This is a genomic window from Pseudoalteromonas sp. APC 3250, from assembly GCF_030407915.1.
GTDB lineage: Bacteria > Pseudomonadota > Gammaproteobacteria > Enterobacterales > Alteromonadaceae > Pseudoalteromonas > Pseudoalteromonas tetraodonis.
On sequence record NZ_JASDCM010000002.1, the window covers coordinates 230,686 to 346,028 of the forward strand.

The 115,343-nt window shown below is 40.1% G+C and carries 85 protein-coding genes and 4 pseudogenes (1 of these 89 running past the window's edge); 48 read left to right on the forward strand and 41 right to left on the reverse strand.

The window, feature by feature from the left end; genetic code table 11:
• The first annotated feature begins 249 nt into the window (after positions 1-249).
• Together QL986_RS03445 and QL986_RS03450 are read left to right on the forward strand one after the other, a co-directional pair.
• Positions 250-771, forward strand: coding sequence for a rhodanese-like domain-containing protein (locus tag QL986_RS03445; protein WP_058155756.1), 522 nt, complete (start codon positions 250-252; stop codon positions 769-771).
• A 46-nt stretch (positions 772-817) separates the two neighbouring features.
• Positions 818-1,264 carry a DsrE family protein gene (locus tag QL986_RS03450; RefSeq protein WP_016899140.1) on the forward strand — a complete coding sequence of 149 codons (447 nt, stop codon included), beginning with the start codon at positions 818-820 and terminating at the stop codon, positions 1,262-1,264.
• Between the two features lie 357 nt (positions 1,265-1,621).
• Here QL986_RS03450 and yegQ read toward each other — a convergent pair whose 3' ends face one another.
• Both yegQ and QL986_RS03460 read right to left on the reverse strand, forming a co-directional pair.
• Complete coding sequence (gene yegQ, locus QL986_RS03455) at positions 1,622-3,010, reverse strand: tRNA 5-hydroxyuridine modification protein YegQ (RefSeq protein ID WP_013462935.1); 1,389 nt, start codon at positions 3,008-3,010, stop codon at positions 1,622-1,624.
• Between the two features lie 155 nt (positions 3,011-3,165).
• Positions 3,166-4,491, reverse strand: coding sequence for a methyl-accepting chemotaxis protein (locus tag QL986_RS03460; RefSeq protein ID WP_290191184.1), 1,326 nt, complete (start codon positions 4,489-4,491; stop codon positions 3,166-3,168).
• Positions 4,492-4,761: 270 nt separating this feature from the next.
• Between QL986_RS03460 and ndk the strand changes: the two genes are divergently transcribed.
• From ndk to der, 9 genes and pseudogenes are all read left to right on the forward strand, one after another.
• Complete coding sequence (gene ndk / locus QL986_RS03465) at positions 4,762-5,193, forward strand: nucleoside-diphosphate kinase (RefSeq protein ID WP_008111339.1); 432 nt, start codon at positions 4,762-4,764, stop codon at positions 5,191-5,193.
• A 183-nt stretch (positions 5,194-5,376) separates the two neighbouring features.
• Complete coding sequence (locus tag QL986_RS03470; RefSeq protein ID WP_010389431.1) at positions 5,377-6,507, forward strand: bifunctional tRNA (adenosine(37)-C2)-methyltransferase TrmG/ribosomal RNA large subunit methyltransferase RlmN; 1,131 nt, start codon at positions 5,377-5,379, stop codon at positions 6,505-6,507.
• Between the two features lie 110 nt (positions 6,508-6,617).
• Positions 6,618-7,517, forward strand: a pseudogene (pilW, locus tag QL986_RS03475) (type IV pilus biogenesis/stability protein PilW); the annotation flags it as partial.
• A 392-nt stretch (positions 7,518-7,909) separates the two neighbouring features.
• Positions 7,910-8,779 carry a RodZ domain-containing protein gene (locus QL986_RS03480; protein WP_013462931.1) on the forward strand — a complete coding sequence of 290 codons (870 nt, stop codon included), beginning with the start codon at positions 7,910-7,912 and terminating at the stop codon, positions 8,777-8,779.
• Between the two features lie 5 nt (positions 8,780-8,784).
• Complete coding sequence (ispG, locus tag QL986_RS03485; RefSeq protein ID WP_013462930.1) at positions 8,785-9,903, forward strand: flavodoxin-dependent (E)-4-hydroxy-3-methylbut-2-enyl-diphosphate synthase; 1,119 nt, start codon at positions 8,785-8,787, stop codon at positions 9,901-9,903.
• 186 nt (positions 9,904-10,089) lie between these two features.
• The gene (gene hisS, locus QL986_RS03490) at positions 10,090-11,370 is read left to right on the forward strand and encodes a histidine--tRNA ligase (protein WP_033103002.1); all 1,281 of its coding nucleotides are present in this window, start codon (positions 10,090-10,092) and stop codon (positions 11,368-11,370) included.
• Between the two features lie 45 nt (positions 11,371-11,415).
• Positions 11,416-12,036, forward strand: a complete 621-nt coding sequence (locus QL986_RS03495) for a tetratricopeptide repeat protein (protein WP_028834270.1) — start codon at positions 11,416-11,418, stop codon at positions 12,034-12,036.
• Positions 12,037-12,046: 10 nt separating this feature from the next.
• Positions 12,047-13,225, forward strand: a complete 1,179-nt coding sequence (gene bamB / locus QL986_RS03500; protein ID WP_028834271.1) for an outer membrane protein assembly factor BamB — start codon at positions 12,047-12,049, stop codon at positions 13,223-13,225.
• Between the two features lie 93 nt (positions 13,226-13,318).
• On the forward strand, positions 13,319-14,788 hold the full coding sequence (der, locus tag QL986_RS03505; protein ID WP_010389444.1) for a ribosome biogenesis GTPase Der: 1,470 nt from the start codon (positions 13,319-13,321) through the stop codon (positions 14,786-14,788).
• A 54-nt stretch (positions 14,789-14,842) separates the two neighbouring features.
• On the opposite strand, the gene QL986_RS03510 is transcribed toward der, so the two are convergent.
• A complete protein-coding gene (locus tag QL986_RS03510; protein ID WP_058155741.1) occupies positions 14,843-15,349 on the reverse strand; it encodes a zf-TFIIB domain-containing protein in 507 nt (168 codons plus the stop codon).
• Between the two features lie 41 nt (positions 15,350-15,390).
• Positions 15,391-15,564 (reverse strand): annotated as a pseudogene (locus tag QL986_RS03515) (DUF4202 domain-containing protein); the annotation flags it as partial.
• Positions 15,565-15,764: 200 nt separating this feature from the next.
• Here QL986_RS03515 and QL986_RS03520 point away from each other — a divergent pair.
• Positions 15,765-17,492 (forward strand): DUF885 domain-containing protein, encoded by a 1,728-nt coding sequence (locus QL986_RS03520; RefSeq protein ID WP_290191186.1) that lies wholly within the window; start codon positions 15,765-15,767, stop codon positions 17,490-17,492.
• 131 nt (positions 17,493-17,623) lie between these two features.
• The gene (locus tag QL986_RS03525) at positions 17,624-18,934 is read left to right on the forward strand and encodes a DASH family cryptochrome (RefSeq protein WP_290191187.1); all 1,311 of its coding nucleotides are present in this window, start codon (positions 17,624-17,626) and stop codon (positions 18,932-18,934) included.
• 26 nt (positions 18,935-18,960) lie between these two features.
• Here the strand turns inward: QL986_RS03525 and QL986_RS03530 are convergent, their stop codons facing one another.
• From QL986_RS03530 to QL986_RS03540, 3 genes are all read right to left on the reverse strand, one after another.
• Positions 18,961-19,419, reverse strand: a complete 459-nt coding sequence (locus tag QL986_RS03530) for a thioredoxin family protein (protein WP_290191188.1) — start codon at positions 19,417-19,419, stop codon at positions 18,961-18,963.
• 62 nt (positions 19,420-19,481) lie between these two features.
• Positions 19,482-21,437: a hypothetical protein gene (locus tag QL986_RS03535; RefSeq protein ID WP_290191189.1), complete on the reverse strand. Its 1,956-nt coding sequence runs from the start codon at positions 21,435-21,437 to the stop codon at positions 19,482-19,484.
• A 119-nt stretch (positions 21,438-21,556) separates the two neighbouring features.
• Positions 21,557-22,435 (reverse strand): LysR family transcriptional regulator, encoded by an 879-nt coding sequence (locus QL986_RS03540; RefSeq protein ID WP_028834276.1) that lies wholly within the window; start codon positions 22,433-22,435, stop codon positions 21,557-21,559.
• Between the two features lie 96 nt (positions 22,436-22,531).
• Between QL986_RS03540 and QL986_RS03545 the strand changes: the two genes are divergently transcribed.
• The 4 genes from QL986_RS03545 to QL986_RS03560 are packed head-to-tail and all read left to right on the forward strand — an operon-like array spanning position 22,532 to position 28,340.
• On the forward strand, positions 22,532-24,100 hold the full coding sequence (locus tag QL986_RS03545) for an NADH-quinone oxidoreductase subunit L (RefSeq protein ID WP_290191190.1): 1,569 nt from the start codon (positions 22,532-22,534) through the stop codon (positions 24,098-24,100).
• Positions 24,097-26,523, forward strand: coding sequence for a DUF2309 domain-containing protein (locus tag QL986_RS03550; RefSeq protein WP_290191191.1), 2,427 nt, complete (start codon positions 24,097-24,099; stop codon positions 26,521-26,523). The genes QL986_RS03545 and QL986_RS03550 overlap by 4 nt, the downstream gene beginning before the upstream one ends.
• 3 nt (positions 26,524-26,526) lie before the next feature.
• Entirely contained in the window at positions 26,527-27,324 is a 798-nt protein-coding gene (locus tag QL986_RS03555; RefSeq protein WP_290191192.1) for a DUF6671 family protein, read from the forward strand.
• Positions 27,325-27,332: 8 nt separating this feature from the next.
• Positions 27,333-28,340, forward strand: coding sequence for an L-threonylcarbamoyladenylate synthase (locus tag QL986_RS03560; protein ID WP_290191193.1), 1,008 nt, complete (start codon positions 27,333-27,335; stop codon positions 28,338-28,340).
• 1 nt (position 28,341) lies between these two features.
• On the opposite strand, the gene QL986_RS03565 is transcribed toward QL986_RS03560, so the two are convergent.
• Positions 28,342-30,597 (reverse strand): EAL domain-containing protein, encoded by a 2,256-nt coding sequence (locus tag QL986_RS03565; RefSeq protein ID WP_290191194.1) that lies wholly within the window; start codon positions 30,595-30,597, stop codon positions 28,342-28,344.
• A 429-nt stretch (positions 30,598-31,026) separates the two neighbouring features.
• On the opposite strand from QL986_RS03565, the gene QL986_RS03570 reads away from it, so the two are divergent.
• Entirely contained in the window at positions 31,027-31,512 is a 486-nt protein-coding gene (locus QL986_RS03570) for a hypothetical protein (protein ID WP_013462913.1), read from the forward strand.
• A gap of 36 nt (positions 31,513-31,548) precedes the next feature.
• On the opposite strand, the gene QL986_RS03575 is transcribed toward QL986_RS03570, so the two are convergent.
• Positions 31,549-32,754 (reverse strand): anhydro-N-acetylmuramic acid kinase, encoded by a 1,206-nt coding sequence (locus QL986_RS03575; RefSeq protein WP_290191195.1) that lies wholly within the window; start codon positions 32,752-32,754, stop codon positions 31,549-31,551.
• Between the two features lie 153 nt (positions 32,755-32,907).
• Between QL986_RS03575 and QL986_RS03580 the strand changes: the two are divergent.
• The 4 genes and pseudogenes from QL986_RS03580 to QL986_RS03595 all read left to right on the forward strand — a co-directional run.
• Positions 32,908-33,216 (forward strand): annotated as a pseudogene (locus QL986_RS03580) (GNAT family N-acetyltransferase); the annotation flags it as partial.
• 275 nt (positions 33,217-33,491) lie between these two features.
• Complete coding sequence (locus QL986_RS03585; RefSeq protein WP_013462910.1) at positions 33,492-33,668, forward strand: GNAT family protein; 177 nt, start codon at positions 33,492-33,494, stop codon at positions 33,666-33,668.
• Between the two features lie 172 nt (positions 33,669-33,840).
• Entirely contained in the window at positions 33,841-34,869 is a 1,029-nt protein-coding gene (locus QL986_RS03590) for an NADP-dependent oxidoreductase (RefSeq protein WP_013462909.1), read from the forward strand.
• A gap of 48 nt (positions 34,870-34,917) precedes the next feature.
• Positions 34,918-35,535, forward strand: coding sequence for a glutathione S-transferase (locus QL986_RS03595; protein WP_016899137.1), 618 nt, complete (start codon positions 34,918-34,920; stop codon positions 35,533-35,535).
• A gap of 51 nt (positions 35,536-35,586) precedes the next feature.
• Here the strand turns inward: QL986_RS03595 and QL986_RS03600 are convergent, their stop codons facing one another.
• From QL986_RS03600 to QL986_RS03615, 4 genes are all read right to left on the reverse strand, one after another.
• Positions 35,587-37,122 (reverse strand): HD domain-containing phosphohydrolase, encoded by a 1,536-nt coding sequence (locus QL986_RS03600; RefSeq protein ID WP_290191196.1) that lies wholly within the window; start codon positions 37,120-37,122, stop codon positions 35,587-35,589.
• Between the two features lie 19 nt (positions 37,123-37,141).
• On the reverse strand, positions 37,142-39,256 hold the full coding sequence (locus QL986_RS03605) for an ATP-binding protein (protein WP_290191197.1): 2,115 nt from the start codon (positions 39,254-39,256) through the stop codon (positions 37,142-37,144).
• Between the two features lie 443 nt (positions 39,257-39,699).
• Positions 39,700-40,368 carry a response regulator transcription factor gene (locus QL986_RS03610; RefSeq protein ID WP_024602614.1) on the reverse strand — a complete coding sequence of 223 codons (669 nt, stop codon included), beginning with the start codon at positions 40,366-40,368 and terminating at the stop codon, positions 39,700-39,702.
• The gene (locus QL986_RS03615; RefSeq protein ID WP_290191198.1) at positions 40,361-41,686 is read right to left on the reverse strand and encodes a DUF4118 domain-containing protein; all 1,326 of its coding nucleotides are present in this window, start codon (positions 41,684-41,686) and stop codon (positions 40,361-40,363) included. The genes QL986_RS03610 and QL986_RS03615 overlap by 8 nt, the downstream gene beginning before the upstream one ends.
• 205 nt (positions 41,687-41,891) lie before the next feature.
• Between QL986_RS03615 and QL986_RS03620 the strand changes: the two genes are divergently transcribed.
• The 3 genes from QL986_RS03620 to QL986_RS03630 are packed head-to-tail and all read left to right on the forward strand — an operon-like array spanning position 41,892 to position 45,378.
• Positions 41,892-43,346 carry a potassium transporter TrkG gene (locus tag QL986_RS03620; RefSeq protein WP_290191199.1) on the forward strand — a complete coding sequence of 485 codons (1,455 nt, stop codon included), beginning with the start codon at positions 41,892-41,894 and terminating at the stop codon, positions 43,344-43,346.
• Between the two features lie 11 nt (positions 43,347-43,357).
• On the forward strand, positions 43,358-44,011 hold the full coding sequence (locus QL986_RS03625; RefSeq protein WP_016899132.1) for a TrkA family potassium uptake protein: 654 nt from the start codon (positions 43,358-43,360) through the stop codon (positions 44,009-44,011).
• A gap of 2 nt (positions 44,012-44,013) precedes the next feature.
• On the forward strand, positions 44,014-45,378 hold the full coding sequence (locus tag QL986_RS03630; protein ID WP_033103020.1) for a TrkH family potassium uptake protein: 1,365 nt from the start codon (positions 44,014-44,016) through the stop codon (positions 45,376-45,378).
• 32 nt (positions 45,379-45,410) lie between these two features.
• Here QL986_RS03630 and QL986_RS03635 read toward each other — a convergent pair whose 3' ends face one another.
• From QL986_RS03635 to QL986_RS03650, 4 genes are all read right to left on the reverse strand, one after another.
• Positions 45,411-45,713 carry a YkgJ family cysteine cluster protein gene (locus tag QL986_RS03635; RefSeq protein ID WP_013462899.1) on the reverse strand — a complete coding sequence of 101 codons (303 nt, stop codon included), beginning with the start codon at positions 45,711-45,713 and terminating at the stop codon, positions 45,411-45,413.
• Positions 45,714-45,862: 149 nt separating this feature from the next.
• Entirely contained in the window at positions 45,863-46,270 is a 408-nt protein-coding gene (locus tag QL986_RS03640) for a substrate-binding domain-containing protein (RefSeq protein ID WP_013462898.1), read from the reverse strand.
• Positions 46,271-46,281: 11 nt separating this feature from the next.
• Positions 46,282-47,355 carry a porin gene (locus QL986_RS03645; RefSeq protein ID WP_013462897.1) on the reverse strand — a complete coding sequence of 358 codons (1,074 nt, stop codon included), beginning with the start codon at positions 47,353-47,355 and terminating at the stop codon, positions 46,282-46,284.
• Between the two features lie 107 nt (positions 47,356-47,462).
• Positions 47,463-49,403: a RecQ family ATP-dependent DNA helicase gene (locus QL986_RS03650; protein ID WP_290191200.1), complete on the reverse strand. Its 1,941-nt coding sequence runs from the start codon at positions 49,401-49,403 to the stop codon at positions 47,463-47,465.
• Between the two features lie 234 nt (positions 49,404-49,637).
• On the opposite strand from QL986_RS03650, the gene QL986_RS03655 reads away from it, so the two are divergent.
• Together QL986_RS03655 and QL986_RS03660 are read left to right on the forward strand one after the other, a co-directional pair.
• The gene (locus tag QL986_RS03655; protein ID WP_016899130.1) at positions 49,638-50,942 is read left to right on the forward strand and encodes an NAD(P)/FAD-dependent oxidoreductase; all 1,305 of its coding nucleotides are present in this window, start codon (positions 49,638-49,640) and stop codon (positions 50,940-50,942) included.
• Positions 50,943-51,036: 94 nt separating this feature from the next.
• Positions 51,037-52,536 (forward strand): DUF2235 domain-containing protein, encoded by a 1,500-nt coding sequence (locus QL986_RS03660; protein ID WP_290191201.1) that lies wholly within the window; start codon positions 51,037-51,039, stop codon positions 52,534-52,536.
• A 55-nt stretch (positions 52,537-52,591) separates the two neighbouring features.
• Here QL986_RS03660 and nagP read toward each other — a convergent pair whose 3' ends face one another.
• The 5 genes from nagP to QL986_RS03685 all read right to left on the reverse strand — a co-directional run bounded on the left by nagP (position 52,592) and on the right by QL986_RS03685 (position 59,811).
• The gene (gene nagP, locus QL986_RS03665) at positions 52,592-53,887 is read right to left on the reverse strand and encodes an N-acetylglucosamine MFS transporter NagP (protein ID WP_016899128.1); all 1,296 of its coding nucleotides are present in this window, start codon (positions 53,885-53,887) and stop codon (positions 52,592-52,594) included.
• 32 nt (positions 53,888-53,919) lie between these two features.
• Positions 53,920-55,047 carry an N-acetylglucosamine-6-phosphate deacetylase gene (nagA, locus tag QL986_RS03670; protein ID WP_290191202.1) on the reverse strand — a complete coding sequence of 376 codons (1,128 nt, stop codon included), beginning with the start codon at positions 55,045-55,047 and terminating at the stop codon, positions 53,920-53,922.
• Positions 55,048-56,046 carry a glucosamine-6-phosphate deaminase NagB-II gene (nagB-II, locus tag QL986_RS03675; protein WP_290191203.1) on the reverse strand — a complete coding sequence of 333 codons (999 nt, stop codon included), beginning with the start codon at positions 56,044-56,046 and terminating at the stop codon, positions 55,048-55,050.
• Entirely contained in the window at positions 56,046-56,957 is a 912-nt protein-coding gene (nagK, locus tag QL986_RS03680) for an N-acetylglucosamine kinase (RefSeq protein WP_024602607.1), read from the reverse strand. Before nagK ends, nagB-II begins: the two co-directional genes overlap by 1 nt.
• 163 nt (positions 56,958-57,120) lie before the next feature.
• The gene (locus QL986_RS03685) at positions 57,121-59,811 is read right to left on the reverse strand and encodes a family 20 glycosylhydrolase (protein WP_290191204.1); all 2,691 of its coding nucleotides are present in this window, start codon (positions 59,809-59,811) and stop codon (positions 57,121-57,123) included.
• A gap of 508 nt (positions 59,812-60,319) precedes the next feature.
• On the opposite strand from QL986_RS03685, the gene QL986_RS03690 reads away from it, so the two are divergent.
• Both QL986_RS03690 and QL986_RS03695 read left to right on the forward strand, forming a co-directional pair.
• On the forward strand, positions 60,320-61,342 hold the full coding sequence (locus tag QL986_RS03690; RefSeq protein ID WP_036955347.1) for a LacI family DNA-binding transcriptional regulator: 1,023 nt from the start codon (positions 60,320-60,322) through the stop codon (positions 61,340-61,342).
• 362 nt (positions 61,343-61,704) lie between these two features.
• Positions 61,705-62,430: a glutaredoxin gene (locus QL986_RS03695; RefSeq protein ID WP_036955351.1), complete on the forward strand. Its 726-nt coding sequence runs from the start codon at positions 61,705-61,707 to the stop codon at positions 62,428-62,430.
• An 87-nt stretch (positions 62,431-62,517) separates the two neighbouring features.
• Here the strand turns inward: QL986_RS03695 and eat are convergent.
• The 3 genes and pseudogenes from eat to QL986_RS03710 form a co-directional block, all read right to left on the reverse strand.
• Positions 62,518-63,929: pseudogene (eat, locus tag QL986_RS03700) on the reverse strand (ethanolamine permease).
• A gap of 37 nt (positions 63,930-63,966) precedes the next feature.
• On the reverse strand, positions 63,967-64,851 hold the full coding sequence (eutC, locus tag QL986_RS03705) for an ethanolamine ammonia-lyase subunit EutC (protein ID WP_033103028.1): 885 nt from the start codon (positions 64,849-64,851) through the stop codon (positions 63,967-63,969).
• Positions 64,852-64,853: 2 nt separating this feature from the next.
• The gene (locus QL986_RS03710; protein ID WP_028834301.1) at positions 64,854-66,254 is read right to left on the reverse strand and encodes an ethanolamine ammonia-lyase subunit EutB; all 1,401 of its coding nucleotides are present in this window, start codon (positions 66,252-66,254) and stop codon (positions 64,854-64,856) included.
• 221 nt (positions 66,255-66,475) lie between these two features.
• On the opposite strand from QL986_RS03710, the gene QL986_RS03715 reads away from it, so the two are divergent.
• Positions 66,476-67,459, forward strand: coding sequence for a helix-turn-helix domain-containing protein (locus tag QL986_RS03715; RefSeq protein ID WP_290191205.1), 984 nt, complete (start codon positions 66,476-66,478; stop codon positions 67,457-67,459).
• Positions 67,460-67,760: 301 nt separating this feature from the next.
• On the opposite strand, the gene arfA is transcribed toward QL986_RS03715, so the two are convergent.
• The 4 genes from arfA to QL986_RS03735 all read right to left on the reverse strand — a co-directional run bounded on the left by arfA (position 67,761) and on the right by QL986_RS03735 (position 74,275).
• Complete coding sequence (gene arfA / locus QL986_RS03720; RefSeq protein WP_013462885.1) at positions 67,761-67,961, reverse strand: alternative ribosome rescue factor ArfA; 201 nt, start codon at positions 67,959-67,961, stop codon at positions 67,761-67,763.
• Between the two features lie 183 nt (positions 67,962-68,144).
• Positions 68,145-70,673, reverse strand: a complete 2,529-nt coding sequence (locus QL986_RS03725; RefSeq protein WP_215522154.1) for a TonB-dependent receptor — start codon at positions 70,671-70,673, stop codon at positions 68,145-68,147.
• 438 nt (positions 70,674-71,111) lie between these two features.
• A complete protein-coding gene (locus tag QL986_RS03730) occupies positions 71,112-72,269 on the reverse strand; it encodes an HDOD domain-containing protein (protein WP_290191206.1) in 1,158 nt (385 codons plus the stop codon).
• Complete coding sequence (locus QL986_RS03735; protein WP_290191207.1) at positions 72,266-74,275, reverse strand: EAL domain-containing protein; 2,010 nt, start codon at positions 74,273-74,275, stop codon at positions 72,266-72,268. Before QL986_RS03735 ends, QL986_RS03730 begins: the two co-directional genes overlap by 4 nt.
• Positions 74,276-74,748: 473 nt before the next feature.
• On the opposite strand from QL986_RS03735, the gene QL986_RS03740 reads away from it, so the two are divergent.
• The 4 genes from QL986_RS03740 to hemH all read left to right on the forward strand — a co-directional run bounded on the left by QL986_RS03740 (position 74,749) and on the right by hemH (position 80,020).
• Positions 74,749-75,933, forward strand: coding sequence for an FIST N-terminal domain-containing protein (locus QL986_RS03740; RefSeq protein WP_138686955.1), 1,185 nt, complete (start codon positions 74,749-74,751; stop codon positions 75,931-75,933).
• Positions 75,930-77,339 (forward strand): ATP-binding protein, encoded by a 1,410-nt coding sequence (locus tag QL986_RS03745; RefSeq protein ID WP_138686956.1) that lies wholly within the window; start codon positions 75,930-75,932, stop codon positions 77,337-77,339. Before QL986_RS03740 ends, QL986_RS03745 begins: the two co-directional genes overlap by 4 nt.
• Before the next feature lie 245 nt (positions 77,340-77,584).
• On the forward strand, positions 77,585-78,922 hold the full coding sequence (locus QL986_RS03750; RefSeq protein WP_090493536.1) for an HD domain-containing phosphohydrolase: 1,338 nt from the start codon (positions 77,585-77,587) through the stop codon (positions 78,920-78,922).
• Positions 78,923-79,000: 78 nt separating this feature from the next.
• Positions 79,001-80,020, forward strand: a complete 1,020-nt coding sequence (hemH, locus tag QL986_RS03755) for a ferrochelatase (protein WP_064663630.1) — start codon at positions 79,001-79,003, stop codon at positions 80,018-80,020.
• A gap of 156 nt (positions 80,021-80,176) precedes the next feature.
• Here hemH and QL986_RS03760 read toward each other — a convergent pair whose 3' ends face one another.
• On the reverse strand, positions 80,177-81,334 hold the full coding sequence (locus QL986_RS03760; RefSeq protein WP_064663631.1) for a benzoate/H(+) symporter BenE family transporter: 1,158 nt from the start codon (positions 81,332-81,334) through the stop codon (positions 80,177-80,179).
• A gap of 369 nt (positions 81,335-81,703) precedes the next feature.
• Here QL986_RS03760 and QL986_RS03765 point away from each other — a divergent pair, with 369 nt between their 5' ends.
• Together QL986_RS03765 and QL986_RS03770 are read left to right on the forward strand one after the other, a co-directional pair.
• Positions 81,704-82,417 carry a hypothetical protein gene (locus QL986_RS03765; protein ID WP_290191208.1) on the forward strand — a complete coding sequence of 238 codons (714 nt, stop codon included), beginning with the start codon at positions 81,704-81,706 and terminating at the stop codon, positions 82,415-82,417.
• A gap of 72 nt (positions 82,418-82,489) precedes the next feature.
• Positions 82,490-83,233: a zinc-dependent metalloprotease family protein gene (locus QL986_RS03770; RefSeq protein ID WP_024602595.1), complete on the forward strand. Its 744-nt coding sequence runs from the start codon at positions 82,490-82,492 to the stop codon at positions 83,231-83,233.
• A 119-nt stretch (positions 83,234-83,352) separates the two neighbouring features.
• Here the strand turns inward: QL986_RS03770 and QL986_RS03775 are convergent, their stop codons facing one another.
• Entirely contained in the window at positions 83,353-84,573 is a 1,221-nt protein-coding gene (locus tag QL986_RS03775) for an ectonucleotide pyrophosphatase/phosphodiesterase (protein ID WP_290191209.1), read from the reverse strand.
• Positions 84,574-84,723: 150 nt separating this feature from the next.
• On the opposite strand from QL986_RS03775, the gene dgt reads away from it, so the two are divergent.
• From dgt to QL986_RS03790, 3 genes are all read left to right on the forward strand, one after another.
• The gene (gene dgt / locus QL986_RS03780; RefSeq protein WP_016899096.1) at positions 84,724-86,187 is read left to right on the forward strand and encodes a dGTPase; all 1,464 of its coding nucleotides are present in this window, start codon (positions 84,724-84,726) and stop codon (positions 86,185-86,187) included.
• A gap of 345 nt (positions 86,188-86,532) precedes the next feature.
• A complete protein-coding gene (locus tag QL986_RS03785) occupies positions 86,533-88,014 on the forward strand; it encodes a hypothetical protein (RefSeq protein WP_290191210.1) in 1,482 nt (493 codons plus the stop codon).
• Positions 88,015-88,176: 162 nt separating this feature from the next.
• Positions 88,177-89,025 carry a transporter substrate-binding domain-containing protein gene (locus tag QL986_RS03790; RefSeq protein ID WP_290191211.1) on the forward strand — a complete coding sequence of 283 codons (849 nt, stop codon included), beginning with the start codon at positions 88,177-88,179 and terminating at the stop codon, positions 89,023-89,025.
• A gap of 403 nt (positions 89,026-89,428) precedes the next feature.
• Here QL986_RS03790 and QL986_RS03795 read toward each other — a convergent pair whose 3' ends face one another.
• The 4 genes from QL986_RS03795 to QL986_RS03810 form a co-directional block, all read right to left on the reverse strand.
• Positions 89,429-90,634, reverse strand: a complete 1,206-nt coding sequence (locus tag QL986_RS03795) for a HipA domain-containing protein (RefSeq protein WP_290191212.1) — start codon at positions 90,632-90,634, stop codon at positions 89,429-89,431.
• Positions 90,624-90,923, reverse strand: coding sequence for a helix-turn-helix transcriptional regulator (locus QL986_RS03800; protein ID WP_004589614.1), 300 nt, complete (start codon positions 90,921-90,923; stop codon positions 90,624-90,626). The genes QL986_RS03795 and QL986_RS03800 overlap by 11 nt, the downstream gene beginning before the upstream one ends.
• Positions 90,924-91,260: 337 nt before the next feature.
• Positions 91,261-92,136: a nuclease-related domain-containing protein gene (locus tag QL986_RS03805; protein WP_290191213.1), complete on the reverse strand. Its 876-nt coding sequence runs from the start codon at positions 92,134-92,136 to the stop codon at positions 91,261-91,263.
• 306 nt (positions 92,137-92,442) lie between these two features.
• A complete protein-coding gene (locus QL986_RS03810; protein ID WP_290191214.1) occupies positions 92,443-92,796 on the reverse strand; it encodes a hypothetical protein in 354 nt (117 codons plus the stop codon).
• Between the two features lie 89 nt (positions 92,797-92,885).
• On the opposite strand from QL986_RS03810, the gene QL986_RS03815 reads away from it, so the two are divergent.
• The gene (locus tag QL986_RS03815) at positions 92,886-93,101 is read left to right on the forward strand and encodes a hypothetical protein (protein WP_290191215.1); all 216 of its coding nucleotides are present in this window, start codon (positions 92,886-92,888) and stop codon (positions 93,099-93,101) included.
• 29 nt (positions 93,102-93,130) lie between these two features.
• Here QL986_RS03815 and QL986_RS03820 read toward each other — a convergent pair whose 3' ends face one another.
• Complete coding sequence (locus QL986_RS03820) at positions 93,131-93,571, reverse strand: hypothetical protein (protein ID WP_290191216.1); 441 nt, start codon at positions 93,569-93,571, stop codon at positions 93,131-93,133.
• 505 nt (positions 93,572-94,076) lie between these two features.
• Between QL986_RS03820 and QL986_RS03825 the strand changes: the two genes are divergently transcribed.
• The 5 genes from QL986_RS03825 (at position 94,077) to dndE (ending at position 101,298) form a co-directional block, all read left to right on the forward strand.
• The gene (locus QL986_RS03825) at positions 94,077-96,134 is read left to right on the forward strand and encodes a DNA phosphorothioation-associated putative methyltransferase (protein ID WP_290191217.1); all 2,058 of its coding nucleotides are present in this window, start codon (positions 94,077-94,079) and stop codon (positions 96,132-96,134) included.
• 116 nt (positions 96,135-96,250) lie between these two features.
• Positions 96,251-97,336: a DNA sulfur modification protein DndB gene (gene dndB, locus QL986_RS03830; protein WP_290191218.1), complete on the forward strand. Its 1,086-nt coding sequence runs from the start codon at positions 96,251-96,253 to the stop codon at positions 97,334-97,336.
• Positions 97,333-98,958, forward strand: a complete 1,626-nt coding sequence (locus tag QL986_RS03835) for a DNA phosphorothioation system sulfurtransferase DndC (RefSeq protein WP_290191219.1) — start codon at positions 97,333-97,335, stop codon at positions 98,956-98,958. Before dndB ends, QL986_RS03835 begins: the two co-directional genes overlap by 4 nt.
• Positions 98,955-100,946 (forward strand): DNA sulfur modification protein DndD, encoded by a 1,992-nt coding sequence (gene dndD / locus QL986_RS03840; RefSeq protein ID WP_290191220.1) that lies wholly within the window; start codon positions 98,955-98,957, stop codon positions 100,944-100,946. Before QL986_RS03835 ends, dndD begins: the two co-directional genes overlap by 4 nt.
• 1 nt (position 100,947) lies before the next feature.
• Positions 100,948-101,298, forward strand: coding sequence for a DNA sulfur modification protein DndE (dndE, locus tag QL986_RS03845; RefSeq protein WP_290191221.1), 351 nt, complete (start codon positions 100,948-100,950; stop codon positions 101,296-101,298).
• A gap of 74 nt (positions 101,299-101,372) precedes the next feature.
• On the opposite strand, the gene QL986_RS03850 is transcribed toward dndE, so the two are convergent.
• The 5 genes from QL986_RS03850 to dptF are packed head-to-tail and all read right to left on the reverse strand — an operon-like array spanning position 101,373 to position 112,106.
• Positions 101,373-102,962 carry an AAA family ATPase gene (locus QL986_RS03850; RefSeq protein ID WP_290191222.1) on the reverse strand — a complete coding sequence of 530 codons (1,590 nt, stop codon included), beginning with the start codon at positions 102,960-102,962 and terminating at the stop codon, positions 101,373-101,375.
• Positions 102,959-104,155, reverse strand: coding sequence for a DUF262 domain-containing protein (locus QL986_RS03855; protein WP_290191223.1), 1,197 nt, complete (start codon positions 104,153-104,155; stop codon positions 102,959-102,961). Before QL986_RS03855 ends, QL986_RS03850 begins: the two co-directional genes overlap by 4 nt.
• A gap of 36 nt (positions 104,156-104,191) precedes the next feature.
• Positions 104,192-109,231, reverse strand: coding sequence for a DNA phosphorothioation-dependent restriction protein DptH (gene dptH / locus QL986_RS03860; protein WP_290191224.1), 5,040 nt, complete (start codon positions 109,229-109,231; stop codon positions 104,192-104,194).
• Positions 109,212-110,510, reverse strand: coding sequence for a DNA phosphorothioation-dependent restriction protein DptG (gene dptG / locus QL986_RS03865; RefSeq protein WP_290191225.1), 1,299 nt, complete (start codon positions 110,508-110,510; stop codon positions 109,212-109,214). The genes dptH and dptG overlap by 20 nt, the downstream gene beginning before the upstream one ends.
• Before the next feature lie 3 nt (positions 110,511-110,513).
• Positions 110,514-112,106, reverse strand: a complete 1,593-nt coding sequence (gene dptF / locus QL986_RS03870) for a DNA phosphorothioation-dependent restriction protein DptF (protein WP_290191226.1) — start codon at positions 112,104-112,106, stop codon at positions 110,514-110,516.
• Positions 112,107-112,604: 498 nt separating this feature from the next.
• On the opposite strand from dptF, the gene QL986_RS03875 reads away from it, so the two are divergent.
• The 3 genes from QL986_RS03875 to QL986_RS03885 form a co-directional block, all read left to right on the forward strand.
• A complete protein-coding gene (locus QL986_RS03875) occupies positions 112,605-113,387 on the forward strand; it encodes a transporter substrate-binding domain-containing protein (protein WP_290191227.1) in 783 nt (260 codons plus the stop codon).
• A 35-nt stretch (positions 113,388-113,422) separates the two neighbouring features.
• Complete coding sequence (locus tag QL986_RS03880) at positions 113,423-114,934, forward strand: extracellular solute-binding protein (protein ID WP_290191228.1); 1,512 nt, start codon at positions 113,423-113,425, stop codon at positions 114,932-114,934.
• A 90-nt stretch (positions 114,935-115,024) separates the two neighbouring features.
• Positions 115,025-115,343, forward strand: the beginning of a protein-coding gene (locus tag QL986_RS03885; protein WP_290191229.1) for a transporter substrate-binding domain-containing protein. 467 nt of this gene lie beyond the right edge of the window; only the first 319 of its 786 coding nucleotides appear in the window; it begins with the start codon at positions 115,025-115,027; its stop codon lies off the right edge, out of view.

Consider the following 115,343-nt stretch of genomic DNA (forward strand, 5'->3'; position numbering starts at 1 on the left):
TTGATGTTTATCGTTTTGACAAGATCAATATCGCATAAGCATATAACTAAAAGCAATATCAAAAAACAGATTAACTTAATCAATATTATCGATGAAAAAGTAAGCTTTAAGAGTTAAAAAAGATTACCAACCTCGAAAAGTAAAACTCAATTTTATAAATTTAGTAAAGTATTCACCTTTTATATTAGAATAATCTAATATAAAGTACAGCTTGTTCTAAATAATTTTATTTCATGAGGAAAATAAAAAATGCAACCAAAAGAAATATCTGCAAATGAAGCTTTCATGTTAATTGAAAGGGAAGATGTAGGAATAATTGATGTTCGTGAACCAGCAGAACACATGACTTCACACATAGAGGGCTCTGAATTACTCCCTTTGAGTAAACTAAAAGGAGAAGATATTAAACATGAGAAAAGCGCTTATATAATATATTGCCAAAAAGGCGGTCGTGGTAAAAGTGCGTGTGAAAAGTTACTTGCCCATAACCCAGATTTGAATATATACAATATCAGCGGAGGCATAAATGAGTGGGTCAATGAAGGATATAATGTTCGTAAAGGTGAAAAATCAATTTTGCCACTAGATCGTCAAGTTCAATTATCTATAAGTACTCTAATTTTAGTGTTCTGTGCTCTTTCTTTAACAATTTCGACCGCTTTCATTTGGCCAATAATATTTATTGCAGCAGGCTTGTTTGTTGCTGGCGCAACCGGTTTTTGTGGTCTAGCAAGAATTATAGCGTTGATGCCGTGGAACCAGAGAGTATAATTAAAAACAAGTGCCCTCAATTACTGAATTAAAAAAGGTAAATTTTATGCGAATATTAACAGTCATCTTATTATTGGCTTCTACTATTAGTTTCAGTGCTTTTGCAGACGATAATAAGGCAGGCACTAAACCTAAGCTTTTATCATTTATAACATCTGACAACACACAAACTCAGTTAATGGGTATGGTTTTATCATCACAAGCTTTAAAACAAGGTGCTGAGGTCAATATCCTTTTATGTGGGCAAGCCGGCGATATTGCACTGATCGATGCTCCTCAATCAGTTTTAACACAGCTAAAGCCTAAAAATATGAGCCCACAAAGCTTAATGAAAAACATTATAAAAATGGGGGGAACAGTTCAAGTTTGCGCTCTTTATCTACCTAATAGAGGTGTTAAAAAAACTGATTTGATTGAAGGTATTACCCCTGCTTTACCTCCCCACATAGCTAAAAAAATGCTTGATGCTGAAACAAAAGTCATATCATTTTAATCACTGTGAGTAACTGATTCAGGCATTACGATTCGTATTGTCCTGAATCAACATAAATCTAGAGCGTGTAGATCCCCCAAGCTCTATTCTATTAGAAGCTATTCATGCTAAGTGTGTTTAGCTTTTTATACTGTTCTAATATGGTTATGTGTTTTCAAATTTTTTAGTTAGTGCAATTTGCTTTTTTGAGCCGTTTTTAAGATACTAAGTAAGTGCTGACGAGTTACGTAAAATCGTAGCACAAACCATAGCACGACAAAGTAACAACCTGTTTTTAAAGACTTTAATTGAAAACCTTATAACTGTCACAGTTAATGCATTTGCTGTTTATAAGTAAAGCCATGATTAAACTCTCTATTATGAAACAGCTTGTTTGAAAGGATTGCGGGTGTCTTGGTTTTCATCTAGGTTGCGCATCAGTATCGCGTGCTCTAAATCAATGTTGTCAGGCAGTGGAATTTTTACGATATGGCCTGAGCCTTTAGCATCAGTAATGCTTTCGCCTTTTTTATTTTCCATACTTTCTAGGGGAAAACTAATATTGCCTTTCGGCGTCATTAGCTCTAATGAATGACCAACACAAAACTTATTTTTTACATCTATTTCAACCAAACCATTAGCATTACGCCCTAATACCTCACCCACAAATTGCTGCTTGGTAGATACAGAGTGACCGTATTCGTAATTTTGATAATCTTGATGGGCGTGGCGTTTTAAAAAACCTTCGGTATAACCGCGGTGTGCAAGGTTCTCAAGAGTTTTAAATAAATCAGCATCGAATGGTTTACCTGCAACCGCATCGTCAATCGCTTTACGGTATACCTGTGCGGTACGGGCAACATAATAAAATGACTTAGTACGCCCTTCTATTTTTAGGCTATGCACCCCCATTTTTGTTAGCTGCTCTACGTATTGCACGGCGCGTAAGTCTTTTGAGTTCATGATATAAGTACCATGCTCGTCTTCAAATGCAGGCATATATTCACCCGGGCGACCTTGCTCTTCTAGCATAAATACATCATTACTTGGTGCGCCTTCACCTAACGTAGGTATAACCGTTTTAGGGTCAATTTTATGTACCATTTCACCGGTTTCGTTTTCTGTACCAGGTTTAACATCATACTCCCAACGACATGCATTGGTGCAGGTGCCTTGGTTGGGATCGCGTTTATTAATATAGCCTGAGAGTAAACAACGCCCTGAATAAGCCATACACAGTGCGCCATGCACAAATACTTCTAGTTCTGTTTCTGGGCACAGAGCACGAATTTCGCTGATTTCTTCAAGCGATAGCTCGCGAGACAAAATTACCCGCTCAATACCTTGTTTTGCCCAAAACTGTACGCTTGCGTAGTTCACTGCATTGGCTTGTACTGAAAGGTGAATAGGCATATCGGGCCATTTTTCACGTACTAGCATAATTAACCCAGGATCTGACATGATCAATGCATCCGGTTTCATAGCAATCACCGGCTCTATATCACGTAAATACGACTTAACTTTTGCGTTATGCGGGGCAATATTCGACACTACATAAAACTTTTTATTCAGCGCATGTGCTTCGTTAATCCCTATTTGTAATGTATCTAAATCAAATTCGTTATTGCGCACTCTTAAACTGTAACGCGGTTGGCCGGCATACACAGCGTCGGCACCATAGGCAAAGGCATAACGCATGTTTTTTAAGCTGCCTGCAGGGCAAAGTAATTCAGGTACAAATAAGGTTGAAGAAGAAACAGCTGACATGTGCGCTCCATACATCGAACCGGGTTCAAGCCGGTTGCATGAATAATTAAGGGAAATAAAGCGCGCAAGTATAATGAGATGGCAAAAGAGAAACCTTGATCAAGATCATCAAAATTTCTCTTCTGCGCTAATAAATGAAGAGCTGTAAATTTAAGTTATTTTTTACTGCTTAATTGGTTCGAGAATTGACTAACGGCATCAACAACTTGTTGCGCGCCTTTTTTAATATCACTCATTACATCACCAGATTCTTTGGAGAGCGCTAGGCCTTGTTGCGCTTTATTTTTACCTTGCTCAATTACTGCAACGGTTGATTGAGTTAAATTTTGGTTTTGCTGTACAACGTCCACTATTTCTTCGGTAGCTTTACTGGTTCTGGAGGCAAGTAAACGCACTTCATCAGCCACCACCGCAAATCCACGGCCTTGCTCGCCTGCACGCGCGGCCTCAATAGCCGCGTTAAGTGCCAATAAATTAGTTTGATCAGCAATACTGCTAATGCTCTGCACTATGCTCGCAATGAGTTGCGACTGTTTATCTAATGCTGAAATTTCTTGAGCAGCTTGCTCCATTTGTACCGACAGTTCGTTCATAACCTGAACTGTTTTTTGTACCACTTCAGCACCTTTATCAGCGTTATTATCAGTTTCGATAGAAGTGCCATGCGCAATACTCGCCGCTTGCTCTGTAGCCAGTTCTCTTTCTACTTGGTCAGTGATCACTGTGGCAAATTTAACTACTTTATAGAGCTCATTTGCTTCATTAAAAATCGGATTATATGAAGCCTCTAACCAAACTACATGGCCGTGTTTATCAATACGTTTGAACCTACTCGCAATAAACTCACCATTACGCAAACGTTGCCAGAAGGCCTGATACTCTTTACTACTCGCTTCTTGTTCGTCACAAAACATACCATGATGCTTGCCCACCACGTCTTGTCTTGAATAACTCATACTTTTTAAAAAGTTGTCATTAACACGTAACACCATACCTTGAGTATCAAACTCAATAACCGCTGTTGAACGATGCAATGCTTTGATTAAATCTTCGTTCTCTCTTGAACTCTCAATTATTTGTGTAAGCACAGTGCAATGCAGGGTTAAATACTCAAGCTGACCTTGCTCGTTTTTTATAGGATGTAAAATGCAGCGTAACCAATCCCCTTGTCCGTTTGAGTGGGATACTTGGATAGCGCCGGCAAAATGTTCTGCTTTACTTAGCGCTTTTTTAAAGACATGAAAGTCCGCGTTATTTCTAGCATTTTCAGGTATGAAGTCTAAAATGTTTTTATTAATTATTTTGTTATTTGAGTAGTTAAACTCTCGCTCAAAATTTTTATTTTGTCTTAAAATAGCACCTTGCTTATCAAGCTCTAACACCAGCATTTCACTGTCTAAGCTTTGCTTAACCTGCTCCCTTACAGAGAGCTTACTTTGTAAATCAGCGATTTGATTTTTTAAAGATTGGTTAAAAAACATATTGTTACCTTAGTGTTTAAATGTATCGGCATGCATATTGAGTCTATAAAAAGTGTACTATGAATAAAAAGTCTCACCACTTAAACAAAAGTATAGCTCATGTTTATAAACACATAGTAAACGTAAAAACATTGTTTTTAGTTCATAAATCGGGGTTAGCAAATTAAAAAAAGCAAGCAAGGTAGAATAAATTAGGTTTTTTTGACTAAAACGCGTATAATTCGCGCCCGTTAATATTCAACCTTTTATTTAAATTATTGGAGCACAAAGATGGCTTTAGAGCGTACTTTTTCAATCGTAAAACCTGATGCAGTTGCTAAAAACCACATCGGCGCAATCTACAACCGTTTCGAAACTGCAGGTCTTAAAATCGTTGCAGCTAAAATGGTTCACCTTTCACAAGAGAAAGCTGAAGGTTTCTACGCTGAGCACAGCGAGCGTCCTTTCTTTGGTGCTTTAGTATCTTTCATGACTTCTGGCCCAGTAATGGTTACCGTTCTTGAAGGCGAAAACGCTGTTCTTAAAAACCGTGAAATCATGGGTGCTACTAATCCAGCTGAAGCACTAGCGGGTACTTTACGTGCAGACTACGCTGATAGCATCGACGAAAATGCGGTTCACGGTTCTGACGCTGTTGAATCTGCTGCTCGCGAAATCGCGTACTTCTTCGCTGACGAAGAACTTTGCCCACGTACTCGTTAATTCGAGTTCACAGCTAACCCTGTGATGCAAAGTATGAAAAGGGCTTTCGAGCCCTTTTTTAGTCATTACGTAAAGTATTAACCGTTTATTTATGATGTTTTACTTAATGATTATAGTGGATGAATTGTGTACAATTCGCCCTTGTAAATTTTTACCATCACCGCCACCGATTGAGGTTGTTACATGACCGAGCAAAAAAAGATTAACTTATTAGATTTAAACCGAGATGCAATGCGAGAGTTATTTGTATCATTCGGTGAAAAGCCATTTCGTGGCGATCAGGTGATGAAATGGATTTATCATTTTGGCGTAGATAATTTCGACGAAATGAGCAACGTAAACAAAAAGCTAAAAGAAAAGCTTAAAAATGAATGCGAAATTGTTGCACCTGAAATTTCAGTTCGCCAGCAAGCCAGCGACGGTACAATTAAATATGCACTCGTACTTGAGGGCGGCCAAGAAGTTGAAGCTGTTTGGATCCCAGAAAAAGATCGCGCCACATTATGTGTATCGTCTCAAGTGGGCTGTGCACTGGAATGTACTTTTTGCTCAACGGCACAACAAGGCTTTAACCGTAACTTAAAAGTGTCTGAAATTATTGGCCAAGTATGGCGTGTAGCCAAAGACATTGGCCTTGATGGAAACAGCGAAAAGCGCCCTGTCACTAACGTTGTAATGATGGGTATGGGCGAGCCGCTACTTAATGTTAAAAACGTAGTCCCGGCGATGGAGCTGATGATGGACGACTGGGGCTTTGGTTTATCTAAGCGCCGCGTCACATTAAGTACCTCAGGTGTGGTACCTGCCCTTGATTTATTAAAAGAAAAAATAGACGTTGCACTGGCTATTTCGCTTCACGCACCTGATAACGCCCTGCGTGATATTTTAGTACCGATCAATAAAAAATACCCAATTGAAGAATTTTTAGCGGCCTGTCGTCGTTACATTGACGGTTCAAAAGCCAATAAAGATGTCACCATTGAATACGTTATGCTTAATGGCGTAAACGACAGTACCGACCAAGCACATGAACTGGTTAAAACGCTAAAAGGTACGCCATCTAAGGTAAACCTCATTCCGTTTAACCCATTCCCAGGTAATGAGTATACGCGTTCAAGCAACAGCCGAATTGACCGTTTTTCAAAGGTATTACAAGCTGCGGGGATTACCTGTATTGTTCGTCGTACACGAGGGGACGACATTGACGCTGCCTGTGGTCAGTTAGCTGGCGATGTGGTTGATAGAACAAAACGTATGGCTAAAAAGAAAATGCGTGATGACAATGCAATTGCAGTAAATATTCACCAAGCCTAACTAAGTAACTCTGTGCCTTTGTGATAAATTGTTTATTTTTAAATAAATGATGCAACACAAAGGCTTTGAGGTAAGATAGAGGCTATGGAAATAAATAAAGAGACAAGGTAATGCGATCTTTACTTGCTTTAGCACTATCAACACTACTTTTAAGCGGTTGTGTGACTGAAAATAGTTACAACGGCAGTGACAAACCCGTCGTCGAAAATAAAATAAACAACGCAGGCGCAGCACGTACCCGCATTGCTTTGGCATTACAATATTTAAACACCGGTAATAATTCCCAAGCAAAATACAACCTTGAGCGTGCGAGCGAATATGCACCAAATCTTCCCGAAGTTCATTATTCTTTAGCCTATTACTACCAACAAGTTGGCGAAAATGCATTAGCCGACAAAGCCTATCAAAAAGCGTTGGCGATTAAGCCTGACGATCCGAACACCCTAAATAACTACGGTACGTTTTTATGTAGTATTGATGAGTATGATCGCGCGACCGATCAATTTTTAAAAGCGATTGAAATTCCTAGCTATATTCGTGTAGCACAAAGCTATGAAAATTTAGCCTTATGCGCCATTGAATTTAATGACTTTACCAATGCAGAAAGCTACTTTCAACAAGCGCTAAACCACAGCTCGCAACGCGCTTCTACATTAATAAGCTTAGCGGCTTTGTATTACGCCAAAAGTGACTTATATAAAGCCAGTACTTTAATAAAACGTTATGACGATACTGCACAGGTTTCTTCGCGAGCATTGTTACTCGGCTACTTGGTTAAACAACGCATGGGTAGAATAGAAGATGCTGAAAAAATTGCAGCTACCATTTTGCAAACGTACCCAAATAGTGTTCAAGCTAACGCCATTCGTGACAACCAATTAAGGCAAACAGAGTTTGAAGTGCTGCGAGAAAAGTACCGTCAAGCACAACTTGATGAATTGCAAGAAAGCAGTAATAACAATCAAATTATTGTGGAGCCAAAAATAAAAATTATTCGTAAAAAAAGCCCAACATCTGCTGTAAACTCTGATGATTCAGTAAAGTAAGCTGCATAAAATACAACAGAGACACAAATACCTTTTTAAATTAGTATAAATAAGAGTAAAAACGAGTGTATCGCTTGATATCGCTCGTTTTACTGTAAACCAATTTAGCATTTCAGTGTAATTCAATGCTAAACTGCTATATGTTAGGTGCATTAAAGGGCTTTAAAAATAAAAACAGCAAAAATTTTAAAAGGGCGATACTAACGTTTTTATAAAACCGCAGCTGATGATACCCTTTAAAAGCGTGCATTCTAGTAGCAAGAATAAACGAACACTAAAAAATAAAAACAAAGTCTTACTCTGGTTATTAAGCCAAAACATTAACTTTTACTCGTGGATCCAGACTCATACATATTATGAATGAAGATAATACACAACCGCAGAGCGACGAACCCTCTGTAGGACAAATACTAAAATCGCATAGAGAAAATGCAAATATCAGCATTGCTGAAATCGCCTCGCTATTAAAGCTAACAGAATCACAAGTTGAGCATATTGAAAGCGACGAGTATCATTTACTCGGTGCAAAAACGTTCGTTAAAGGCTATATAAAAAACTACTGCCGCACACTAAACATTGATAGCACAGCTATCTTAGCGATGCTGCCGGCTTTTAGCACATCAGATAAACCGGTCGATATGCAAAGCTTTTCAAGGCGCACAGAAAAAGAAGCCCATGACAGCCGACTTATGACCGTAAGTTACTTAATTTTAGCTATCGTTATTGGTTCTTCTGCAGTGTGGTGGTGGCAAAATGCAATGCCTATTGATGAACAAACTAAAACTATTAATGCTAATAACTCGCTCATAACTCAACAACAAGAAAACACCAAGCTGTTAGCTGAAGCCGCCGACGAGGCACTATTAAATGACATTGAATCTACAGAAGAAGTAGATTCTGCATTACAAAATGAACAACAAACAATTCAAGCTGCGCCAGTTAATAATGCACAGAGCACCAGTGAGCCAAAAAACAGTGATTTAAGCACCATTTTTATGATGTTTAACGATGAGAGCTGGGTAGAAATTCACGATGCCAATGATGAAAAAATTGCTTTTGGTGTAAAAAAAGCAGGCTACGAAATGACCCTAACCGGAGTAGCGCCTTTTTCAGTGGTATTAGGCAAGCATGATGTTGTTCGTATTACCCTAAATGGTGAGCCAGTTGATATTTCGGCCTTTCCTAAAAACCGTTTAGCTAAATTTAAATTACCCTTAGCAGAGTAGTCGCTATGTTTTCAGAATCTCCTATAAAACGCAGAAAATCCACACGCATAAATGTGGGTAATGTTCCTATTGGTGATGGTGCACCTATTGCCGTGCAGTCGATGACCAACACAGATACGATGGACGTTGATGCCACTGTAGCCCAAATTCAAGCTATTCAAGATGCCGGTGCAGATATTGTTCGCGTGTCAGTACCGACCATGGATGCCGCTGAGGCATTTAAAAGTATTAAAGAGCAAGTGTCGATACCCCTTGTCGCCGATATCCACTTTGACTATCGCATTGCATTAAAAGTAGCAAAATACGGTGTTGATTGTTTGCGTATCAACCCAGGCAACATTGGCAGTGAAGAGCGTATTAGAGCGGTAGTTGATTCAGCGCGTGAGCATAATATTCCTATTCGAATAGGGGTAAATGGCGGTTCACTTGAGCGCGATTTACAAGAAAAATACGGCGAACCCACTCCAGAAGCCCTATTAGAATCGGCTATGCGCCACGTAGATATATTACGCCGCTTAGACTTTGATCAATTTAAAATTTCAGTAAAAGCATCAGACGTATTTTTAGCGGTAGGCGCGTATCGCTTGCTCGCTAAAGAAATCGACCAACCACTGCATTTAGGAATAACTGAAGCTGGCGGCATGCGCTCTGGCTCTGTTAAATCGGCCGTTGGTTTAGGGATGTTATTAGCAGAAGGCATTGGTGATACGCTGCGCGTATCTCTCGCTGCAGACCCAGTACAAGAAATAAAAGTTGGCTTTGATATATTAAAATCACTGCGTATTCGCTCGCGCGGGATTAACTTTATTGCTTGCCCAAGCTGTTCACGCCAAGAGTTTGATGTGGTGAGCACCATGAACCAACTTGAAGAACGTTTAGAAGACATTATTGAACCGGTTTCAGTGTCTGTAATTGGCTGTGTTGTTAACGGCCCAGGCGAAGCGCTAGTCAGTGATATTGGCCTTGCCGGTGCAAACCGTCGCTCAGGCTTATACATAAATGGCGAACGCCAAAAAGCCCGTATTGATAACAATAATATTGTTGATCAGCTCGAAGGCTATGTGCGCGATTTTATCGAGCAAAAGCAGCAACAAACACCAATCGATATAAAAATCGTAGAGTGATTTAAACGCCAGCAATATGCATTCAATTGACTTTTTTAGTAGCGGCATTCACAGCGCAGTACAAATTACATACACACCGCTATACTCGCAATTACCTTGTAGTTAGGGTTATAATGCGCGGTCGATTTTTTTAGTTTTACGTGGTTGCAGTCTAAGACTGCACATAAACAGATTTAGGATTTATCAGTGGCAAAACAAATTCAGGCAGTTCGCGGTATGAACGATTGCCTGCCAGGCGATACGCAAGTTTGGCAGAAAGTAGAGCACATTTTACGCGAGACCGTATCATCGTTTGGTTATCAAGAAATTCGTTTTCCAATTGTAGAATCAACCGACCTATTTAAACGCTCTATTGGTGAAGTAACCGATATTGTAGAAAAAGAAATGTACACCTTTGCCGATCGTAACGGTGATAATTTAACTCTGCGCCCTGAGGGTACCGCGGTGTGTGTACGTGCAGGTAACGAAAATGGCCTGTTATACAATCAAGAACAACGCCTTTGGTACATGGGCCCTATGTTTCGCCATGAACGCCCACAAAAAGGTCGTTACCGTCAATTTCACCAATTTGGTTTAGAAACCTTTGGTATTGCCAGCGCCGATATAGACGCTGAAGTTATATTACTCACGGCGCAACTTTGGGAAGCATTTGGCATAAGCGATCATGTACGCTTAGAGCTTAACTCATTAGGCTCAAATGAAGCTCGCGCGCAGTACCGTGATGCCTTAATTGCCTTCTTAGAACAACATACCGATGTACTAGATGAAGACTCTAAGCGTCGTATGTACTCTAACCCGCTGCGCGTTTTGGATACTAAAAACCCAGATATACAGGCAATATTAGTGGATGCGCCAAAATTATCTGAACATTTAGATACTGAATCAAAAGAACATTTTGAAAATTTATGTGAACGATTAGATGCCGCAGGCGTCAAATACACGGTTAATGAAAAGCTAGTTCGTGGCTTAGATTATTACAACCGTACTGTATTTGAATGGGTAACCGATAGCTTAGGTGCACAGGGTACAGTATGTGCCGGTGGTCGTTATGATGGCTTAGTTGAGCAATTAGGCGGTAAATCAACCCCAGCAGTTGGTTTTGCGATGGGATTAGAGCGCCTAGTTTTATTGCTTCAAGCACTTGAATGTGTAGGTGACATACGCCGTAGTGCTGATGTATATTTAGCAGCCATGGGCGACAAAGCCAGCATTCAAGCGCCTATTATTGCATCTACGTTACGTCGTGACGTACCTGGATTACGCGTTATGGTGCATGCTGGCGGTGGTAACTTTAAAAAACAATTAAAACGTGCTGATAAAAGCGATGCATTAGTCGCGGTTATTATCGGTGAAGATGAATTAGAGCAAGGCGTTGTGACCATAAAGTATTTACGTGAGCGTAAAGAACAAGTCACATTAGAACTAGAACAAGCTAAAGCGCTACTTGCAGAACTAATTAATAGTTAAAATTACATAAAGCGCAGCGAGTAAAGCGCTTTAATAGAGGTAAGCATGGAAATTTATTCAACTGAAGAACAACAAGCAGAAGCGATTAAACGCTTTTTTCGTGAAAACGGCCTATCACTTGCTTTAGGTGTAATTGTTGGCTTAGGTGGTTTGTACGGTTGGAAGGCCTACAACCAAAACCAAATAACAACAGCAGAGCAAGCATCTGATGCTTACACTAAGCTTGTTGAAAGTGATGACGTATTAGCCTCTGCTGATGCCTTCATCAGTGAAAATAAAGACACTCAGTACGCAACTTTAGCGGCATTTGTTGCTGCAAAAGAAGCGGTAGATGCACAAAAATTAGATGTAGCGAATGAAAAGCTAAGCTGGATTGTATCAAATGTCGATAACGCGCAGCTAAAAGCCATTGCCACTACGCGTTTAGCGCGTGTGCAAATTGCTCAACAACAATACGATGATGCATTAACTACATTAAATTCACCATTGCCAGAGGCATTTAATGCAAATGTTGCTGAGTTAAAAGGCGATATTTACACTCAGCAAGGCAATAAAGAACAAGCACGCGTAGCCTACCAAGCTGCGGTTGATGCCGGTGGATTAACCAGCAATCCTCTATTACAAATTAAGTTAGATGACCTAGCAGTAACTAGCCCAGCGGCATAAGGTTTTAGGCATGAGAAAAATAACAACAGCAACGCTCGCCCTTTGTATGGCAACACTTATGGGCTGTTCATCAAGTGATGATGAAGAAGAACTGGTACTTCCTGAAATAGCCAATCAGTTTGAAACAGAAGTTGTTTGGCAAGAATCAATAGGTAGCGGTGTAGAGCATTACTTCTCACGCCTATCACCAGCTGTTTATAAAGATACTGTCTATGTAGCGAGTCGCGAAGGCCAAGTAGAAGCGTTATCACTTGCCAATGGTGATACGCTTTGGGAAACCGATGTTCGTCATGATTTATCGTTTTGGCCTTGGAGCGATAACGATAGTGCAAAATTATCAGGCGGAATATTACAAGCTTATGGTAAAATCTATTTAGGTTCAGAACATGGCTATGTCATTGCCCTTGATCGTGAGACAGGTAAAGAGGTATGGCGTAAAAAAGTGCCCGGCGAATCACTGTCTAAACCTGCTGCAGGCGATGGTTTAGTGTTTGTTAATTTAGCATCAGGTAAGTTACTGGCCCTGCATCCTGATACGGGTGAAGAGCGCTGGAGTTTTGAGCAAGAAGTGCCAGCACTTACCTTACGCGGTCAAAGTTCACCAACCGTCGCTAATGGTGGTGTGTTGGTTGGCCTTGAAACAGGTAAGCTCAGTGTTTTAATTTCTGAGAGCGGCTACTCAGCGTGGAGCGCAGAAATTGCAGTAGCAAAAGGCGCATCAGAGTTTGAGCGTTTAGTTGATGTTGATACACAACCACTTATTAGTGGCCCGTTTGCTTATGCGATTGCATACAATGGGAACTTATCAGCAGTTGATATTCGTTCTGGTAATGTTGTATGGAAACGTGAATACAGCAGCTACCGTGAAATTGCCATGGATTTGCAAACAATTTACGTTGTTGATAGTAACGGCGTTGTTTATGCACTTGATAAAGATTCAGGCATTGAACGTTGGAGCCAACCCGCTCTTCGTGGCTGGTACTTAACAGGCCCAGCGGTTGCCGGTAATTATTTAGCGTTAGGTGACCAAGAAGGCAATTTGCATTGGTTAAATAAAGACACTGGCGAGCTAGTATCTCGTGAAGACTTTGACAGCTCAGGTTTTTTTGTTGAGCCTGTTGTTGCTGACGATAAGTTGATTTTATACACCCGTGATGGTGAAGTTAGCGCGGTAAAAATACCGAACTAACTGTCTACTATTAGTGTAAGGCACTAATAGTTAATTATTTTTTGTAAGGCTTCGCACTGCGAAGCCTTTTGTTGTTTTTTAAAGAGGTAGTTTATGCTTCCCGTGATCGCTCTTGTAGGGCGACCCAATGTGGGCAAATCCACATTATTTAACCGTTTAACACGTACTCGTGATGCACTCGTTGCCGACTTTCCTGGCTTAACGCGTGATAGAAAATATGGCCAAGCAAATTACGACGGCTTTGAATTTATCGTGGTAGATACGGGTGGTATTGATGGCTCAGAAGAAGGTATCGAAACCGAAATGGCTGATCAGTCATTACTAGCCATTGAAGAAGCGGATATTGTTTTATTTTTAGTTGATGCCCGCGTGGGTATGACAGTGGCTGACCAAGCTATTGCTAACCACTTACGTAAGCAAGAGAAAAAGTGCTTTGTGGTAGCCAATAAAACAGACGGCATTGATGCTGACTCGAACTGTGCTGAGTTTTATCAACTTTCACTTGGTGAAGTTCATCATATCGCTGCCGCTCATGGTCGTGGTATTACTTTACTGCTTGAGCAAACACTTCAGCCAGTTATTGCTGAACTTGCCGCACTTGATGAAGATGTAGCCGATGACGATGAAGAACTTATCGACTTATATCAAGAAGGTGAAGAAGATGACACCGATCACCAAGCGTTTGCCGACAAGCCGGTAAAGCTGGCTATTATTGGTCGTCCTAACGTTGGTAAGTCAACCCTTACTAACCGTATACTGGGTGAAGATCGCGTTATTGTATACGATATGCCAGGTACAACGCGCGACTCTATCTATATTCCGATGACCCGTAATGATAAAGAATATATTCTTATCGATACAGCCGGTGTGCGTAAACGCAAAAAAGTAAGTGACGTGGTTGAGAAGTTCTCAGTCATTAAAACACTACAAGCAATCGAAGATTGTAACGTTGTGCTATTAGTGGTTGATGCCCGCGATGGTATTTCAGATCAAGATTTAAGCTTATTAGGCTTTGCCCTTAACTCAGGGCGCTCATTGGTTATTGCCGTGAACAAGTGGGATGGCCTAGATAACTACGTTAAAGATCGTATTAAAACTGAGCTTGATCGTCGCTTAGGCTTTATTGATTTTGCCCGCTTGCACTTTATCTCTGCGCTACATGGTACGGGTGTTGGTCATTTATTTGAATCAGTTGACGAAGCGTATGAGTCGGCAACTAAACGTATAAGCACCGCTATGTTACGTCGTATCATGGATATGGCACAAGCAGATCACCAGCCACCGCTTGTTCGCGGTCGTCGTGTTAAGCTTAAATATGCGCATGCTGGAGGTTATAACCCACCGCGTATCGTCATTCATGGTAACCAAGTTCATGATTTACCTGATAGCTACAAACGCTACCTAATGAACTACTACCGTAAAGCACTTAAGATTATGGGTACGCCAATCAAAATTGAATTTAGAGAAGGCGATAACCCATTTGCAGGGCGTACTAATAAAGTAACCCTGTCGCAAAAACGTAAAATTCGTGCGTTTAGTAAAGAAAACCGCAATAAGTCATAACGATTTTGATTAAGTCAGTTTAATAAAACGGCGTACTTTATAGTACGCCGTTTTTTATGATTCAAAATTAATTAATGCTAATTGCACCAGCCGTTCAACTGTGGTGCCTTGAACATTTTTAGGCGCTTTGGGGTAATATTTTGATTTTGGCGGCTTAATAGTTATAAACCCATGATTGGTGGCCATTTCATGGGCTAGCAGTTTTCGTTCTTTGGGTGTTAAATGGTTTTCGTGTATTTTGCTTAATTCGCCACTATCAAGCCATATTCCTGCACAGCTTGGGCATTCATCTATTTCAACTGCTTTTAGCGGTGAAAAATACCTACGCATCATCACTATGCTTGGGCATTTAGGGCAATTTACTCGCATTGCGACTTCACCCTCACCTTCGGCATAATTACTCAAATACTTAAGTAAAACCTGACCATGTTTTAACTCTGGCGAGCTAAATTTAAAAATTTGGCTGTTATCGAAAAAAACGCCGCCTAACGACGATGTATAAACAGTGATACCGCCAACTAATATAGGCTCCAATGGTGTATTTGTTCGAGGGCACAACATTTTCAAAAATCCTTTTTATTTTAATACCTAAAGTTAAATAGTTATTCTAACGCTTTGTGTATCAGGCCAATTAATGGTGTGTGACCTGCCAATACAAACTCATGTGCATTATCTGACATTTTTTTCCAAGTACAGCGAGTAATCCCAATCCATTTTTCTTCATCATAATCGGATTTCGAACCTGCAAAGCTAAGCATGAAATGCTCAATAAATATTTGGGTGTTGGCTATTCGCCTTATCGGTTAGCAAAATACGTTATTAAATATCGCCACCCCAATATGTTTTATTTTAAACACCAGTAAAACAATAAGCTAGACTGCTGTTAAAAACCAACGCATTAATTGAGTGAACTTGTTATTATCATAAAATCAGCGCGCATAAATAATAATTAAAATTTTAAAAAGTGAAATTCAACATGCTAAAAAAAACAATTTTAGCTATTGCCTTAGCAGCCACCTCGCTGCCAAGCTTAGCCGACAGTAACAGCGATTTAAAAACCATTATTGATAACCACTGGCAAAACGCCAAAGCTGAGAAAATATTTTTTAGAACTGATCCTGATGGTTGGAAGCCCAACGGCCCCCTACCCGATTGGAGCGAGCAAGCCATTGCGAAGCGCCAAGCTTACAACAACAGCGTACTAAAAAACTTAGCCAGCATTGATCCTAAAACGCTCAATAGCGAGCAGTTAATGAACTACCGCTTGTTTAAATATGAGCGAGAAACCGAGCAGCAAAGCTACCTTTACCAAGATAAATACTTTCCGGTTAATTTTTTAAGTGGCTGGCATACTTACTTTGCAGAAGCGCCGGCTAACATGGCCTTTTTAACCGCCGAGGATTACGATGCCTTTTTAGTGAGCCTTGGTGATTACCCGCGCTTTAATCAGCAAAACATTAATTTACTGAAGCAAGGCATTCAAACTGGTTTTACCCACTACTGCGAAACGTTTAAAAATTATGGCCAAAGTATTAGCGCCCATATAGTTAAACAACCTGAGAATAGCGCCTTATATGAGCCATTTACTCGCATCCCTAATACATTTACTGCAGCGCAAAAAGAAACTTACCAAAATAAAGCTAAAGCGTTAATTGCCTCAAAAGTCGTGCCTGCTTACGAGCACTTTTACGACTTTTTTGAAAACGAGTATATGCCACATTGTAGAGCGCAGCCCGGTATTGCAAGCATCAAAGGGGGCCTTGATTATTACAAATATACAGTAAATTATTACACCACAACAAATGCGACCCCCAAGCAAATCCATGAGCTTGGCCTTAAAGAAGTGGCACGCATCAAAGCGCAAATGCAAAGTATTATTGATGAAGTTAGCTTTGATGGCAGCTATAGCGAGTTTTTAGAATTTTTGGCAACCGATGAGCAATTTTACGCAACCGATCCCCAAGACTTGCTCGAAAAGACCGCTTTTATAACCCAAAAAATGTATGGCAAACTCCCCACTTACTTTGGCCATTTGCCGCGTAACACCTTTACTATAAAAGGCTCAGCGAGTCGCGGTGCGTTTTATATGCCACCTGCTGATAACCGCTCACCGGGGACTTACTTTTTAGCCTCAACTCCAAAGCTACAGCCTTTATATAATTTAGAAGCACTTAGTCTGCACGAAGCCATACCTGGGCATCATTTACAAAACGCCATTGCAATGGAATTAGACGTTCCTAAATTTAGACGCACACTTAGTCACTCTGCTTTTGGCGAAGGCTGGGCACTTTATACAGAGCGTTTAGGTAAAGAAGCGGGCTTTTACCAAAGCCCATACAGTGACTTTGGCCGTTTAGGCTACGAAATGTGGCGCGCTGTGCGCTTAGTGGTTGATACCGGTATTCATGCCTTTGGCTGGAGCCGCCAAAAGGCGATTGATTATTTGGCTGATCATACCGCTTTGCCACAAAGCGCAGTGGAAGATCAAATAGACCGCTATATTTCTTGGCCAGGCCAAGCGCTTTCATACAAAATGGGCGAAATTAAAATACGCGAACTACGTGCCAAAGCAGAAAAACAGCTAGGCGCAAAATTTGATATTCGCAGCTTCCACGATACCGTTATTGGTCAAGGTTCACTCCCTATGGCGGTACTTGAAGATGTAATTAATGACTGGATAGCACAGCAAAAATCAGCTATTTAAAATAAAGTTAGAAAAAAATGAGTGGCGGTATTGTTGCCGCCTCTTTTTAAAGCCCTATTAAACACCTCAAAACTAATCCCTACCCACTTTTGCTTCGTAAAGTTAATGATTTTAAAAACCAGAGCTTAAGTATGAAAAAACGTATTCTGTATTGGCTGCAAAATGATTTGCGCATTGATGACAACCCCATACTCAATGATTTATCACAACAACAATGTGAACTTGATATCGTATTTGTGATCAATCCTGCTTGGTTTAAAAGCAATAACCATCAACAAAAACCCTATGGTGTACATAAACATCGCTTTCTAATGCAAAGCCTATACGAGCTACAGGAGTCTGTTTTAGGGCTTGGCCAAACCTTGCATATTTTAGAAGGCGATCCGGTAAGGGTATTAACACAGCGTATTAATGAGCTTGGCATTGATGAAGTTGTTTATAGCGAGCAAATAGGCGTTTATGAGCAACGCCAAATTACCGCGCTTAAATCGAAATGCGCTACTGTGGTATTTAAATCTGTGATGCAAGATACCTTATATCAACAGCAACAACTGCCCTTTGAACTTGCTGATTTACCAACCGGCTTTACCCCTTTTAGAAAAAAAATCGAAGCCACTGGTATCAGTTTATCCGCAGTGCCGTTCTCAGCAAAAAGACTTCCACCGCCTATTATTTTATGTGCTAAACAGCCTATATCAGAGCCGCCAACAGGAAACCCTTTACTCCAAGGTGGACACAAAGCCGGCCTTGCGCATTGTCTACAGTACTTTTCATCAGCTTTACCAAGCAGCTATAAAATCACCCGTAATGAGCTGGATGGCTTTGATAAATCAACTAAATTTAGTAGCTGGCTGGCTTTTGGTTGTATTAGTGCCAAGCAAATTTTTTGTGCAGTAGATGCTTATGAAGCGCAGCATGGGGGAAATGAATCAACTTACTGGATCAAGTTTGAATTACTCTGGCGTGAGTATTTTAAGTGGCATGCAGTTAATGTGAAGCATCAGTTATTTACTTTTAAAGGTAAAAAACAAAGCCCGCCACTTACAACCTTTAGTCCAAATCGATTTGCAAAATGGTGCCAAGGCAGTACCCCTTATCCGCTGGTTAACGCTATTATGAAAGAGCTTAACGCAACGGGCTTTATCACTAACCGTTCACGACAAATTGCAGCCAGCTGTTTGGTCAACGAACTACAACTAGACTGGCGCTATGGCGCTGCTTACTTTGAACAACAACTTATTGATTACGATGTAGCCGCTAATTGGGGCAACTGGCAATATATTGCTGGGGTTGGGGTCGATCCGCGCGGTGGGCGACACTTTAATTTGGCAAAACAAACCCAGCAATACGACCCACACGGTGAATATATTGCCAAATGGCAAGGGAATGAGCACTGCGATGCACAGTTAGATGACTTAGACGCCGCCGACTGGCCTGTGTAATAATAAAACCTCGAACATAATACTGGCTATAAGCCCAAGGTCAAATCTTGGGCGAGAGTGCCGCTGGGTTTTTCTACTACGCGGTTAATTTCAACCCCGTTATGCTTAATAATAAAAGTGGGGGTATATTGTAAGTCATGCGCTAGCGCAATACCTGCCTCATCACGTTTGTCATAACCTACAGTAACAAAGGTTATTTTCGAAAGTTCAACCTTAGACTCATCAAGTAACTTTATTAATCGAGGTACTTCGCGAGCACTGTCATGACACCAGCTACCTAAAAGCACTAACAGCTCTTTACCTGCTAATTTTTGCATCAATGCAACGTCTTGCAATGTGGGCGAAAATGCTTGGTATTGCTTAGCAAATTTATCGTGTTCGCTTAGTAAACGCTTAGCAGTCATAGCGTCTGAGTGTGGTTTGAGCGTTGCATTCACTGCCAGTGGTAGAGTCAAAATAAAGAGTAAAATTAATTGTTTTAACATAATCTTATACTTAAATAGCATTTTAGCTACTATACCCATAATCGAACTGAAGTGAATAAAATTTATTTACTTTTATCCATAAAATCATTCACTTGCGATAAAACCGCTAAGTACTCACGTTTGGCTTCTTTGTTTTGTTCTAATTTATCTAAATCACCGATTAACGTCACTAATTGCGTATGTGAATAACTCGATGTTGTTCTAAACTCATTCGTCGCCCCCACACCACTGAGTCGTTTTCTTTCATCCATACGATGACTATCTTCATTTTTCTCGAGCCAAATATCGTTAATAAGACGAATATTGCTCTCACTGGTGGTTGTTTCTTTTAATTCCTTTTTTAGCTCGTATTGAGATATTTCGGGATTAAACTGATACACTTTTTTATCTACATCCACCTCATGAGCCTGATCAACGCCAACCAATTCGTTATTTTTTACAGCCGTGCCAATAGTGTAATTTTCTTGTTTATCATAATAATCAGGGGGGATGTCAGAGCGGTTACCTTCTTCATAATTAAAGCGGGTGCTCGCCGCTTTATCTTGAGTAACCCCAGTTAATCCTGCTGACTTTTGGTGTTCTGTATTTTGACTCAGCTTTGTGGTGCTTGTTGCTATGTAATCACCTTGATCCATTGCAAAAGAAAATTTCGCATCAAAATCAGCTAACTTAGAAATCCCGTCACCTAGGGAATTTTTATCACTACTTCCTAGTCCTTGATAACGTGGATCACGGGTGATCATATTGTCAACCAAATCAGCTACTAGCTCGCGTCCGTTAGTAAACTGCTGTGTAGCTACTGACTCTATTTGACTATAGCGCTCAGCGGCTGATGACATACTACTAAACGCACTTTTAAATACAGCCAACCCTTGTTTCATTACTTCATCACTTTTTTGGCCAAACGCCGAACGTGTACTTTTCTCAGAGCTATTGAGCTGGCTATCTTCTAAACTTTTATCAAGCGCTTTTATGTATTGCTGCATTTGGCTTTTGTCTTGAGCGCCAATGGTTGACATATCAAGCGAAAAATCAATATTGTTTTGTCCGTTTACCGATTCGAACTCCAGTATTTGCTGCTCAGAATCTTCATCAAGGGTATAGCTTAAATTAAGCTCATTATCTGTTCCGAGCATCGCTCCATCAGCATCGACAGTATTTCCCTCTGACGTTGAAAAATACAAATCAAAACCCGAAAGCTGTTTATTATCAAAATTGCTTAAAAAGCTTAAATCTAAATCAGTTTGGTTTGCGGGTACGTAACGACTGTAAGCGCTTTGTTTAGCCTTAAAAAATTCATCCGCCATTTCACCAACACCAGAAAGTACTTGCGTTAATGCTTGGTGTTCAGTCTCAGATAAGTCGCCATCTACTTCATAACTTACGCTAAATTCGTCAGTGGTTTCTCCTGTTTCCTCATCATAACCTTGCGCAGAATGAAAGGCGATATTGATAACATCACCTTCTTTGGTTTTTACCGAAAGCTCAAACCCATAGTTAACATCGTCTTCAAATCGCTCGCGATTAAAGCTTTCCATGAAAGGATTAAGTGAGCGTTCAACACGCTGTTGGCTAGATGCTAAAAACGTTTTTTGATTGAACCCAAGCTGCCCCAAGTTTGATAAAATATCGCTAGTGTTAGCATAAGCGCCTTGAATATTTTTTACCGAGCTGTTTAAACGCTCAATTAACTGATCACTACTTTCATTTTTTAATAGGCCCTCTTGCTGAGAGCTGATAACCGTTCGCAGCGCAACCTCTTCACTGGAGAGCTTATAATTTGAGCCACTGGGTGCGCTGGAAATCGTGAGTAACGAGGATAATTGCTGATTAAGTATTTGATCGACTTGTTGGTCACTAAACTGACTGAGCATTTCATCAGTGATTGTTGCCGTGCTTGGCGCTAAGTGAGCTCTCGATTGTAAGCCTGTGGACACATTGCTGTGGTTTGAATTATTGACTGATTGGGCAAGCAACGCATTTAGGTTAGCATAATTGCCTTGTAGTTTATTAACCATGATTATCCTTAATCTTCAGTACAATTAAGTACTTTGTCGGCCATCTAATTAAAACCTTTAATTCTTTTTTTATTATTCAAGCATAAAATATTTTAATAAAAACGTTAGTTTAAAAGTAATTAACACGTTTTGGCGAGCAATGATTTGAGTATATCAGGTACAAATTTGCGCTGTGCGGTAATGGCATAAAAGTGCTCAAATGCATCAGGTAAACGTTGGTATTCAACTAATAGGCCTTGTTCTATTTCATCTTTTACGACGACTGAGGGCAATACCGATAGTGCACCACTATCACGAGCAAGTAATCGCAGCATAGCCATATCATCAGCCTCTGCTTTTATTTTTGGCTGATATTGCCAGCGGGCACACAAAGCATTAAATGAGTCTCTAATCGCGGAGGTTTTACTGGGTAGCACCCATTGTGCATCTGTGTAACCGGTAGGAAATTGACCGCGTGTTTTTTTATCTGCAGGGCCCACTATGGCTAATGGCTGGCGAGATACCAACTGGCTTTGCCATAGTTGATCGTAATGCTCAAGCCCGATTGGTTTATTAGTTAAAACTAGATCCAGTTCGTGCTCTGCCAAACCATTTAACAGCCCATCCATACGCCCTGCAGTAAGCGAAAAGCGTACTTCGTCGTTACTCATTAAAGGGTTTATAAATTCCTCGATAAAGTTACGAGAGAGCGTATTAAGCACCCCGATTGATAAATGCTGAGTTTGGGAAATCATCCCTTTATGAATAAAAGACGACAGTTCTTCGCCCTTAGTGAATATATCGTTAGCGTACATTTGCACCCGCTTTCCCATATCGGTTAACGCCAAGGTACGTCCTTTACGTTCAAATAACTCAATATTAATGGTGTGCTCTAGCTGTTTAATTTGAGTGGAGAGCGCTGACTGCGATAAATGCAGCTCTTTAGCGGCTTGGGTTAAGTTACCAATTCGGGCAACAGACCAAAAATAATACAAGTGATGGTAGTTCAAACGGCTCATTATAGTTCTCTTTTATAGAACGTTTATATGCATTATATCTATTTTTATTTAGTTATCTAGTTTGTCATACTCCAATAACTAAATAAGGAGCACTGAATGAGCGAGTATATTATTTCGTTGTTATTACTAATGATGCCATTGAGTACATTTATAGCAGCGTGGCTAATTGGCCGACAACCTTGTGCCTCAAATGGCAATGTACTGTTTAAAGTGATGCTATTTAATAGTGTTGCATTTATCAGTGCCGTTGCACTTTATCGTATTTTTGCCTTTGATTTACTGAGTTTCTTATCGCTCTCAGTGACCCGCGCTATTATGCTAGGACTAATCCTGTTCATAACGCTAATATTAATTCGGTTTTGCAAACACTATATGCAAGGTGAGCCACGTGTAAACTACTTTTGGCGCTGGCTGCTATTAACCGTAACCGCAGTGCTGATTGTAGTTATGAGCAATCACTTAGCGCTATTTTGGCTAGGCTGGGTGGCAATTAGTTTAGCACTGCACAAGCTATTAATGTTTTATCCTGAGCGCCCTCGTGCGGTACTCGCCGCTCATAAAAAGTTTATTGTGGCACGCGTAGCCGAATCCTTATTACTCGTCGCATTTATTATTTTATCGGTTACTCACAACAGCCTATACATTAGCGATATCACTACTTTTTATCACACCACCACACTACCGCTATCTTTGGCTGAACAACTCGCGGCCTTTTTAATCGCTTTTGCAGCTTTAATCAAATGTGCTCAGTTGCCTATGCATGGCTGGCTAATCAAAGTGGTTGAGGTGCCTACACCCGTCAGTGCCTTATTGCATGCTGGGGTGATAAATTTAGGTGGCTTTTTATTAATTTTATTTGCGCCTTTGTTTATTCAAGCTGCGGCTGCACAGTGGTTAATTTTAATTATTGCTGGTTTAACTACGGTGATCAGCGCTTTGATAATGACTACCCGAATAAGCGTTAAAGTAAGGCTTGCTTGGTCTACCAGTGCGCAAATGGGATTAATGCTCATAGAATGTGCGCTGGGATTATTTGAACTGGCTCTGCTTCACCTTGTTACTCATTCAACCTATAAAGCCTTTGCATTTTTAAACTCAGGCAACGGTGTAAACGAAGATCTGATTCGCCGCCACATTCCAAAACAATCACCCACGTGCTTTGCTTGGTTAACGGGGGCATTGGTGTCGATTACCCTAGTTAGCGCTGCATGGTTCATTAGCGGCTATCAAGGCGCGGTCAGTGTGTGGCTACTTTTAGCATCGGCTTTAACTATTTTACTGGCCAACCAACATGGCGCTTCTAGCGTGCAAACTCACAGTAAAAAACTGCTAGTCGCACTATTAGTTGTTATTAGTTATGTGGTTGCTAAAAATATATTTACTTTAGCACTAGAGCTTGAGCAGTGGCGCGAAGCTGCATTTAGCCTCGCCGATAGCTGGGTAATAGCCCTTATTTTAACGTTAATGATTGCCAGCTACTTTTTACGCTACCAGTCTTGGCGACCACAGGTTAAATCACTTTCCACCCTATTATTTGCAGGTTTGTATTTAGATGAGTGGTTTACGCGGTTAACCCTAAAAATATGGCCGATAAATTTACCTAATAATGGCCACACCGATTTAAAAAATCATGCAGCTGGAATCACCGTTGAGGAATCAAAATGAGCAATCAAACGCATTCAAATCACACGGCATTATCGTTAAGTGACACTGAAAACAACATACTTAATAAAGTATGCGGTTACATAGCACCAAACTGGCCTTTAGATCAGATGATTGCCGTTAACCCATTTTGGGAAATGCGCCACCTGCCTATTGAAGATGTAAGCGCACGCATTGATACCTTATGTAATGCCAATATGCTCATGCCTAAAGACTTTTATCAGCACAAGTACGACAACGGCATAATTACTGATAACCACTTAGCCGATGCAGCCAAGTTACTTAACAGTGACTTTACGCATGAGCAACTCATAAAAACCCTTCACATTGATGTTCCTTTAGTGGATTGGCACAACATTGCAGATTTACTCGACCAGCAGCGCAATAAACATAAAATGGCTTGGCATGATGAAATCACCCATCAACTGAGTCAGTTTTGTGCCGCACATTATCAGCAGCTTGGCCCTATGCTTCATGGTGATGACACATCATCACAATCACCTTTATATCGCCATTGGTTAACCGTTATTCAAGCGGATAAAGGCATTAGTATTGTAATGGATGAAAAACATTTAAATGGCTACTTTAAACGACTGCCCACTTGCGCTGATGAACTGATTGCACTAACACTCTCAACCCTTAATATAGATAACGACTCGTTAGAGTTATATGCTCATTCGCTGCTTTTAGATATTAATGGTTGGGCATCGTGGTTGGCGTATTTGCGATTCCAAGGCCAACTTTACGCTAAACCCAAAGATGATATGAAACAGCTACTGGCCATGCGAATGGCATGGGACTTGGTTATTTGGCAGTATCTGGCAGATCATGATAGTGCTTCATTTAAACAACTACAAAGTCAGTGGCAGCAAGAAAAGTCACTCGTAGTTGAGCGCCTGCATGCACACAAATTAGCACAAAAGCCATTATGGGTGTGGGCAAAAGCACTGGAGCTGAGCTATCAATACCCGCTTAATCATGCACTGCAAAGCGCCACTAAAACCCCAGTGAACAACGCTCAATTACAAGCGGTGTTTTGTATTGATGTACGCTCAGAGGTTATTCGCCGCGCGCTTGAATCGCAAAGTAAAAATATAGAAACCTTCGGCTTTGCCGGTTTTTTTGGCTTGCCACTAGAATATCAAGAAAATGGTAGTGCAATTACTCGTCCTCAACTACCCGGGCTACTCAAACCAGCTATACATGCCACACAAACACGCAAAGACGCGGCGCTTGAAGCATCTCGTCAAAATAGTGCTACATGGCAAAGTTGGTCAAAATCAGCCCCCTCATCGTTTTCTATGGTTGAATCAGCAGGCTGGCTGTATGCATTTAAATTAATAAAAAATACCTTTTTATCTAAAGGTAAAGCTAAAAAGTGCGCAACCACCGACTGGCAATTAACACAAAACCAGCAACAACTGACACTAAAAGACAAAACCGACTTAGCTCAAAAAGTGCTTAACACCTTAGGAATAAAAGAGTTTGCGCCGCATGTTATGTTGGTAGGTCACGCCAGTCATACAACTAATAACTTGCACAGCGCTGGCCTAGAATGTGGAGCCTGTGGAGGGCAAAGTGGCGAAGTTAATGTACGCGTGCTGGCTAACTTACTAAACGATACCCAAGTGCGCCAAGCGCTTAAAGAGCGAGGGCTAACACTGGCACATAGCACGCAATTTATTGCCGCTATTCATAACACAACCACGGATGTCATCACCGCTTACGATACCGAGCTTAATGACAATCTGAAAAAATGGCTAACTGTTGCCACGCAAACCGCTCAGCAAGAACGCTTAGTAAATATCGACCCGCAGTTAGTTAATAAAACCGCGGATGAAATTAACCATGCTTATCATCAGCGTGCCCGCGATTGGTCGCAAGTACGCCCAGAATGGGGGCTTGCTAATAACGCCGCCTTTATTGTTGCACCACGAGCATGGACTCGCAGTGTTAACTTACAAGGACGCTGTTTTTTACATGATTATGAATGGGAAAACGATAACGAATTTGCGGTATTAGAACTGATCATGACCGCACCCATGATAGTAACCCATTGGATCAATAGTCAATATAATGCCTCGGTTACCGACAACCATAAATACGGCAGTGGTAATAAAATACTCCACAATGCAGTCGGCGGTAATATTGGATTATTTGAAGGTAATGGCGGTGACCTTCGTATTGGCTTAGCCATGCAGTCACTGCACAATGGGGAAAAATGGATGCACGAACCAATTCGCCTTAATGTATATATTGCTGCGCCGCAATCGGCAATCGCGGCAATTTATAACAAACATGTCATGGTGAAGGAGCTGATTGATAACCATTGGCTCACTCTCATTCGCTGGGGCGATGATAATACCCTAGAGCAGTTCGAAAATGGACATTTCTCAACTATTTCAGCCTCTAATGAGCCAATATAAGCTATGCCAAAGATAGTCATTGCCACGAAACATAAAAAGGCGCCTTTAGTAGCTCCCGCTTTGGAGCCACTTGGTTTTGAGGTATTCACTACTGATTTATTTGATACCGATACACTTGGGATGTTTAGTCACGAAGTACAACGTCATTGTAGTGCCAACACAGCGGCACTGACAAAAGCTCAGCGCGCATGTGAACTCACAGGCGAGCAATTTGGGCTTGGCAGTGAAGGCAGTTTTGGGGGTGGGCCGTATCCGGGTTTAATGAACTGGGACGAAGAAGTTATTTGTTTTTATGATAAACACAATAACAATGCTATTTATGGATACTCTGGTGGGCCATTTTCGCCGAGCAGCTTAAGCATTAGCAGTGAAACCAGTGCTGAATCAATCACTACTGCATGTCAGCGCTATGAAAACCAGCATTGGATACTTGACGACACCCAAACGCTTCATAAAGGGCTTAGCATAGAAGCGCTTATTGCTTTGTATACAGAAAAAACGCCAAGCACAGGTACAATCACGCCTGATCTGAGGGCCATGTATAGCCCGCAACGCCAAGTAATTATTAGCCGAGCTGCAGAAGATCTTGCAAGGCGATTATCATCAACATGCCCACAGTGCCAAAACCCTAACTTTGTTGCTAAACAGGTCACAAAAGGCTTGCCCTGTGAGCTATGTAATATGCCAACAGAACAAATGAAATCAACTACTTCAGTATGTGATAGTTGCGGCTTTAGCCACATTGAAACGAATAAAAAACGCGTTGCTGATGCAACATATTGCCAGTTTTGTAATCCTTAAGAGTTATTATGACATCATTACAACCCACTCAATTTTTGAATACTGAAGAGCGTATTAACCAAGCCGTGGCACTATTAAAAGCGGGCGAATGCGTTGCCTTACCCACAGAAACTGTGTACGGCCTTGCTGCCGATGCGAGCAATAGTGATGCTGTAGCAAAAATATTTGCCGCTAAAGGGCGCCCAACAAACCACCCATTAATTGTGCATATTCCTGAACTATCACATGTGCACTACTGGGCAAAAAATGTAAATAAGGCAGCGATTACACTTGCTGAAGCCTTTTGGCCAGGCCCGCTCACACTTATTTTAAATACAAAAGATAATTTAAATAGCCCTGTAACAGGTGGCTTGAATAGCATTGGTTTACGCGTACCAGCACATCCGCAATTTTTAGCCGTTTTAAAACAATTAAATACTGGGCTTGCAGCTCCCTCAGCTAATCGCTACAAACAACTAAGCCCAATAAACACAGCCCATGTTATGCGCGATTTAAATGGCCGAATTAGCGCGGTATTAGAGGGCGGTCAATGTGATGTGGGTATTGAATCAACGATTGTTGATGCCACCACTGAGCAGCTTCGCATTTTACGCCCAGGACCTATATCCGCTGCAGATATTTTGCAAAAAACCGGACTGAATGTCACTACACCGCTTTCACATAATGAGGCAGTGCCTGGCAATGTAAAGGCGCATTATCAGCCCCATGCTCCTGCAATACTTATTAATAGCGCAGACTTTCAAAGTGTTTTGAGTAACACTCCCCATTTGCAAACACATTATTTAATCTATTCAACCAAGGCAGAGCAACAGTTATTAGCTAATCACATTTCGCCTCAGTACATTACTAAGCTAAGTGCTTGCCCTGTTGAGTATGCTAAAAACATGTATAAAACGCTGCATCATATCGATGAGACAACACCGATGAATATTTATATCGAAAAGCCGCCAGTAAGCAGTGAGTGGGGGGCTGTGAATGACCGCCTTAGCCGTGCCACCACAGTATTTGCAGGATAAGTTAATTAACCGTTAGGTATTCAATAACCGTTGCTGCTGCCACTGGTTTATAAAAGTAATACCCCTGAAAACGTTTACAGCCAATATCAACTAACATATCAAACTGTGCCTGTTCTTCCACGCCTTCAGCTATAACACTTAAGTTATGGCTGTTGGCAATGGCAATAATACTTTGCACCATACTATTTGATTTAGAGTCCACCAAAATATCATCAACAAAGCTCTTATCTATTTTCAGTTCATCTATCGGTAAGTTTCTTAATAAGCTTAATGACGAATATCCGGTGCCAAAATCATCCATTGAAAAGCGTATTCCACGTGACTTTAAGCTCTTAATCGTATCAATCACATGTTCAAGATTATCCATAAAGAGGGATTCTGTTATTTCTAAAATGATACTTTGCGCAGTAACATTGTGCGTCTCTAAACTGTGTAATAATGTAGGAATAAATACACTACTTTGAAATTGCATTACTGAAATGTTTATTGCCAATTCAAGAGGGGTATTGCTGTGTTGCTGCATTTTTGCAAACTCACCAATAGATCGCGCTAAAACAAAGTCACCAATTTTAAAAATTAAATCACTTTGCTCTGCAATAGCAATAAACTCAGCGGGTGATACCATACCAAGCTCACCATCTTGCCAACGAATGAGTGCCTCCATAGCATGGATTTTACCCTGTTCATTTACTTGGCACTGATACGCCATAGACAATGACTGCTCGTTTAACGCCATATTAAGCCGCTCTTCTACTTTTAAACGACGTAAGTAAGCTTGTTTAATATCAGCATGATAATGACACAGCCATTGGCCGGTATCTTTTGCCCACTGGTTAGCTAAATGCGCACTTCGTACGAGCTTACTCTTTGTTATACCATGCTCTGGATAACAGGCTATGCCCACACTTATATTAAGTAATCGTTCACTATTGTTGGTTTCATATTGCTGGATTGCTGACTCTAAAATATGCTCGAATGCACGTCTGTTTTGCTCATCAAAAGTGTGAGGTGCAATAATACAAAATTCATTCCCACTATTTCTAAATACTAAATAGGGTGATAAAAATGTTGTTTTTAAAAAGCCAGCAAAGGTTTTTATCGCTTTATCGCCAAACTCCATGCCAAAGCGATTATTCATAGAACGCAAGTTGGTAATGTTAATGATTGCTAAGCTAAACGATGTTTCTTTTTTCTCTTCAAAGCTATCTCGTAACGCTTTTCGATTTGGGAGTTTGGTCAAATCATCATGTCTTGAAAGATGGAATAGCTCATCAATACGCTTTTTTTCAGCACGTGCAATAAGCCTAAAACCAAAAAATAGCACCATACAAATAAACACATAAACTAGGACATACAAGCCAACTTTCCAATAATACAGATTTTTTATTGGTTGCATCGCCATTTGTGACAGAGTCCACAACTGATAACGGTTATCAAATTTTGCTGAGGTGATATACGGTTTGCCTTTTACCGTCGTTTCTATGCTAAACACTTCCTCGGAAGATTTAAGTGTTTGCTTTGTTTTACCTGTTTGCTCTATCAAAGCATTACCCGATAACCCCAATGCCTCTTTAGTCTGGGTTTTTATATAACTTGCTATATCTGCATCTCTAACCGAGCTGTATTGAATAAAGCCATCTATTTCTCTTGCTAGCATGATGTAATCATCACGATTACTTTGCAAAATATTTAAGTACTTAGTCCCTCTCGACACCGCCATACCTGCCGTCATAACCGCGATTACTGTGCCGCTCTTATCGCGTAATGCTTTTCTTATTGGGATGACCCACTCTTGTAAAGATTCATTAAAGTAAGTCTGTCCTAATACCATTTTGTCTGATACGAGGGTTTGCGCAAAGCTTTGGCGTGTATTTTTATTTTCTTTCAGGTTGATCATGGTTGAAGCGTTTAAGTTTGAGCTGTAATAAATAATCTCGCCTTGCGGATTAAACAGTCCAAAGCCTAATAACACGGGATTTTCTAGCAAAATATTATCAAGAAGTTTAATTGTCGACGTTTTTTCATGTAAATTATTATTAGAGAGAATATCTCTACCAATTAAATCTAGCATCAGCTCTTTATTTCTAAGGGTGCTTTTAAGTGCTTGCGCAGAAAATTCCACACGATTTTGGGAGCTCGTGCGGTAATCTTTTTTGATGTTTTTCCACTCGTAAACCAAAAGCACGCTTAATAAAATTAAGCCACCCAACAGCAAAAAACAGAAGAGTTTCCATAAATTATTTTTTATTAGTGCCATCTAATTCTCACAACCCCGCCACAACCTGTTTGGTAGTGTGTTATGTATTTGGGCTCTTAAAAGCACTTTATGGCTAGCTTGGTTTTTTTTCAAGCTATTTTATTGCAAAATTAAGAAAACACACACAAATAAACACCTTTAATTAACAATAAAGGCAACATTAATTAACAACCAGCAAGCTCGATAAAAGCATTATTGTTATTGCTAAGCTAAGGCCTCGTTGTGTCCTTGCATTTAATAAACGATATTATTAAGCGACCATTGTAGTTTATTTATTAAATATAATATTGATTTAAAACAATAGCTTTAGTTGTAAAATGTAATTTAAACCAGCTCATGTATGAAGTCGTTTTGTTTAGTCATAATTTTGCAATAATGATCGGTAATAATAGCTGCATTATTAATCAAAAATAGCATTTGAAGCCCCTCATGAGCGAATCTATAGTGCAACTTACCTTTGCACTTCCGTCATTTGAAGATCCTATGTCTGCGGCAATGAGTCACAGCATGGAATTTGAAACGCTATCGCAGGATGCTAACAGTCAGCATCAAATCACACTGCAATGCGTTTTACCTGAGGCTGCTCATGAAAGTGATATTATTTCACTCAGCGCAACTGAGCCAAATGCACGAGCGGCTCAATACTACACAGAAAAAACACTCAACCTATCTGATCTAGAACAAGGGCGAGTCAACCTAACTTTGAGTCAAATAGCACATAGTCATGATTTTGTGATGCAAATGATTTTGCATGGTAAGCACGGCACGTTAAAAAATAGTTTGCAGTTTGATATGCATATTAACCAATTTGGTAGTGGTTATACTGCACCTGCAACTTATATAGCGCCGCCTAGGCCGCATCGAGTACGTCAGTATTTCGCTAATATGGGAACAGCTTTACTTTCGCTTTTTTAGTTATTGGCGCACACTTTTCCACTGGTTTTTTATTACTCAATCAGCAAAGCTCACTTTACCCATAGTGATATCTAAAATCCCTTGGTTGTTATTATTTAAGCCTTGACGTTGCCCTGCCAAACATTCATTTGCCAAAATAGCAAACAGCACGGCCTCTTTGGCATCAGGATTTACGCCTAAATTCTCGGTGTTTTTAAACGCCTTAATGTTTGGGCAGTGCATCAGTAATTGCTCCATTAATAATGGATTATGAATACCTCCACCACTGGCATATACTACACAGTCTTGAGTATGTTGAGCACAGTCATTTAACGCCTTGGCAATCGTAGTGGCAGAAAGGGCATTTAAAGTCGCTAAAACATCTTCGTGGTTTAGTCTTTGTGTCGTTGAATGCATTTGTGCCGCCCGTAAATAAGCTAAATTAAACACCTCAGGTCCGGTTGTTTTAGGCAGTGGTAATTTAAAAAACGCGTTATCGGTAAGCGCAGCAAGAAGCTTTGTATTCACTTTACCAGCTTTGGCAAGTTTAGCTCCCTCATCATAATGGAGCCCTTTAAAATAATGCTGTACATAAGCATCCATAATAGTATTGCCAGGGCCAATGTCAGAGCTAAAGACCGCTCCAGTATCGCCGTTTTTAGGTAAAAATGTTAAATTAGCAATGCCCCCCATGTTGAGTAAAATACGATTTTCATTTGGGCTGGCAAAAAACAAATAATCTCCATACACAGCTAATGGTGCGCCTTCACCACCAGCAGCAATATGCTTTTGCCTAAAGTCACCTATCGTGGTAATGCCTGTAGTAAACGCTATTTGATCGCTGTCGCCAATTTGTAGCGTGCCATTTTTAAAATCGTGGTGGTTATGTTGGGATTGCGGGCAGTGATAAATAGTTTGCCCGTGACTGGCTATTACATCAATATCGGCTGGATTTACTTGCCACAGTGCTAAACACTGATTAACCATAGCACCATGGAGCTTACCTACCCACGGATGTAACAAAGTCAGCACTTCTAAATCGCATTCGCGCTTAGCAAACACCTGTTTTATTTTAGTTTTATACTCGTCGTTGTACTCAACCGTGGTGAATTTTAATACCTCTATTTGGGTATGCAAACCCGCTCCGGTTATTTTACATAGCGCCACATCTAAACCATCTAAAGAGGTGCCACTCATTAGGCCAATAATTAAACGACTGGGCTTTTTAGCGCTATTATAAAGGGCGGCAATGTGTGGGTGCATAGTGACTCTGTGTAGGTACTTTTTATTATATTTTAAAAGAGTTTAAAGCAAAGTTATAGCTGTATACACTTTAATTTTAAAAAGATAGTTTCATTGTTTAAACGCCTAAAGCTTGCTAGGTTATTGGTTGATAATAATAAACTTATTTACCATATGATGATTTTACGTGAGTTCAAGCAACACGATACCTTTCAAATAGTAACCATTTTGAACGATAAGCAAGTAGCACGCTATTTATCCTCTAAAATTCCATTTCCGTATACGCAGGCAGATGCGAATTGGTGGGTAAACGAGGGAGCAAAATGTGGCATCATTAAAGCCATCGAAGTTGATGGCCTGTGCGTTGGGTGTATTGGTATTACTCCTGGTGGATTTGAGTATAGCCGCAGTGGCGAAATTGGCTATTGGCTTAGTCAGCAATATTGGGGGCAAGGAATTATCACCCAAGCCATTGGGTTGATTATTAGGGTCTGTTGACCTTTCAAGGTTAAATTTGCAACAGTCTGTTTGGTATTTAGGCAAGGCAGAGCCTATGAGGTGTGGTTATTCCACATAAATAGGCGATAACGCAGCATTAATGCTAAACAGGCGCTGCCCTTCGGGTTCTGCCTAGGGGCTATTTACTCTTTGTTGCTCGGTTTTGACTTAGCCCACTAGGTTACAAACCTCGCGCCGCGATTAAACCGCCCCTAGTTTGAACAAATTGTAATCCGCAAAGGTCAACAGACCCTAAAGAAGTGTTTAAAAGTACTAATTTAAACCGTATTTATGCGGCTGTATTTGCTGGTAATGCGGGCTCAATAAAGGCGTTGCTTAAAAGTGGCTTTAATACCGAGGCTATTTTAAAACAAGCAATTTATAAAAATGGTCACTATTTTGATAGCCATATATTTAGCATGCTAAAAACAGAGTAATTATTCTAATTAAATGTTTGCAAAGGTTGAATTAACCCCCTCTCGCCCAAAGCTCGTGTATCAAGGTACAAATTTTATCTGCCTATCCGCGCATTATTGTTGAGCCGTGTATTGTTTTAAAGCTTAAACATTCGGTAATAGGTGGTTTTTTCACTTTATTTTGGAGATTTTTATGTCTACAACTAGCCGTCAATTTACTTTAGCCTCGCGCCCACATGGCGCCCCTACCAATGACAACTTTGAATTTAAAAGCAAAGAGCTTCCATCGTTAAAAGAGGGCGAAGTACTGTTGCGTACAATTTACTTATCATTAGACCCCTACATGCGTGGACGTATGAGCGATGCTAAATCGTATGCCGACCCTGTCGAAATTGGTGATGTAATGGTTGGTGCAACGGTGTGCCAAGTAGAAACATCTAAAAACGATAAATTTAGCGAAGGCGAATGGGTATTAGCGTACACAGGTTGGCAAACTTACGCCATCTCAAATGGCGAAGGCTTAATGTCATTAGGTAAAGAACCAACAAACCCTTCATACGCATTGGGTATTATGGGTATGCCTGGCTTTACCGCCTACATGGGTTTACTCGATATTGGCGCCCCTAAAGCAGGTGAAACCGTGGTCGTTGCAGCAGCAACGGGGCCTGTCGGTGCAACGGTTGGCCAAATTGCTAAAATTAAAGGCTGTAAAGTGGTTGGAGTTGCCGGTGGCAGCGAAAAATGTGCTCATGCCGTTGAAAAGCTAGGCTTTGATGCCTGTATTGATCACAAAGCCGATGACTTTGCCGAGCAATTAGAAAAAGCATGTGACCAAGGCATTGATGTTTATTATGAAAATGTGGGCGGAAAAGTGTTTGACGCCGTATTACCTTTGCTTAATACCTCAGCGCGCGTGCCTATCTGTGGTTTGGTATCGCAATATAATGCGACCAGTTTGCCTGAGGGCCCAGACCGAATGGGCATGTTAATGGGACAATTACTAACTAAGCGCATCAAAATGCAAGGCTTTATTATTTTTGATGATTATGGCCACCGCTATGACGAATTTGCACAAGACATGCAAAAATGGCTACAAGACGGAAAAATTCAATACCGCGAACATCTAGTAGAAGGCATTGAAAACACCATCAGTGCATTTAACGACATGATCAGTGGGAAGAACTTTGGTAAAACCGTAGTAAAGATTAACAGCCCACTATAATAACATTCAGGCTGTGTTGTAATTCAACACAGCTCAATAAGGAAGAAAATGATTAAACTACACCATTTAAATAAATCTCGCTCTAAACGTATTATTTGGTTACTAGAAGAGCTTGAGGTCGATTACGAAATTGTTGCTTACCAACGTAACACTGAGACTTTTTTAGCCCCTGATGAGCTTAAAAATGTGCATCCGCTGGGTAAATCGCCAGTTATAGAAGATGATGGCTTAGTGATTGCCGAGTCTGGCGCTATCACAGATTACCTGATCACTAAATATGGCAAAGGTAAATTTGCCCCAAAAGCAGGCACCCCTGATTACGTTGACTACCAGCAATGGCTACATTTTGCAGAAAGCTCAGCAATTTTACCGCTTTTACTCAAAATGTTTGTGCAAAAAGATGGTGCTAAAACCCAGTTTTTAGAGGGCTATGCTGATGCAGAAACCGCTAAAGTGATTAGCTATTTTAACAGCCGTCTTGAAGGCAAGCGTTATTTAGTGGGCGAGACCCTAACCGGTGCCGATTTTATGATGTCGTTTATTGTTGAAATCGTTAAAAATGCAGGCCAATTAGAGCACTTTAAAAACCTGGTTAAATACGATGAGCAATTACAATCTCATGAAAAATTTCATACCGCTAACGAGTTAGAAGCCAAGTACGACTAACTTACCTTTCGCTTTGATTGTGGTTTCACAGTCAAAGCGATACCCGCTTTTCTACTCAGGTCTATCAAGATAAATTTGTTTAAAATCATTAAAATGTGCTTCAAAAAGTGCAACTAAGTTTGGATCAAAATGATTACCTGCACCTTTAATTATTTCCGCTTTTGCGTCATCCATACTCCAAGGCTCTTTATAACAACGGCGACAACATAACGCATCAAACACATCAGCAATCGCAGTAATTCGTCCCTCTAAACTGATTTCTTGCTTTTTTTTTGCGTGCGGATAACCGGCTCCATCCCAACGCTCGTGATGATCAATCGCAATGTTTGCAGCCATATCAATAACAGGATTAGCTGTCCCTTTGAGAATTTCCCAGCCCTTAGTGGTATGCTGTTTCATAACTTCCCACTCGTCAGCATCTAATTTTGCCGGCTTGTTTAAAATGAGATCTGGTACACCCACCTTTCCTACATCATGTAATTGCGCAGCTAGACTAATTTTATCGCAGTACGCTTGATTTTGATTATGCAGCTGCGCGAGTAATTTTGCATATAAGCCAACCCTAATTACGTGAGATCCCGTTTCCTTGGAGCGCGACTCCATGGCACCTCCCATCAGTGAGATAGCCAGCTGCTGGGTTTCTTCAATTGAATTAGCTAATAATAAACTTTCAAATGTGAGAACAACATTGCCCAAAAACAAGTCAACAAGCTGTTGCGCTTCTTTTTTAACCGGTTGCAATGATTGAAATGCGAGTATTGAATCTAGACCTTTTTGTGAATGATGAAAATAAACATAATGATCTTCTGCAATAAAATTCTGCTTGGTTTGTTTCGCCCTTAAAAAGTACTCTTGATGCTTTTTCGGAATACTATCAATACCACTTCCCGTGAACAGATGTATACCTGAGACTTCCCCTTCAATCATTTGCAACTTTTCATCTAACTGACAAATACCAAATACTTTAGGCGCATCTATATATAAATTGGCCGAGCTCATATTCAGTACAAGTTTTAACTCTTCCATGACAACAGAGGTAAACTCTACCAAGTCACCAATTTGGGTAATGGTAGAGATAGCTTTTATTAGTCTTTTTAAATTATAGCGGTGAGTTTGTAGCATACAAATATCGCGGTAGGCTCGTAAAGAGGTATAAAAAATCAATTCAAGATCTTGGCTTTGCAGTTGGCTCTTCGCTTTATAGCCATCAATATCATAATCGCGAATAACACTGCGCTCAGGCGCAACCCCAGGCTGACCTGTTCGCAAAATAATTCGACTATAACCATTTTGTAAGTCTTGGCGAATAAATCGCGCAAGATCTAATCCTGCATGTTCTGTTTCCATTACGACATCTAGTAAAATTAATGCGTAACGTTCTGAGCTTTGTAGTTTCTCTTTCGCCTCAGATGCACTGTAAACACTGTGTAGTTCAACAGGGCGTTGCTCAAATTCAAAGCGCTTCATTGCAAGTTGAGTTACCTGATGCACCGAGTCATCGTCATCAACAATTAAGATTTTCCATGGCTTAGCATTGCTGTTGGCAACCGCTTTATCTGACACTACATCATCTTGTAACCACTCCATAAACACACCCTGCTATTAATTAATTCGGTGGCGTTACCGGAAATTGAATGAAAAAATAAACGCCTGTGGATTCTTTTTGCTTTACTGCAATTTGCCCTTTCAGGCGGTGAACTACGAGGTTATAAACAATATTCATCCCCAAGCCACTGCCGCCACCCGCTCTATTTGTGGTGTAAAACGGGTCAAACACTTTTTTCTGAACTTCATCTGTCATGCCTTGACCACTGTCTTGATAATGAATACAGACAGAGTCTGAGTACTCAATATGAACACTTATCTGCCCTTTTTTTCTACCATTTTGAAAACCGTGAATAATTGAATTCATTACTAAATTAGTGAAAATTTGCGCTAAGGCACCAGGATCAGAATACACTTCTGGCTCAGGCTCCGTTGCACTAATGGTAATATCAACCGGTGTTGCTTTAAGGGTATGATAGAGGCTTTTTAGCACCTCATTAAAATAACTACTTACATACAAATTACGTAATTCTTCGGTTGTTTGATCAACCGCTACACGTTTAAAACTGCTTATTAAATCAGCGGCACGTTGCATGTTTTTTAGCAAAATGTCACAGCTTAAATCAACTTCACTAATAAACTCACTAAACTGCGTTTTACTTAAGGTGCCAGAAGCCACTTTGTTTTTAGTTTCGATTAACATTTCTCGCAAATGAGATGTCGCTGTCACACAAACACCTAACGGTGTATTCACCTCATGTGCCACACCACTGACTAAACTTCCAAGTGAAGACATTTTCTCTGCTTCAACAAGTTCCTGCTGAGTGCGACGAAGCTCTATGGTTTGCTCAAGTAGAGCCTGCTCTGCCTCATGGCGTTTACTCGACATTAAATTAATAGAATCACTTAAACTGTCATAAGGGCTGCGCTTAGAAACTGTTTGAGAAAAATCCCCAGCTGCAATCGCAGAGCAAACCTGATCAATATCTTTACTGGCTTTAATTAAACGCTCAAAGCTTCTAAACATGGTGCCAAGCTCATCCTTTTGAGTCATATACTTTTGAACATGAATAGATAAATCTCCATTAGCTAGCTGTTCAACAGATTTAATCGCAATATTAATACGCTTGGTTGTTCGGTTAATAAAATACCAAAAGAGTAAAAACACCAGTAATACACTTGCAAAAGCCGCTGCCAATAATGGGCTAAATTGCGCTTGAATAGGCCCAATAATATCGGTTTCAGAGCGACGCACTATCACTGTCCAATGCCCAGTGGCAACCTTGGCTTTATCAAAATAGAATATTCCAGAATCAAAAGGATCGTTAGCAGATAATATTTCTCTTGCTTGCCCCTGTGATTTTAGCTGTTTGGCTATACTTGCATAATCTGTGTCTAAAATGGCTTTCGTTTTTAGTCCTGAATGATTTAATGTCGTGGCAATCACGTTGTCACGTTGGCTGAGTAACAAAACATCAATTTTTAGTTGCTGCTTTATGGTTTGTAAGAATTCCGTTATATCAGCAAGTGCTCTATCTACACTTGCCATACCGACAAATTCGCCATTAATAATAATTGGCGAACTTTGTTCAACCAGCATTCTTCCCTCGTAAACATAGGGCTCAGTGATCATCGTCTCGGTATTACCATCACGTAAAAACTGTTGACGTACTCCCTCATAATAAAGACTTGATTCCATATCGACCAAGGGCTCAAGTAACAAACGTTCAGAGTCATTAAAATCACGATGCCAATAAGGTAAAAAACGGCCAGTTTGGTCTACATAAACGCCCTCTTTTAACGGTGGAGCATTAATATAGGCTTGATCTTGATTATCGGCATTAGGCTCATAACCAAACGAAGCCCCCACAAATGAAGGGGTCATTTTAAGCACTGCACGAACAAAATTAATACTTGCCTCTCTATCACCAAACAACCCATTTTGCTGTGCTAAGGCCATAATCTCTGTAGTGCGTACCGCTAATTGCGTTTCTTCATTTACCTTCGCGGCAATCGTATCTGCCGTCTGGCTTAAATTTAGTTTTGCTTGTATAACAGCCTGATTAAGGCTAGTTGAATACCAATAACTCAAGATACTGGCAATAATGAGCATGACGGGCAATGCCAAATACAGCAGCATCTTTCCTTGCAAAGAGTGTATGAGTGGTAGTCGCATAATTTTAGGCTTGAACAAGCAAGCCAACATCCTGAGGATCTGAAGTATTAAGCTTAAAAATTAGACTATAAAAACTTTCTAGGCAAATCAATTGTGTAGAAATTAATGCAGAAGCGGGGTATTAAAATACCCGCTATATAACGGACAAGGTTGTTAAATAACCTGAACTCCGGATAATAAATCCATCTCAAGCAGCTATTTTCAGCGCTAACTGCGTTGAATTTACTTGCAATAGGCTAGCTATTGACGCGTAATTTCGCCTTGTTTTCACTAAAAATCTCTAGCTTGAGAAAATAAAAATAAATATCATTTTGATTCAATATGTTAGTAAATCTCTTAACCAGAGTTCAGGTTAAATAGAGTATCGCTTGGAAACAAAAGCGTTATTTATATAATTTATCAGACTCGCTGAGTTGTAGAGCAGACTGTAAAGTTCTTATTGTTTAATCGACCAACCGATAACCCACAGCGGGTTCAGTTAATATGTATTTTGGACTAGCAGGGTTAGCTTCTAGTTTTTGTCTGAGCTGCGCTACATGTACCCGCACATATTCAGGACGATCTATGTACTGCGCTCCCCAAATATGGCTTAAAATTGCATTATGAGTGAGTACTTTATCTTTATTTTGAAACAGCAATAATAATATTGCGTACTCTTTTTTAGTCAGTTTTATCTCATTCCCCGAGGTGGTTACTATGTGCTTTTGTGGATCTATTTTTATATTCCCACAGGTAAACGCCACACTCGGCTGACTTTGGGTGCGCAATAACACCCGAATTCTGGCGAGTAACTCATTCGCGCTAAACGGTTTGGTAATATAGTCATTTGCTCCATTATCAAGCGCGGTTACCTTTTCAACTTCGCCATCTCGCGCTGACAGCACCAAAACAGGTAAGGCACTCCATTGTCGAAACTCAATCAGCCAGTCTTGACCGTCCATATCTAACAAGCCTAAGTCTAATAACACAAGATCATAACTTTGCTCACTTAAACGTGCAAAACCATCTAAGCCTTTATCACAAATACTTAGCTCGTAACCACTGGCTTGCAACAAGGTTTTTAAAAAGCTTTGTAAAGGGGGAGAGTCTTCCAATATTAAGATTTTAGTCATTGTCTTTTTCCCAGATCAATTTTGCGTACGCCATCTGTGTCTCGTTGTTAATTGTTAATGTAAATGTACCTTGGTGAAATTTAGCCACCACATCACAAATAATACTGCCCAGCCCAACGCCTTCATCGCTACTTGTTTGCGCTTTAGTGATCACGTTATTAGTGAGAAGTAACTGATAACATACCTTTTGCTGATTGCTACATTGAGTAAATTCAACGCTCACCTTCCCATCACCATAACGCCATGCATTTTCGAGCATATTAGCTAGCGCAATTTCTAATAAAGTCACATCCCCTATGCATTTTGACTGAGCGTCTATATTGGTATCTATAACAAAATGAGTGAGTTGCTGCTGTCTGCGAGCTTTGGCTTCACTGAGTAATGCTTGTAAGTTTATTGTTTGCCAACATAGGTTTTCACCCATTTTATTAACTCGGCTTAACTCCATGACTTTATCAAAGTGCTGATTAAGTATTTTACTTTGCTCATAAATATTACTCGCTTGCTCTTTTATCACGCTGTCGCTGAGGGTAATTTCATCATCTGCAAGCATGCTGGATGCGCCCATAATAGTTGCCAATGGTGTGCGTAAATCATGTGACAAACTACGTAAAAGTGCATTTTTAGCGCGTTCTAATTCCGCTTGCACCGAAATAGCAGCCGACTGCTGGCGTAATAACGTTTTTTCATGTACTTGATAAAGCAGCGAAATAGCGGTATCAGCAAAGGCTTTTTGCCCTTGCGTTAACCGTTTAGTAAAATTAAACCCGCCCCAGCTCGGGTTAGCCTCACTAAGTAATATAAATTCACTGTTGCCTCGCGGTGCTGCAGGCATAAATGTGCAAGATGCATTTAAATGCTTACCGATCCGCTGTACAAAGTACTTTTTTTGTTCGTCCAGCGTATCTAGGCTATTTAGGTCTTTTGCCAGTTCATACAAGGTGCGGCTATTACTTGCGTGTAATTGCACATCTCTGACTTTAGTACTGAGCTCCCCCGCCAATTGACTGATCACAAAACCAACAATTAGCATAACAATAAAAGTTACTAAATATTCTATGTTTTCAATATGAAAAGTAAAATTAGGGGCAACAAAAAACCAATCTGTACATGCGACACTTACTAAGGTGGTCAGTATCGCAAGGCGACGGTTACTACGTACAGCAACCCAAGTCACCCACAATAACTGAAGCATTACAATATCGGTAGTAGTAAACCAGTTACGAACAGGGAAAATGGCCATAACCACAATTAATGGCATTATTACCGCCAAAAAAAATGCTTTATACCACCTTGGTTTGGCCTCGACCTGATTCATTAATTATTCCTCTAACATTTGAGCACTTAGGTTACTGCCTTTTCGATATTGCCTCTATAAAGTTTTTATAAAGTTTTTTATCTCGTTCGTTAAATCTTTATAAAGCTTTGCAGTGCAGCGCTGACTTTAGTATTTGATCCCGTATATTCAACTCAACTTTAGTGATTGCGTGTTACCTGCAATAGGTATTTGATAAGGCGTATTGATGATAAATTGGAAAATCACCTTAAGACTACTCGCCTTTCCTATTATTTGGATGGGAGTGGTGCAACTAGTATTCGCAGCGCTTTCATTATTTATTTTTAAAGATCGCGTTATTAGTGCGTTTCTTATTTCTGGCGCAACGATGATCTCAGTCGCTTTAGTGCTACTTATCAATTTACGTAAAACAGATTATACCGGCGCAACATTCAGAGATGCACTCATTTACGCCACAGTAACGTGGATTATAGCCGGTGTGTTAGGCGCTATTCCCATTTTGGTTGTCACTGGCGTTAACTTTAGCGATGCAGTATTTGAGTCAATTAGCGCCTTAACTACCACTGGTGCAACCGTGCTATCAGGGCTCGATAACATGCCTGCTAGCTTTTTATTGTATCGACAATTTTTACAATGGATGGGCGGTTTAGGCATAGTAATTTTTGTAGTGGCTATTTTACCTATGTTGAATATTGGTGGCATGAAATTACTAAAAGCAGAAACCCCAGGCCCCATTAAAGACGAAAAATTAACTCCGCGCGTTGCCAGTACCGCGCATTATTTATGGGGTGTTTACTTTGCAATCACGCTACTTTGTATTTTAGCCTATTACGCTGGCGGAATGAGTTTATACGATGCGATTGCACATGCCTTTACCACAGTTTCAACTGGGGGGTTTTCAACGCATGATGCCAGTATGTGGTATTACCGCAGCCATTTACTGCTGTGGATAGCTAATGTCTTTATGCTTGCAGGTGCGATTAACTTTGCCTTGCACTTCAAAGTGGCGCACAAAAGAGCCATTACTAGTTATTATCACGATGATGAAACACGTTATTTTATTTATATCGTCGTATTTTTATCAGTTCTTTTAACCACCATGTTGCTGCTTAAAGACAGCTACTCAAATGTACTTGAAGCATTTAGTTTCTCCACATTTCATATTATTTCTTTTATTACCAGCACCGGTTATGGCGCAGCAGGCTTTACTGACTGGCCAGCTGAGGCTGGGTTTTTGCTGGTTATTGCTGGCTATCTTGGTGGTTGCGCAGGTTCAACCGCTGGCGGAAATAAAATAATTCGTAACATTATTGTTGGCAGAATGATTAATAACAATATTAAACAGCTACTTCATCCAAGAGCGATATTTACACTTAAATATCAAGGTTCGCCCGTTAAAGAAGATGTACGCCATGCAATTATGGCATTTATGACCTTTGCTGTTGGTACAAGCTTACTGTTTACAATGTTGCTTATGGCAACGGGTCTTGATTTTTGGAGTGCATTTACTGCGGTAGCTGCTTGCGTCAATGTACTTGGCCCTGGGTTTGGTGAAGTTGGCGCTAACTTTCAACCCGTTTCAGATACCGGTATTTGGATACTCTCGGTCGCTATGATCGTGGGCCGGTTAGAATATTTTACTGTTTTTGCACTTTTTACTCATAGCTTTTGGAAAAAATAACGAGGAATAATATGGCACATTTTACAGTGATTGGTTTAGGTCGCTTCGGCATTGCAGCAAGTCTTGAGTTAATTCATTTAGGGCACACAGTGACTGGCGTTGATAGTAACCCAAAACTCGCCGAAAAGTATGTTGAGCATTTATCTGAAACCGTCGTTTGCGACTCCACCGATGAAGCCGCGCTTAAAGAGCTTGATTTAGCGAGTAGTCAGGCTGTTTTAGTGGCGATTGGGGAAGATATGCAATCGAGCATTCTGTGCACGCTTGCATTAAAAAACTTAGCTGTTGAGCAAATATGGGTAAAAGCGAGTACTAAAGCCCATCACACTATTATCTCTAAATTAGGTGTAACACGCATTATTCACCCTGAGGAAGAAATGGGGGTGCGCGTTGCACAAGCGCTTAATTACCCGATAGTGAACGACTATATTTCATTAGGCAATGGCTTATACGTTGTTGAAGTAAGTATAAAAGCTCACCTACATAAAACAAAACTAGGGCATCTACTCAGAGAAATAAAAGGCACTGTAGACCCTCTATTGGTAAAGCGCGCCAAGCAAACGTTTGTCAAACTTGATGACGACTTTGAGTTACATACCCACGACACCTTACTGCTATCAGGTAGCCGAGTCGAATTAAACTATCTAGCTCCAAGGCTCTTATAATCATGGTTTTATGGCACCCTCTCAAAACGCCTATTGAGCGCAAAGTCAGTGGGCATAAAAAAATCAATGCGGCTCCGCCTCTTATTTTATGTTGCAGTTTTTTAATATTAATAACGCTAGGAGCATTGGCATTAAAACTGTCTTTTGCAACCTATGAGCCTATTTCATGGATACAAAGTGCGTTTACGGCAACCTCTGCGGTGACTGTAACTGGACTGGTTGTAGTGGATACCGGTTCAGTGTTTACCCCTTTTGGACAAGGCGTTATTGCGTTATTAATTCAACTGGGTGGTCTGGGGTTAATGACCTTTGCGGTTGTAACTTTAATGGCACTGGGTAATAAAGTTGGCTTTATTCAAAAAACAGTCACCAAAGCTGCTTTTAATCAAACAGATACATCTACGTTGGTCAATACCGCTAAGTCTGTTTTACTGTTTGCACTAATCGTAGAATCCATAGGCGTTGTTATTTTAACGCTGTATTGGCTACCTGAAATGGGTTTACAGAAAAGCTTTTTTCATGCTCTTTTTTATACCATTAGCGCTTTTAACAATGCAGGGTTTGCATTGAGTCCTAACAGCTTAATGCAGTATGTTGATGACCCCGTTGTGAATTTAACTATTACCGGTTTGTTTATTATTGGTGGGCTTGGCTTTACCGTATTAATGGATTTATATAAATCAAAGCGTTGGGCAAAGCTCAGTCCCTACAGTAAATTAATGTTGATCAGCACAGTTATTATTAACGTTATTGCATTATTGCTTATTTACGCGATTGAATACGATAATCCAAAAACACTGCAACCACTGTCTGAAGTAGGTAAATGGTTAGCTGCTTGGTTTCAAGCTGTCACTCCCCGTACTGCGGGATTCAATACCATTGCTATTGAAGAATTAAAAAATGCCAGCACCGCTTTAACTATGATGCTTATGTTTATTGGTGGCGGCTCTTTAAGTACCGCAAGTGGCATTAAAGTCGTTACGTTTATCGTTTTAATTTTAGCAACCTATAGCTACCTAAGACGTGACAAAGGCGTCACTGTGTTACGCCGAGAAATAGACAAAGAATCTGTGTATAAAGCATTAGCTTTAACCATTATTTCAGCAGGAGTCACTTGGTTAGCTATTTTTACCTTACTGGTCGTCGAAGATGCGCCTTTTTTAGATGTTGCTTTTGAAGCGGTATCTGCACTGGGGACGGTAGGGCTTTCACGTGGTTTAACATCCTCGCTATCACCACTGGGAGAGTTTATTATTATGTTTTTAATGTTCATGGGCAGAATAGGTCCGCTCACTATCGCCTATTTTTTAGCAAGTCCACGCACTAAAAAGCTAAGATACCCAAGCGCGCAACTCTCTATTGGCTAACAAACATTCACGCGGGTTAATCAGCCCGCGTTTTAAATACCCGCTAGCTCCCGCTCAGTAATACACTCACCCGATGCCATTTCAAATTCTCGACACGTTAATGGGCGATTTTCGTAAATAGTACACATGAGGGTATTTCTATCAAGTGCTTCGCACCAGCCATCGTCGCCGCGCTTCATGACCTCACTGCCCCATTTGTCGTAATCAATATATCGAAAAGGAACACCGGTATCAGTGACAATACGCACTTCTAATTGGCAGCAACACGCTTGGCAGTTAGCGCAAGTGACTGGTTGGGTATTGATATTTTCAACAGCAATGATTGAGTTTGGCATACAGACTTTTGATAAATGATATACAAGCTATAGGATACACGAGCGAGGCAAGGGTGACAGTAAAATAACGTCAGATATTAAACATCGTTATATTGTAATTAACTAATCACTAAAAAAGCGTGCTGATTAACCAGCACGCTTATTTAAGATTAAAAATTGAAAACCACTTTAACGTTATCCGATACAGCTGATGAAGAGACAAAGCCAATGGTGTCAGGGTTAGCTGCGACCATTTTGATTACTTCACTGTCATTTTCTAACTCTTTAGGTGGTGTGCCCTTTCCTGTGAAAATTAGTTTTGACCAATATGCTTTTAACTGAGAAGACGTTTTATTAAGTAATTTACTATTAAATTGCTCGGTTGCAGCACTACTTGGTTCTTGAGATATTGGAATGATCTTATTGCCATTGCTAAATGACTTTTCTTTTCCTGTATAAATTCGGCTGATAACAGACTCATCAAAGCTACTTTCATTTGAAGGATGCACGATAATAGCAAAATCTGCATAGGCGAAGTTCGTAAACAGGAATATTACACTTAATATTAATTTTTTCATTTTACTTCTCCTTAAAATACAACATCGACACCAAGCGTGATAGCTTTACTATCACCGGCCACAGCTAAATCAAACGAGTCATCTTTGACTCTATCGTATTGCACTTTAAATGCAGCTGACGGATGAAAGTCCCACCTCACACCAACAGCAAATGTATTATGCTGCTCTGTATCACCTTCACCTTCTTGTTCGAAGTCTGAAAACATGACATAAGGTGTAATAGAGTCAAAACGATAGCCCGCACTGATCATATAAGTGTCGAGATTACCATCTAAGTCTAAGCGGTTAAGCTCACTTAAAACGAAAAAATCACCAAAATCAAGATTTGCAGCTAAACCATAAAATTTACCATCTCTGCTATCTTTGCCGTCCCACAAAACCGGTTCACCCGCACGAAAACGCTTGTTGGTGTATTGCATGTGGGTCACTCTTAGTTCGAGCCAGTCACGATTTAGTAACAGTACGCCGCCTAACATATCTTCCCAAATTTCTCTTGTTGGCTCTTGAAAGAAGAAGTCTGATAATAGCTTGTTATCGTCATCGTCCTCTTTACCGGTATAAATATTCGCAGACACTCCCCAGTCACCTATAGAACCTGAGTAGAGTAAATTAACGCCCTCGTAGTTAAATACTTGCCATGTATAGTTATCTGCAGGGGCTCGCATCCATACATATGCATAACCTACATCGAAAAAGTCTGAGTAGTAAAATAGTGGTAAACGCTTCTTACCTGCTTGAATAGTCCAATTATCATTAATATCGTAAGAAATATAAGCCCATTCAAAATTTGCCTCAAAGTCGTTGACTCCTCTGGCAACTAGCTGACCTGTTACAGAAAGACCTTCACCCAAATCGCCTGATACCTGTAATCCAATCAAAGACTCTGGCGAAAAGGATAAATCTTCAGTGTATGCACTAACATTTGGATAGTCCGCAAGAAATGTTGGTTCAACGCCATATTGCGGGACACCTGTACCGCTCAGTACCTTACCTGCATTAATACTTGCAAAACCCGAAATATTAATTTCAGCATAACTACTTGCTGATATAAATGCTCCCAATAGTATAATTTTTTGCAGTTTCATTGATCACCTCATTATTATAATGGCTGTCATAGCCAACTTGAGTATAGTAAAGCAAGAAAAAGAAACAAAAAATTAACACTCTTTTATTTTTATACTGATTTCTAATATTATTTAGCCATCGACCTTGATAGCAATGTCCCTTTAATTTCGCTGTAGCGCTGTTGCTCGCACAGTGCAAAACCACTTAGTTGACGTACTTTATTACGCGCAAACAGTGGCACGCTCATTCCCGCTAAAAACCGGCATTGGGTTTCAATACCTACATTGTGTACACCTTTAGTTGCCATGTGCGCTAAAAACTCATCGACCTTTTGATAAATAAGCGCTGTATCAATCGTTGCAGGGGGAATTGAATATTCAAGCTTAACTGAATGCCCACGACACACCGAGCAATGTCCACACTGCTGTGGCGCATTCGCATCATCAAAGTAACGGGCTAAGTTATAGCTTAAGCAAGATTGCAGCTCAAAAAAGCGTACTAAAGCAGCAATCCGTTTTATTTCCGCTTGCTCTTTATCGGTAAAATAATCGTGTAACTGCTGGGCAAGTGCAGGATTATTAATCACCTCGCTATGCACTTTGTACACGTGAGTAATACGTTTGGTTTCAAGGGTGATAAGGTTTTTTTCAGCCAAATAGTCAAGCGCGGCTACCACACGTTTACGGTCAACCTGCGCGGCTTGCGTTAGGGAGTCAAAATTAAGTGTGCCCCATATTTTTTTAAAGTCGGTATGACTAAATATTTGTGTTAAAAAAGCTTGGCGCTGCTCATCAAACTGGCTAAGTAACTCATTTTTATCAACCAAAAATTTATACTTAAAATCGGCATAATAAGCATACTGCGGGGTTATTGCGCCTTGCATTTCAAGCTGTACCAGCAAGGTTTTAAGGGCAAGTTGGCGAATATTACTCTCGCTTGAAAGGCTATATTCTTGCATTTCCCATTGCTGTTGAGCTTGGCGAATATCGTTAATAACATATTCAATACCGCTGTACTCTGGGGTATCGCCGTAAATAAAGTTTTCTACTGTATTTAAGCCATCTAAATTAGCCAAGGTATAACAATTTGATGGGTTGCCGTCACGCCCTGCGCGGCCAATTTCTTGGCTGTAGTTTTCTATTGATTTAGGTAAATCGTAGTGAATTACAAAGCGTATGTCTGATTTATCAACCCCCATACCAAAGGCAATGGTAGCAACCACTACATTTATTTTGCCTGCCATAAAATCGTCTTGAATTTGCCCGCGTAGGGTGTCTTCAAGCCCGGCATGATACGCCAGCGCTTGCAGGCCCTGCGCGCTTAACATATTAGCCACTTGCTCAGCACTTTGCTGCAGCGTGACATACACAATACCGGGGCCGGTTTGCGCACGGACAATTTTAGTAAGCTCATTGTTTTTATCCGCCGTTTTAACACTCAGCACATTTAAATCTAAATTAGCGCGATAAAACCCCGTTTGCACAATACATTGTGGCTCAATAGCAAAGCGCTCGGCCATATCGCGTTTTACTTTTTTAGTGGCGGTAGCGGTTAATAGTAGCACTAACGGAATATTTAGCTCTTCACGGTAACGAGGTAGTTTTAAGTAATCGGGTCTAAAGTTATGCCCCCATTCAGATATACAATGCGCTTCGTCAACAACCAACATAGAAAGCGCCACTTGGCTTATAAACTCCCTAAAGCGTTCGTTTTTAAAGCGCTCAACCGACACCATTAACACTTTAACTTTACCACTTCGTACGTCGTTCATTACAGTGCTACTTTGCATTTGGTCTTGGCTTGAGTCGAGGCTGGCGGCATAGATCCCTTTGCTATTTAAAAAGCTAATTTGATCTTTCATCAAGGCCAATAACGGCGATACCACCAGCGTTAAATGCGGTAAATGTAACGCGGTGAGTTGATAGCACAACGACTTACCCGATCCTGTAGGAAATATTGCCAGTGATGATTGGCCATTTAGCAGCTGCTCTATGGTTTGTTGTTGCCCTGCTCTAAACTGATTAAAACCAAAATGTTGCTCAAGAGACTGAACTAGCGAGGTACTCATAAAAGCGTCCTTTTTATGTCGGTGCCCATAAATGCTGTAAATGCGCAGTAGATGAAATATTTGCATATCAGTATACATCAAATGACGTGATTTATTGCTGACATATCCTTTAATTAGGCGCACACTATAGCCCCATAAAAACGTGCTTTGCCAAAATAATTTTTTGATACCCAAGTCATTTTAAAAATCAACGTACAGAAATTGCTTCGGTATATTATTTTTAAGGGCATAGTCATGGATATAACCATACCAAAAATCGTCATTATCGGCGGTGGCGCTGGTGGGCTGGAGCTAGCAACTCAATTAGGGCACAAATTAGGAAAGAAAAAACACGCAAATATATTACTCATCGATAAAAATCGCACTCATATATGGAAACCGTTATTGCACGAGGTTGCAACTGGTTCTATTGATGCCGATTTAGATGGGGTTGTTTACTCCGCGCATGCTGCCAAACATCACTATAACTTTCAACTTGGTACCTTTTGCAACCTCGATAACAACAATAAAACCATTACCTTAAGCCCTCTATATGACGAGTTAGGGCATCAAATATTACCTAAACGCACCGTTCACTATGATCATTTAGTTATTGCTATTGGCAGTGTGAGTAACGACTTTAATACGCCAGGCATTAAAGAGCATTGTTTTTACCTAGATTCAAATCAACAAGCAGAGCGCTTTCAACACGCGCTGCTGGATAACTTTACTCGCCTTCATCAAGACGATGACCCATTACACTCATTAAACATCGCCATTGTTGGCGGTGGAGCAACTGGGGTTGAGCTCTCGGCTGAGCTGTATCATGTTTCTGATTTACTAAAAATATACGGTTTAACCAATATGTCGGCTAAGCGTTTACATATTCACCTGATTGAAGCGGGCCCCAGGATTCTTCCGGCGCTGTCTGAGCGAATTGCCAGTTCGGCCAAGCGTGAGTTATTAAGATTAGGCGTCACCGTTCGGGAAAATACCCAAGTTAAGCAAGCAACCGAACATGGCTTTATCACCAATGATGATGAGCAAATAAATGCGGATATTATGGTGTGGGCGGCGGGCGTAAAAGCACCTGACTTTATTAAAGAGCTGGGTATTTTTGAGCTGACTCGTAATAACCAAATAAAAGTAAACGAGTACTTACAAAGCAACCTTGACCCACAAATATATGTGCTCGGTGATTGCTGCGCGTTTACGCAAGATGATGGTACGCAAGTGCCGCCACGCGCACAATCGGCACATCAAATGGCACAATGCGTTGAAAAAAACTTAATCGCCACATTACGTGAGCAGCCCCTTAAAAAATTCGAGTATAACGACCATGGCTCACTGGTTAATTTATCGCGCTACAGCACAGTAGGCAGCTTAATGGGTAACCTAACCAGTAATAGCTTTTTTATTGAAGGTAAAATTGCCCGCTTTATGTATATTTCATTATATAGAATGCATCAGCGCGCTATTCATGGCAGTGCCAAAACCTTTGCTTTGTGGATCAGCGAAAAAGTGCTGCGTGTTGTGCGTCCTAAAATGAAGCTGCACTAGCCAAAATTAAAGACAGTGGTAATTTAAGTTACCACTGTCTTTAATTTTTAATATTAGCTATATAAAGTACACAAAAATTTTAAGGAAACAGGCTATGTCGGATAAAACGCTTATTTTTAATTTTGATGGTACCGGCAGTGAACCCCGAGACGCAGATCAGTTTAGTACAGAGCATTTTAAAGAAGACGCCAGTATTTCTAATATTTTAAAACTACACTTATTGCTCGGTGGTAAACTTGATGATTCTCCCACCACCCCATTTTCCAAACAGTTAAGTTTTTATTACCAAGGCATAGGCACTAAAGGTAGTCGTTTAAAACGAATTTTAAATCAAGCGCTCGCCCCACGTTCAGACGATGTAGCCAGCATTTTAAATCAAGCTATTAATGATTTTAAACAGTATTACCAAAGCGGCGATACCCTCCTACTAACCGGCTTTAGCAGAGGCGCTGCATTAGCGCGGCGATTTGCAAAGTGCTTAGAGCCACTCATACATGAAAAGGTGTATTTATGTGTGTTTGATACAGTGGCCTCAATTGGCATGTCAAAAGTGAGTAAAGCCACTTGGGGTGCAGAGCATGTTATTTTTGAAAATCACACCATTGCCAGTAATGTCTCTGAGGCGCTGCACTGTGTAGCGCTTGATGAAAAACGTCGCGCCTTTGAACCGACGTTAATAAACCAGCAAGCTAACATTACCGAGCTGTGGTTTGCAGGAGCCCATTCTGATGTGGGAGGCGGCTACTATCGCGATGGACTTGCCGATATTTGCTTGCGTTATGCACTTGAGTGGCTCATTGCTCAGCCACTGTCAGTTTCATTGCTAACCAGTCATGACATCGATTACGAAAACCTTTTACCTGAGAGTAACTTGGTTGCCCAAGACGATGTGACTGTTATTCCCGATCCACTGGCGTTAAGTCATCAGCAAAATTACTTTTGGCTAAACCCATTTTTTAAACTTGTTGATAGGCAGTGCTGTGTATTAATTGACGATGAAATCAGCCACGTCGCCCCATTAATACATCACAGTGTTGCACAGCGAATTAATAAACTAACCAGCTATCGCCCCGAATCGTTAAAAAACTTACATTATAAAATGATTTACAGCGACGACAGCACGTTAAACTTTATGGGACTCAGTGCCCATATAATGCTAGCCAACCAAAATATGAGTTTACTTAGCATAAACCAAAGCCAAGATGTGATGGTATATGCCAGTGAAGCCTACAACGCCACCGGCTTAATGCTTGCCCAAGGTGCGACCTACCGTTTTACACCTTATCCTAATCAATATTGGTATGACGATGGTATAAAGTGCTCTCCTTCTGGGTGGCATCGCGATAACGTGCAACTCGGCGTTAAAGAAATCCCCATGGCATTACTTGAGCCATTTAGACGTTTAGCTACAGCGCAGTGGTTTAGTTTAATCGGCACGATTGGTCAAAGCGATGAACATGCCTTTGAAATTGCCGAAGGCGTTGAAATAACCATTAAAAAATCAGGAGAATTTTGCCCATTCGCTAATGATTTAAGTCGTTTTTATGGTGCGAATGCCGGTAGGATAAAACTTAAAGTAACGCGATTAAGCTGATAATCAGTGCACTTTATACTGCAAAGTGCACTGAGCTAGGGATAGCTGGTGGAGGTTATTGCTTTTTCATTTTATGGCCTTTCACGGCATAAAATAATATGAATAGATAACAAGGTAACAACACCGAGTAGCCTGTTTGTAACGAGGTAAAGCCACTCAGTAGCCCCCATAAAACGGGACCAAATGCACCTCCGGCAATCCCCATGATTAAAAGCGCAGAACCAGTACTAGTAAGTTTACCCAATCCTGATAATGCTAGTGGGAACACCGCAGGCCAAACAATCGCATTTGCTAAGCCTAAAAAGGCAATCAGCAGTAAAACATCAGGCAAATTAGCGCCGCCTAAAGGCACCAATAGCGCATTGGCAATAACAAACGACTGTGCATCGAGCAGTAAAATACATAATGTAATAACAATCCCTAATACAGCCGATGCGGTTAAAGCGCTCTGCTGAGAAATAAATTTAGGGATAAGTAAAATACCTAAAATATAACCAAACACCATAAACATCATAGTGTATGAGGTCATTACCCCATATTTTTCGACTCCCAGCGATAGTGCAAAAGTACCTATGGTATCGCCTGCAATAACCTCAACCGCCACGTACAAGAATATCGCAATAGCGCCTAACACTAAGTTTGGATGAGAGAGTGTTTCACGAATTTCACCCTTATCGTTTATTGCGTCAACTTCATCATTAATAAGTTCAGGTAGCGGCGACTTTTTAACCGCAAAAGCTAATAAACCAATAAATATGGCCATGCCTAAGTAAGGTAAAATAAGGCCGTTGGCCATATCATCAACTTGCTCTTGGCTAAGCTCTGTGCCTACCGTACCGGTAAAGTTGCTTAAAATTAAGGCCGTAAATACCATCGGAGAAATAACCCCTGCGCCTTTATTTAAAATACCCATAATACTAATACGCACAGCAGCCGACTCTTCTGGCCCTAAACGCACTACGTACGGGTTAACCGCAGTTTGTAATAGAGTTTGACCTGCCCCCATCACCAACTGGGCTAATAAAAACAGAGGAAAAAACTGTGACATAGCAGCAGGAATGAACAGTAAACCCGCTAACATCATACACCCCATGCCAAGCGCCATCCCGTTCTTATAGCCAACTTTTTTAATTAACACGGCCGAGGGAAGCGCAGTAAAGGTGACGGCAATATAAAAGGAAAATAAAATTAACGACCCTTGAAACGGAGTTAACTGTAAAATCTGACTTAAATACGGCATTAATGAGCCATTTAGCCAAGTAGCAAAGCCCAGTATAAAAAATAATACCGCAACAATGGCCATAGGGACCACGCTACTATTTTTGGACGTATCCATAACATTGGTTGTCATGTTATTTTCCTTTATTTATATTTATTATGTTGTTAACAAACCTGAGCGCCGCCAATCCACGTGCTAATGACTTGTTGTTGTGTGTTTAATTGTACAAAATCTGCTGGACTGCCCGGTATTAATCGCCCGTGTGTGGCGGGCAACTGTAAATACTGAGCAGGATATAAACTTGCCATATTAAGCGCTTGCGCTAATGGCTGCTTTAAATGGGTTACTGTATTTCTTACTGCGGTTGCCATATCAAGCGCAGATCCTGCCAGTTCACCCGTGGTAGAGGTGAGCTTACCATTATCTAAGGTGACGGTACGGTCAAAAAAAGCAAATTCGGTGTCATTCGTACCCACTGGTGGCATCGCATCAGTGACTAAAAAAACACGACCCATTGGCTTTGCTTTTAACGCAAGCTGACATGCAGCGTAATCAACATGATGCCCATCAACAATTAGGCCGCAATAGGTGTCATCGTTTAATAATGCACAGCCTACAACACCTGGCTCACGCCCCTGTAATGGCGACATAGCATTATATAAATGCGTAAACCCGGTTGCACCAGCATCTACTGCGCGCTGAGCTTGAGCAAAGCTTGCATTGGTATGACCTAAACAAACGTGTATGCCTACCTCACGCATTTTAGCGATATCACTTGGCAGAACATTTTCAGGTGCAACTGTTACCACCACTTTACCTAAATCTTGGCGAGATAATACCTGCCATTCTTGTTCAGAAATAGGGCGAATATAATCAGCGCTATGAGCGCCTTTTTTTGCAACAGATAAGTGCGGGCCCTCAAAGTGAATACCAATAATACCGGGAGTCTGCAAAGCAATAGCATCAGCAATGACATCGGCTGCTTGGTGCATCACTTCAACCGTGTCGGTAATTAAAGTCGGCAACATGGCAGTTGTGCCATACTTGGCATGTGCCAGCAGCATTTGTTTAACTCCAGCAACACTGCTAGTACGATTAAACAATACACCACCGCCACCATTTACTTGCAAGTCAATAAAGCCTGGCGCAACTAACCCCGTTAGGTGCTCATCTGCCTGTTGCACGTTATCATCTATTGCCGTAATAATACCCGCATCAATGCTCAACACTTTGTCGTTAACAAATTGCTCGCCATCAAAAAGTTCTGCTACATGAATACGTTTTACTGACATTTATAATGTCCTTGTTACTTTTTTAAGCCCCTTAGGCTCATCAGGATTAAAACCACGGCTTAACGCTACTTTTGCCACATCAAGATAAAAACGCTGCAATACTAAAAATGGCGCTAATCGAGGGTGTACGTTAATACCGCTTTGATTAAGGCTAATCACGTGTGCACCGCGTTTTTTAACCTCAGCAATTTGCTGCTGATGTGACTCTTTAGTTTCATCATCAACCGAGCAATCTAAAATCACTAACCCTTGCTCAACTAAGGTTACCGGACCATGTAAAAATTCTGCACTACTGAATGACTCAGCATGAATAGCACACACTTCTTTAAGCTTAAGTGCCATTTCTTTTGAGATAGAAAACCCTAAACCACGGGCTAATACCACCATATTCTTAATGTTTGCAAACTCACTAGGTTGTAACTGAATTGGCGAATCTATCATTGCATCAAGCGCGCTAGGCAGCTCTTTAAGCCCTTGTAATAATGACTCATTTTGCGTCCAATTAGCAACAATATGCACCAGGGCTGATAACGTTGCTAGGTAACTTTTTGTTGCCGCCACCGAAATTTCATCACCGGCTTTAAGGGGTACAAAATCATCTACTATGTCTTGCAATGGTGACGCTTCATCGTTAACCAGTGCAATACAATAAGCGCCCGCCTCTTTCGCCATTTTTGCTTGAGCGAGAATATCTGGGCTGCGTCCTGATTGAGAAATTACAATCACCACAGCGCCTTCAAGCTTTAATGTTTTACCATATACACTCGCCACTGATGGCGCTGCTGAACTGACCGGTACACCGGCTTCAATTTCAATTAAGTATTTACCAAAAACGCCAGCATGATCTGATGAACCGCGACCAATCATCATCACCACCTTAGGGGCCATATCGCGAAGCTTATGACCAATTTTTTCCACTAAAGGTTGGTTGGCAATAATTTGCTTTTCAATAACATTTGGCGTTTGCGCCGCTTCTTTTTCCATTAGGGTGTTAAACATCATAACTCCTGGCTGCTGTAATTAACGTGCTGTTGTTTAGCGTAAAGTACAGACCCCATTTCTGGTGACGATAATGGGGCTGATAAAATAGCTTGAATGTCTGGATCTAACCATGTTGTCATCACGGCTGATAAGCCACCAATAAACGAAAGCCTTGGTGGCTTTTTATCTAATAATTGTCGTGCAATGTCGCTTAAATAAGCGCCACCTTCTTTTAAAATGGCAATCGCAATGGCATCGTTTGCTTGTGCTGATTGAAAAACACAACCTGCAAGTTGCGCAAAAAAGGCGGCTGGTTTATTCGCAATCACTTCAACTAGTTGCATTGCATCACGCACTTCTAAATACTTCATAATCAAATTAGTAAGCGCACCACTTGGGATTAACTTGTCTAGGCTTAACAACACCTGCTGACAAGCAGTAAAGCCTATCCATGCACCGCTGCCTTTATCGCCATGCGGGAAACCATGACCACCAATCATAAACGATTGACCATTAACGTATGAAAATCCACACGAGCCAGTACCTGCAATCATCACTGCGCCATCACTACCTTGATGAGCGCCCATACAAGCAATGAGTAAATCAGTCGTTAAATGCATAGTTTTAAATGGGTGTTGCCACTGGGTCATTTGATTATGCAAACTTGGTAAGTTAACTCCCGCCAGGCCAACCCCTGCGATTAATGCAGATAAAGGCGTCTCTTTGAGTCCTGCATCTTGCAAGGCTAAACGCGCTGATTGCTCAATGGAATGCGTTGCTTGGCTAAATCCATGTAACGGGTTACCAGGGCCTGCCACACCGGTGCCTACTATTTCATTACAGCTATTGACGATAATTGCTTTACATTTAGTGCCACCGCCATCGATCCCCACAAAGAGTTCATTGTTATTAATATTGTTGGTGATCATTTTTGCCTCTTAATTTGTTCGACCGTTTTGCAAAACACTGAAAATAAAACCGGACTGTCATACTGTATGAATCTTATACTAGCACAAATGACAGCGTTGTCATTATTTTTATTTACAAATAAATAACTTCTTTCATCTTCAATAATTTAAAGGAAAACGCACCTTATCGGTGCGTTACTTTGAGCTTTCTGCTTACACGACTTGCTGATGGAGTCTTAGAGCGAATCCATACATCTTGTGTTACTTTGACGGGTTGTTTATAGGTTTGCCATTGGCCGCTTCCTTGTTTGTATTCAATTACCAAACCAGGGTAGGCAATATTGGCGTACAACATGCCGTTCTCAATTTTTGCGCCCGCATTTGCAAGACGATAATGCACATCAGCCATTTCTAGCTTAGGAAATTCTTTTAGTCCCATTGTGGCTGCAAAAGTCTGCCATTGCTGATCGCGCTGCTGTTTTAATGCTGAGCTAAAGCGATTTGTTTGTTGGCTATAAACAAAGCCATTGTGATCATACGGTACCGCCCAATCTGCCTTATGCCATGCTCTTTGTGCCAACGATAATAACCGTGGGAAGAGCTTATATTCGGCCATATTATTGGTGCGCGTATTTTCACTCCATAACTGCCCTTGAATACCAATAAAGCGTTTATCTTTTGCCAAAGGCGCTGATACTACCTTGCCTTGCTCATCACGCTGTAACGTGTCATCAGCGACATAGGGGTTATCTTCTCTATCGAGCCAAAATTCAGCATGAATAGGTAAATTATCTGGCATAAACTGAAATATTTTTTCGGTATTTATATGCCTTGAAGCCCAGTAATAACCGTGTTCTTGTGGGTCTGCTTCATACGGAAAGTCAAAATACAGCACATCTGGCGACGAGAGCACCACTTGCCAATTTCTATTAGCAAATTCATGGGCACGTTGATGGCCGTTCCACATTAATAAATCCCAGCTATTACCTTGTATAACCTCTGGCATATTCTCTGGGTTAGTATGCGATAAACCATCGCTCCATGCAGCAGTTTCAATATTCATATCAGCCAACATATTCGCAATACGTTCAATAAAATAGCTGCCCAGCTGACTCGCTTCAGTAATTTCTAACTTATTTTGTTTAATAAAATCAGCACAAGCTGGTGAGTCAACCCACGCTCCGGCGGTTTCATCGGCGCCTATGTGATAACGGGTTAACGGATGCTGTGCATCACTGTGTATGCCTTTTACCTGTTCCATTACTTCACGAATAAACGCATACGATGAGTCTAAACACACATTAATCGTATTGTCGTTATAGTGCTGTACCGACGAATACACGGTTGTATCAAGCGGATCATAAAGTAAAAACTGCTCGGCTTTTTGTTTATCGCCTTGTTTTATGTATTTATTATAACGCGCTTGCATGGCTTTAATTGCAGCGCGAGAATGCCCTGGCATATCAAGTGATGGGATCACTTGAATATGACGCGCACTCGCCGCTTTAAGTATTTCTTGATAATCAGCCACCGAATAATAGCCGTTTGCTGCACTTGAAGTATCAAGCCCTGCGCCCAACTGTGGCATTAAACATTGTTGCTCGCTTTGATCAAAACAACGCTTCGCCCCTATATCTGTAAGTTCAGGAAGTGATGGGATTTCTATACGCCAACCTTCATCATCACCTAAATGTAAATGCAGCTTGTTAAGTTTATAAGCCGCCATTTGATCAAGCAGCTTTAAAATAAAGCCTTTGTCGCGAAAGTTACGCGCAACATCCACCAACACACCTCTAAACTGATAATGCGGTGCATCAATTACTTCTCCCACAGGTAACATATTACTGTTAACCTGATACAAACTCGCTAAGCTTTGCAAAGCATAAAAAATGCCCGTTTCATCAGCGGCATTAATCACAATTTCATCAGCTTTAATCGCTAACTTATAGCTGCCTTCAAATTCATCATTTTTAGTTACTGTATTAAGTGTGACCTTAATGGCCGCTGCATCATCGCTTATATTAATACCTAGTAGTGCTAACCTTTGTGTTGCGGCAGATAAATGTGTTTTATCTATTCCTGAGTAGTTAATATTAAGCCCTTGGCTTATATCTAGCGTTTGAGTTTGGCTAAATTCGCTAAAACGTGGAGTGGGTATAATTTGTTGAGCAATCACATTGCTCACTTGATTTTGCGACGTTAAATAAGCAGAAAAGTCATATTTTTCATTGCGCTCAAACAAGCGTTCAGCGCTAAGCCACTGCGTTTTATCATTCGCGGTACGTTTAAACTGACGTTCATAATCGGTGTAAGGCATAACATGTGGCAACACCTCTAACCCTGTCTCTGGGTCAATTTTAGGTTTTGTGCTTTCAATCACTTTAGCGGTGTCATTATTGTTAACAACTATATAATTAGGAATTGCGTCGCTTTGCGATAATGACCAAAAGTGCGCATAAAAAGTAATCGTTTTAGTCTCACCCGCTTTAAAGCCAGTAAACCCGTCTTTAAGCTCAATGACATGAATATCGCCATTAACGCGTTTAATAGTAAATTCATCGCTAACCGCCGTTTGAATAGGTGTAATTTGACTAAAGTAAATTTTCCATTGATCAACGTTAATCGCCGAGTTGGCGGTTAAATGTAAATACGCTTTAAAACAGTGACCGTTTTCTATATCTGGATCGCACTGTGCTGATGGACGGTTATCAACCTGCTGATATTTTATTTGTAACGTTTTAGCAAGTAACTCTACGGCGCTATCGTTTGCGGGGCTTAGCTGAACCGATACAGTATTTTGTTCATCAACATTGCCCTGACACGCACTCAAACCCAGTGCTAAGCAGCATGCTGTCAGTAATGATTTAATCTTCATTCGCTACTTTCCCTCTATTGTTATTAATTAGTCACTCAAGTACCTCTTTCAGATACTTAAATTAATCCCGCTTTTAAATCAATCACTATTCACATCTAGCAATTGCTACCTTAGCGCACACAATCCGCTACCTTAGGGTTTAAATAATAATTAACAGCGCGCACCAACTTATGACAACGCTGTCATAAAGTTGTTAATGTATCCTTTTTTTTCTTTTATAGCTACACAGAAGGGCAAAAAAGACACAAAAAATTTACATGTATGTGCTTAATATTCTTTTAAACTATTGTATTTAAATTAAATTTAAATATTACTAAATTATTACCTAAAACTTTATCTACCATTCTCACAAGAAAGGCGTATAAATTAACTGTTAATATTCAATGATGTCTTTATAATTTAGCCGTCAAATAATAAAAACCGAGCACTGTTAACTGCTTTTGCTGTAGTTGTTAACCGATAAAGATAAATTAGTACCCAAAATGATATGTAAAGGTCTATTAAGCCTATGAGAACAACAATAAACGACGTGGCAAAAGATGCCGGGGTATCAATAAAAACGGTATCACGAGTAATAAATAACGAAACCTCGGTGCGTGACAACACCCGTGAGAAAGTCATGGCGTCGGTTAAAAAGTTGAACTTTCAGCCTAACCTTGCTGCAAGAAGTCTCGCAGGAACAAAAGCTTACAGCATTGCTTACATTTACGACAATCCAAATGCCTACTATATTATAGATATGCAAAACGGCATTTTAGATGCGTGTAAAAAGCAAGGATTTGAACTACTTATCCACCCATGCGATGCCAAAGAAGCACATATTATTGACGAAATAACCAGCATGATAAAACGCACCCGAATTGCCGGTATTTTACTCACGCCGCCATTTTCAGAGATGCCACATTTTGTTGAAAAGCTGACACAGCTTGACCTAAAAGTTGTGCGTATTTTATCAGGACACGACGCGCCCGATACATTAACGCCCTGTATTATGATTGACGATAACCTCGCCTCTAAATCAATTACCGAACACCTTATAAATAATGGCCACACACGCATTGGCTTTTTAGCTGGGGGCAGCGAACATAACTCCACCAAAGAGCGCTTAGAGGGCTACAAAGCGGCTTTAAAACAATACGACATTACTATAGACCCTAGCTTAATTATTGATGGCGAATACTCATTTGAATCCGGGGTTGAGGGTGCTAAAACACTCATTACTCAACAAAACAGGCCAACCGCTATCGTCTCATGTAACGATGAAATCGCCGCCGGTGCGTTATTTGCAGCCAGATTAATGAACATTGATATACCCAGCGAGCTTTCTATTACAGGGTTTGAGGATAGCCCATTCTCACGCCAAACATGGCCAAAGCTCACTACAGCGCATCAGCCAAATAATAAAATTGCTGAAGATGCAGCCAGCTTACTGATAGCGCAAATTCGTAATGGCAATGACCGCGATATTATTAAACTATACACACCAGAACTGGTTGTCAGAGATTCAACAGCCCCTCCTATAGCTTTATAATTAATTAGCTGGCACGCGCTGCAAGTCCCCCTTCAGCGCTTAAAGCATTAAAAGCGGCCTGATTTTTGAACGCATAGCCTGTACCACTGAGTTTATTAACAATAAAACGGCACATGTTGTAAATTTTACACTTAGGGTCTGTTGATCTTTCAAGGTTATATAACTCAGTTAACCCCTCTAATACCAATTCGCTTAATTAACTGAGCTATTTTGAGGGAGGAAAATCGTGTCGATAGCAAGGCAAAAAATTTCGTTATTGAGTTGTTCTAAATGAGACGTTTTTAACGCTGTTAGCGTCTAATCTGCCCCCTCAAAATGATTAAGTATTATTGCAAATTGGTATAAATATACAGGAGTAAAATATGGCCAAGTCAGCCCAATTGTATAGAATGGCAACCGATGAACATATTTGCCCATTTGGTTTAAAATCTAAAGATTTACTTGAACGTCAAGGCTTTGAAGTAGACGATCATTTACTCACTTCAAGAGCCGATACCGATACCTTCAAACAAAAATACGATGTAAAAACAACACCACAAACATTTATAGATGATGAGCGTATCGGTGGGTATGATGAACTCAGAGAATACTTTAATAAATCCCCTGCAGGCCAACAAGGCACAACGTATACGCCGGTCATTGCTATTTTCGCGGTTACCTTGTTGCTCAGTTTAGCCTTTTCGTTAAGTGGTGCAGGGCTAAGCATGTATACACTTGAGTTATTTGTTGCGTTAACCATGGCGGTACTGGCCATTCAAAAGCTGCAAGATTTAAACAGTTTTTCAAATTCCTTTATCACTTACGATTTACTCGCCATGAAAGTGATCCCCTATGCCTATGTTTACCCATTTTTAGAAGCTTTTGTTGGCGTGGCCATGATTGCATCACTTCCAGTTTACTTGGTTGCACCTATCTCTTTGTTTATTGGTAGTGTCGGCGCAATATCCGTTATTAAAGCCGTGTATATAGACAAACGCGAACTTAAATGTGCCTGTGTTGGCGGCGATAGCAATGTACCGCTTGGCTTTATTTCACTAACCGAAAACCTATTTATGATAGCAGCCGGTATCTGGATGCTAGTTAAATAATAAAAAGGCGCGATAGGTTTAAAACCTACCGCGCCACTATTAAGTCTGTATTTATAAAGTAAAATTAACTCACTTCATAAACAAAAATTAACCCTCACTTATGGGGATGTTTAAACCGGCCTCTGCATCGGCTAGCATAGCAAACTCTTCATCTGCACTTTTGGCCACTAAATGTTTAGAACTAAAGCCAAAGTAATACGCAGCTCCCACTATAAATAACACCATAGTGTATAAAAAAGCACGGGGATCAAAGGCGTACACACCGGTCAGTGCAATCAACGATAAGCACAATGCAATACTTGAAGTCACAGTCCCGCCAGGCGTTTTATAAGGACGAGGTAAATCTGGCTGCTTATAGCGCAGTAAAATATGACTTAGCGCCATTAACGCATACGATACGGTTGCACCAACCACCGCCATAGCTAACATTAAATCGCCCTCACCACTCAGTGAAGCTAAAAAACCAAATACAGCAGGTACAATAAGCGCTCGTGCGGGCACTTTACGCGCGGTAGTAATTGATAACGAACGAGGTAAATATCCCGCACGCGACAACGCAAACACCAATCGACTATAACCATAAATAATAGAGAAAAATGAAGCCACCAGCCCTGCTAGCCCTAATATATTAACCACGGTTGCTAAATCGTTATTGCCCGTCGCATTTAACGCATCCACCAGCGGAACTGCACTTGCGCCCATTGCTGTTGCACCTGCTGCCCCGGGTACTAATACAACCACTAATAACGCGGTAAACAATAAAAACACCATAGCGCCAATAATGCCTTTAGGCACATCTTTCGCCGGATCTTTTGCCTCTTCTGCCGCCAATGGCACCCCTTCAACCGCTAAAAATAACCACATAGCAAAAGGTAATGCTGCCCATACACCATACCAACCCAGAGGTAAAAATTCACTCGCGCCAGCAGCATCGGTTACGGCAATATCAAATAAATTTGTCGCATCAAAATTGGTGATTAACACCACAGCGGTGGCAACAATAGCCAGTACCGCTAAACCGCTTATTACCATCATTACTTTTAGCGCTTCACCAACCCCAGCTAAGTGAATACCCACAAACACCAAGTAAAAGAGCGCATAAACCCAAGGGCCATTAAACCCCGTTAACGCCTCCACCGCAGAGCCAATAAAAATAACAATAGCAGCCGGTGCTAACGCATATTCAATTAATACCGCAAGGCCGGTTAAATAACCCCCCGTTGGCCCCATTGCTTGGCGAGCAAAGCTATACCCTCCTCCCGCAGCGGGAATAGCAGCCGACATTTCAGCCAGCGATAACACTAAGGTGAGATACATAATAGCCATTAATACGCCGCTATGGCAAAGCCGCCCCAGCCTGCTTCTGCAATACCAAAGTTCCACCCAGCAAAGTCTCCTGAAATCACATACGATACCCCTAACCCCGCCAGTAATAACCAACCCGCAGTGCCACTTTTAAGTTGCCTTTTTGCTAAGTACTCTGAATTATTAGTAGACATAACATCCTCTTTATCGATTTTTTATTTTTAGTTACCGTTATTCCGCATTTAAAAAATGACGGCTCGATTGTTGATGCTCAATCACATCATCCTGTGTACGATCTTTTAAGTTCACTCCTGTTAGTTTTAATTTTTTTGCCTCACGTAATAAATAAACTGCACGCCTTGCAGCCTCACAGTAAGGCAAGCCCGCAGGGCGAATATTTGAAATACAATTGCGACAGGCATCGTTAAGACCTGTTTTAGGTGCCCAAGTTAGATATAAACCAAGGCTATCGGGCGAGCTAAGCCCTGGTCGCTCACCAATTAACACCATGACTACTTGTGCATTTAAAAGCTCTCCAATGTCGTCACCAATCGCCACCCGACCTTGCTCAACCACACTAAAAGGCGCAATGTTTAACTCACTGTTATCACCTAGCTGCGCTAATAATTCATTAATAAAAGGATAAGCATTTTTTTGCACCGCTAGCGACGATAAGCCATCAACCACAACGATGGCTAAATCATATTTTGCAGCCGTGTTTTGCTGCCCAGCGGTGAAATTAAGTAGGGTTTGTCGGCCGTTTTCATCTAACCTGCGTCCTAAATCGGGGCGTTGTAAATACGTCATTCGGTCAACAGCCTGGCTATGTAAGCGCAAAGGAGCAGCCAGCTGTTTCTCAGCACTGAGTTTGCTAAGCTGTTCGGTTATTGCATTAATATCGAGCGGAAAGTTCACCGCATCACGCGCTTGTGCATGGGATAATTGAAACGCCAGCATTTCACTGGTCGGTAAGCTTATTCCTGCGCGGCCAAGGCCAATCCGTGCATCAGTAAAACGGCGTAAATCGCGCCATGGGTTATGCACCACGTTGCCATTATTTTTATGTGTATTATCGCTGTTGTTTGTAACAGACGTTGCGTTAAAATTTGATTTCATACTCAGCCCCCTTTAATCGCATTCAGTGGTTTAGCAAAAGCGGCAGGTAACGTATCAGATAAAATAATATCGTGACTGTTGCGCATAATATTCATATCAGTAAGCCACTTTTCAAACTCTGGCGCGGGGCGTGCGCCCAGTACTCGGCGCACATATAACGCATCATGAAATGAGGTGGTTTGGTAATTAAGCATAATGTCATCAGAGCCCGGAATGCCCATCACAAACGAGCACCCTGCGACCCCAAGTAGCGTAAGTAAGTTATCCATATCATTTTGGTCGGCCTCGGCATGATTGGTGTAACACACGTCGCAGCCCATCGGAATACCCAATAACTTGGCACAAAAATGATCTTCAAGCCCTGCGCGAGTAATTTCTTTACCATCAAACAAATATTCAGGACCAATAAAGCCCACCACGGTATTAACTAGTAGCGGATTAAATTTTCGTGCAACGGCATAAGCACGGGTTTCGCAGGTTTGTTGATCAAGCCCATGATGTGCGTTAGCCGAAAGCGAACTGCCCTGCCCCGTTTCAAAATACATCACATTATCGCCTACAGTTCCGCGCTTTAAACTCAGTGCGGCATCTTGTGCCTCAGCTAAGGTATTTAAATTAAAACCAAAGCTCGAGTTGGTTGCTTCTGTTCCACCAATAGACTGAAACACTAAATCAACCGGCGCTCCCGCTTCAATGCATTCAATCGTGTTAGTAACATGAGTAAGGACGCAGCTTTGGGTAGGAATTTCATATTTTTGAATCACCTCATCCATCAATGTCATCAACTTAATGGCCTGCGCTACGTTATCGGTTGCAGGGTTTATACCTATTACCGCATCACCATTACCGTACAAAAGCCCATCTAAAATACAGGCGGCAATACCGTTAATATCATCCGTAGGGTGGTTAGGTTGCAATCGCGTGGATAAGTGCCCTGGTAAGCCAATGGTATTTCTAAACGCACTGGTTACATGGCATTTTTTAGCAATTAAAATAAGATCCTGATTTCGCATTATTTTGCTTACAGCCGCAGCCATTTCAGGGGTGATCCCTTGCCTAACACTTGCCAACACAGCGGGAGTTGCAAAGTCACTTAATAACCAGTTACGAAAATCGCCTACGGTTAAATGAGCAATCGCCATAAATGCATTGGTGTCGTGATCGTCCATAATTAAGCGGGTTATCTCATCGTCTTCATAGGCAATCAGCGCCTCATTTAAAAACGTTTTAAGCGGAATATCTGCCAGTGTCATTTGCGCCACAGCTCGCTCTTGTGCTGAGCCTGCTATCACTCCTGCAAGACGATCGCCCGATCGCCCAGGGGTAGCCTTTGCCATTACTTCAGCCAAGTTTTTAAAATTGTACACCTGCGTGCCTAACGTATATCGGTACCTTTGCCCCATGATCTACTCCACATAACAACTAGTTCAAACCTTGGTACAGGTTTTGCTGACCTATAAGCTATAAATCAATTTTGTTTAGTTTCAAGAGAGCTTAATTCGTACCAAGACACTATCGAATTTTGGCAAATCATCATTTTTGGCTTTATTTCATATAGTTAACTATAGTTACTGGTGGTAACTTAATCTTAATAAAAATAAAAAAAGCAAAGAGTAACTCCATTATGACGCAGCAAGATTTAGCTAGCGCACCACAAAAGAGCATGGTGCATACCCAAGATATAGATGAGCAAGCGAATAACCTAACGCAGTGGCAGCAAAAATATGATCAGCTCAGTGAAGGGCGATTTTTTGGGCGTATAGAGAGCGTGGATTATTCTAATATTCATGCATTTGAAGAATACACAGAGCGTGCTCTTCACCAACAATGTGCAATAGCGCCGCAATCTATTTGGCTTGGGATCCCAAAGCAGTCTCAGCAGAGCAAAATTAATGGCTTAAATGTGGCAAGTAATCAATTTATGTGTCGAACCAGTGAGAGTAACTTTGAGCTTATTACACCTGAGCAGTTTAATATTTATGGTTTAGTAATAGACACGCAATCGTTAGAACATATGGCTCATATACAAGGGATATACTTAAAAAATATAACCTCTTCAGGTACTGAGCGACATACAACAAGCAACGCCATGTTAAAAAGTGCCCGGGGTATAATAAACAGTATGGTTAGCAGCAACGCTTTTGGCCTAAATGCCGATTTACAGCAAGACATGCTTAATATGTTGGCATTACATTTACTAAACGAACAGACTCCGTGTCAACGTATCGCTCCCAGTTATAAACACCGAAAAGCGGTGGTTGATAAAGTTAAAGAGTATGTAAATGCAAACCCACAAAGTAGCGTGACCATTACTCAGCTATGTGAGCTCACTTTTGTTAGCAGGCGCACGCTACAATACAGTTTTGAAAGTATTTTAGGGATTAATCCGCTGCGATTTTTACGTTTAACCCGATTAAATAACGTCAGAAGAGAACTAAAATTAGCAAAACAAGATAAGCCAATTTCTGTCATCGCAGCCAATTGGGGATTTTGGCATGCAGGGCAATTTACTAAAGATTACACCCAATTATTTGGTGAAAACCCTTCGCAAACACTAAGCAACCATGCTTCTTATTTGGCGAATTCTAAATCGATAATACACGGGTAAATAAGAGATGGGTGTCGTGGTTCGGGTGTCGGGCTAAGAGCTACGGGAAGAGCATTCCTGTTTTTATATTTTCTCATTTACTCCTCACTCACTTCTCATTGTGCAAACATGTTTTAAGTGATTTATTCACAAAGAGGTTATGAGACGCTGCGCTGAAAGAGAAGGCTAAAGGCGCTAGGTTCTAGGGAAGTAACTAGGCGCTAGGTTGTGTTCGCTGCTCGTGACTCGTAGCCCGAAGCCCGCCTTATTTCAGCAAACACTTAGCTAACTCGCAACAAAAGCCCTATTTGATCGGTGCTATTTAAGCCGCGATTAAATAGGACTCTTGTCCTGCATGTTTGTTACTGCGTTTAAACGAGCCTTTGCCTTTTTTGGCTTTAACCACTTGCGGTTTAAATACTTTAGAGGTTACCAGTGCTGCCAATGCGTTGTGTTTTATCACACCGCGCCCAGTGTCTACTGCGGATTTGTTAACCGCTTTTGCTTTGCTTTTTTTCGCCATTTATTTTTTCCTATTAATAAAATGAGTATAACGAGGGATATATATCCCACTGTGTTATTGATGGCGATTGTATGCTTAATTTTCAAGCATGCAATCATTTTTAATGCTGTTTTAAATATATTTTAGCCATAAAAAAAGCGCCTTTATAAACGGCGCCTTTGCTGGTTTAACTTAACCTAAAAATTAAAAACTAAAGCTTACTTTTGCGTAGTAAGTACGACCATCAAAGCCATAGGGTACGGCTCGTAACGGATATTTAAATGCCCCATTTGAAATAGCGTTTAATACTTCATCATCGCCTAATTCATCCGGTGTTTCATCAAATACATTGTCTGCACCTACCGATAGAGCAAACATATCGTTAATTTGATAACTTACATTTAAATCCACTAATACGGCTGATTCTACCGTACTGGTTGCTTTAAATGAGCCATCTGTTGCAAGTTCAATATGGTCATTACCAAAGTACTTCACATCGGTTTCGCCAAAGTAATTAAAGCGGATCATTGAGCTATACGCGTCACGCTCATAATCAAACGTTAACGTTGCACGTTCGCCCGGCTGCCCATCAGTTAAAAAACTACTTTGAATATCATCAAGTGCTACATTTTCAGGAATACCCGGTGCTGCATTAACACTGTCAATTTTAGTTTCGTTTAAATTACCGGCAAAAGTAGCAGAGAAATTACCCTCATATAAATCGGTGCGATAGGACGCAATAATGTCAACACCCTGCGTTGTCGAATTCACTGAGTTTGAAAAGTAATTCGCTTGTACTGCCCCCGTTGCCTGTAGCGCGGCAACTGCATCAGGACTAAATGCCACATCATCAGCCGATAACAAGCTGCCCAGTGTAATACGGTCTTCAATTTCTACACGGTAAAAATCCACCGTTAACGATAAATCACTCGTCACATCATAAACAAAGCCTGCACTGTAGTTCGTTGATGTTTCAAGCTTTAAGTTATCAACGCCTAATGCAGCTGGAAATGCTGAGCCCGTTGTTGCTGTAAACGACTGGCTTAACGTGCCGTCAGAACCTAAGTTAGTGGTAAACGCAGTGTAACCGCTTTGCTGTAATGATGGCGCTCTAAAACCCGTTGATAACGCACCACGTACCGCAAAATCATCGTTAAATTCATAACGCGTGGCTACTTTACCAATTATGTCGTCACCCGCATTAGAGAAATCTTCGTAACGAAGTGCACCGCTAACATTCCACGCATCGGTAACCATAGTTTCTGCGTCAATATAAACGGCGTAGCTATCGCGATCACTTTTATTTGATGCTTCAGGGCGAAGGCCGTTGTAGGCTTGAAAACCACATTGTGCAAATTGATTCGGATCGTTCACTGATGGGTATGAAGTATCTGTGTTAGCAGTGCCACACGCGTATGAGGCTTCTTCACCGGGTACAATTTCATAGTTTTCTTTACGGTATTCAGCACCAATTGACACGTACACAGGCTCACTGCGGCCAATATCAACAATCCCGTTCACATCCGCGTTGAATGTTGTTTGGTCAAACCTAAAGCCACCCGAATACCCCTCAGTTGGCCCTGCATTAGCAGCAATATCGGCATCACTTGCACCTGGGTTATTAAATAAGTACTCAGCAGCATAAGAGGCATTTAATGTATTGCGTGAGGTAAAGTCGTATTGATTTTCACCATATACCGCCGATACATCGTAATTCCAATCAGAGTTAATATCACCTCTAAAACCGATTGAAACAGAAATATCCTGTGCTTCATTGTCTATTTGCGGTAAAAATCCATCGCTATAGACTTGAATCACGTTTTTAGATGCTTCGTTAAAGTTACGATAAAAGCCGTTACCTAGTGCAGTACGCTCAGAATAGCCACCAAATGAGTAAAGCTCGCCCTCACTCATTGGCAATGCCATATTGTAAAATACCGAAGTAAATTCACTCTCTGCATTACCTTGTCCCCAACGAACTTCGTCCGATAAAGTACCTGGTGCGACATTAAGTGAACCACCGGTATCTCGCTCGGCACGATTGGTTTTATCTGCATCGCGATACTCAAGCGATAAATTAATAAATCCACCTTCGTTGCCTAGTTCAAAACCACGATTTAAACCTGCAGAAATTGTTTCCCCATCGCCTTCTGCCGTTTCACCGTATTGCACATAACCTGTGGTTAAATCTGTTGAGTTATTAAGTGATAAATTGATAACCCCCGCAATCGCATCTGAGCCGTACTGCGCCGCCGCACCATCACGTAAAACCTCAACTCCTTTTAAGGCAATAAGCGGGATCGCATTCATATCAGTCCCCGCTGAGCCACCGCCCACGGTACTAGTTAAACCAAAAATAGATTGATTATGGCGGCGCTTACCGTTGACTAAAACCAGCGTTTGATCTGGCTGTAAACCGCGTAATGTTGCTGGGCGAAATAAATCGGAACCGTCAGAAACTTGTGTACGAGAAAAGTTAAACGATGGCGCTGTCGCTTGTAAGCTTTGCCCAAGCTCGGTAAAGCCGCCTTTGTTTAAATCATCCGCGTCAATTAAATCAATAGGTGATGACGACTCTGTTGCTGTTCGGTTAGAAACTCGCGACCCTAACACAGATATTTGTTCGATATTTTTTTCAGCTTTAGCAGGCGCTTCTTGTGCATTAACCATACTTGGCGCACTGAAAGCAAAAGCAACCGCTACAGCCAAGGTGTTTAAACTATATGTTGACATAATGATGACCCTGTTTTGTGTATTCTTATAATGTGTGTGGGGTATATTCCTGTACCCCATTGCCAACATCCTAGCAACATACACAAACAAAAAGAAACAAAAAACTTGATAAAATTAGCATAAGAATGCAAATAACTTTAAAAACAGGAAAATAACACCTATAAAAGCTCAAAATACAACCAAAGTAGCAATTTAATATCACAGCACCCAAAGTTAATACAATGTTAATAATGAGGTTTTATTCATAATTAGTGAAAATAACGGTTTTGTATATTTTTCACTCTGCAATGAGCAAAAAATACACTTCAAATGAGGTTTTATGCGGTTTTTATAAGACTAAAGTAGGTAATAAAGGTAAGAAAGGGTACTCAGAAAAAACTATACATAGCTAGTTATGTAGTACTGTCCATTTTTAAACAATATTTTGTACAGGCCTATTTAAGAGGTATAACTATGCCAATCAAATTCACTAATTAGATGGCAAAGTATAGGGTCTACACCTTTTGAGTCACAGTATGCGCGTAACTGCATGGGGGAGTGTTTATCAAAAAGAATTTGCCTAACAATAAATAACGTATGATTAAGCGGAATTAACTCATTATCATCAGTGGCGGCTAAATCATGGCAACTCATTAATAAGCTACACATTTTCGTGTCGTATCCCCATAACTTTAAAACATAGGCCGAAATAAAGTTAGAACTAGCATATTCATCACTCACGGCTTTTTCATGCTCAAAATACGCTTCACTTTCCCCTTGAGACAGCAAAATAATTTTGCCAACAAAACTCAATAATGCCACTGAAAATAATAGTTCTTGATCATGTAAGTTAAAACCTGCCTGCTTAGCAAAACGCTTAACACAACTAGCGTAATTCGCCGCTATATCCAATTGTTTCTCATGGATAGCCGAAGGAATAGACGATTCAAAATTTTTGGCAACTAATAAAGAAGTGGTGATAGCCATTAATATCGTTGTTCCGAGCCTCGACACAGCTTCATCAATTGACGATGTTGGCCTTACAAACCCAAGATAAGATGAGTTTGCAAGTTGCAACAATTTAGCAGTTATTATTGGCTCTTGAGAAACAACATGGGCAATGTCGTGTAAATCAAATTCATCGCTTTGTACTAACTCCCTGAGTTCTTTCAAAATAAGAGGATAAACAGGAAAGCTGATCATAGCCCCTAACTGCCTGCGCACATTAAAAGCAAAGGGTAACGACTTTAACGCCGCCACATTGTTAAAAAGTGCGGTTATGTCTGCCTCATTAAACGGTTTAGCAAGGTAAGCATGCACAACATTAGGTTGTCGCATCATGGTGCTCAATGTCATATCACCAGTAAGTAATGCTCTGACTGGATAGGGGTTTTGTGAAGAGCATTGCTCTAAAACATCCAATCCATTCATTTGCGGCATTAAATAATCACTTAATACTAAATCTAAGTCTTGCTTAGTGTTTAGCAGCTGCCAAAATTCATCAATATCAGAGGTTGTCATTATATCAACCTCTGGATAGGCTCGATGAATAGTCCTTTGTAATACTTTTAATAAAAAAGCATCATCGTCTAATATGACGACCGCTATCGAACTCATTGCGCACCTTGAGAATTGAAATGGCTTAAGTAATTACAAAAATCATCCTGCTCTAAAGGCTCACTATAGTAATAGCCTTGTATGTAGTCACAGCCTAATTTTTTAATCATTTCGCATTCAAAGGCAGTCTCTACTCCCTCAGCAACAACTTTAAGATTTAGATCATGTGACATACGCGTAATATTACGAATCATACTTTGCATTGCTAAAGACGATTCAATATCAGTAATCAGCGCTTTATCCAATTTAACGCCATCTACTGGCAGCTTAGAAAGGTAGCCAAGTGATGAATAACCCACGCCAAAGTCATCAATCAATAGCCTAAACCCCAAAGCCCTTAGTCTTATTAATTGCTGTTCGCAGGTAGCAAAATCTTCGATTAAATAGGTTTCTGTTAGCTCAAAAATCAACTGTGATGGCTCTAAATTATCGCGATTTAAGCACTCGTTCATGTAGTCAATCCAGTCCGGATCATCTTTTAATTGTCTAGCAGATAAGTTAATTGCCAATACACGCACGCCTGTATTGTTCTCTGCCCAATATTTTAGTATTTTACAACTTTGAGAGATAACCCAGCGCCCTATTGATATAATTTGACCATCGCATTCAGCAATCGGGATAAAATGTGCAGGGGGAACCCAGCCATATTTAGTTGGCTCATACCAGCGAATAAGCACCTCAGCACTAAGTACTAGCCCTGTTTTAGTATCAACTTTTGGTTGAAAACGTAATGACAGTTCATCTTTATTTACCGCTGTTAATAATAAACGGCTTAACTCAAAGTTCTTTTTATAATCTGCGACCAACTGAGGGTCAAAGCGAGAACAAATACGCTGCTGATCACCTACTTGGTAATTCATCGTCAACTGCATTTGATTAACGAGCTCTTTTCCCTCTAAACTATCCTCAGGAAACAAACCATACACACCATAAAGCTGCACGTGGGCATCGGTATATTTACTAGGAAGTGCTTTTTTCAGATCATTCATCGCCTTATTTAGAACGGTTAAAATTTCACTATCAGATTTAATTTCAGGAACAAATAATACAAACCTATCGGCGCTCTTATGAAGAACTTTGATCGCTCTTTCTGATACGCCTTTTAGCACCTCCAGAACCAATTTTATAAGGTGGCTGCCATCTTCGCCCCCTAGCAAATCATTAATTAATTGAAATTGCGAAATACCTATATAAACGAGGGCATAACATTCTTTATTCGCTTCACACAGGGCTAAATGATGATAAAAATCAGACTCGTTAGTCACCACTGATGGTGTTCTGCTAAGTTGAAAAATATTACTCATACTATTTGAGTTAATTGATAGCTTCAAAAGCTGGCAAAAACCGTCATTTAAACAACGCTCTATCATAACTTCTTCGCTTTTCGCTAGATCAGAGGCGCGTGCATAATTAATAAAAAGTGTACTGCTTTGCTTGTCAATAAAAGACTGGCTTACCGCTTTGTGTTGAGCTGTATCTAAATAGGCGAGATGTTTGTTTTCATATAGATGAATATCAGGAATGATTTCAGCGGCAGGTGCATTAAAACGATTAATAATTCCGTTATTGTCTATCTCTATTAGGCCAGACATACTGCCCATTAATAACTGATCTCTTACTCTTTTAGCTCGGCGCTGTTCATATTTAACTTTTGCTTCGCTAATGTTCTCAAGTAACTCACTATCGACCCATGGCTTTTCTAAAAAACGAAATACCAAGCCCTGATTTAATAACTCAACCACAGACTTAAAATCAGCATACCCGCTGAGCACTAAATTTACGCAATCGGGCCAATTAATTTTAACTTGGCGTAATAAATCAGCGCCGTTCATTTCTGGCATTCTAAAGTCAGTAATAATTATCTCAACTTGATTAGCCGCTAATATTTCAAGTGCCTCAAAACCACTGGATGCTGTTATTACATCATAACCAGAACGAACAAGTACTCGCTTTAAAGATTTCAATACATTAAGTTCATCGTCTACCAATAAAATTCGCAAAGCCACTATTTATACCTCAAATGAGTTTTACTTGTGCCTAGTAAATTGTTCACACAGCTCATCCATGTATCGTTACTTAATGATTTAAATAAATTCACATCAGCATGTTGTGCCTAAACACATAAGCAATAAAGTTATTTACTCGTAGCTATAATTACCTCGCTCAGCTAATGAGTGCCCTTTTAGGCCTCCTAAATTAATCCAGTGTTTCTATACACTGATGAGGATATAAGTAATTAGCAACCTTATTCAGCTTTACCGGGGCTGAAAATGTCAATATCATTAGCTTGATTTTAACGCAACGCTAACATAAATTTAAACGCAGCACGACAAATAAAACTCGTGGGCAAAGGTGATATCGACTAATAATTAGCAGCTAAATTCATTCTATTTAATATATAGTCTAGAATAAATCCTAAGCGATTATTAATAATTAAAACATCCACGGTTGTGGCTATTGTTATCACCAAGGGGCATCTATGTTCGCCATTGATACTTTTCACACTCACGGCAGCGATATAGATAAATTTATCCAACCTGTTAGTCAGTTTACGAACAACAGCCCAGATTTACTGCTTGGGTTTGCTACAACCGATACCATTAAATACCTTTTTAATAACCAGCCACGCTCTTTAAAAAACACTCACAATTGTTTAATCATCTCTTCGTGTCTTGGGTCATCAACCGACCAAACCCTATCATTAAATGAGCAAAGTATTAGTTTATTTTCGATTAAAGACTCAAATGGGCATTATGGTGTTGCTAGTTGTAATGCAACCGATAATCTAAGAGAAAATGCTGCTCAAACCGTACTTAAAGCCATTGCTAATGCAGGCCAAGCAGGCCTCGCCCCAAAAATGGTCTGGTGCTTTCAAGTCCCAGGTAATGAGGAGCTGGTTTTGCAGGGAATTCAAGATGCTATCGGGCAGCGTATACCTGTTTTTGGAGGAAGTTGCGCCGACAACGATATTTCAGCAAAGTGGAGTTTTAGCGATACTGAAAATGTATACCAACAAGGTTTTATTATTGCGGTGTTATACCCCAGTGTAGAAACATTCGGCTTTTATAGTTCAGGCTACGATAAAACCGACCAGCAAGGTACAGTGACAGACGTGGATGGTCGTTTATTAAAAACAATTGATAACCAGCCCGCGTTTGATGTTTATAATCAGTGGCGAAAAAACATAGGTTTAAACGCCTTAACTTCAGGAAATATCCTTGCTCAATCAACAATGACCCCATTGGCAAGCGCCCTTTCTTTAAATGATGAAATCCCTCGATTACTGTTAAGTCATCCAGCGGTAGCAAAAAATGGGGCGCTAGAGCTATTTTCGAACCTACATGTTGGCGATACTATTTATTTAGCTTCGGGAAGCCCAGAGCAATTAATTAAACGAGGCGATATGGTTGTTACCTCATTAACTAAATTGGCAGAACTCCATGCCATAAAAAATATTACCGGCGCCATTATCATTTTTTGCGGAGGCTGTATGCTGTCAATTAAAGACGCCATGCAAGAAGTTAAAGAGTCTATTGCAGCACAACTACCCAACACCCCATTTATTATGGGCTTTACTTTTGGGGAGCTCGGCACATTCAGCGATTCAACAAGTAAACATGGTAATTTAATGATTTCATGCGAAATCTTTGGTGGCCCTGAATGACTAGCAATGAAATACTGTTAGAAAAGCTACACTTATTACAAGTTCATAATTTAGCACTTGAAGAAAATCGTGCCTTTAATAGCCTGATCTTAAATGGCTTAGATGCCATTTTAAAGAACGACAAAACTGAAACCTTACTCACTGAGTTTTTTGATATTTTGCAGCAAGCCATTGCTTTTTCTGCGGCTATTTTAATTAAAATAAACCCCAGCAATGAAACCACGACGTTAATTACAGCATCGCACCCACAAAGTGATGAAATAATTACCCAACTCAAAGCACTAAATAAACCCAATAGAGACATTAAAAATGTATTTAACTTACACCAACTTCCTGATTGGCAAGTAACTGATCCTTTTTGGCATTCGCAGCATGCAATGCTCACCACTCCAGTAAGTACCAGTACAGAAAGCTACCAGCTCTATATTTTTTCAGAAACAATTGGCGCATTTAATCAGCACGATATTACTTTAATGCAACGCTTTGTCAGCTTTGCAGGGAATACAATTTCACAATTTGAAAAACGAAATTTACTTGTTAAACAAAAAGAAATGGAAGAAAAACAAAGTAACATTGAACAAGTGTTAATCAACTCTGAAAAAATGGCTTCGTTAGGGCAAATGGCGGCAGGCGTTGCACACGAAATAAACAACCCTTTAAGCTACATTGTCAGTAATATCCAAAATTTGGCTTACAACCTTGAGCAATTTAGTCATTTAATTAACGCACTCAAAGCAGAAAAAGCCATAGCGCAGCAACCATTAGCAGATACGCTACAACATTATCAATTTGATGAATTACAAACAGACTCAAACGATATCATTGCTGAAATGACTGAAGGGGCTGATCGTGTTAAGGAGATTGTTCAAGGATTAAGGCAATTTGCTCATCCGGATCAAACCCAAATTGGCGATATTGATATAACAGAGCTCATTGATAACACATTACGTGTTGCCTGGAACGAAATTAAATACAACGCCAACGTTGAAAAACACTACGACACAGAACCCGTTATCATCACAGGACGTTCGACCCAGCTCTCTCAGGTATTTTTAAATTTATTTTTTAACGCCGCTCAAGCCATTTGCGACAAAGTCGGTGTCATCAGTATTACCACTAAAGCCGATAAAAAAAATGCCTATATAACCATTGCCGATAATGGCAGTGGAATTGATGAGGACAAATTAAATAAAATTTTTGACCCTTTCTATACTACAAAACCAATAGGCCAAGGCACAGGGTTAGGGCTAGCTATAAGTAAAGCAATTATAGAGCAACATAGTGGCCAAATTCGAGTTGAAAGCCAGTTAAACCAAGGCACTGCTTTTTATATTACGTTACCTAAAAAGCCCACATTAACTGACGACGTACTGACCATATTACATGCCAACAAACAAATTGAGTAAGCTATGTCACACTCTCGATTTTGCTTAGATTCGATTTTATTTAAATAAGTACTCATCTAAATTACAGAGAATTACAGTAAAAATAGATGCAAACTACAACACAGCGTTACCTTATTTAATCCTAACAACAATGATTTGCGTATTGTTCAAATACTATACTTGGAACGGCTTAAATAAATCAGTTGTTTACAACCAAAGCTTAGACTAAATTTAGCCATACAACTCACTATCTTATTGGTAAAAAAATGACGGACATTGATGTATTAGAGCAATTAAATGAACAGCCGCCGAGCATTTTATGCCTAGATGATGAGGCTAATGTACTCAAATCTTTAGTACGACTTTTACGCCAATATAAATTTGATGTGAGTGTTTCAACCAGTGGCCATGATGCACTTGAAAAAATGCAAAAAAAACAGTTTGATGTCGTCATCAGTGACATGCGTATGCCACTAATGAGCGGTGCTGAGTTTTTAGCTAAAGCAAGAAAAGTTGCCCCCGATAGCCAGCGTATTTTGTTAACTGGTTTTTCTGATTTAGAGTCAACAATTAGTGCTGTTAATGAAGGAGGCATTCACGCCTACGTGCAAAAGCCTTGGCAAAACGATCACTTAATTAGCGTTATCCAATCAGGCGTCGAAAAGTTTAGACTCAAAAAGCAAAATGAGATTTTACAGCGCCATGTAAATCAGCAAAATGAACAATTAAAAGAGCTGAATACTAACCTAGAGCAACTCGTCGACAAGCGGACAAAACAAATTAGAAGCGTATTAAAAAAACTTGAAGTCGCTAATGAAAGTGAAAAACGAGAGCACCAATCTACTGTTGAACTGCTTTATAATTTTATCAATGCGAATCCTTATCTCGATGGTAAAAGAGCAGAAAATATAGCCGGTACATGTACTCAAATAGCGCGTTACCTTAACGTATCGCAAAAAAGCATTGAACTTGCGCCTATTGCGGGGTATTTGGCTCAAATTGGTTTACTTGCTATGGACCCTGAGCTTTACAACAAACCCATTAACGAGCTTAATGAAGTTCAAAGAAAAACGTTTTACACCCACCCAAGTATTTCACAATTAATGCTCATGCCTGCAACTCATTTAAGCGATGTGTCTGATGCAATTTACCATCAATTCGAACGCTACAATGGCAAAGGTATTCCCAAAGGACTTGCTAAAAACGATATTCCCATTGGTGCTATGGTGCTCAGTGTTGCTCGTGACTATTGGGAGGGTTACGAGCAAAGTGAGCCGTTACTGACAACAAAACAACGCCATCAATTTGCGCTCAATAGTATTAAATCAAACAGTGGCAGCTTATACCACCCGCGTATTGTCGATGCACTTGAAGCCAGCCACGCTAAACTCATTGCCTCTGACAGCTCTATTGGTTCAATAAAGGTGATGAGCGCACAAGAACTCGAAGAAAATATGATATTGGCAAACTCACTGCACAGCCATACAGGTATTATGCTTTTGCCTAAAGGACATATTTTCAATACGAAATCGATTGTTAAGCTACAACAACTCGAAGCTAAAAAGCCGACCCCATTTAGAATTATGGTTAAAATGGCTAAATGATTGATCTAAAATACTCTTTTATTCGTTATACTAAGCCTAAATAGATACCTCTAAATCCATTGCTTGAAGGAGCACAACGTGTCGCGATTTTCTGCCGTTACCGACAATCCCCACGACGGGCGTTTTAACCAAAAAACGGGAATACTTCTGACCAACTTAGGTAGCCCCGATGCCCCAACAGCAAGTGCATTGCGTATTTACTTACGTGAGTTTTTGTCAGACCCTCGTATCGTAGAAATACCGCGTATTGTGTGGATGCTTATTCTGCATGGCATCATTTTGCGTATACGCCCAAAGCGCTCAGCTAAATTGTATAAAAGCATATGGACTGAAAATGGCTCACCACTGACCCACATTACACGCCAACAAAGCATTAAATTAAATGCCTTATTAAAACAGCACGGCTATACCAACACCGAAGTGGTTATGGCGATGCGCTATGGTAACCCATCAATCGAAGCGGGCCTTGAAGAGCTCAGAGATAAAGGCTTAACCCGCATTATTGTGTTACCACTTTACCCACAATATTCAAGTCCAACCACAGGCTCAACATTTGATGCCGTGGCAAATGTATTAAAAAAATGGCGCTGGGTGCCAGAGCTACACTTTGTAAATGGGTATCACAAAAACCCAACCTACCTAGAGTCGCTTGCTAACAGCATTAGCGAAGATTTAGAAAAACACGGCATGCCACAAAAAATGGTGTTTTCATATCATGGTATGCCTAAACAGTTTTTAGATAATGGCGACCCCTATCACTGCCTATGCCAACAAACCACCCGTTTAGTGGTAGAAAAGCTAGGCCTAGATAAAGACAAAGTGATCACCACTTTCCAAAGCCGTTTTGGTAAAGCTGAATGGTTAAAACCTTACACAGATGCAACTCTTGAGAGCTTACCTGGCGAAGGAATTAAAGATGTGGCTATTATCAGCCCTGCCTTTAGCGCCGACTGCCTAGAAACACTTGAAGAATTAGAAGGTGAAAACCGAGAGATTTTTGAAGAAGCCGGCGGCGAAAAATACCGTTATATAGCAGCGCTTAATGACCGTGACGATCACATAGACGCCATGTTTGATGTGTTAAAGCCAATGCTATAAAAACGGGAAGAGCAGCGGTTAGGTTTTAGCTGTCAGCGATCAGCAAGAGATTAGCCAAGGCGGTGATCTACTGTAGGCGTGAGTTTACCTCGCGCGCACAGTACCAAACCCGTTGCTCGACACCCGATCCCCGCACCTAACACCTAAAATCTGCTCTTAGCTCTTACGTGTCACCATTAACGTGAGTGCCCCTGCTATTATCCCCCAGCATGCAGAGCCGACTGACCATAATGTTAAATCAGAAGCCGTAACTAAAAAGGTAATAATGGCCGCCTCAGTATATTCGGGGCTGTGCAAAGACTGCTGCAAACTATTAGCGATGGTGCCAAACAGTGCAATACCCGCTAACGCCAATACCAGTGCCTGCGGCAGGCTTGCTACAATCGCCACTAACATTGCGGCACACAGCGCCATAATAATGTAAAACACCCCACCAGCAATACTCGCCCAGTAGCGTTTATCGGGGTTTTTATCGGCCTCTTCGCTCATACAAATAGCAGCCGTAATGGCCGCTAAATTAATTGAATAAGTGCCAAATGGCGCGGTTACTAAATTTATTAACCCGGTCACAGTTAATGACGATGATATTGGCGCTTTATAGTTATGCGCTTTTAAAATTGCAAACCCAGGTAAGTTTTGTGAAGTCATAGTTACTATATACAAAGGAATACTAATACTTATAAATGCCTGCAAACTAAAGCTTGGTGCAATATAAGCAAAGCTGCTTGCTTGCCAATGCACGGTGCTAGTATCGATATTGCCCATATACCAGGCTAAAAATATACCCGCTAACAATACACTTAGCATTGCAAAACGAGCAAAAAAGCGCTTGCCAATAAAGTACATCACCACCATTAAACCAATCACCAATGGCAAGTCGTTCATAAAGTTAAACACATCAATACCAAATGTGACTAATACTCCCGCTAACATAGCACAGGCCAGTTCACTGGGAATACGGTTCATGATTTTTTCAAACCAACCGGTAATGCCAGATACCAATACCAATAAGGCTGATAGCATAAATGCGCCTATCGCTTCATGTAAGCTGTAGCCCTGGGCACTTGAGATCAGTAATGCTGCACCGGTGGTCGACCATGCAATTAAAATGGGCACCTTATAATAAAACGACAACATAATAGACGTACCGCCCATTACTAGCCCCAGCATTAATATCCAGCTTGCCACAAGTTCAGGTGTACCACCTAAGGTGATCACCACTTGATAAATCAATGCAATAGAACTTGAAAAACCAATAATGACCGCAACAAGTCCTGCCATAATTCGACTAAGTAACTGATCAGTCCCTGCCATAATTCCCTCTTTTAATAGGTGTTTAACGATACAACATACTTTGCCTATTTATACTTTGCAATTAGCCCTTTGAATAATGAAAAATGATCACGTTACTAAAAAATTTTATTGGTCAGTTTTGCTTGTCAAAATCGGTGTGATTTAAAAAACACACACGTACCCAAAAAAATGCCACAGGGTGCACCATTACTACAAAAAAGCCATCCTATTAAACCAAAAAAATATACCTAAAAAAGGTAAAGCAAATACTTACAATAAGTTATAAAAAAAGCAATTACCACTTTATGATTACAATTTAAATTTGATCTAATTCTTTTTTTAAGATAAAACTTAACAATTAGTTCACCATTTAACCTAAAAGAGAAACAGATGAAACGTTACATTGTTTTAACTATCGCTATTCCTTTGTCTGTATTTGCCTTGTATACGCTGCTTAATGATCAGAAAAAAATCGATGAGGTAGAAGCGCCCATTGCTATTGATATCATTCCTGTTGATTCTGAGTTTGCAAAAAAAACACATAACCCATCGCCCATTGATATGAGTAAAGACCCTATTGCAGCAAAACCCGCTAACATTGAATCAAACGTACCTTCAAACTCATTTGACGCAATTAATAAACCTTCAGCAAAGGCTAAAGAAATACTTAAAGCGGCAAAAGTACTGCCAACCGATTTACAAAATGAAGCCTACATAGAATTTGATCTAGCGGCGCTAAAAACCCTCAAAACGGGTGATAATTTTGACCTTGCAATACCACAAACCGCAGAAACCTACAGCGCTGAAATAACCAATGTTACCCGTGCCAGTAACGGCGATAAAAGCATTGCTGGTCAGGTTATTGGGGCCAATGGCGCAATGCACACCACCATATTAACCGTTGGCAATGATGCGGTTTACGGTCAATTTACAGCCCCAAGTGGTAATTATGTTTTTGAAAGTAAAGGTCAATATGGCTGGATTGCAGCTAAGCGTGACCTATATAAAACACATATAGAGCATCAGGTTGGTGAACCTGCACCAAAAAATGCGGATGACATAGACCCATTTGCACCTCGTGCTGAAAACACGCCCTCTTTTTAAACAAACCTGTCAACGCAGGCAACAAGACCTAGCAGTAAACACTGCAATCGTAAAAAGTAAGGAAATACAACAATGAAAAAAGTAATTTCAACAGCCGCTATTGCAACGGCGCTATGTGCGGCCAGCACAGTGTCAGCAGAAACCATTGATATTGGTATTTTATATACCGATCAATCTGCAGCAGCTACCAGTAATATCAATACCAAAATTAATCAGCTTATTGCTTTTAGTAACCAGGTATACAGCCAAAATGGCGTTGACATTACGCTACGTTTAGTTGGGACTCAAAATTTAGGTGACTATGCAGTAACCCCTTCTGAAGATTGGTTAAATGCCGTCACAAATAGTAGTTACGTAGATGGTTTACGCAATGATTGGAAAGCCGACATGGTTGCCGTACTCGGTACAGGCCAAAGTGCAGGTAACGGTTTAATTTCATGTGGCTTAGCATGGGTTGGCCAAGGCACAAATGGTAATTTATACAGCTCAATGAGCAGCCGCATGTACTCAATCACCGCAATCGATTGTGGAGCCACAACCTTTGTTCATGAGCTTGGTCATAACCAAGGTTTAGCGCATTCACGTAAGCAAGGCGATACAGCCGGTGGTGTATACGTTGATGGTATGGGGCACGGTGTACAAAATGAATTTGCCAGTATTATGGCCTACCCATTTGTATTTGGCAGTGCAACGCAGTACGACTATTTCTCAAACCCTAACTGGAGCGTAAACGGTATTCCATTTGGGGTGACCAATCAGTCGTACGCCATTCGTACCGTTACCGACACAAAAACCAGTATCGCTAACTTTAAATAAGCTCAATGCTGAATAATAAATGTATTCTCAAAATTCAGCTTAAATAACAATATCAGCATGGGTAAATTACCCATGCTAACCAATTAAGTTTCCCTTGCGGAGCGCCTCGGCGCTCTTTTTTAATGATTAATCATTTTCTGTTGTATGGCAGGGAGTAAGGTTTTACCATCGCTATCCACTTTACTCATTAGCTTTAAACCCATCACCTTAGCAAGCACAGGGTAAATATCTAAATTATTCACTCGCTCAATGCTCACCCCTTTTTTAAACGCCGGCCCGGTAGCAATAAATGTCGCTGCCATATCATCGGTATAGGCATAGCCATGCGTTCCTAAGTAAGGCACTTTAGCACTACTGCTAAATACCGCAGGCGCTGTCGTTTGTACCACAATATCGCCCACACGAGTGCCTTTATTATAGTGATATCCTGCAAGCTGCTCCTCTGTTAGTACCGTGTAGCGTCCTTTTGCTGCATGTTGTAAACGGGCTTTATAAGCCTCAACATCTGCATTTTTAGCATCGCTTTTAGTATAAATAAGTAATCGAGGACCGGTATTTACAACCATAAAGTTATCATCTTTAGGTAAGCTGCTCACAACAATGCTCTGCTCAGGCTCAACTTGTGCCATACCATGATCAGACACAATCACCAGATTTACCTCTTGCTCTAACTTACTCAAGCGGGTTTTTAATTGCCCCATCAGCGCATCTAGCTGTTTAACGGCATCACGCGTTTGCACCGCATCAGGGCCATACTCATGCCCCATGCTATCCACTAACGAAAAATAACTTGCCACAAAACGCGGGCGCTGTGCTTTAGGTAAGCTTAACCATTGAATGATTTGATCAATTCGGTCTTGGTAGTCACCTTGTTTAGAGTAGTGAAAGTAATAGTCAGGCGTCATACCATTAAAGCGTGCATCCGACTCAGGCCAAAAGTATACCGCCGATTTAAGCCCATGCATTTTAACTAAATTCCACAGTGGTGTGCCGCGTACCCAGGTACTGTCTTTTTGTCCTTTCCCCATGCTGTAGCATTCATTATTGCGCGCTTTGTCACAAAACTTATTATCTACAATGCCATGGTTAACTGGCAGTAAACCGGTGATCACCGAAATATGATTTGGAAACGTTTTAGTAGGATAAACAGGCTGCATTTTTTTCGCTCTTACGCCTTGCTCACCCATTGCTTTTAAATTAGGCGCACCGTGCTTTTCAATGTAATCCCAACGCAAGCCATCAATAGAGATCATAACAACCGTTTGCTCTTTAGCGGCAAACGCACTATTCACACCCAATAAAAGGCAAAAACACATTACCTTAGTGATCCACAACTTCATTTTAAATACCTAGATGTATGTTAATTTTATAAAAAATAATACTAAAGCAAGTTGTTACTTTATGATACATGCTGATAAATTAAAGCAAACTATTAAAAATAAATAATCGTGCGTTTAATAAGTGCTTAATTCACATAAAAAAGGATTACCATGATCAACTTCAGTAGCAAAGTAACCCCTGCACGTATGCAGCGCACCACTGCCAATTTACAAATGGCGCTTGAGAGCGATCGTGGCCGAATTATTAATAGTGCAGCCATTCGTCGGCTGCAACAAAAAACCCAAGTATTTCCGCTGGAGCGCAACGCGGCTGTGCGTTCGCGCCTAACTCACTCATTAGAAGTTCAGCAAGTTGGCCGCTTTATTGTGCAGCGCATTTTTGCCAATTTAAATTACCAGCAACAAAAAGAATATGGTTTATCGGGTTTAGAGCGCCCACTAGAAACCCTAGTAGAAATGGCCTGCCTAATGCACGATATAGGTAACCCGCCGTTTGGTCACTTTGGCGAAGCGGCTATTAATAATTGGTTTAATGCTAATTTAGCCAGCATTACGCCTGAGCGTTGCCAAACCACAAACAGCAGCATTGGCGTTATTTTTAAACATTTAGCCCAAGATATTTGCAGCTTTGAAGGCAACGCTCAAGGCATACGCATTATTCACTCTTTGCTGAGCCTAAATTTAACCTATAGCCAAACTGCCGCTATTTTAAAATACACCCGTCCAGCAAGTTTAGCGAAGCAAGATATTCCTCAAAATAAAAACTACATTATGAAAAAAGTGGGGTATTACTACAGTGAAAAAAGCTTTGTTGAAGCACTGCAAACTGAGCTGAAAATGGAGCCCTATTGCCGTCACCCTGCCAGTTATATTATGGAAGCCGCTGACGATATTTCTTATTGCCTTGCCGACATAGAAGACGCCGTAGAAAAAGACATTATCACCACACAGTTATTATGCGAGCAACTAAAAAAGCAGTATCAAAAAGCATTAATTAACCTCGCTCTCAACGACACTCAACACCAAAGCTTTGTGGACGACGCCATAAACTACGCCATAGAACGGGCACAAGCACAGCCCTTTAATTTTAATAGTGAGTTTTTTATTTATTTACGCGTGTCATTACTGCACCCGCTAGTAAACCATGCCGCAAAACGCTTTATTGAAAACATAGAGCCAATTTATCATGGCGACTTTAACCATGCATTATTAGAAGATCGTAGCTACCTGCATGCAGCAACCCAAGCGCTCAAACAAGTCGCGCTTGAGCATGTATTTTCGCACAAAGAAGTCGAAAAACTCGAACTGCAAGGCTACCGTATTATTAATGGCCTACTCGATTGTTATAAACCTTTGCTGCTTTTGAGTAGCGATGACTTTAAACGTGCATTGCATGGCGACAACCGCTTATTAATAGAATCGAGACTCGTTAAAAAGCTCTCTAAAAAGCATTTAAGTAGCTATCAGCATGCCATAAATGCGATGCAAGAAGAGCCCGATCATTTTGCCGCCTATGAATTTTATTATCGCTGTCGGTTAATTCAAGACTACATTAGCGGTATGACCGACCAATTTGCTTACGACGAGTACCGAAGCTTAATGGTAATTGACTAGGGTCTGTTGACCTTTCAAGGTTAAATTTGCAGCAGTCTGTTTGGTATTTAGGCAAGGCAGAGCCTATGTGGTGTGGTTTTTCCCCATAAATAGGCGATAACGCAGCATCAATGCCAAACAGGCGCTGCCCTTCGGGTTCTGCCTAGGAGCGATTTACTCTTTGTTGCTCGGTTTTTACTTAGTCCACTAGGTTACAAACCTCGCGCCGCGATTAAACCGCCCCTAGTTTGAACAAATTGTAATCCGCAAAGGTCAACAGACCCTAATTAACGCTAGGCGCTTCTAGATAATTTTTCACTTTACGCTTAAGATTAGGGCATTGATGCTTAACCACTTTTGAGTTTTATGAAACCGTTACTGAGTTGCTTACTTTTTTGTTTTGCTTTGTTTTATAGTGCCAGCAGTGCCGCTTATAACGAAGCTATGTGTATTCTTATAAAACAAGAAATGCAGCAACACAGCAATAATAAAGCCAGCCGTAAATACCGTAATGCTGCGCGAGACTTTGAAAAAAACTGCAGTGATCCGCAAGCGGCACGCACTTTGCCAGTACCAAAGCCTAAACCGCAGCCGGTTATTGAACAATCGACCCCGGAGGTTGTAAAACCACAACAAACAGAACCCACTTTACAGCCAACGTTGCCAGGCGCTGCAACTGAGCAAAGTGCAACTCCACCCCAAAATAATGTAATCGAAAAAAGCGCCACTCAAACTATAGAGCAAGCTAAAAAAAATGCCCCAGTAGCATCAACCACAACAGCACCTGATGAGTCACAAGTCAATGTAACAGCAGCGGCTGAACAAAGCGGCGCTTCTGAAAAAAATGCACAGCTCGGCAAAATACCGGCCAGTGAATTATCAAACACTGAGGAAAATACGCAACCAGAGGTAAAAAAAGCCACCGTTGAGCCTGCACAAACCGCCGTACCTATCACTATAAAAGCCAGCGAGCAAACAGCCGTTATTGCCTCTTCAATGCCCAAAGGGGCTAATATAATCTCGCTAGTATTACCAAGTGTGGCACTATTGTTAATTGTGGTAATTACGGTTGTGGTATTAATGCGCCTGCGCAATATTAAGCAAAATAAACAAGCGGCTGATACTGGCATACCATTGCAAATGCCCCCAAGTAACGACAATGATCAAACTCACAGTGTTGTTACTGAGCCGATGGTGACTGGCTCTGATCTGCAAAACCCAGCCGTCGAAAGCAAGGGTAAAGAGCCTGATTCTAGTCGAGTTAATACCGTGAAAATAAAGCCGGAGCCTAACACGGCAGAGTTTGAAGCAGCTGCTAAAGCAACCTTAGAGCGGATAAAAAATGCAACAGAGTTTGCCGAGCCACAAGTAAGAGATTTTGACCCCGAAGCCAAACAAACCAAAATTCAGCGTAATCCTATAAATCAGCCAATCAAAAAGGTACAACAAGAAGCGCCTATAAAGCCTTCACACAGCGCACCTGAACCCATTGTACCCCATCAGCCACAAGCTGATTTCCATCCTGCAAAAACGCAGCGTTCATCATTAAGCTCAACCACTGAACACGACTTTAAAGAGCCAGAAGTACGCACTTTCGATCCCGACGCGCCACTACCAACTAAAAAAACAAAAGTAATGCCTGAGCAAGTAAAGGTTGCCCCTGAAGAGCCAAGTAAGCCCGATAACTCACCACAAAGCAGCAATCCATTTGCTAATTTATCGCTTGATGAAAGCTGGGATCCAAATTCACCACAAAAACCAAAAATAGAAGAAAAAAAACGCGCGCCTAAATCACAAGCACTCATCGATGCAGAAGAACGCGCAAAAAACATGCAAACAAAAGAATAACGCGGTAACATAAAAATACTTAAAATAAGTCTGTAAAGCGACGGTATAGCCCTTAAGCCTACATTCAGTTAACGCCTTTAAAATAGCCTGTTTTTTAAGCAACGCTCAAAGCCGCTTTATATCCAAAAAGGGTATATTTAATAGAAGGAGAGACTTATACACATGCATGTTATGTTATCAGCTAAATTAAGATACCGTATTTATATCGCATCTTTTTTGCTGATGGCTTTTACCAGTCATTACACGCACGCAATTGAAGCAATACAACCCTCAAGCAAAGCGTCTAATCACCATGCTACTTTAAATATAAGTACAGGCGAATGGCCGCCTTTTTTAAGCGAATCGCTGCCTCACAAAGGCGTGGTTGCGCATTTAATTACCGATATATTTGCACAAGCTAACATTAAAGTTAACTTTACCTTTTTACCGTGGCCGCGTGCCTACCACGACACCATTAATGATAAATACGCAGCCACTGCCGTATGGATGTTTGAACAACAACGTACTGAGGATTATTTTTACAGTGAGCCAGTGCTAAACGAGCGTTTTGTATTTTTTTATCATAAACAACGCCCTTTTGATTGGCAAAATCTAAACGATTTAAAAGGCTTATTACTCGGTGGTGGGCTTGCCTACAGTTACGGCAAAGACTTTGATAAAGCAGCCGATGAAGGCTTATTCGATATGTCGCGAGTAAGTACCACAGAGCAAAACTTTAAACGCTTAGCTATGGGCAGAATCGACGCCTTTGCCGAAGAGCAAAGCGTAGGCTATTTCACATTAGCGAGTAAATTACCTGACCTATTCAGCGCTATTAATCACCACCCCAAAGCTTTGTTGGTAAACCAAAGCTTTATGATGTTCCCTAAAAATAACCCACGCAGTGAACAGCGGCTTGAAATATTTAACCAGCAATTACTTAAATTTAAACAAAACGGCCGTTATCAAGCCTACTTTGATGCGTTAGATAATGGCGCTTATCAACCCACAAATAGCGCCCTGGCCGACTAACCTGTAGGCAGGGCTTTATGCCGCGCGTTTTATGTTTGGAACGCGGGGCTCGGGCAACGAGCTAGGTTTTAGGTTCTAGTGTTTGTACAAGCTCGCTACTCGTCGCTCGAAGCCCGTTGCCTTCTCATTTACCCTCATTCGCTTCTCTGTGTTCAAATAATTTTTAAGGATTTATTCACAAAGAGATTATGAGGCGCTGCGCTTTTAGAGGAAATAAAAAAGCCAAATATTATTCTGTAGCAGCAATTTTATATCGCGTATTTATAGGCTTTTGCATTTTACCCGCGCCTCGCCGCTCGAAGCCCACTGTCTTCTCATTCCCGCTTTAAGGTTCATATAAGCGTCAATTAATAAATGACCACTTAATCAGTCATTAAACCACTAATGACTGCTTTATTAGCCTTTAACTTATAGAAGGTATTACGCTTTCTAAGCGTTTTATGTCAATATCACTGATATTAGAAAAACGTTTAAAGTGCGTTGGCCATTGGCGAGTATAGCTCTCAACCTCGGCAATTATTTTTGTTGCTTGAGCCTTGTTGAGGCCGAAGCGTTTGGCTTGCGACAGTAAATTATCGATACTAGCATATCGGCCATCATCACCAAGCCCTATGCCATGCTGCTTTGAGTTATTAATAGGGGTGATATCATAAGCGGGGCTCATACGCCACGTTTGCCCTGCAAAGTGATACAAAAATGCATGATTTCGGCTGTGATCATCAGTATTACCAATAAATACGTTAAATACCATTCGCTTGTAGAGCTCTGTAGCATCAGCAGCGAACTCACCTGTGTGGTGGCGAATAAATTCAGCCAGTTCACCGTAGCTATAGTATGTTGCTAAGTCGCTTATCGCGACTTTTGGTTTTTGTAATAAGCTATTGGCGCTTAAAAAGTGATGAGTTGGTAAGTCATCGCTTACATCAAAACGTTCAATTAACAGAACATCGCCATTTTCTGTTTCATGAATACGGGTATTTGCAGTGCGAATCCCCAATTCATTAGCCATACACATAGCGCCATGCTCAGCCCTAGCTAAATTAAACAAATCGTCTTGACGATTAAACTTTGCCAAATAAAGTTTTTGGTCAATTTTCACAGAGGTTTTAGGTCTTGCTCCCCCCATACTTTGGCCAAATTCAAAGGCTTTTTTTGCTTCTTGTGAAATCGTTTTATTGGCGAGCAAATCGTCCTTTGCTTGATCTAACAAAGCTAAATCGGCTAATGTATTTTTATTCGCTTTATGTTTTGATGCGCTGCGCGACAAACTAAATACCAAGGCGCCAACACCATACCCAGACCCTGCGAGTAAAAATTCTAGCTCATTTTTTGGTTTGGTATTATGTAAAGACAGTATAAGCTTACGCCCCCACGAATCAGCTCCCGCATCACTTAACACCCCAAACACACCTTTATTGGCAGAATAACTAACGATGCCAGGCTGTAATGGTAAATGCAGCGGATCGAGCGCAAACGCATCAGAGCGCGCAAGGTAACTTTTACCATAATTAAACTCACCTCGGCCTGTTTGTATATTTAACTTAAAAAAACCACAAATTACCGGGCTGTCTTCTAAACCGTCAATAAATACATAAGCTTCAGAAGTCATCGTTAATCACCTGAGTTTTATTGCTTTTACGTTGTCTTGCATTATAACCGCCCACATCTGCGGCAAGCTCGTTAATTTCATCCAGTAATGAGCCTTGCAATTGAAGTACAACAAGGGCTTCAAACAATATATCGCTTTTTACTACCTCCCCTTGCTCAAGCTTTTGTACCGTGGAGCGAGATACACCAATCATCTTAGCGAACGTGCTCTGGGTATAAAGTAAAGTACGATGCTGGCGAATTAAATCACCCAATCGACGCGCCAGTTTTAATGCTTGTTCAGATCTCATAAATGACTACCTAATCGGTCATTAATATACTAATGATTAGTTTAGCGGTATTTAATATGATTGCAATATTATTTAAATAGATACGAAATGAGCTTCGAGCTTCGAGGTTCGAGCTTCGAGCTTCGAGCTTAAAGCAGCGAGCTTAAAGCGCCTAGCCCCTTTTGCGTTACCTCTTCAGCGCAGCGCCTCATAACCTCTTTGTGAATAAATCACTTAAAACCATATATGCACAAAGAGAAGACAGCGGGTTTCGAGCAGCGAGCGACGGGCAGCGAACACAGCCTAGCGCCTTGTATTAACGTAGGCGTTAAGCTTGCTGACGCGAAAAGCGCAGCTTTTAAATTGCTTTACTTTCATGCAGTGAACGCTGAACTACTTGATAACAAATAGCACGTTGCTGCTCTTGGTTTAAATTTACTTGTCGCATCGAAAGAATCGTTTTCACTATTTGTTTATGCGAAACAATTGGAAAGAGTGGGCGCTGTTTTAATTCGACAAACCAACCAGGAAAGCACAAAACAGGGAAAACCTGCGTGTTAAAACCCGTTGCCTCTTGTAGCCATTTGTTCACCCAATTAGCCTGCTTTTGGGCTTGTTCTAGCGGCTTACTTTCAAACCAAGAGGGAAATGCTAGATGATTATTCTCAAATTTAACTTTGTAATTTGTATCGTCTTTTATTCGCTTGTGCCTGCCCTTGGTCTCAATAGCAAAAATACCATTTGGCCCCACGACTAAGTGATCAATGTTAAAACCATCAGCTTGTATATCATGAAATACTTGGTATCCATGTGACTGTAACTCTATAAGTTCAGAGGCAACAGCAAGTTCGGCATCACGCCCAAGCTTTAGCTTTATTAAGTGATTTGATTTAACCCAAAGCTTTCTTGCTACATAAGCTAAACCTAGCAAGATCATAATAATTAAAAAGTAATTAAACTTGCCGCTAGCAAACATTTCAGCAACCCCTTTAATTGCAAAAGGCATTATAACAATGAGTGCAGCTAAAAATATTAGGCCAATAACATCAACAATCTTGTCATTCACTTGCTCTTGAAGAGTTTGCGCGGCAACACGTTTTAATTTATGACGCTCGATAGGAAGTTTAGCACTGCGTTGATGTGACCAAATACGAAAAAATAAAACGCCTACTAAAGAGTAAACGCACGCAGCAATAAGCATGACACTTAAGCTATGGTTTAAAAAATCATCCATGACGAGTTCCTATAATGACAACTTGTACTTTATACATTAAAAACAGTTACATGTCGCGTTGGCGACGGCAACCAAGGGGCGGATACCGCCGACCGCCCCTTGGAACCCCACGGCGCCCCGGGCATTTTGCACTTTCCTCAAAGCCTAAATTGATATGAACGTAACCACCGTGTAAGGCACATCCATATGCCTGTCACGGCTTTAATTGCATCCATGCATTTAATTACTCATCAATTGAGTCTTTTTGGGCAAAATGACGGGGGAGCTTAATGATCAACAGCCTTTAATTACCACTCTTGTGTAACATCAAAATTTATTATCTTCAGACTCCATACTGTTTATTAGATCTTTAGATATACCCTTCAGCGCTTTTCTTATATCTGAAGGTATAAAACCGAGCTCTACTGGCCGAGAAATCGCTAAATCTGAATTCTTAAACTCTCGAAGATTAGCAATGTTTGCTAAATAACTTTCAAGTAATTCAGGCTTTGCTTTTCGCTTTAAATTTTGGCGAAATGTTTCTGTAAATTTACGTATTTCTTCAGCTTCATCATCTTCAAAACGTTCACAATAGACCCGTTTAGCCATTTCTTTTTGACTTAAACCAAGCTCTTTAATAATAACTTTAATTTTTTTTTGTAATTCTTCGTATTTTTCCATTTTATGTCCCAATTTGTCTCAACACCTTATTTATGATGATTTTGCTCTCAAAGCGAAGAGCACTATTTAAACTAAATAAAGGTAATATTATGAAAAACATGAATCAAAGTGCCGCTGCACGAATCCAAGCTGCAGAAGCAAAAGCTAACAACGGCTTAGTTGAAAAAGGCGGATTTGCTGCACGGGCTCAAAAAGCAGCTGCAAATAACCAACAAACTTCACGTCCAGCTCCGACTAATGGTCCAAGTAAAACAGGTAAGCCATCAGGAAAAGGGCGAGGTAACAACGCACCCAAGTCAAAATAAAGTAAACGGATAGCGATACGCAAGTATCGCTATCTACATTGTTTTAAATTATTCACAAAAGAGGTCTGAAATAACTTAGCGTTTGAAGCTAGTTCTGACTCGGGTACTTCTCTCATCGTTTCGTCTAAAGCACATATACAAGCTTTAGCTGTAATACTTTGAGTAGAGCGACTGAAAATATTATCTGAACTGGCACAATAACTAACTATTTCAACAATTGCCCCTGTAGAATAGCGTTTAGGTTCTAAAAACTCTTTATCCACTTTATAAGCGCCTACAGCACCTATAAATAAAGCAGCTTTGACCGACAAAAATGGCTTTTTAAACCTTTTATAAGTATGGCCTGCAAAAGTTTTTTCGCATTTACTGCAGCTTATGTGGTTTCCGTACTCTAAAGTATTTTCTTCTGTGCAAGCTGGGCAAACAATATTAAGTGGATCCTTATTATTTTCTTTTTTAGATGTGTTCATTGCGGATTAAAATTCCCTTTATTCTTATTAATTTAGGATATTGATTTGTATAAGTATATTCAACATAAATTTCTAAGTATCGCGTTGGCGACGGCAACCAAAGTGTGATTTGTCTTTAAATCAACTCTGCTGTAAATAATTCATCCGTGAAGCTGGGTTACTGTCGGCATCCATGCCTTCACTTCCTCATGCTGCAAAGCTGCGCTTTGGTCATTCGTCACCTCGGCGCCCCGAGGATCACACTGCTTCCTCAATTTAAATTAATGATATGAACGTAAACGCGATGAAACACGTCCGTGTGTAAGCATCACTTAAAGCGCATTGCCTAAAGGGATTTAGGTACTTGGAATTTGTCGGGAACAAAATTCCGCCATGCTGATATTACTCATCATTAATTCAATTTCGGGTGTGATCACGGGGGATTTAACTCAGCACTCGCCTGCAAATTTGTTGTTATTAAAAGCGTTATGTATATTAAGTTATCTTAACCGTTTGAGTAATTTTAATGAATGCTAACTCACCATCACCACTTAATTTTCTAGAATACCGTGATTTAGTAAAAAAGCTCGAACATGGAAAATCATTACCAACAGCTATTTATTTACATAAAACTGCGTTGAATGAAGCCCTACCAGCAGAATTATTAAGCTTTATAACAAGCACAATAAACAAACTTGATGTTCAACAATCTTGGAACCTAGTTAAGCTTTATAAACGCGACTTAAAATTTACACTACTTAACTACCCTAATTTTGATGAATACGCTTACCCAGCACTCCATACCAGCCATACTATAGATGCCCAAGAGCTAACATTAAAAACAACTAACTACAGTGGCTCAAATAATCCACCCATATTGCACCGTAAAGAAACCTTTGTTCTCCCAAATTATCCTCACTATCCATTATTTAAAGATATTACTGAAGAAGGAGAGCAAATAGGCCTGTATCAAAACACCAAAAGTATTGGCTTTAAGCAGCAATGGCATAACTTAATTAAACGCAAAGGCTACAAGCTTGATGAGAAAGGAAGGCTGCATAAAGTGGCAGAATTACCAAAACCAGTAATTGAACATGAGCCACAAAAAATACAGCGCCATTTAACGGCTATAAATCGCGATAGGCTTTCTGCTCCTTTTCAAAAGCTCGCAAAGTACGGTTATTTAAATGGTGATTATTCAATACTTGATTACGGCTGCGGCCTAGCCGATGACGCAACAGAATTAGAAGCACACGGATTAAATATAAATGCATGGGATCCAGTACACAGACCAAACGGAAATAAACAAAAAAGTGACATTGTTAATTTAGGTTTTGTACTCAATGTAATTGAAGATCAACAAGAGCGAAAAGAGACTTTAACAGCGGCTTACCAGCACACTAAAAAATTACTTTTAGTTTCAGTAATGCTCGCCAATGAAGCCAAGCAAGAACACTTTAAACAATACAAAGATGGCGTAATAACTAAATGGAATACGTTTCAAAAATACTATAGCCAAGCCCAAATAAGAGCTTACATAGAGCAAACCCTAAACGTTAATACAATGGCGTTTGGGCAAGGCATAATTGCTATTTTTAAATGCCCACAATTGGAAGAAGCCCATCACTTAGAGCTACAATTTCAAAATTATAATTGGCAACATATAACCCAAAGGCCACAGCCAAAAGCTTTGCCCAAAGCCCAGCAAAAAACCTTGTTTGAAAAACACCAAACACTGCTTGATGATTTTTGGCAACATTGCCTGCACTTTGGCCGTTTACCAGCAAACGACGAGTTTGAACAAAGCACAACACTGCGCAAATATTTTGCCAGCCATAACAAAGCATTTACTCTGCTGCATAATTACTACGAGCAAAATGAATTTGAGCAAGCGCAACAAAAAAGAAAACACGATTTACTGGTTTATTTTGCACTTAGCCTATTTGGTAAACGCCAAGCTAAAAGCCACATGCCTGCAAGGCTAACGCGAGATTTAAAAGTACATTTTAGTGATTACAACCAAGCATTAGAACAAGCAAAACAACAGCTTTTCTCGATTGCAGAGCCCGCTAATATTGGTAATGCCTGTTACCAAGCTTACGAGCAAATTCAGCTCGGTGAGTTACACGACAACCACTCGTATATATTACCCACTCGTTACTTAAATCAACTTCCAGCAATATTGCGTGTTTATATAGGCTGTGCGGTGCAGTTGTATGGCGATATAGACGACGTAGATTTAGTAAAAATACACATGCGATCGGGCAAAGTTACCTTTTTAAAATACGATGACTTTAATAAAAAACTGCCATTACTCACTGAGCGAATAAAAGTAAAAATGCTAGAGCAAGATATCGACTATTTTTACTACGGCGATATTTACCCCTATCAGCCGTTTTATAATAAAATAAATTATTTACAAAAAGGCAGTAGTGAATACAAAAGCCAACAACGGTTTGATAAAAAATTAGCCGATATGCTAAAAGGCGTAACCAAAGCAGAGTGGCCTGATTGGTTAATATTGCAGAAGGTGTTTGACTATTGGGCTGTTGAGTTGAAGGGAGATAAATTTCTCAAGAAATAAAATTACCAACCATAACAAAGAACTAGATTCAATCATTCCAGATATAGCAATAAAAGCTGTATTTATCACGTAAGGTACGTAATAATATTACGTACCTTACGTGATGAGATTAAATTATGAGCAACCTTGAAAGCAATTATTGCTACAGCTTCCCTGCAGTTCGTGGCCAACAGGCTGGTAAACCCTTTTATATAGCAACCTGCCCTTTAAGGCTCATACCTAAAATATTCATGTACGATGAAGAGGAAGTCCCCGTAGAGCTCAGAGCACAACGTACCCTCAATAAAGGCCGTATACCAGAAATGGCTCGTTACCTAGTTGAGTCACCTCACGATTATGTATTTTCAGCTATAACCGCCTCTATTGGTGCCGAGATCGACTTTATTGAAGTTGATAAAAATAGCAATACCGGTAGCTTAAAAGTACCTATGGATGCACAAATATTAATAAACGATGGGCAGCATCGCCGTGCAGCTATAGAAGAAGCTTTAAAAGAGCGCCCAGAGCTCAGCCAAGACAACATCGCAGTGCTATTTTTTGTAGATGAAGGCTTACAACGTAGCCAACAAATGTTTGCCGATTTAAATAAGTACGCAGTAAGGCCAAGTGCATCTATATCTACACTTTATGATCACAGAGATCAAGCTGCTGAATTAGCTCGTTACCTTGCACTTGAATGTGAGCCATTTTTAGGTTTCACGGAGTTTGAACGCTCTTCTATTGCAGCCAAAAGTAGCAAGCTTTTTACACTTAGTGGCATAAAGCAAGCTAACAAAGCTTTGTTCGGTAAAGGCCTAAAAGAAGGCTACAGCGATGAAGAAAGAAAAGTAGCGGTTACATTTTGGCGAAACCTAAATCAATTTATGCCTGAATGGCAGCAAGTAAGAGATAAACAGCTTTCAGCTGCTGAGTTTCGGCAAGAGTATATCAATGCGCATGGAATTGGCCTCCAAGCTTTAGCTATAGTTGGGTATGACCTGTTAAAACTCAGTGAGTCTGAGCAAAGTAAATGTTACACTCAACTGCAGAAAATTGACTGGCGAAAAGCAAACCCTGCTTGGAAAAACCGTGCAATGAACCATGGTCGACTCTCTAAAGCCGTTTCAAATATATTTTTAACAGCCATAGTAATAAAAAAACAAATTGGCTTAAAGCCCTCTATTGAAGAGTTAGCTAAAGAAAAAGAATTGTTAAATACATGACATTATTAAACCAGTACGATCTAGAAGACTACATCGAATTTATCGAAAATGAATCGTTTGCAGGTAGCCAACTACATAACTTTGTAGCCGACACCCAACGAGTATACATGGCTGACAAACGCCCATGGGTATTAGGTTACAGTGGCGGTAAAGATTCATCTGCCGTAATGACCCTAATTTACTTTGCATTACTTGGTTTAAAACCAGAAGACCGCCATAAGCCCGTTTTTGTAGTCGCGTCCGATACCTTGGTAGAAACACCAATGGTGGTTGATCACGTCGATAAGTCACTAAAGCTTATCGAAGAAGGTGCAAAGCGCGAAGGCCTACCAATTACTTCACATAAAGTAGTACCAAAATCGAATAATACGTTTTGGGCTAATCTACTTGGTAAAGGCTACCCTGCACCAACGCGTAACTTTCGTTGGTGTACAGAGCGAATGAAAATCGACCCAGTAAGTACCTTTATTAAAGAGCGTGTAAGTGAATACGACGAGGTAATCGTAGTACTAGGTTCTCGCTCACAAGAAAGCGCATCTCGTGCGCAAGTAATTAAAAAGCATAAAATTGATGGTTCAGATCTCGCTGTACATACCACTTTAAGCAACGCTTTTATTTACACGCCAATTGATACATGGAGTGTTGATGATGTGTGGAAAATATTACGCCTTTGTCATTTAAAAACCGAAGAAACGCCATACGGCACTAAAAACAAATGGTTTGATAAGTACGACCTAGAATGGGAAAACCCATGGGGCGGTAAAAACCTTGTGTTATGGAACCTATACAAAGACTCATCAGGCCAAGGCGAATGCCCAATGGTTATTGATGAAACCACGCCATCATGTGGTAATTCTCGCTTTGGTTGTTGGACATGCACCGTAGTCACGCGCGACCGCGCAATGGAAAGCCTAATTCAAAACGGCGAGCAGTGGATGACGCCACTTCTTAAATACCGCAACATTTTATCACGTAGTACTTCGCCTAAGCTTAAAAAGAAATACCGTAACCATATTCGTCGCGATGGCCGTTTAGCGTTTAAAACGCTAAAAGAAGATAAAGAGCGCGTGCTTACGGACGACTACACAACAGGCCCTTACAAGTTAAAATATCGTCAGCATGCCATGCGTTTATTGCTTAATATGCAAAAGCAATTTAACGACCAAGGCCGTGATGTAGAGCTAATTACTGTTGATGAATTGCACGCCGTAAGGCACGAATGGTTAAACGACCCCAACGAGCCAGATTGGGACGATACCCTACCCGGTATTGTATTTGATGCGCTAGGCATAAAGCTCGACTGGACAATAGACGACTCTAACCAATTTAGCTTAACCGAAGGCCAATTACTTAACGATATTGCACCTAAACATGGCGTATCGCCGCAAATGGTTAAAAAGTTAATAGACGTTGAAACTCAAATGAGTGGCCTTGCCCGCCGTACAGGTATTTTTAATCGTATTGGCCGCTTAATTCAGCAAGATTGGGAAAGCGCCGAAGTTATTATTGCCTCTAATTTAGATATTCGTCAGAGCCAAATGCGCCAAAGTAACGAAGTAAAAGCGCTAGAAGACGACCTAAAACAAATTACTGCATTGCTCAAAGCTGAGGGCATAGAATGATTTTTAAAACACTGACCCTAAATAACTTTCGAGTTTTTAACGGCCAAACCACGATAGATTTAACACCTCGTAAAGAAGGTATGTTTGAACGCCCTATTATTTTATTTGGTGGCTTAAACGGTGCGGGTAAAACCTCTATTTTAACCGCCATCCGCTTAGCCTTATTAGGTAAGCGTGCGTTGGGTGCTGTAATCACTAAAAAAGATTACCTAAGCTACTTAAACGAGCAAACCAATAAAACGGCTACCAAAGCCCAGCAAGATGCCGAGGGCAGTATAACGCTTAGCTTTTCGCATACGCATCAGGGCAAACATAACCTTTACGAAGTAACCCGTAAATGGCAGCTAGAAGTCGATGAAAAGTTAACACTCACTATTAATGGCGAGCAAGATACCTCATTAAACTCAGAGCAAGTACAAGCGTTTTTACATGAAATAGTCCCACCAGGTATTGGCGATTTATTCTTTTTTGATGGTGAAAAAATAGCAGAGCTTGCAGAAGACGACACCGGCTCTTACTTAAAAGAGGCCGTACAAAAACTGCTAGGAATCGATATTATAAACCGCCTAAGCAACGATCTTGATATTTACCTAAAAGGCCTAGGCGCAGAAACTGCCGATAAAGACACGCTAAAAAAAATAAAAGCGGCAGAAGAGCAAAAACACCAAATTACCCAGCAAGTCAATGCCACAAGAGATAAAGCCGACAGCATTGGTGCGCAATTAACAGAGCTTAAAAACAAAATAGCCACTAAAGAGCACGAAATACAAGCCCAAGGTGGCGCATGGGCTAAAACCAAAGATCAAGAGCAAGCACAGGCCTCTGAGCTTATAGAGCTTGAAAAAGAGCTAACCGCTAAAATACGCCAAGAGCTAAGCGGCAGCCTACCTATGGCACTTGCGCCAACAGCTATGCAAAATTTAATTGAACAGCTAACCAGCGATCAACAAATTAAACAAGCTAAAGCCTTTGGCAACGAGCTAGTACAAGCGTTACCAAACCTTGAAAGCGCGCTTAATCAAAAGTTTGATGCCCAAAGCAGCGATATAATGGCAACTGTAAATAGTTACTTTGGTCAACTGGTAAATCAAACGGCCCTTGCCGAGCCAAAGCTTGATATTTCAGACTCTGAATTTGCGCTTATAAACGCACAAGTAACTGAGGCTTCGCAGTCGCAAGCGTTAATAAAAGAGCTATCAACAACGCTTTCTCAAACGCAAAATAAATTAAGCTCACTTTCAATTAATATTGAGCGTGCCCCTGATGCTGCCGACTTACATGAGTTATATACATCGCTGCGTGAACTTGAAAAACAACGCGACACAATAAGCAAAGAATACATAAGCGAACTATTAAAAGCTAAAGAATTTAAAGCTAAAGAGTTAGAACTGGCTAAACGCCTAGAAAAAGACTACGCCAAGCTTAAAAATAACCACTCAGCCGACAAAGCCGTTGAACGTGTAGAGCTTAGCCAATACGTATTACAAGACTTTAAACACGCTCTTACAGAGCTGCGTGTAACGCAATTAGAAGAGCTATTTGTAAAAGCGTATCGTAAGCTTGCCCGTAAAGAAGACTTAAAACTCTCAGCTAAAATAGACCCAACCAGCTTTGACGTAAACCTCGTCGATGCCGAAGGCGTTATTATTAACCGTAAATCTATGTCGGCTGGCGAAAAGCAAATATTTGCCTTCGCAATATTAGAGGCACTCGGTAAGCTTTCGGGTAAAGTACTGCCTGTGGTAGTTGATACGCCACTAGGCCGTTTAGATTCAAAACACCGCGATAAACTTATTAAGCACTATTTCCCAGAGGCCAGCGAGCAAGTAATACTGCTTTCAACCGACACCGAAGTAGACGAAGACTTTTATCAAGCCATTGAGCATAAAGTATCTCACGCGTTCGAGATTGAATTTAACCAACATACTAATTGTTCAACCCTGCGAGAAGGTTACTTTTGGGCAGAGCTTGTACAGGAGGCGATATAACATGCTCCCACAAACTATGTGGCTTAACAAAGCCGTTGAAGAACAACTGCAAACCCTAAAAGGCAAAACAGGCGTTACACCAAACGTAGCCGCGCGTATCGCATTTTTTCGCTCTATTGAAAAAGGGTTTACCTTTAATAAAGAAAAAGATTACAAGCTTACTGGCAGCCTTAAACTCGATAAGTTTACCTGGTTAGGTAAAACCCAAATAGTGACTGAATTACTACTTAAACAGCGCTACCCTGAGTATTCTGACAAAGAATTACAAACAGCATGGGCAGCACATGTTGAGGATGGGGTCTCTGCGATTAGGAATCATAAATCGTTATTTAACCTGGTTGATGAACTTTAAATCTTCTCTCTGAGTGAACATTATTTATCAAATGATGTTCACTCAGAAATCAATCGAACAACATACTACTAACTTTATTCAAATACGCTTAAGACGGTTTCGCTATTTTTGTATTTTAATTGCCCACTCAATTTTATACCGTCTGCAAAATTAACGGTAGTAGATTGAGGAAATGATAAAGGAAATATTAGACCACAATTTGTCCTTCCAAAGTTTTTTTCCAGGAGAACAAAGCCTTCCACATTCACTTGTTTACCTGAATGGCGTAACTCAAAAATAAATCTTTTGCATAATTCTTCATGATTTTGGCACCAAAAATCAATGGCTTTTTCTTTCAATGATAGTTCCAAAACTTCTACACCATTAGAAAATTGTCTAAACCAGTCATGATGATCACAAACAAGCTCATCCATTGCTCTTTCTATAGTATCAACCTCCAACCCAATAACTTTGGAAAAGTCACAGGCTTTATTTTCGAGATAATTTATTACCTCGACCTCTGGTGCAACATTACCATTTGCGGGTAAAAAAACCTTTGGAATTTGAAGCTTAAAGCTTTCAGCTACGCCTCTTTGGTCTGCATCATATACGGCCATATATTTGAAATAGTTCGCGCCCTCGTAATGCTTCGTTAACATTTGAATATTCGACTCACCATTCAATGTTTGAATTAATGACGTTTTGTATATATGCTCATCAAACATTTTTAAAAGTCTTGATAAAAACAACTTAGCAAAACTATCTTCTACAAAAAATATTTGGTTGTATGGGGAGTTCAAGCCAAGAGCCGCGAGGTAATTAGTATTATTATAGGCAGGAACAATATTAAATCTCCTTTTTCCCTTTTTCTTCAGAATATTTATTGAACCAAGGTTTTGTTTATCTAGAATGTGCTCAGAATGAGTCGTCAAAATGATGTTTATTTTCTTACGTGAAGAATAATATGCCACCATATCAATCAATTTTTGCTGAGAATATGGACAAATATATGTTTCTGGCTCCTCCAACAATAAAAAAGAATTTTCCTTTGCAGTGATTAACTTCCAAAGAATAAGTAAAGATTTATGTTCTCCTTGTCCCATTGAATCATTTGTATAACTAATATCATCTATACTTACCTCAAATTGAGGGAATGTTGTATTTTCGATTATGCCGCTTATTTCATTGAACTTGACAGATTGATATTTTTTACCTGTAACCGATTTAATAAAAAACAAATCAATATCATCTAAATCTAATTCATTCGCTTGATTCATCCACCCATTTCTATCAGGGGAGTCTTCAATTTCCTTTAGGATTTGATGTAGTAAAGCAGAAGCATCAAAATACTCTACGTTTGGTAGCGATTTATCATCAGAGCCATTAATTATAAGTTCTTTGTCACCATCCCTTATGATATGTATCTCTATTCCATCAACTTCGTTTTGTGTACTATTTGGTAAAAGAATTAGTTCATCTTTACTCAAACTTTTATATATCAGTTTTAATAAAGTTGTTTTTCCAAGTCCATTTTTTCCACATATAGAAGTAATTGCAGAGTTAATTTTTATTTCGCACTCAGAGTAGCGATCTACATCAGGAATTTTAACTTTAGTAATTTTATTTCGAAATTTATTACGATCATTAATTCTTCGCCAAGCATCTTTTATTGCAGCTTCTCTCATAGGATGGCTTCCCATTCGACATTGTCTGCGTAATTTTCAATAGCGGCTTTGCCGCCTAAAGTTCCTATATCATCAACAAGATCGGCAATTACCTCAAACCCCTGAACATTTTCATTAGCATTTAGATAAAAGACTTTAATAACTGCATCCCTTATAAGCAATGATGAAGCAGTCATGACTCTTGAAGATGCCCTTTCATTAAACACCGCAAAAATAGTAGCTATATCGTTACTTGTAAAATCAAATAAGCTAAGTGAATACTCAAGGTTATTCCGGTATTTATATCGAGGCACTTCAAAGTCGATAAATGATTTAATAAACTCCTTAGTTGCTTTATCGCTATCAAAATCCTCGTTAAATTTCATCGCCTTATATTGAGTAGAAATAAAATAAAGCCAGCTGAAAAATGTGGCTTTTGTGATATGCACGTCAAAATTCATAGACTTGAGTTTAAGTTTTATAGCACCAAAAACTTCGATACCATAATAGACCGCCTCAATAACATCATCAGCAAAGCTTCTATCATCTCTAGCTCTGTCATTTAACTGCTTGTCAGTATATGCGGCTGTAAGTTTGTCAGCTTCAATTAAATAACATAGCTTAATAAACAGGTCATGATAGGCTAACCTTTGATTACTAAAGCCTAAGAATTTACTATCAATATCATTTTCAGTTAATGCTTCAACTAAAAGCTTCATTTGCTTTCTAAGCTTGCCAACATAAGCATTTCTTTTCTCAGCTGAAGTTAATTTTAACGATTCATTTAATCTATTAAACAGCTCTCCAGGTTCGCCGTGATTGTATTCAACTATTTCAAAGAAACGTATTGCGTAACGGTTCACTCTATTTTTTACTTTCTGAGGGAGTTGTGAATATGTGAGGCCGTCTAATTCAGATAAAGCTTCATCGATAGGTTCAATATTGCCGTTTATCTTAACGTCATCTGACATAAAATCACGAACAGCACTTAACCTTTGTTGACCATCTAATACTTCCTGTATACAGCTATCTTCGTCGAAAATAACGTGCACTGGAGGAATTTGCCATCCTCTAAGTATTGTATCAACGAGTAACTTTTTCTTTGGAGACTTCCATACTTCAGCTCGTTGAAAGTCAGGTTGTAGATCAAGACTACCATCATTTATTCTTGAAAAAATTGTCTGTAGGTCAGGATCTGTAGTATTTATTCTCATAATTCATCCAAAATTGATTCAAATTTGATTACTATTTTAAAGTTCCCAAAATGCTTTATCTTTAATACGTTTAATCTGTTTTTCACCATCAATATAAAGGCTAGTGTGCTTTTCAAGTTCGCGGATGTTTTTCATCAAAAGTTCTTGCTCTGACTTATCATCTTTGTTGAATATACCTTTAATATCTTGGGTTTTTATTTGCGCGACGCGATGCACAATCCAGCTTAATATATACGCTGAATAGTCATTTTCGCTGGTTTTGAAATGGGTGATATCTTGGGTTGATAAAATAACGCCCACGCCGTATTCACGGCCTTCTTTTAATATTTTGCGTAAACTTGGGAAGTTTTGGGACATGAAGTTATCGGCTTCATCAACCAGTACTAGCTTAGTAACTTGTCTAAAGTCACCTTGTACCTCTGGCTTACCTTGTTTTTGCATTTGCGAATAGAACAAATCAAGGGTAAGTGCTACAACCAAGTTTTGTATTTCGCCTGGGTAACCAGCCAGCTCAATCACGGTTATACCGTCAATAAGCTCATAAAGGCTAGTCATTTGTTCAGGCTGTTCTTCAAAAATTTTGAAGCGAGCTAGCTTAGATAATGCTGCATAAAGTGAATCCTCTTCCACTTTTTCTTGGTTTAAAAATAACTGCCAAATATCTTCGATAGTTGGAGCTGGTTTCGACCATGTACTTGGGTTTTCAGGACGAATACCTGCTAAGTCATAAGCTTCCAGAATAATATTTTCTAGTTTGAGTTGCTGCTTAGGCCCTAAACCATATGCTTTAGACATTGTTTGTGAGAAGCCTGCCGCAGTATGAATTGGCAGCATAGGTGTATCACCAAATAAACTCAAAGGATTATATGGAAGCTTGAACAACTTATACTTTTTAGCGTTAGTCGCATTTATAAACTTATCATCCACATAATCCGACTTATAATCGAAAATGAGTATACCTATTGGCTTACCATCAACATTGTTATGCTGATTACGGTAAAGCTGAGTCACTACCGATTTAGTACACTGAGTTTTACCCGTGCCCATAGTACCGATAATACCTGAGTTGGTATTCAAAAATTTAGCGGTATTGGTTGGCTCCCAGTACACAGGCTCATTATTTTGCATAACATGCCCAATAAGTACTTTTAAAGAGTCAGACGAAGTTCGCTTTGCAACAATGCTTGGTGCAGCTTCTTCGGCAACTTTAGGTAGAGGGTCATCTACGGTTTTAGCTGCATCGGGATCTACTTTTTCAATTGGCTTTATTGGCGTTACGCACTCTTTAATTACCGCTTCGCCTTCAAGAATATATTGCTCTGGTATATAACAAAGTTCACTACTTTGAATGTTAGAAAGTAATGTTTGCAATGGCGTACTTATAAAACGATTTAAGTTAGCGCTTGGTAGTATGATTTGTAGAATATCGTCTTCAACGGTGTATTCTTCTTTGGCAAAATCGGCGTTTTCAAAAAATGCCATCATAAAGCCTTGCGGGTAGTCAGCTAAATCGGCAACTTGGTAGTCACCTTGCAGCCACCATTCACGATTATTTTGTAGCTCGTTAAAGTAGTCACTCTGGTAAACTTTATATAATTCAAACTTATCAACTTGCATTAATACTTGGCGAATAAACAAGCCTCGGTATAAATGCCCCGCGAGGTCGTCACGGCCAAATAAGTTTTCAACTAAGTAACGCTTAAGCTCTTTAGCTTGTTGAATGCCTTTGCCGTGTGTGCGCTTTTTACCAATTTTAACTTCAAGCGGTAGCAAGTACATGTTGCGGCCTTTAAAGCCAACAAATAAAACGTCGTCAGATATAGCGCCACTTTTTATATTTTGTGAATAACGCGAGAAGTCGCTATCACTCATTTTTAAACCAATATTACCCGCTACACGTAGCATTTCAGCCACACTCATTGGCACCCATGTTATATCGCTTTGATGCAGCAAACAGTTTACGTATTTATAGGCACCTATTATGCTTTTTTTCTCTTTGCGGTCGTTGTCGTTACTGGTGATCATTTTTAGTAACCACTCACCATTAAACGCATTAAATTCGTCTATTAGACCTCTAATACCTTGAGAAAGGACTTGGTCGTATAAGTCTCGGCGCTTGGTAACGGTTATCGCATCGTAATTTGCTGAGTTAGTAAAGTTGTCTGAGTAGTGAATAAGTACCGCATCTTTTTGGCCTTTAAAAAACTCTAGTGTTACTTTAGGGTCAATAATCACCGTCCATACAGAGTTTTCGTATACCCCATCAAGTAGCTCTGATAATTGACCCGCCACTTTTAAACCTAATCCATTACTGGTTTCGTACTTTTGGCCGCACCACGCAGCTTTAGCTAAGCTGTTAAACTGACTACTCAGTTTTAAAGTTGCAGTACTATCAACATCAAGTTTATTTAGGCCAAAGGTTGTAAAGTAGGTGTTTTGCTCTTGATACGCGGTTTCGCCTGCTAATAAGCCATGGCATACAACGCCTGTTTTTTCGGTGAGTACATCAACAGGTACTGGCTCTACTGTTGTATCGTTACGTACAAAGCTAATATGTGCATAATTAAATGTGGGCTCATGTGCATTTAGCTTAAATTTACTGTACGTAATGCGATTTTTGAGCATATCGGCAATAGCATCGGCTTTATCTTTTTCGCTACCGAGCTCAGCTAACTCTTTTAATTCGTCGTAACTTGGCGCATCCGCAAAATCATCAAAGTAAGTACGCTGAAGTGCTTTGTCGTAAATATTTACGTGAATACGGTTTGCTTCGTCAGGAGATTTCTTTTTTAGGTAATCCACTAAACCCAAAAACAATGCTGTATTACTACCATTATTTATAGAATTAATATAAACAGTTTCTTTACTTCCTTTGTCAAAAAGGACATCAAACGCTTTAGTAAACTCACTTGTTTTTTGCCTAACTAATGGGCGCACGTATTCAAGTGCTGCTTTTTTATTAGAAACGAGTTTGCACCACATGCGGTTATCAGCCACAGCTTGGTTGTATGCAAAGCCGTCAGTTGCATGCCATACAAATGGTAAAAGGCCTTCTGAATTTAAACGTTTAATAGTGGCTTTAGGTAAAGTATTAAAGCTGCTGTCATTTTCATCACTAGCACGCACAACTAGCTGTGCGAAGTAAGCGAGTGTTAGTGGGTGTAGCGGCGTTATATATTCTTGGTCATCAAATTCAGCAATCCCTATATTTACTAGCATGTTTGCTTGCGGTGATAGCAGCGATTTGGTTTCTAATTTATCAACTTGCGCTAAGTAACACTCAACAACTTTATTTGCTAAACCTAAAAACTCGGCTCCCCAAGAGCAAGTACTTATGAGTGCCTTTCGCTCGTCTAGGTAATCAAATAGTGATTGATAAGCTACAAATAAATCTGGGAATGCGCTTTCAATATTATCTAATCTAACTTCTGGCCTACCAGCAACTTGTGTTGCAAGTATGCGCTCATCTTGTAGTTTTGCTTCCCAATTTAATAGGTTTTTACGCATACCGGTTGGGTTTAAGTCTTTCCCGTCAATAACGACCTTTTCTTTAGCACGGTTATATAAGCCATTAAAATTGTCGTTATATAAACGATTAAACAGATTGGTATCTAACACTAATGGCAAGCTTAATGTGTCTGACGAAACAGCACCGTCCACTTCAAAATTAAGTACATGCGCACCACTTTGAACTGCAAAGGTTAATGTGTCTGTTTCATTAGCAAACTGAGCAAAATCGACAACCTGTGTTTGGTTAACTAGGAAAGTTTGATTTGATTGCGTAACTTTAGCCGGAGTCCCGTGCTCTGCAATCTGTAAAACCCCTGCGTTTGTCTGCAAAGTTATAAGCTGCTTACGTGGTACAAGCAAAAAGCTATCAGCTAAATCATCAAGATAAAAAGCGCCCTGTGGTATAACTAAAACTCTGTATTTAAAACGCTCTTGTGGTTTTTCGCGTTTAAAATCAACACTAAAATAAAGCGGCTTATTATTAAACGTTCCCGAAATCTCAGCAATACTACGTTTTTGAGGCCGATTATTTACATCAAGAGTAATTTCTTCTTTGGTATGTTGTAGTTTTAATTCATTTTTTTGAATTTTACCGCCCACAAAACTAGCTTCAATTTTAAAGTCAGTTTTGCCGTCAGGCATTTGAATGATTAAATGGCGTTCTTTTTTGTTTTCACGCGCTATAAAATCTATATCTGTGACTATTTCACTTTCAAACGACAGTAGGTTTTCTTTATTGTCTCGGCGCTCTTTTATAATTGCGCCAAAATCGAGTTCTTCCCAATTTTGACCATCTGCAAAATGAGTATTTACAAACTTTTCGCTAAGTTCTAAATCACCTAATTTTTCGACAAGCTCTTGCGGGTACTTTTCAACAATTTCGCTAATATTGCCGTATAATTGGTGGTTTTGTGATAAACGTTTATCTATCTGGTCTGTATCATCCCAGCTTACAATGGTGTTATCGTTAAATAACCCTAATTCACTAAATTGAATAACGCCATCTTCTAACGCATCATAAAGCTCAGTAAAACCAAACATGGTTGCACCGTCTTCAATAATGAGCTTAAAGCGATGATCGAGCAGGCACTGCGATACTTTGTCAGTACCGCTTATTGACGAAATAAGTTCACTGAGTGATTTTTTTATTGTTGAGGGATGCCAGACTTCTCCAGATTTACCTAAATCACGTGCTGAATTAATTAGTGTATCTAAATAAGAGTTGTGGATAACGAGTAATGCGCAGTCTTTTAAAGGGCCGTCTTGCGATGATATTAAATCGCGTAAATGTGAGATAAAGTTTTCACTCAGTCCTTGTGCGCTTTCGCTATGTACAACAGGTATTAACGTAGTTTTACCAAAAGTAATAGCGGGCAGCGTTTGGTTTATGTCATTAGTTTTCAATTCAACGCTTGTATCTGCCTTATTAAGCATTGCCTCATAAAGTTTTAAACTATTATCACTATCTGGCGAGCGAAACTGAAAGCGGCTTTCGCCTTCAAAACCTTTAGTTGCCCACTGGCAAAAGTGTTCAACTAAAAAGTCTTCATATAGTTTTTTTGACATAAACTGCATCTCCGCTATCACTCATTCTTTCTACGTTACCCATTCTTTCAAACAAATCGATTAAGCACTCTTCACTGCTTTTATCAAAAAACACACCACGCTTTTGAAACTCAATTAACAACTCATGAAGTCTTAATTTTTCACTTTCACCTATACATAAATTTGTGAGCAACAGTAGATAGTCTTGGTTTAATACTAAAAAAGATCCTGCTCGGCGGCGGTTTTGTTCAAAAGGCTTGATTAAGGTTTCGCGAGTGGCTTTTACAAAGTTGTTAAAAGCTGTTTCGCGTGTTGTGCCCTTTTTAAACTGTTCAACAAAAAGCTGGGTTAAATGATTAATAGATTCCTCTATAGTAATTGGCTGTTTCTGCTGACTCGTTAAATTTCTATCAGTATAAAATTTATTAGCATAAGAATTTAACGCCTCAATGTCGGTATCCTTAATCTCATCGATTAACTGCCACAGAGGGCTAATAGCTGTTTTTGTATCTTGTAGACTTTCATTTAATGCTAAGTAAGGAAACAACGCATAGCTAGACTCAATAACTTGTTTGTGCCCATGTAACTGCAATTTAGTGCGCTCTTTACTGGCTTTTTCACTGTCTAGAATAAAGTAGCAAGGTTTTACCTCGGGTTTTTGCGCCCAGCCTTTTATATTTAGCGACAATTGCGCCGTATACAAAAAGCCGTACAACTTTAAAAAGGCCTTAATATTTTGTAAAAAATGTTCTGGATAGCTAACTAAGAATTTAAGATCTTGCTGAAATTGTGCTGACAAAAAAGGCAGGTAAGCAATATGTTGCTTGCGTATTTTCTGATTTTTATTAGTAACAAGTGGCGAGTCAAAAACCTTTTTTACTTCTTGCTCTAAAAAATTAAGCTGCGCTTTTGGTGCATTAGCGACTTCAACATCACCCATTAAACTATTAAATAATGACGTAAGCCGCTCATCACCTGAGTTACTTTTATCTGGGTTTAATACTTTCAACACTTGCATCTCAGGCGCTATATTTAAGACCTGCTCGTTATCAAAATACATTTTTTCGATAACATGCCAAAACGGTTCGCCATCTAACTTATTGGTAAAATGCGTTTTACACAGCTTTTTAAAGTCGTCGAGTGACTCAATGTTTTTTTCCAGTTTAAGACTGTGGAGAGACTTGATGAAAAAAACAACGACCGTTTCCCAATCATACTTATTGTTAGCGCTATTAGCTGAAACAGGGAAATAACTAGCAGCACTATTATTTTTTGGCTTTAACTCTTCTAATAATGGCATTTATTAACCCTCATTAACCATAATGTCTTCATCATCAAGTTCTAAATGATATTTACCATCTACACCTGTAATGACTATTTCTTTGGCGGCCTTTGCTTGCTGTACGATCTCTGCGGCTAACTCATCTAGCAGTATTACTGAGTTTTTGTCATGCTTATTAGGTCGATAACCATTGTTTATATTAATCAGTAGCGACAAGAGGTTAATATTAATTGGCAACTTAAACTTTTTATCTTGCAGCTTTAAATGCGCATTAAAAAATGCACTACTGGTGGTCGTAGCGTTCGAAATAGATTTAGAATCCATAGTGAGATCTGCTGGCGCCGCAATTTGGTAATTGCCAAAATCAGACAATAAAAAGAACTTTTTACCCAGTTTTGGTGCGTTACGGTTTATATAAGTGCGAATAGCAGCAATTAGCGTATCTCTATAAAACTCTTTTAAGTTATTTTTTTGATTGCTATCGCCATTGTAAGACTTGTGTAATTGATAGACTGTAAGATAACTTTTGATTAGTGACTCGTTAAAGTCACCAGCAAAGCTTATATGGTAATTGTTAGCAAAGTCGTCGTATTTAAGTAGGTAAAATAAACGCAGATACTGAGCGCCAGTTTCAATATTAGTAATACCTAACTGGTTTAATGCATTCTTGAATACATCAAACTCTTCATCTGGCAAACCTAGATCGAAAGCAAGAATAAACCGGTCGATTTCTTTGGTACGAAAATGCGCGGGGTCAAAATTCTCAATTTTATTTGCGAGTTCGTTATCTCCACCTGCAAATAAGTTATCAAATAGATACCCATCACCTAATAAAAGCTCATGAACAAAATCGAGTAATGCACGCGCAGTTAAAAATTGATCTCGCATTAAACGTGCTTTGAATAGCAGATCAATAATGACTTTTTGGACAGAAGGTAAACTAAGCAACTCAAAATTTGCGATTAAACGTAAAGTTGAAATGTCGTTTTGTTGTAGTTTTTCTTTTTCAATAAGCTGGCGAATGATGTTGTTTTCTTGCTGTGTGATTCTTTGTAATAATTTTTTGGCAAAATCACATTTATAACCATCTTCACCTATTTCAAACTTTGGATAGTCTTCAAAGTTAATAAAAATAGCAGTGTCATCTTGGGTATTTTTATTTTTAAGATATTCACTAATTTTGCTACGTATTAATTGATTTTGACCTTCTTCAGCATAATTACCAAGCATACCAGCGTTTATACCAACAACTAACGGACTGCTTGAAGCTTCAAACTCATCAAATACCTTATCTAATGTTTGAATTGCTGTGCCATGCGGATCAAAGCTGTGGGTAGCATCTAAATGGAACTTCATCCGTGAGCCAAAATTAACTTTAGCTTTTGTTAAAAGCTCTGATTTGCCATCACCACTACTGCCACATAAAAACAATATTTTTTTATCGTTAGCACCAAAACTTGAAATAGTTTTATTAACCGCCTCTTCGATAGGCATTTGAATATACAAGTATGACTTTACATCATCTAATATATTTTGATTTGTAGCGCTGCGCTCTGTAGATACAGCATAAGGGGATGACTTTGATAAAACGCTGAGGGCTTCTTTCAACCGCATAATTGACCTTTATCCAACGTAGTGCGGTTTAATAAAACCGCTCCTTGGTTTATTTATTAACAGCGCGAGCTATTAATCTTGCATTCATTTATAACTAATCTACAGTATCAACATTTAAAAATATAGAGCCACAGCAATATATACGCCCTAAGTAGTATGTTTTTATTGCAAAAAAGCACTGTTTAACCTTATAAATTCATGTTATTTACACTTTTACCTAATAGCTCTACACCTTTGAAAAGGTTTAGGTTGTATAAAAAACACCCGCAACTGTTTAAATCATTATCGCTTGTTAAACTCTGCAAACACTTGCTTTAATCCCCCTTAAAAACAGGGGTATTAATTAACCACTTTAGAGTTAAAATGATGCTATTTTACACCGTTCACTTATTGGTCATTATAGTGTGCTATGTTTACCCATAAGATCGTTATTCAACTTTTTCTAGTATGAATATACTGTTGGTGTTGCTGTGTTTAAGTTCCGAGGTGTTACTTACAATGAATGTTAGGTTTAGGTGGTTATTAGCTGTACTTTTAGCGCTTTGTTTAGGCGTGCCTAGCAGTGGTTGGGCGTCGAGCGATATTAAAAAAATTGTACTGGCTACCGACACCATTGACGGGCTGGTAGAAAAAGACGGCTCTGGCCTTTATGTTGATATGCTTACTAAAATTTTTGCTGCGCAATCGATTGAACTTAATATTATGATTGTACCTCAGTCTCGTGCTTATCGATGGACGGCCAATGGTAATGCCGATGCTATGTTAAGCGCTAGGCAAAATGAGGTAGAAGGCTTGTACTTTCCGGTGTGGCATTACGATATTACTTTTGTGTCGGCGATGTTTAAAAAAAGCCGGTTTAAATATTGGCAAGGCGAGTATTCGTTACAAAACAGATCGGTGGGTACGTTAAGGGGCGCTAACTACAATAATTATTTGTATGTGCCGATTGATTTGCAGCAGGTTACCCAGCGAATTGAAGGCGTTAAAATGCTTAAGCTCGATAGGCTTGATTTCTTTTTAGATAACCGTAAAGCGCTGCAGCAAACCCTGATTGCTAACGCCACTGAGTTATCAAAAATGAATTTTGACCCACAGCAGTATCAAATCGAAAACATTGTGCCTGTAAAACAATACATTGCCTTTACCGATAACGCCAAAGGCCGCGAGTTAGCACAAATTTTTGACGCCGGATTTGCAAAACTACTTGCCAGTGGTGAGTTAGAGGCGTTGTTTATTGCTTACAATTACCTGCCTTTTCCCTTTCCGCAAAATATAGACTAGAGTAGTAATTACATATTGCTGTGGTTGAGTTTTTTATGAGAGTTGTATTTGCTTTAGTTATAAGCTTAATGTTGGCTTTTCAATGCGTTGCACAAATTACCCTGCCCCACTCTAAAATAGAAAGCCAACCAAGCACACCACAACAAGCCACTACCCAGCTCAATGTGCTTACAGTTGATTTAGGCACCCTCATTAGCAAACCTTTAATTCAACGAGGCTTAGAGTTTGAACAACAAACCGGTATTAAAGTTAATGTCACCAAAGTGCCTTTTGGCCAGTTATATAACGAAATAAACAAAGATTTAAGCTCGCCAACGAGCCAATACGATATTATTGCCTATGCCTCACTCTGGATGGTGGATTTTGCAGAAAATAATTACTTAGCGCGTTTAGATAATTACATTGCCTCCGACTCTTTAATTGAATGGAATGATGTATCGCGTTTTTTTAGAGACTTTAGCTCTAAATATAACGGCCAAATTTACTCGATTCCGCTCGATGGTGATATACATTTACTTTATTACCGCCTCGATATTTTAGAAAAATATGGTTTGGCTCCACCTAGAACCTGGGATGATTACCTTGCTATTGCCAAGCAATTAAATGGCGTTGATATGAACGGGGATGGCGAGGGCGATTTTGGTTCGTGTATTTCTAAAAAAGCCAATGAGCAATCGTATTGGTCTTTGCTTTCGATTGCAGGCAGTTTTTTGCAAAGCAAAGGCACTTCTCAAGGCATATTTTTTAATACAAGAACTATGGCGCCATTAGTGAATAACGATGCCTTTAAAAAAGCCTTAAAAATTTATAAAAAAACCACTGAATTTGGCTCTGCTGATGAGCTTAACTTTGATACCAATGATGTAAGGTATGCGTTTATAAGCGGTCGCTGCGCCTTAGCCATTGAATGGGGCGACATTGGTACTATGGCCGTGTTACCTGAGTCTAAAGTAAAAAACAAAACAGGGGTGAGTATATTGCCCGGAGCTACTGAGGTATTAAACCGTAAAACAGGCCAGCTTGAACGATGCAATGCTAACTTATGCCCGTTTGCCATTGGCGATATTAACTATGCCCCTTATGCTGCTTTTGGTGGTTGGGTAGGCTCAATTAATAATGCCAGCTCAAAACACAAAAAAGACCTCGCTTATAACTACTTGTCGTATGTTACTCAGCCTTTGCAATCGAATGAAGATGTAACCATAGGTGCCACCGGTATGAACCCGTATCGTACCTCTCAATTGGTTAACCACAAAAACTGGCTTAAACAAGGCATGAGTAAAAGTACGCTGCATTTTTACTTGGGCTCTATTTCTAAAACCGTTAATAACGCCAATATTATTCTTGATTTGAGAATTTTTGAAAACAACCGCTACTTTAGAGACATACTCGACACTGAAGTGGCTAAATACCTAAGGCACACCCAAACCGTAGACCAAACGGTTGAAAACATTGAGGCCGGCTGGAATAAATTAACCGATGAAATTGGCCGCGACAAACAGCTAAAAGCTTATAGGGCGTCGTTAGGGCTAGTGCCAACCCCCTAACACACGATAGCGTTATTTAACGTACTTGCCATTATTAGTAAAACATAGGAAGCCAGCATTGTTGCTTAATTGATGTAAAACGAGCTAAATTTGCAGTCTAGTTTATACTTTAGTAATGATAACGCTGTAGCCTCGAGTAATAAAATGCTTAAAATCGCTTTTGTTGTATTACTGCTTAGCAGCTGTAACGTATTTGCTTGCTTTAAAACGCTTAAAGTAGGCACAAATGAAAACAATTGGCCACCCTATGTAATTGCCGTTAACGGTAACCTAACGGGCGTTGAAATTGACGTGTTAAACACGATTTTTAACGGCTCATCTTTTTGTTTAAAATTTATGTTGCTGCCTACCTCATCGCGCGCTTTTGAAGAATTAAAAGAAGGCCGTATTGATGTTATTTTTGCCGCCA

Excerpts from the sequence above, each read along its gene's own strand:
- QL986_RS03560 (WP_290191193.1), top strand. The coding sequence starts at position 27,333 with ATGACATCATTACAACCCACTCAATTTTTGAATACTGAAGAGCGTATT.
- QL986_RS03520 (WP_290191186.1), top strand. The coding sequence starts at position 15,765 with ATGCTAAAAAAAACAATTTTAGCTATTGCCTTAGCAGCCACCTCGCTG.
- QL986_RS03815 (WP_290191215.1), top strand. The coding sequence starts at position 92,886 with ATGAAAAACATGAATCAAAGTGCCGCTGCACGAATCCAAGCTGCAGAA.
- QL986_RS03590 (WP_013462909.1), top strand. The coding sequence starts at position 33,841 with ATGTCTACAACTAGCCGTCAATTTACTTTAGCCTCGCGCCCACATGGC.
- QL986_RS03575 (WP_290191195.1), bottom strand. The coding sequence starts at position 32,754 with ATGCACCCACACATTGCCGCCCTTTATAATAGCGCTAAAAAGCCCAGT.
- QL986_RS03695 (WP_036955351.1), top strand. The coding sequence starts at position 61,705 with ATGGCCAAGTCAGCCCAATTGTATAGAATGGCAACCGATGAACATATT.
- QL986_RS03625 (WP_016899132.1), top strand. The coding sequence starts at position 43,358 with ATGGCACATTTTACAGTGATTGGTTTAGGTCGCTTCGGCATTGCAGCA.
- ispG (WP_013462930.1), top strand. The coding sequence starts at position 8,785 with ATGTTTTCAGAATCTCCTATAAAACGCAGAAAATCCACACGCATAAAT.
- arfA (WP_013462885.1), bottom strand. The coding sequence starts at position 67,961 with ATGGCGAAAAAAAGCAAAGCAAAAGCGGTTAACAAATCCGCAGTAGAC.
- QL986_RS03765 (WP_290191208.1), top strand. The coding sequence starts at position 81,704 with ATGAAACGTTACATTGTTTTAACTATCGCTATTCCTTTGTCTGTATTT.
- QL986_RS03715 (WP_290191205.1), top strand. The coding sequence starts at position 66,476 with ATGACGCAGCAAGATTTAGCTAGCGCACCACAAAAGAGCATGGTGCAT.
- QL986_RS03785 (WP_290191210.1), top strand. The coding sequence starts at position 86,533 with ATGAAACCGTTACTGAGTTGCTTACTTTTTTGTTTTGCTTTGTTTTAT.
- dgt (WP_016899096.1), top strand. The coding sequence starts at position 84,724 with ATGATCAACTTCAGTAGCAAAGTAACCCCTGCACGTATGCAGCGCACC.
- QL986_RS03660 (WP_290191201.1), top strand. The coding sequence starts at position 51,037 with ATGTCGGATAAAACGCTTATTTTTAATTTTGATGGTACCGGCAGTGAA.
- QL986_RS03555 (WP_290191192.1), top strand. The coding sequence starts at position 26,527 with ATGCCAAAGATAGTCATTGCCACGAAACATAAAAAGGCGCCTTTAGTA.
- eutC (WP_033103028.1), bottom strand. The coding sequence starts at position 64,851 with ATGAAATCAAATTTTAACGCAACGTCTGTTACAAACAACAGCGATAAT.
- QL986_RS03795 (WP_290191212.1), bottom strand. The coding sequence starts at position 90,634 with ATGACTTCTGAAGCTTATGTATTTATTGACGGTTTAGAAGACAGCCCG.
- QL986_RS03850 (WP_290191222.1), bottom strand. The coding sequence starts at position 102,962 with ATGAGAGAAGCTGCAATAAAAGATGCTTGGCGAAGAATTAATGATCGT.
- QL986_RS03605 (WP_290191197.1), bottom strand. The coding sequence starts at position 39,256 with ATGCGACTACCACTCATACACTCTTTGCAAGGAAAGATGCTGCTGTAT.
- QL986_RS03855 (WP_290191223.1), bottom strand. The coding sequence starts at position 104,155 with ATGAGAATAAATACTACAGATCCTGACCTACAGACAATTTTTTCAAGA.
- nagB-II (WP_290191203.1), bottom strand. The coding sequence starts at position 56,046 with ATGTTTAACACCCTAATGGAAAAAGAAGCGGCGCAAACGCCAAATGTT.
- dndB (WP_290191218.1), top strand. The coding sequence starts at position 96,251 with ATGAGCAACCTTGAAAGCAATTATTGCTACAGCTTCCCTGCAGTTCGT.
- QL986_RS03805 (WP_290191213.1), bottom strand. The coding sequence starts at position 92,136 with ATGGATGATTTTTTAAACCATAGCTTAAGTGTCATGCTTATTGCTGCG.
- QL986_RS03820 (WP_290191216.1), bottom strand. The coding sequence starts at position 93,571 with ATGAACACATCTAAAAAAGAAAATAATAAGGATCCACTTAATATTGTT.
- ndk (WP_008111339.1), top strand. The coding sequence starts at position 4,762 with ATGGCTTTAGAGCGTACTTTTTCAATCGTAAAACCTGATGCAGTTGCT.
- nagK (WP_024602607.1), bottom strand. The coding sequence starts at position 56,957 with ATGATCACCAACAATATTAATAACAATGAACTCTTTGTGGGGATCGAT.
- QL986_RS03740 (WP_138686955.1), top strand. The coding sequence starts at position 74,749 with ATGTTCGCCATTGATACTTTTCACACTCACGGCAGCGATATAGATAAA.
- QL986_RS03710 (WP_028834301.1), bottom strand. The coding sequence starts at position 66,254 with ATGGGGCAAAGGTACCGATATACGTTAGGCACGCAGGTGTACAATTTT.
- QL986_RS03645 (WP_013462897.1), bottom strand. The coding sequence starts at position 47,355 with ATGAAACTGCAAAAAATTATACTATTGGGAGCATTTATATCAGCAAGT.
- QL986_RS03835 (WP_290191219.1), top strand. The coding sequence starts at position 97,333 with ATGACATTATTAAACCAGTACGATCTAGAAGACTACATCGAATTTATC.
- QL986_RS03460 (WP_290191184.1), bottom strand. The coding sequence starts at position 4,491 with ATGTTTTTTAACCAATCTTTAAAAAATCAAATCGCTGATTTACAAAGT.
- dptF (WP_290191226.1), bottom strand. The coding sequence starts at position 112,106 with ATGCGGTTGAAAGAAGCCCTCAGCGTTTTATCAAAGTCATCCCCTTAT.
- QL986_RS03545 (WP_290191190.1), top strand. The coding sequence starts at position 22,532 with ATGAGCGAGTATATTATTTCGTTGTTATTACTAATGATGCCATTGAGT.
- der (WP_010389444.1), top strand. The coding sequence starts at position 13,319 with ATGCTTCCCGTGATCGCTCTTGTAGGGCGACCCAATGTGGGCAAATCC.
- QL986_RS03800 (WP_004589614.1), bottom strand. The coding sequence starts at position 90,923 with ATGAGATCTGAACAAGCATTAAAACTGGCGCGTCGATTGGGTGATTTA.
- QL986_RS03760 (WP_064663631.1), bottom strand. The coding sequence starts at position 81,334 with ATGGCAGGGACTGATCAGTTACTTAGTCGAATTATGGCAGGACTTGTT.
- QL986_RS03550 (WP_290191191.1), top strand. The coding sequence starts at position 24,097 with ATGAGCAATCAAACGCATTCAAATCACACGGCATTATCGTTAAGTGAC.
- QL986_RS03770 (WP_024602595.1), top strand. The coding sequence starts at position 82,490 with ATGAAAAAAGTAATTTCAACAGCCGCTATTGCAACGGCGCTATGTGCG.
- dptG (WP_290191225.1), bottom strand. The coding sequence starts at position 110,510 with ATGCCATTATTAGAAGAGTTAAAGCCAAAAAATAATAGTGCTGCTAGT.
- QL986_RS03875 (WP_290191227.1), top strand. The coding sequence starts at position 112,605 with ATGAATGTTAGGTTTAGGTGGTTATTAGCTGTACTTTTAGCGCTTTGT.
- QL986_RS03750 (WP_090493536.1), top strand. The coding sequence starts at position 77,585 with ATGACGGACATTGATGTATTAGAGCAATTAAATGAACAGCCGCCGAGC.
- QL986_RS03565 (WP_290191194.1), bottom strand. The coding sequence starts at position 30,597 with ATGGCACTAATAAAAAATAATTTATGGAAACTCTTCTGTTTTTTGCTG.
- QL986_RS03690 (WP_036955347.1), top strand. The coding sequence starts at position 60,320 with ATGAGAACAACAATAAACGACGTGGCAAAAGATGCCGGGGTATCAATA.
- QL986_RS03745 (WP_138686956.1), top strand. The coding sequence starts at position 75,930 with ATGACTAGCAATGAAATACTGTTAGAAAAGCTACACTTATTACAAGTT.
- QL986_RS03725 (WP_215522154.1), bottom strand. The coding sequence starts at position 70,673 with ATGTCAACATATAGTTTAAACACCTTGGCTGTAGCGGTTGCTTTTGCT.
- QL986_RS03445 (WP_058155756.1), top strand. The coding sequence starts at position 250 with ATGCAACCAAAAGAAATATCTGCAAATGAAGCTTTCATGTTAATTGAA.
- yegQ (WP_013462935.1), bottom strand. The coding sequence starts at position 3,010 with ATGTCAGCTGTTTCTTCTTCAACCTTATTTGTACCTGAATTACTTTGC.
- QL986_RS03655 (WP_016899130.1), top strand. The coding sequence starts at position 49,638 with ATGGATATAACCATACCAAAAATCGTCATTATCGGCGGTGGCGCTGGT.
- QL986_RS03525 (WP_290191187.1), top strand. The coding sequence starts at position 17,624 with ATGAAAAAACGTATTCTGTATTGGCTGCAAAATGATTTGCGCATTGAT.
- QL986_RS03570 (WP_013462913.1), top strand. The coding sequence starts at position 31,027 with ATGAGCGAATCTATAGTGCAACTTACCTTTGCACTTCCGTCATTTGAA.
- QL986_RS03620 (WP_290191199.1), top strand. The coding sequence starts at position 41,892 with ATGATAAATTGGAAAATCACCTTAAGACTACTCGCCTTTCCTATTATT.
- dndD (WP_290191220.1), top strand. The coding sequence starts at position 98,955 with ATGATTTTTAAAACACTGACCCTAAATAACTTTCGAGTTTTTAACGGC.
- dndE (WP_290191221.1), top strand. The coding sequence starts at position 100,948 with ATGCTCCCACAAACTATGTGGCTTAACAAAGCCGTTGAAGAACAACTG.
- nagP (WP_016899128.1), bottom strand. The coding sequence starts at position 53,887 with ATGACAACCAATGTTATGGATACGTCCAAAAATAGTAGCGTGGTCCCT.
- QL986_RS03810 (WP_290191214.1), bottom strand. The coding sequence starts at position 92,796 with ATGGAAAAATACGAAGAATTACAAAAAAAAATTAAAGTTATTATTAAA.
- QL986_RS03480 (WP_013462931.1), top strand. The coding sequence starts at position 7,910 with ATGAATGAAGATAATACACAACCGCAGAGCGACGAACCCTCTGTAGGA.
- QL986_RS03635 (WP_013462899.1), bottom strand. The coding sequence starts at position 45,713 with ATGCCAAACTCAATCATTGCTGTTGAAAATATCAATACCCAACCAGTC.
- nagA (WP_290191202.1), bottom strand. The coding sequence starts at position 55,047 with ATGTCAGTAAAACGTATTCATGTAGCAGAACTTTTTGATGGCGAGCAA.
- QL986_RS03535 (WP_290191189.1), bottom strand. The coding sequence starts at position 21,437 with ATGGTTAATAAACTACAAGGCAATTATGCTAACCTAAATGCGTTGCTT.
- QL986_RS03775 (WP_290191209.1), bottom strand. The coding sequence starts at position 84,573 with ATGAAGTTGTGGATCACTAAGGTAATGTGTTTTTGCCTTTTATTGGGT.
- QL986_RS03610 (WP_024602614.1), bottom strand. The coding sequence starts at position 40,368 with ATGACTAAAATCTTAATATTGGAAGACTCTCCCCCTTTACAAAGCTTT.
- QL986_RS03595 (WP_016899137.1), top strand. The coding sequence starts at position 34,918 with ATGATTAAACTACACCATTTAAATAAATCTCGCTCTAAACGTATTATT.
- QL986_RS03825 (WP_290191217.1), top strand. The coding sequence starts at position 94,077 with ATGAATGCTAACTCACCATCACCACTTAATTTTCTAGAATACCGTGAT.
- QL986_RS03630 (WP_033103020.1), top strand. The coding sequence starts at position 44,014 with ATGGTTTTATGGCACCCTCTCAAAACGCCTATTGAGCGCAAAGTCAGT.
- QL986_RS03450 (WP_016899140.1), top strand. The coding sequence starts at position 818 with ATGCGAATATTAACAGTCATCTTATTATTGGCTTCTACTATTAGTTTC.
- QL986_RS03600 (WP_290191196.1), bottom strand. The coding sequence starts at position 37,122 with ATGGAGTGGTTACAAGATGATGTAGTGTCAGATAAAGCGGTTGCCAAC.
- QL986_RS03880 (WP_290191228.1), top strand. The coding sequence starts at position 113,423 with ATGAGAGTTGTATTTGCTTTAGTTATAAGCTTAATGTTGGCTTTTCAA.
- QL986_RS03650 (WP_290191200.1), bottom strand. The coding sequence starts at position 49,403 with ATGAGTACCTCGCTAGTTCAGTCTCTTGAGCAACATTTTGGTTTTAAT.
- QL986_RS03495 (WP_028834270.1), top strand. The coding sequence starts at position 11,416 with ATGGAAATTTATTCAACTGAAGAACAACAAGCAGAAGCGATTAAACGC.
- QL986_RS03530 (WP_290191188.1), bottom strand. The coding sequence starts at position 19,419 with ATGTTAAAACAATTAATTTTACTCTTTATTTTGACTCTACCACTGGCA.
- QL986_RS03640 (WP_013462898.1), bottom strand. The coding sequence starts at position 46,270 with ATGAAAAAATTAATATTAAGTGTAATATTCCTGTTTACGAACTTCGCC.
- dptH (WP_290191224.1), bottom strand. The coding sequence starts at position 109,231 with ATGTCAAAAAAACTATATGAAGACTTTTTAGTTGAACACTTTTGCCAG.
- QL986_RS03470 (WP_010389431.1), top strand. The coding sequence starts at position 5,377 with ATGACCGAGCAAAAAAAGATTAACTTATTAGATTTAAACCGAGATGCA.
- bamB (WP_028834271.1), top strand. The coding sequence starts at position 12,047 with ATGAGAAAAATAACAACAGCAACGCTCGCCCTTTGTATGGCAACACTT.
- QL986_RS03685 (WP_290191204.1), bottom strand. The coding sequence starts at position 59,811 with ATGAAGATTAAATCATTACTGACAGCATGCTGCTTAGCACTGGGTTTG.
- QL986_RS03540 (WP_028834276.1), bottom strand. The coding sequence starts at position 22,435 with ATGAGCCGTTTGAACTACCATCACTTGTATTATTTTTGGTCTGTTGCC.
- QL986_RS03730 (WP_290191206.1), bottom strand. The coding sequence starts at position 72,269 with ATGAGTTCGATAGCGGTCGTCATATTAGACGATGATGCTTTTTTATTA.
- QL986_RS03615 (WP_290191198.1), bottom strand. The coding sequence starts at position 41,686 with ATGAATCAGGTCGAGGCCAAACCAAGGTGGTATAAAGCATTTTTTTTG.
- QL986_RS03510 (WP_058155741.1), bottom strand. The coding sequence starts at position 15,349 with ATGTTGTGCCCTCGAACAAATACACCATTGGAGCCTATATTAGTTGGC.
- QL986_RS03790 (WP_290191211.1), top strand. The coding sequence starts at position 88,177 with ATGCATGTTATGTTATCAGCTAAATTAAGATACCGTATTTATATCGCA.